The sequence below is a fragment of the Burkholderiales bacterium genome, assembly GCA_036262035.1.
Classification (GTDB): Bacteria; Pseudomonadota; Gammaproteobacteria; order Burkholderiales; family SG8-41; genus JAQGMV01.
This window is the reverse complement of record DATAJS010000013.1, coordinates 113,376-228,298: the sequence shown is the minus strand read 5'-3', so window position 1 is coordinate 228,298 and position 114,923 is coordinate 113,376. Positions and strand designations below refer to the sequence as shown.

Genomic DNA, 114,923 nt, shown 5'->3' with positions numbered 1-114,923 from the left:
ACAGCGACGCCAGCGCCTTATCGACGGACTCTGCGCCGATGCGGTCGCGGCGGGTCTCGAGCAGCGCCCGCTCGTAGGCTGCGGGAAACTCGGGATGGCCTTCGATGCCGAGCATCGTGTCGCGCACCTTGAACATCGCGACGGGGCAGTGGGGCGCGACCGCGAGCACCGTGCTTTCGGGAGGCAGCTTCAGCACCTGGTCGCCGTGCATGTACTGGAGCTTGCAGTGCGCCTGCGGCGGCTGCATCCACGGCTCGGGCTTGACGATGTCCATGTCGAGCACGCCGATGCCCCAGCCCTGGTCGGCCTTGGCGACGTGGCCGCCGAGCGCCTCGGCGAGCACCTGGTGGCCGAAGCAGATGCCGACGAACGCCTTGCCGTCGTCGCGCACGTCGCGCACGAACGCCTTGAGCGCTTCGATCCAGTCGAGCTTGTCGTACACCGAGTGCCGCGAGCCGGTGCAGAGATAGACGTCGTGCGCGTCGGTGGACGCGGGGATCTCTCCCTGGCGCACGTCGTAGCGCGTGAACTCGAGTCCCGGGACGTGGGGCTTCAACAGCGCTTCGAACATGTCCTGGTAGCCGCCGCCGATGTGGCGGAAGCGCGAGGAGACGTCGTCGCAGACGAGTAGGCCGATGTTCATGAGCGTCATCCTGCACGAGCGGTGCCCGGTCTGTCACTCGCCGCGGATCCGGTTCTGTAGATGACCAACTTCATCGCGCACCTGAACGACGAAGTGCGGGCAATGACCCATGACGCTTTTGGCAGGTTGCGTCAGGCATAGCCGTAACGCGCTGCTCAAGCCCCTACTCTCAGGTGGAACGATTTCGGGCGCGTGAACGTCTCCAGCCCCAGCCGCGACAGCGTGCACCCGCGTCCTGAGTCTTTCACCCCGGTCCATGCCAGCGCCGGATCGAGATAGTCGCAGCGGTTCATGTACAGCGTGCCGGTCTCGACTTCGTCGCCGATGCGCTTCGCGGCGTCGAGGTCCTGCGTCCACACCGAAGCGGTGAGGCCGTAGCGGCTGTCGTTCATGAAGCGGATCGCATCGTCGTCGCCGTCGACGCGCATGATGCCGACGACAGGTCCGAAGGTCTCTTCCGACATGATGCGCATGCGGTGGTCGACGTCGACGAGCACCTGCGGCGCGAGATAGGGCGTGCCGTCCTGCGCGGTGGGGAAATCGGACGGATCGATGAGCGCGGTTGCGCCGACCGCCAGCGCCTGCCGGATCTGGGCGCGCACGGTGTCGGCCGCGTCGGTGCGCACCATCGGGCCCAGCGTGGTCTGGGGATTCAGCGGATTGCCGAGCCTGTACTGCTTCGTGAGCTCGACGAACGCTTCGACGAAGGGATCGTAGACGTCGCGGTGCACGTAGATGCGCTCGACGCCGCAGCACGATTGTCCCGAGTTGAAGAACGCGCCGTCGACGAGATTCTCGACGGTGGCCGCCAGCGGCGCGTCGGCCCGCACATAAGCGGGATCCTTGCCCCCGAGCTCGAGGCCGGCGCCGATGAAGCGCTCGCTCGCCGCCTGCTGCACGGCGTGACCGCCGCCGACCGAGCCGGTGAAAGCGACGTAGGCCACTCGCCGGTCGCGGATCGCGCGCCCGACCTGCTCGTGGTCGAGATGGACGAAATGAAACACGCCGTCGGGCAGCCCGGCGGCCTTGAACGCCTGCGCGTAGCGCTCGGCGACGAGCGGGGTCTGCTGCGCCATCTTGAGCACGACGGTATTGCCCGCGAGCAGCGCCGGCACGATCGCGTTCACCGACGTGAGCCACGGGTAATTCCACGGCGCGACGACGAAGACCACGCCGAGCGGCTCGCGCCGGATGTAGCGCTCGAAGCCGTCCTTCGATTCGATCGCGATGTCGGCGAGCGCCGCTTCCGCGATGTTCGCCATATATGTTGCACGCTCGTGGAAGCCGCGGCGGATCTCGAACGGGCTATAGGCGATCGGCCGCCCCATCTGGCGCGTGATCTCCTCGCCGATGCGGTCGGCGTGGTCGACGCAGTAATCGGCCATGCGCCGGCAGGTCGCAGCGCGCTCAGGCAGAGGGACGCGTTTCCAGTGTTTCTGCGCGGCGGCTGCTTGCTCGAGCACCTTCGCCAGCTCGTCGTTGGTCGCGAGCGGACGCTCGACGAGGATGGACCCGTCGATGGGCGAGATGGTTTTCTGAATCCGGTGGCTCATACGGCGCGGTGCGTTGCCACGCACCCTACGGTTAAAGCGGCGTCACGTACGCGGCCGTCAATCCGCCGTCGACGAGGAACTCGGTGCCGGTGACGTACGACGAGTCGTCGGACGCGAGAAAGAGCGCGCCTTTCGCGATCTCCGCCGCCTCGCCGAAACGTCCCATCGGGAGATGCACCAGTCGCCGTTGCTTCTTCTCCTCGGTGTCGAGGAAATCCATCAGCAACCTGGTGCGCAGCGGCCCGGGGCAGAGCGCGTTGACGCGGATGTTCTCGCGCGCGTGGATCACCGCGAGCTCGCGGGTGAGCGAGAGCACCGCGCCCTTGCTCGCGGTGTAGGCGATCTGCGGCGTCGCCGCGCCCATCAGCGCGACGAACGAAGCGGTGTTGATGATCGACCCGCCGCCCGCGCGGCGCAGCGCGGGGATGCCGTACTTGCACCCGAAGAACACCCCTTTGGCGTTGATGTTCATCGTCAGGTCCCAGATCGCCTCTTCGGTGGCGATCGCGTCGTCGTCCCTGGCGTGCATGATGCCCGCGTTGTTGAACAGCACGTTCAGCTTTCCGAAGGTCGTCTCCGCGAACGCGACCATCCGTTCGCAGTCGGCGGCTTTGGAGACGTCGGCCTTGCACGCGGCTGCGCGGCCGCCGGCCTTCTCGACGAGCGCGACCGTCTCCTGCGCCGGCGCTTCGTTCACGTCGACGACCACGACCGCCGCGCCTTCGCTCGCGAAGAGCGTCGACGCTTCGCGGCCGATGCCGCTGCCGCCGCCGGTGATCAATGCCACTTTGTCTTTCAGTCTCATGCTCGCTTCCGCTTCATCGTAGGGTGCGCGCAAGCGCACCGCGCGGTGCGTTACCACGCACCCTACGTCAAATCCTTTCGAAATATCGTTGACGTTCCCAATCAGTGACCGCGAAGTTGTAGGCGTTCTGCTCGGTCCTGAAGAAGTGCAGGTAGTGCTCGACGACGTCGGCGCCGAACGCTTCTTTGGCGAACGCGCTCTTCTCGAAGGCGTCGGCGGCTTCGCCGAGCGTGTACGGCACCCGCGGCAGGTCGTGCGCGGCGTAGACGTCACCGCTGAAGTGTTCCGGCGGCTCGATCCTGTTGCGGATGCCGTCGAGGCCCGAAGCGAGCGCGGCCGCGAAGCCGAGATACGGATTGCAGTCGGCGCCCGGGATGCGGCACTCGATGCGCAATGCCTTGCCCGATCCGACCACGCGGAATCCCGCGGTGCGGTTGTCGTGGCTCCACGCGATGCGCGTCGGCGCCCACGAGCCGTCGACATAGCGCTTGTACGAATTGATCGTGGGCGCGTAGAACACCATCACCTCGGGAAGGTGGGCGATCCATCCGCCGAGAAACCAGCGAAAGGCGTCGGAGCACTCGATCGGTCCGAGCGTGCGCTTGCCCGGAAAGGCGTTCGCGCCGTCGCGCCACAGGCTGAAGTGGATGTGGCAGCTCGAGCCGGGCTGGTCCGCATGAGGCTTCGCCATGAACGTGACCGCGCAGCCCATCGCGTCGGCGAGCTCTTTCATGCACTGCTTGAAGACGACGTGACGGTCGGCCATCTCGAGCGCTTCGGCATAGCGCACGTTGACTTCGTGCTGGCCCACACCCCATTCGCCTTTCGAGTTCTCGACCGGCACGCCCGAATACTTGAGATGGCGGCGCACCGCAGCGTGGTAATCCTCGGTGCGCGCGGCCTGGAGCATGTGATAGTCCTCGCGATACCAGCCCGCCGGATCGAGATCGCGGTAGCCCTGCGCCTGCGCCTGCGCGTAGGTCTTGCGGTAGACGTAATGCTCGAGCTCGGAGGCGGCGAACGCGTCGTAGCCGAGCGCTTTCGCGGCCTCGAGCTGGCGCCGGAGTATCGAACGCGGCGCGACCGATACGTACTCGCGCGTCTTCTCGTCTTTCAGGTCGCACAGCACCAAAGCGCTGTGGTTGAGCCAGCTCGCGGTGCGCAGCGTCGTGAAATCGGGGACGAGATGGAAGTCGCCGTAGCCGAGCTCCCAGCTCGCGAACGAGTAACCCGGGACCGGCTCCATCTCCATGTCCACCGTGAGCAGGTAGTCGCAGGCGTGCGCCCCGCCTTCGATGATGTCCTCGATGAACATCTCGGCGTCGAAGCGCTTGCCGAGGAGGCGGCCGTAATGGTCGGTGAAGCCGACGACGATCGTCTCGATGTCGCCGGTCGCGACGTGCTCGCGCAGCTCGTCGAGGGTCAGCATGCCTCTCAGGACACCGGCGGGTCTGCTCTGGGACAAGATACGACTCCCGTTCACGCGGGACCGACAGGATGCGGCCACAGCGAGAGGTTAGCAATAACCGTGCGCTCGCTGCGGTAGGAAGGCTTCTCCCTCCCCCTCAGGGGGAGGGTTGGGGTGGGGGTGGGTTTCTCCGATCGAGGACAGCGAGACGATATGCGTATGCGTGCTTCTCGTCCTTGCAGAATGCCTCAGCCCGCGTTTCCTTCCATTCAGTCATGTCGAGCGCCGGCATGAAGGTGTCGCCCGCCGGCTCGGCATCGACCGTGGTGAGATAGAGCCGATCCGCCACCGGCAGCGTCTCGCGGAAGAGGTCGGCGCCGCCGATGACGAAGATCTCGTCGTCGCCTGCGCACGCCTGGATCGCTTCCTCGATCGAGTGCGCGACGATCGCCCCCGGCACCGCATAGTCCTTCTGCCGCGTGACGATGACGGTCGTGCGGCCGGGCAACAGTCGTCCGATCGATTCGTAGGTCCTGCGGCCCATCACGATGTGATGGCCCATCGTGAGCTGCTTGAACAGCTTGAGCTCGTTCGGCAGGTGCCAGGGGATCCGGTTGTTCGCCCCGATCACCCGATTCCTTGCCATCGCCACGATCAAAGACAGTCGGGGTCGCGACCCGTTCACCCGTTCACCCGTTCACGAATTTCATACCGCCACGGGCGCCTTGATCGCCGGGTGCGGCTCGTAGCCTTCGAGCGTGAAGTCGTCGTACTCGAACGCGAAGAGATCGGTGACCGACGGGTCGAGCTTCATCACCGGCAGCCGCCGCGGTTCACGCGAAAGCTGCTCCCGCGCCTGCTCGAGGTGGTTGAGGTAGAGGTGCGTGTCGCCGAAGGTATGCACGAAGTCGCCGAGCTTCAATCCCGTCACCTGCGCGACCATCATGGTGAGCAGCGCGTACGACGCGATGTTGAACGGCACGCCGAGGAAGATGTCGGCGCTCCTCTGGTAGAGCTGGCAGGACAGGCGCCCTTCGGCGACGTAGAACTGAAAGAACGCGTGGCACGGCATCAGCGCCATGCGGTCGAGGTCCGCGACGTTCCACGCCGAGACGATCATGCGGCGCGAGTCCGGATTGCTCTTCAACTGCGCGAGCACCTGCGAGACCTGGTCGATGTGGCGGCCGTCGGGCGCAGGCCACGAGCGCCACTGGTAGCCGTAGACCGGACCCAGATCGCCCTTCGCATCGGCCCACTCGTCCCAGATCGAGACGCCGTTCGCCTTGAGGTAAGCGGTGTTGGTCTCGCCCTTCAGGAACCACAGCAGCTCGTGGACGATGGACTTGAGATGGACTTTCTTCGTCGTGAGCAGCGGGAAGCCGGCGTTGAGATCGAAGCGAAGCTGCGCGCCGAACACCGACAGCGTGCCGGTGCCGGTGCGGTCGCTTTTGCGCGTGCCGTGCTCGAGCACGTGACGCATGAGATCGAGGTATGAGCGCATATCCGTTTAAATGCGTGAACGGGTGAACGCGTGAACGCGTGAACAGGTCTCGCAATTTTACGCCGATCGCGCTCCTATAATGGCGCGTTTGCCTTCCAGCGCTGCTTATATGCTTGCCAAACTCCAGCAAAACCCTGCGCTTTTTTCCGACGCCGACTCCAAGCGCGCGCGGCACGTGCTCGTCGTGCTGCCGGCGGCCGCCAAAACGGCCGACGTGCCCCATCGCGCCGTTCTCGATGCGGCGTTGAAGCGCCGTAACAAAAAGCTCGAAGACCTGCGCAAGGCGCCGCTCACCACCGAAGCGGGCGGCGCGCTCGTCTCCTGGGTCGCCGACGATGCGGCGCGATCGACGTTCGAGCGCCAGACGCTGATCCGCAAGGCGTTGCAGCCGCTGCTCGCGGAAAACCCGGCCGAGCTCGCGATCGCGGTCTTCGGCGACGCCAGGGCGCGCGCGGCCGCCGCGGAGCTCGCGGTATATACGGCGTGGGTGAACGGCGTGCGCCTGCCCGTGCGCAAGAAAAAGAACGACGCGAAGCCGCTCGCGACGATCAGGCTCCACGGGCATCGCGACCGCGGCGGCTTGGCCGATGCGCGGGCGCGCGCCGAGGGCAACGCGCTCTGCCGCGAGCTCACCGTGCGGCCGCCGAACGATCTCACGCCGGGTGCTTATCGCGCGCGGCTGCGCGAGCTCGCCAGGGACGAAGGCTGGCGCATCGAGGAATTCGACATGAAGCGCCTGCGCAAGATGGGCGCCGGCGCTTTCGTCGCGGTCGCGCAGGGGAGTGACGTCGACGATGCGGCGATCGTGCGGCTTTCCTACCGGCCGCGAGCCGCGAAAAAGACCGTCGCGCTGATCGGCAAAGGCATCTGCTTCGATACCGGCGGCCACAATCTCAAGCCCGCGCAATACATGGCTGGCATGCACGCGGACATGAACGGCTCGGCGGTCGCGCTCGGCCTCCTGCTCGCGGCGAGCCGCACGAAGTCGCCGGTCGCGATCGACTGCTGGCTCGCGCTCGCCCAGAACCATATCGGCCCGCGCGCCTACAAGCAGGCCGACGTCGTCACCGCGCTGAACGGCACGACGATCGAGATCGTGCACACCGACGCCGAAGGCCGCATGGTGCTGTCCGATACGCTCGCGTTGAGCGCGCGCGAAAAACCGGCGCTCATGGTGAGCTTCGCGACGCTCACCGGCAGCATGAAGGTCGCGCTCGGCAACCGCTACAGCGGCATCTTCGCGACCGGCGAGGACATCGCGCAGGCCGCGCTCCAGGCGTCACGCGCTTCGGGCGAGCGGGTCTGCGTCTTCCCGATGGACGACGATTACGACGAAGCGCTCGACAGCCCGGTCGCCGACGTCAAGCAGTGCACGCTGGAAGGCGGCGCCGACCACATCCTCGCCGCACGCCTGTTGAAGCGCTTCACCGAAGACCGTCCGTGGATACACATGGATCTCTCCGCGGCGAACGCGAAAGGCGGCCTGGGCGCGGTGGCCGGCGACGTCACGGGTTTCGGCGTGGCGTGGGGCCATGCACTGTTGCAGGCGCTCGCGGCCCCGTAGACCGACAAGCCTAGCCATGCGGCGTCGTCCCCGGCGGTAATGCCGCGTTAGAACCAAAAGTAAATGCCGGCACAGGGGGGCTTATGTGGTTCCTGGGACTCGTCGCGGGCGCAATTATCGGGGGAGTCGCGGCAGGCGCCGCGGGCGGCGTCATCGGCGCCGTGCTCGGCGTTTTCATCGGGTGGGCGATCGCCCAGAGCCGCGACACCCACGAGCAGGGACGCATCGAACGCCTGGAGCGCGAGCTCTCGGCGTTGCGCGATCGCCTCGAGCGCCTCGAGCGCGAAGCCCGGACGCGAGTGCCCGAGGCCCCGCCGGCTGCGACCGCGCGCAGCGAACACAGACCTGAAGTCGCGCCGGTCGTCACCGCCGCAATAGCCGCGCCGCCGATCCCGCCTCGCGCGCCCATATCCGAAGCCGCTGCACCGCAACCGACCGAAGCCGCCGTGCCGGTCAAAGCGGACGCGGACCGTCCGGCGGGCTCGGTGCCGGCGCAAGTGCTGGGCGCCGTTGTCGGGGCGATCGTCGGCGGGGCGGTCGGCGGCGTGATCGGTTTCGTCATCGGCTTGCTTCGCCGGCTGGGGCGCGGTGGCTGCGGTGCAGGCGCAGAACCGCAACGCCGAACAGCAGGCGCGAGAGATCCGCGGTGCGGTCGCACGGCGCTCCGCCGCGACCGCAGCCGTTGAGCCGCTCAGCGAGGCCGCGCCCACCGTCATCGCGCCGCCGCCGGTGGTTGTTTCGCCGCCTGCCGCGCCATCGGGCGGCACGGTCGATCGCAGCGATACGCCCGAGCTCGCGTGGCTGCGCCGTCTCGTCAGCGGCAACATCGTCGCCAAAGTCGGCGTGCTCATCCTGTTCTTCGGCGTCGGCTTCCTGCTGAAGTACGCCTACGATCAGGGCGTGCTGCCGGTGCCGGTCCGCCTCGCCGGCGTGGCGCTCGTGGGAATCGCGATGGGCCTCGCCGGCTGGCGGCTGCTCGAAACGCGCCGGCTCTACGGACTGATCCTGCAGGGCGGCGGCATCGGCCTGCTGTACCTCGACGTGTTCTTCGCGCTGAAGATCTACGGTCTCGTCGATCCGGGTCTCGGCTTCGCAGCGTTCATGGCGCTCGGCATCGCGGCGACGCTGCTCGCGGTGCGCCAGGATGCGCGGGTGCTCGCGGTGCTCGGGCTCACCGGCGCGTTCCTCGCGCCCATCCTCGCGAGCACCGGTCGCGGCGATCACGTGCTGCTCTTCTCGTACTACACGCCGCTCAACGCGTTCGTCCTCGCGATCAGCTGGTTCAAGGCGTGGCGCGACCTGAATCTCGTCGGTTTCATCTTCACCTTCGTCGTCGGCTTGCTGTGGGGCGCGAGCAACTACCGGCCCGAGCATTTCGCGACGGTCGAGCCTTTCGTGCTCATATTCTTCGCGATGTATCTGGTGATCCCGATACTCTTCGCGCAGCGCCAGCCGCCTGAGCTGCGCGGGCTCGTCGACGGCACGCTGGTCTTCGGCACGCCGCTCTGCGTCGCGTTCATGCAGTCGGCGCTGGTGAGGGACTTGCCGTACGGCCTGGCGTGGAGCGCCGCGGTGGGCGCGCTGATCTACGCGGTGCTCGCGTTCATGACGATCCGGCGCGACGGCCTGAAGCTGCTCGGCGAGACCTACGTCGCGCTGGCGCTGGTCCTGCTCACGCTGGCGATCTTCTTCGCGTTCGACGCCTACCCGACCTTCGCCCTGTGGGCGCTCGAAGGCGCGGCGATCGTCTGGGTCGGCCTCAGGCAGCGCCGCGTGCTCGCGCGCTGGTTCGGCTACGCCTTGCAGCTCGCAGGCACCGTTTACTTTCTGCTGCGGTATCCGGACTACGCGCTGGCCTCGCCGTTCTGGAACGAGTTCGTCATCGGCTGCGCGATCATCGCCGCGGCGGGCTTCGCGATCGCATGGCTGCTGCGCCGTTACGCGGAAGCGCGCAGCGCGGCGGAACCGACGCCGTCGATGTGGCTCGCCTGGGCCGGCGCGTGGTGGGCGGTCGCCGGCATACACGCGCTGTATCGCGCATACCCATGGGAAACCTTCGTCGCCGCGCTGCTGGTGTTCATGGCGCTCACCGTCACCGCGTTCGAGCTGGTCGGTGCACGGCTGCGCTGGAATGAGCTGCGGCAGCTCGCGTCGATTCATTTCTTCGCGCTCGTCGTGATCGCGGCGATGACCGCGCTCGGCGGCGACGGGCGGGTGTCGTTCTCGCGCCCGCTCGCGCACGGCGGCTACTGGACGTGGCCCGGCAGCTTCCTGGTGCTCTTGTGGATCCAGGCGCGTCACGTGCGCGACGGACTGGTCGCCGCGGACAACCCGCTGCTCGTCCTGCGCTGGTTATTGATCGCCGCGCTCGCGACCTGGGATGCGCTCTGGCTGTTCGGCCACGACGAGTACGGTCAGACCCTCGCGTGGGGCGCGGCCGCGATCGCGCTCGCGTGCGTGCGCTTCCGCCTGCGCGAGCGCAACGACGCGAATGCGCGCAGCATCGCGCCGGCGGTGCTGGCGTGGGGGCTCGTCTTCTGGTTGCTCGCGGCGCTGGCGTGGATCGATCGCGACCTTGCCGACGACGCCAAGCCGGCCGCGGTGCTGGCTTTCGCGGCGCTGTCGTGTTTCGTGGTCGAGATCGGCGGCAGCTTCGTCCAGTGGTCACTGCTGCGCCGTTGCGCGAGCGTCCTGCCGGCCGCCATGGCGCTCGTGCTGATGGCGATCGTCGCCGGCGGCATGCATCCGTTCGCGCAACACGGCTGGCTGACCTGGCCCACGGCGCTGGCGCTCCAATATCTCGTCATGCAGCGGCCGGAGCGCGACGGCGTGGCCATCGCTTCGGCGGCACAGCACGTGGCGGCGCTGTGGATCCTGACGGTGGCGATGACGTGGGAAGCGGTCTGGCAGATCGACGCATCGGGGCTCGGCCGGCCGTGGCAGGCTGCCGCCTCGGCGCTCGTGCCCGCGGCGATCGTGGCGGCGGTCGGCGCGCTGCGCCGTTTCTGGCCTTTCGAGCCGCATTACGTGCCGACGTATCGCGACCGGGCGCTCGGCGGCATCGCCGTCTGGCTCGTGCTGTGGATGCTCGTCGCGAACCTGTCCGAGCCCGGGTCGATGCAGCCGCTCGCATACGTTCCGCTGTTCAACCCGCTCGACGTCGCAAGCCTGTGCGCGCTGGCGGCGCTGTGGTTTTGGGCGCGATCGTTCGGCGGCGAGCACGACCTTTCGCGCAACGCGGCGCAGATCCTGGCGGCGTTCGCGTTCGTCTGGGTGAACTGCGTGCTGCTGCGGACCATTCATTACTGGGGCGACGTGCCGTACGAGTGGCTCGCGCTCTCGCGCTCGGTGCTCGTGCAGTCGGGCTTTTCGCTGTTGTGGACCGCGAGCGCTTTCGTGCTGATGCTCTATGCGACCCGCAACGCGCGCCGCAAGCTCTGGATGCTGGGCGCGGCGTTGCTCGCGGTGGTCGTGCTGAAGCTCTTCCTCAACGATCTCGCGAGCACCGGCACGATCGCGCGCATCGTGTCGTTCCTCGGCGTCGGCGCGGGGCTGCTCGCGATCGGCTATGTCGCGCCGGTGCCGCCGGGCGATCGCGAGCTCAGTGGCAAGTAGTCCAGCGGCTCACGCAGCGGCGCGCTCGCGACGCCGTCCCCAGCCGGCGAGCGTCGCCTCGACGTCGAGACCGAGGTCCGCGAAGAGTAGCGGCGCGATGTCGACGCTCTCGATGCGCGTGCGCCGGTCGTTCGCGGCGACGTTCGCGCCGCAGCGGATGACGATGCCGAGCGGCTGGTGATAGCCGGTGCCGGCATCGCGCTGCATCACTTCGATGCCGAGCTCCGCGAACGGGATCTCGGTGCCGCCGGGTGTGCGCAGCCGGCCGCCTTCCACCAGCTCGCGGGTGCAGCCGATCGAGAACAGCACCGTATTGCCCTCGACGTCGATGTCGTAGAAGGCCGGTCTGCCGTCCGCGCCGACCAGCGAGCTGACGCGCTCCACGAACGTGGCGGCGTCGTCGCTCGAAGCGAGCTCGACGGTGAAGTTCGGATGCATCGCCATGCGCGACTCGAACGGCTTCCGGTAGCCGATCCTGCGCACGAATCGGGACAGGTCCTCGATGCGGATCTCGCGGTCGTGCTCGCCGGCACGGTCGATCGCTTCCTGTCCCATGCTCGAGACGATATACAGCCGGCCTTCGCGCGCGTCGACGTAGCGCCGCAGATAGCCGATCTGCTCGTCCGCGTAAGCCATCGCGATCTCGAGGCTTTGCGCGTGGAAGCGGTCGGCGTCGCTCTCGATGCGGTAGTCGAAATCCTCGGGGAACGCGTACTTCCAGTAGCGGTGCATGATGCCCGCGACGTGGTTGGTGAAGTAGGTGCAGAAGTCGGGGGCGCTGTGCTCGAGCGCATGCTTGAACACGTCGAAGGACACCGGCGCCTGGAGCATCGCGCGCCGCGACCGGTGCAGCGGCGAGCGTTTCTCCGCCGCGAGCTGCTGCGCGAGCCGGTAAGCGGTCCTGGCGCTGAGGCCGTTCACGAACAGACGCGCGAGATTGGCGGCGATGCGCGCATCGAGCTTCGCCGGCTTGGCGACCGCGCCGTCGGCCTGGGTCTGCTGGAGGTTGACGACCTGGAAGCACGAATAGCGCCCGGGAATCGTCTCGGGTCCGGCCGCGAACGTGTCCGGCACGTAGAACGCGTACGATGCGTCGCGCGGCGGCGGATACGACTGCATGCTGCCGAAGACGCCGACTTTTTTCCCCGCTTTCGCGAGGACCTCCCACAACGGCGGATACTGCGCGGCCGCGGCGAGATCCTGGTTGATGAAACGGATGTTGTGGCTGCTGTTGTAGACGCCGCGATGGACGGTCGGCCACGTCGTCCACGGGTGCAGCTCGCCGGTATCGTGGGTGACGGACGTGTACGTCTCGGCGTCGCGCAGCGCGGCCGCGAGATGCGAGCGCGGGCGGCGCGCGACGTACCAGTCGACCACGCGCCACGGGACTTCGTTGAGCTCGTACAGCACGACCGGTGCAGCAGAAGCAGGACGGGCCTGATCCATCGTCACTCCTTCGTTGCGCGGTGAAACGCTGAGCGTCGAAGCGATTGACTGCTGCGGTCTTCTGGGGCCTGGAAGGGCCTGCCGTATCCATGGGTAACGCACCCCCATGTTAAACTCGAAACCCGATTCTTTCGAGCATTTCCCCCATGTCCGGCAGCACCCTCGGCAAGCTCTTCACCGTCACGTCTTTCGGCGAGAGCCACGGCCCCGCGATCGGCTGTGTCGTCGACGGCTGCCCGCCCGGGATGGTGTTGTCCGAGGACGACATCCAGCCCGAGCTCGACCGCAGGAAGCCCGGAACCTCGCGCCATGTGACCCAGCGGCACGAGGAAGACCGAGTCGAAATCCTCTCCGGCGTCTTCGAAGGACGCACGACCGGCACGCCGATCGGCCTGCTCATCCGCAACGTCGACCAGCGCAGCAAGGACTATTCGAAGATCAAGGACAAGTTTCGTCCCGGTCACGCCGATTACACCTACTGGCAGAAGTACGGCATCCGCGACTATCGCGGCGGCGGACGGCAGTCGGCGCGCGAGACCGCGGTGCGCGTGGCGGCGGGCGCGATCGCGAAGAAATGGCTGCGCGAGAAATACGGCGTGGTGATCCGCGGCTACATGTCGCAGCTCGGGCCGATCGAGATTCCGTTCCTGTCGTGGGAAGGCGTGTACGACAACCCGTTCTTCGTCGCCGATCCCGCGTACGTGTCGCAGCTCGAAGAGTTCATGGACAAGCTGCGCAAGTCCGGCGACTCGGTCGGCGCGAAGATCACGACGGTCGCCTCGGGCGTTCCGGTCGGTTGGGGCGAGCCGGTGTACGACAAGCTCGACGCCGATCTCGCGTACAACATGATGAACATCAACGCGGTGAAAGGCGTGGAGATCGGCGCCGGGTTCAATGCGGTGTCGCAGCGCGGCACCGAGCATTCGGACGAGATGACGCCGCAGGGTTTCGTCACCAACAACGCGGGCGGCATCCTCGGCGGCATTTCGACCGGGCAGGACGTCGTCGTCAACGTCGCGATCAAGCCGACCTCGTCGATCCGTCTCACGCGCCACACCATCGACGTCGCCGGTGAAGCCGCGACGATCGAGACCCACGGCCGCCATGACCCGTGCGTCGGCATCCGCGCCACCCCGATCTGCGAAGCGATGATGGCGCTCACGCTGATGGATCACGCGCTGCGCCACCGCGCGCAGAACGCCGACGTCGTCACCTCGACGCCGAAAGTCGCTGCGCAGGCGCCCTCCGACGTGATCGAGAAGCTGCGCGAGCCGGCGCCGGTCGAAGATCCCGAGCCCGACGAAGCTTGAGCCGGTAATTGGGGTCAGGTCCACATTTCCGCCGACCTGCAGGTCGAAATGTGGACCTGACCCCAATTAAACGTCTCGCCGGTTTTTACTTCTTCTATTTCGCCTACCTCGGCACGTTCGCGCCGTTCTTCGGGCTGTACCTCGAAAGCGTAGGCCTCACGCCGCTCGACATCGGCGTCGTGCTCGCGCTGCCGCAGGTGACGCGCATCGTCGCGCCGCACCTGTGGAGCTGGCTCGCCGATCGCGGCAACGCGCCGGTGCGCGTGGTGAAGCTCACCGGGCTCGCGGGAACGCTCGTGTTCCTCGCGATCTTCGCCGGGACGAAATTCGCGCTGATCTTCGCGGTGGTCTTCGCGATGACGTTCTTCTGGAGCGCCGCGCTGCCGCTGATGGAAGCGACGACGCTCACGCACCTGGGCGACGAGACCGCGCGCTACGGGCGCGTGCGCGTGTGGGGCTCGATCGGCTTCATCGTCGCGGTGGTCGTCGTCGGCCATGTGCTCGACTACATCGCGCTGTCGGCGGTGCCGGTGCTCGTGCTGACGATGATGGTCGGCATGCTCGCGTGCGCGTGGGTCGTGCCGGAAGCGCGCGTGCCGTACCACGAAGCCTCGCCGCCGGTGGGCAAGCTCATGCTGCGGCCCGAAGTGCTCGCGCTCATCGCGGCCGGCGCCTGCATGTCGGCGGCGCACGGGCCGTATTACACCTTCTATTCGATCTACCTCGTCGCCGAAGGTTACAGCAAATCGGCCACGGGCTGGCTGTGGGCGCTCGGCGTGATCTGCGAGATCGGCGTCTTCGCGTGGATGCCGCGGCTCTACCGCGCGTTCACGCTGCGCCAGATCCTGGTCGCGAGCTTTGCGCTCGCCGTGCTGCGCTTCCTGGTCATCGCCTGGCTCGCGCACAGCTTCATCGCGCTCGTGTTCGCGCAGACGCTGCACGCGGCGACGTTCGGCTCGTTTCACGCGGCCTCGATCGGCTACGTCCACAAGCTCTTCAAGGGGCGGCTGCAAGCGCGCGGACAGGCGATCTACGGCAGCATCGGATTCGGCGTCGGCGGGGCGCTGGGCAACCTCGCGAGCGGCGTGCTGTGGGAGTCCGCCGGCGCCGCCTGGACGTTCACGTTCGCCGCTGCCTGCGCGGGGCTCGGCCTCGCGATTTTCTCGCGTGGAGTGAAGGCTTAACGCCCTGTATAATCGGTCGTTTTTACCGCTCCGATCCACTTTCAGCGATGCCACGCACTCTCTACGACAAATTGTGGGACAGCCACGTCGTCCGCACCGAGCAGGACGGCACGTCGCTCCTCTACATCGATCGCCACCTCGTCCACGAAGTGACGAGCCCGCAGGCGTACGAAGGCCTGGAAGCCGCCGGCCGCAAGCCGTGGCGCGTCGAGTCGGTCGTCGCGACCGCCGACCACAACACGCCCACCAAGGACTGGGACCAGGGGATCAAGGACCCGGTCTCGCGCCTGCAGGTCGAGACGCTCGACAAGAACATGGCGAAGTTCGGCGCGAAGGTGTACTTCCCGTTCCTCGACAAGCGGCAGGGCATCGTGCACGTCATCGGGCCGGAGACCGGCGCGACGCTGCCCGGCATGACGGTCGTGTGCGGTGACTCGCACACCAGCACCCACGGCGCGTTCGGCGCGCTCGCCTTCGGCATCGGCACCAGCGAAGTCGAGCACGTGCTCGCGACGCAGACGATGGTGATGAAGAAGTCGAAGACGATGCAGGTGCTCGTCGACGGCAAGCTTCCGAACGGCGTCACCGCGAAGGACATCACGCTCGCGGTCATCGGCAAGATCGGCAGCGGCGGCGGCACGGGCTACGCGATCGAGTACGCGGGCGAAGCGATCCGCGGCCTCACGATGGAAGGCCGCATGACCCTGTGCAACATGGCGATCGAAGCCGGCGCGCGCACCGGCCTGGTCGCGGTCGACGACAAGACGATCGACTACGTGAAGGACCGCATGTTCTCGCCCAAGGGCGAGCAGTGGGACAAAGCGGTCGCGTACTGGCGCACGCTGACGAGCGACGAAGGCGCCAAGTTCGACCGCGTGGTCGAGCTCAAGGCCGAAGAGATCAAGCCGCAGGTGACATGGGGCACCAACCCGCAGATGGTGGTGCCGGTCGACGGCAAGGTGCCGGATCCGAAGGACATGCAGGACCCGGTGCAGCGCGAGTGGTCGGAGCGCGCGCTGAAGTACATGGCGCTCGAGCCGAACACCCCGATGACCGAGATCAAGCTCGACAAGGTCTTCATCGGCTCGTGCACCAACTCGCGCATCGAGGACCTGCGCGCCGCGGCAAAGGTGGTGAAAGGCCGGCACGTCGCGGCGAACATCAAGCTCGCGATGGTCGTGCCGGGCTCGGGTCAGGTGAAGATCCAGGCCGAGCAGGAAGGGCTGGACAAGGTCTTCACCGCGGCCGGCTTCGAATGGCGCGAGCCGGGCTGCTCGATGTGCCTGGGCATGAACGACGATCAGCTCTCGCCCGGCGAGCGCTGCGCGTCGACGTCCAACCGCAACTTCGAAGGCCGCCAGGGTCCCGGCGGCCGCACGCACCTGGTGAGCCCCGCGATGGCGGCAGCCGCCGCGATCGCCGGCCATTTCGTCGACGTACGTAACTTCGGAGGATGACAACGATGCGAGTCGCCGCTTTCCTGCTGGTCATTGCGACGTTTGCGTTGAGCGCCTGCAACACCGTGGCCGGTGTCGGCAAGGACGTGGAGCGCGCGGGCGAGGCGATCCAGAAGAGCACGAGATAGACATGGAAAAATTCGTACGCGAAGAGGGGCTGGTCGTCCCGCTCGATCGGGCGAACATCGACACCGATGCGATCATCCCCAAGCAGTTCCTGAAGTCGATCAAGCGCACGGGCTTCGGTCCGAACCTGTTCGACGAGTGGCGCTACCTCGATCGGGGTGAGCCGGACATGGACAACAGCAAGCGTCCGCTCAATCCCGATTTCATCCTGAACAAGCCGCGCTATCGGGGTGCTACGGTGCTGGTCGCGCGCGAGAATTTCGGCTGCGGCTCGTCGCGCGAGCACGCGCCGTGGGCGCTGCTGCAGTACGGTTTCCAGACGGTGATCGCGCCGAGCTTCGCCGACATCTTCTACAACAACAGCCTGAAGAACGGGCTGCTGCTCATCAAGCTCACGCCTGCGATCGTCGACCAGCTCATTCATGAAGCCGAAGGCAAGGAAGGCTATCGCCTCGCGGTCGATCTCGAAGACCAGTCGGTGACGACGCCGACCGGCGAAGTGTTCAAGTTCGACATCGACCCGTTCCGCAAGCACTGCATCATGAACGGCCTCGACGACATCGGGCTCACGCTCGAGCACGCCGACGAGATCCGCGCGTTCGAGCAGAAGCATCGTGCGAGCCAGCCATGGCTGTTCGCGTGAAACGTGAAACGTGAGGCGTGCAACGTAAAGGCGCGCCTCCATTCCACATTTCACGTTTCACATTTCACGTTTCACGTTTCACGAATTTATGAAGATTGCGGTTCTCGCCGGTGACGGCATCGGTCCGGAGATCGTCGCGCAGGCGACGAAGGTCCTGCGCGTCCTTCAGAAGGACGGTCTGAAGATCGAGATGGAAGACGCGCCGTTCGGCGGCGCGGGTTACGACGCCGCAGGCGATCCGCTGCCGGCCGGGACGCTCAAGCTCGCGAAAGAAGCCGACGCGGTGCTGTGCGGCGCGGTGGGCGGGCCGAAATACGACGCGCTGCCGCGGCCGCAGCGCCCGGAGCAGGGCATCCTGCGGATCCGCAAGGAGCTCGGCCTTTTCGCGAACCTGCGCCCGGCGGTGATGTATCCCGAGCTCGTCGGCGCGTCGAGCCTCAAGCCGGAGGTGGTGTCGGGGCTGGACATCATGATCATCCGCGAGCTCACCGGCGACATCTATTTCGGCCAGCCGCGCGGCCGCAACGAGGGCGGTGACCGCGACGCCTACGACACGATGCGTTACTCCGAATCGGAGATCCGGCGCATCGCGGAAGTCGGTTTCACGACCGCCCGGAAGCGCAACCGCAAGCTCTGCTCGGTCGACAAGGAGAACGTGCTCGAGACCAGCCGTTTCTGGCGCGAGCTCGTGGTCGATCTCTCGAAGAAATACCCCGACGTCGAGCTCACGCACATGTACGTCGACAACGCGGCGATGCAGCTCGTCAGGAACCCCAAACAGTTCGACGTGATCGTCACCGGGAACATGTTCGGCGACATCCTGTCCGACGAAGCATCGATGCTCACCGGCTCGATCGGGATGCTGCCGTCGGCGTCGCTGGATTCGAGCGGGAAGGGCCTGTACGAGCCCAGTCACGGCTCGGCGCCGGACATCGCCGGAAAGAACCTCGCCAACCCGCTCGCGACGATTCTCTCGTCAGCCATGATGCTGCGTTATACGTTCAACAAGGACGAATGGGCGTACCGGGTCGAGGCGGCCGTTAAAAAAGTACTCGCGGACGGGCTCCGTACGGCCGATATTTACGAGGACGGCGCCCGCAAGGTGGGCACCGAGGAAATGGGTGACGCGGTAGTCGCCGCGCTGTAACGCGCGGCGAGAGAGGGAGAGGAGACAGGCGAGAGGAGAGCCGAGTGGTTTCTCCGATCTCCTCTCTCTTTTCTCCTCTCGAATCAATCTCTGGAACTGGGTGGTAATCATGAAAGTAGGTCTCATCGGCTGGCGCGGTATGGTGGGCTCGGTCCTGATGCAACGCATGCAGGCCGAGCGCGATTTCGATCTCATCGAGCCGGTTTTCTTCTCGACTTCCCAGGCGGGCGGCAACGGCCCGGCGATCGGCGGCAAATCGCAGCCGGTGAAGGACGCGAAGAGCATCGCCGAGCTGACCCGCTGCGACACCCTGATCTCGTGCCAGGGCGGCGACTACACCAACGAGATCTATCCCAGGCTGCGCGCCGCGGGCTGGAAGGGCTACTGGATCGACGCCGCCTCGGCGCTGCGCATGCAGGACGACGCGGTCATCATCCTCGACCCGGTCAACATGGACGTGATCGAGGGCGCGCTCGACAAGGGCGTGAAGAACTACATCGGCGGCAACTGCACCGTGAGCCTGATGCTGATGGCGCTGGGCGGCCTCTTCAAGGCAGGCCTCGTCGAGTGGATGACCGCGATGACCTACCAGGCCGCTTCCGGCGCCGGCGCCGCGCAGATGCGCGAGCTGGTCGAGCAGATGGGCGCCACCCACGCGTCCGCCGCCAAGCTCCTGTCCGATCCCGCTTCGGCGATCGGCGACATCGACCGGACCGTCGCCGACACGCTGCGCGGCAAGGACTTCCCGACCAGGAGCTTCGGTTTTCCGCTTGCCGGCAGCGTGCTGCCGTGGATCGACAAGGACCTCGGCAACGGCCAGAGCAAGGAAGAGTGGAAAGGCATGGCGGAAACGAACAAGATCGTCGGCCGCAGCGGGAATCCCATCCCGGTCGACGGCGTTTGCGTGCGTGTGGGCGCGATGCGCTGCCACAGCCAGGCGCTGACCGTGAAGCTCACGCGCGACGTGCCTCTGCCCGAGATCGAGCAGATCATCGCCGGGGCGAACGACTGGGTGAAAGTCGTCCCCAACGAGCGAGAAGCGACGTTGCGCGACCTCACGCCGGCGGCGGTCACCGGAACGCTGACCGTGCCGATCGGGCGGCTGCGCAAGCTCCCGATGGGCGGCGAGTACCTCACCGCCTTCACGGTGGGCGACCAGCTCCTGTGGGGCGCGGCGGAGCCGCTGCGCCGCATGCTGCGCATCGTGCTCGAGCGGGAGGCCGCACGGCCGGCCGCCGCGGCGGCCTGAGCGGCGACTGCAACGAAAAAAAGCGCGGCCTGAGGGCCGCGCTTTTTGGGTAAATCCCCGCAGAACCAGGGCGTTTCGCTGCCGACCTTAAGGTCCGGTGTTAGCTTGCATCACTAACTGCGTGATGTTAGTTTACTTCTCCTAAAATAATCTTCAGGGTGAGGCAGTGCGCGAACAGACTCTCAAGCGCTGGTTATTGGCAGCATCGCTCGCCCTCGCGGTGCCCGCCGCTTCCCACGCCGGAGGGCTGGGGCGCCTGACGATCCTGTCGGCGCTCGGTCAACCCCTCAACGCCGAAGTCGAGCTGATCTCGGTCCAGAAAGGCGAGACGCTTTCCGCGCGCCTCTCCTCGGTCGAGAACTACCAGCGCGCGAACCTGCCTTTCAACGCCGGGCTCGTCGGCGCGCGCGTCACGATCGAAAAGCGTCCGAACGGCACGCCTTACGTCAAGGTCACGACGCCCAAGCCGGTCAACGAGCCGTTCGCCGAGCTTCTCATCGAGATCAACTCCGAGAACGGGCGGGTCACGCGCCAGTACACGGTGCTGCTCGATCCCCCGGGCTACGGCAACAAGGCCTCGGAGCTGCCGCCGCCCGTCGTGGCTGCGCCCACGGTGAGGCCCGGGCCAGGCGTGGAAACCGCGCCTGCCGCTCCCGCGGCTGCTGCGCCCGGCGCACCCCTCGAGGGCGCGCCTGGCCCAGCGGCTGCCCCGTCGCGCGCACCCGCTCCCGCGCCGTCCACCCGAGCCCGCCGCAGCCGGGGCGCAGCCGCGCCTGCGGCCTCGCCCGAGCCCGCGGCCGAAACCGCATCCGCGGGCGGCAGGACGTACGGTCCGATCAAACCGGGCGAGACGCTCGGCAAGATCGCGAAGTCGGTTCAGCCCGAAGGCGCCACGCTCGAGCAGACCCTCGTCAGTCTCTACCGACACAACCCCGACGCGTTCATTCACAAGAACATGAACCTCGTGAAGTCCGGCCGCATCCTCAAGGTGCCGGAAGCGAACGAGATGACCGCCGTCGGCCAGCGCGAAGCGGTGAAGGAAGTGCGTCTACAGGTCGCGGACTTCAACTCGTTCCGCGGACGCATCGCCGAGCGCGCCGGCGCGGCTCCGGAAGACGGCACCGTCACGAGCGGACGCATCGGCAAGAGCACCGCGAAAGGCGAGCCCACCGCGCCCCGCGACACCGTGCGCCTGTCGCGCGGCGAGAAAGGCGGGAAAGGCAGCGCAGCCGAGCGTGCGCGCGCGCTGGAAGAAGAATCGGTCGCGCGCGAGAAAGCCCTCGCCGACGCGAACGCCCGCATCGCGCAGCTCGAGAAAACGATCCAGGACATGAAGCGCCTTTCGGACATGAAAGGCGAGAAAGGCGCCGCGCCGTCACCGCCGGCCGCGAAGAGCCAGACCCAGGGTCCGGTCGCGGTCGCGCCGGTGATCCCGCCGCCGCCGAAGGCGCCGGAGCCCGCGCCCAAAGCCGCGCCGCCGGTGGCCAAAGGCCCCGACATGCCGCCCGGCAAGGCGGCCGAGCCTGCGCCCAAAGCGGCGCCGCCGGTCGCGAAGGGCCCGGAGCCCATGCCGGGCAAAGCGCCCGAGCCGGCGCCCGCCGGCAAGGGAGCCGAGGTCGCCAAAGGCGGCGCGCCGGAGCCGATGAAGGGCGCCGAGCCCGAAGCGCCGAAAGGCCCGCCGACCGAGATCGCCAAAGGCCCCGAAGCGAAGAGCGAGCTTCCGCCGCCCAAGCCCAAGGTAAAGCCTGCGCCGCCTCCGCCGCCTCCGCCCGAGCCCGACCTGATCGACACGGTCATGGAAGAGCCGCTGTATCTCGTGGCGGGTGCGGGCGTGGTGGTGCTCGGCGGCCTCGCGCTCATCGCGGTCGCCCGCCGCCGCCGCGGCGGCGAACTGGGCAAGCCGCGGAAAATGGACCTCGGACCCGCCCCGTCCCCCGAGCCGAAGCGCGCTGCGGCAGCGGCCGCGGCGGCTGGCCCCGCTCCGATAGAGCCCGCACGCCCCGCTACGGCGGCGCCGACCGCCGCGTCGACCCGCGGCGCCTCGACGGCGTCGATCTCGCCGGAGGACAACGATCTCGATTTCAACGCCAACGTACGCAGCCCGGTGCCGCCACCGCCGCGCGCCGAGCCGCCGAAACGTGCCGAGCCCGCAGCCCGCGCCGAGCCTGCGCCGCCTAAGGTCGCCGAGCCGGCGCCGCGCGCTCCGGAGCCGGCGCGCGTCGAGCCCCGGCGCGAGCCCCCGAAAGTCGAGCCGAAGATCGAGCCGACCGCCGCCGAAGACGTGACGCGCATCCCGCCGCGTCCCGCCGCGCCGCCCGCGGTGAAGCCGTCGACGACCGGTCTCGCCGCGGCGCGCTCGCTGGAGGGAGGCGCCACGCCGCCGCGCGCGCCGGAACCTGCGCCGGCGCCGAAACCGGAGAAGGTCGAATCCACGCCGCCCGATCTGCCCGACTTCTCGCTCGAAATCCCGCCGGCCGGCGCGCAGAGCCAGAGTCAAAGCCAGAGCCCGAGCCAGCCGCAGCGTGCGCCGTCCGCGGCATCGGACTTCAACATGGATTTCAACCTCGAGCCGCTGCCGCCCATCGAAGTCCCGGGCGAGCAGAAGCCTGCGGCGCAGGCTCCGACGCCCGCGCCCGCGGCACAGTCGAACGATCTCGAGTTCAAGCTCGACGACATCAATCTCGACTTCGGCGGCAAGCCTGCCGGCACGCCGGCCGCGAAAGCGCCGCGCGACGATCACTGGTACGACGTGCAGCAGAAGTTCGACCTCGCCAAGGCATACGAGGAGATGGGCGACAAGGATGGTGCGCGCGACATCCTCAACGAAGTGGTGAAGGAAGGCGACGCCGAGCAGCAGGCGCAGGCGAGAAAGCTGCTGTCCACGCTGTCCTGACCGCGATGGCATTCGTGAAACCGCGGCAGCACGCTGCCGCGGTTTTTCTTTTTGGGATTTGAAATGAGACTGGCCCTCGGCGTCGAATACGACGGCTCGGCGTTCTGCGGATGGCAGACACAGCCGGCGCGCTGCGGCGTGCAGGACCATCTCGAAGCCGCGCTCGCGCATATCGCCGGCGCACCGGTCGAGACGGTGTGCGCGGGCCGCACCGACGCGGGCGTGCACGCGCTGGAGCAGGTGGTGCACTTCGACGCGCCGGCGGCGCGGCCGGAGTCGGCGTGGGTGCGGGGTGTCAACGCTTCGCTGCCGGCGGGCCTTGCGGTGCTGTGGTCGCGCGCGATCGGCGGCGATTTCCATGCGCGCTACTCGGCGAAGAGCCGCTGCTATCGCTACGTGCTGCTCAATCGCGTGGTGCGGCCCGCGGTCGGCTTCGGGCGCATCGGGTGGTTCCATCTGCCGCTCGACGTCGATGCGATGCGCGCCGCGGCGAAGCTGCTCGAAGGCGAGCACGATTTCAGCTCGTTCCGTTCGAGCGAGTGCCAGGCGAAGTCGCCGGTGCGCCACGTGAGCGGCATCACCGTCGAGCGCCACGGCGACTATCTCGTCCTGGAATTTCGCGCGAACGCTTTCCTGCATCACATGGTCCGCAACCTGATGGGCACGCTGATCTACGTCGGCAAGGGCAAGCACGAGCCCGGCTGGGTGCGCGAGGTGCTCGCGGCGCGCGAGCGCGCGGCGGCGGCGCCGACGTTCGACGCGGCGGGCCTCTATCTCGCACGCGTCGAGTACGACGAGCAGTGGAGGCTTCCGCACGCGCGCAACGCGATGCCGCCGATTCCCGACCTGGTGCAGTCGTGAGGACCGCGGTCAAGATCTGCGGCGTCACGCGCATCGAGGACGCGCTGGCGGCCGCGCACCATGGGGCGCACGCGATCGGGCTGGTGTTCTACGCGCCGAGCCCGCGCTACGTCGCGCCCGAAACGGCCGCGCGCATCGTCCGGGCGCTGCCGCCTTTCGTCACGCCCGTCGGTCTTTTCGTCGATGCTTCCGGCGACGAGGTTCGGCGGACCGTCGAGCGCGCGGGCATACAGCTCATCCAGTTCCACGGCTCGGAGACGCCCGATTTCTGCGCGCGCGCAGGCCTGCCGTACGTGAAAGCGGTGCGGGTCCGGCCGGGGGTCGATTTGATACAATACGCGCGCGATTTTGAGAGCGCCCAGGCGCTGCTGCTCGACGCCTACCAGGACGGACTGCACGGCGGGACCGGAGCGACTTTCGACTGGGCATTGATACCGCCTTCGCTGCCGCTGCCCATCGTGCTCTCCGGCGGCCTCAATCCCGACAACGTCCGTGCAGCCGTGCGCGCGGTGAAGCCATGGGCCGTGGACGTGTCGAGCGGCGTGGAAGCATCCAAAGGCATCAAGGACGAGGCGAAGATCGCCGCGTTCATTCAAGGAGTCCGGGACGTTGACGCAAGTCACTGAGGCGAAAAGCTACGATCTGCCCGACGCGAAAGGGCATTTCGGCAGGTACGGCGGCGTCTTCGTCGCGGAGACCCTGATCCACGCGCTCGACGAGCTCAAAGACGCGTACGCGCGCTATCAGAACGACCCCGATTTCCTCGCGGAGTACGCGTACGAGCTCAAGCACTACGTCGGCCGCCCCAGCCCCGTGTACCACGCCAAGCGCTGGTCGCAGCACTTCGGCGGCGCGCAGGTCTATCTGAAGCGCGAAGATCTCAATCACACCGGCGCGCACAAGATCAACAACGTGATCGGCCAGGCGCTGCTGGCCAAGCGCATGGGCAAGCCCCGTATCATCGCCGAGACCGGCGCGGGCATGCACGGCGTCGCGACCGCGACGATCGCGGCGCGGCTCGGATGCGAGTGCGTGGTCTACATGGGCTCCGAAGACGTCAAGCGCCAGGTGCAGAACGTCTACCGCATGAAGCTCCTCGGCACGACGGTCGTGCCGGTCGAGTCGGGCTCGAAGACGCTGAAGGACGCGCTGAACGAAGCGATGCGCGACTGGGTGACGAACGTCGAGAGCACGTTCTACATCATCGGCACCGTCGCGGGTCCGCATCCGTATCCGATGATGGTGCGCGACTTCCAGTCGATCATCGGGCGCGAGGCGATCGAGCAGATGCGCGAGCTCTGCGGGCGGCAGCCCGACGTGGTGCTCGCGTGCGTCGGCGGCGGCTCGAACGCGATGGGCATCTTCTATCCCTACATCTCGGTGCCGAACGTGCGCCTGGTCGGCGTCGAAGCCGCGGGGCACGGCCTCGAGAGCGGCAAGCACGCCGCGACGCTCACCGCGGGCAAGCCCGGGGTGCTGCACGGCAACCGCACGTACCTGCTCCAGGACGACCACGGCCAGATCATCGAGACGCATTCGATCTCGGCCGGCCTCGATTATCCCGGCGTCGGCCCCGAGCACGCGTGGCTCAAGGACAACGGCCGCGCGGAGTACGTCTCCGTGACCGATGACGAGGCGCTGCAGGCCTTCCACGATCTGTGCCGCCTCGAAGGCATCATCCCCGCCCTCGAGTCGAGCCACGCGCTCGCGTATGCCGCGAAGATCGCGCCGAAGCTGCCGAAAGACCAGATCCTGCTCGTCAACCTCTCCGGCCGCGGCGACAAGGACATGCACACCGTCGCGGAGAAATCGGGGATCAAGTTCTGATGTCTCGCATCACTGCCGCGTTCGACAAGCTGCGCGCCGACGGCCGCAAGGCCCTGATTCCCTTCGTCACCGCGGGCGATCCGCAGCCGCAGGTCACGGTGCCGCTCATGCACGCGCTCGTCGCCGGGGGAGCGGACGTGATCGAGCTCGGGGTGCCGTTCTCCGATCCGATGGCCGACGGCCCGGTGATCCAGCGCTCCAGCGAGCGCGCGCTGAAGCACGGCGTGTCGCTGAAGGACGTGATCGGTTACGTCGCGGAGTTCAGGAAGACGAACGCGGACACGCCGGTCGTGCTGATGGGCTACGGCAACCCGATCGAGGCGATGGGCGAGGAGCGCTTCGCGGACGCCGCGAAAGCCGCCGGCGTGGACGGCGTGCTCGTCGTCGACTATCCGCCGGAGGAAGCCGAGGGCATGGTGAAGCTCCTCGATTCCCGCGGCCTCGATACCATCTTCCTGCTGTCGCCGACGACGACCGAAGGACGCTTGAAGCAGGTCTCCGCGCTGGGCCGCGGCTACCTCTATTACGTCTCGCTCAAAGGCGTGACCGGCGCGGCCAACATCGATCTCTCCGACGTCTCGGACAAGCTCGCGCGCATCCGCGCGCACACCGAGCTGCCGCTGGGCGTGGGCTTCGGCATCCGCGATGCCGAGACCGCGCGCTCGATCGCGAGCGTGTCCGATGCGGTCGTCATCGGCAGCCGCCTGGTGCAGGAGATCGAGAGCTCCAAGCCCGACGAGATCAACGCGCGGGTGACGGCGTGGCTGTCGACGATCCGCAAAGCGCTCGATCAATCGAAAGCGGAGGCTGCATGAGCTGGATCCAGAAGCTACTCCCGCCCAAGATCAAGCACGACGCCGCCGCCACCGGCAAGAAAGTCCCCGAGGGCCTGTGGAGCAAGTGCGAGTCGTGCGAAGCGGTGCTCTACCGCTCCGACCTCGAGAAGAACTTTCACGTCTGTCCCAAGTGCAGCTTCCATAACCGCATCTCGGCGCGCGAGCGCCTCGACTACCTGCTCGACCGCGAAGGCCGCCACGAGATCGGAGCCGAAGTCGTTCCCGTCGACACCCTCAAGTTCAAGGACAGCCGCCGCTACACCGAGCGCCTGCAGGAGGCGCGCAACGACACCCAGGAAGAAGACGCGCTGGTCGTGATGCAGGGGAGCATACGCGCCATCCCCGTGGTCGCTTCCGCATTCGAGTTCGGCTTCCTCGGCGGCTCGATGGGCTCGGTGGTCGGCGAGCGCTTCGTGCGCGGCGCCAACGTCTGCCTCGAGCAGCGCCTGCCGTACATCTGCATCACCGCCACCGGCGGCGCCCGCATGCAGGAAGGCGTGCTCTCGCTCATGCAGATGGCGAAGACCTGCGCGGTGCTGACCAGGCTCGCCGACGAGCAGCTGCCGTTCATCTCGGTGCTCACCGATCCGACGATGGGCGGGGTCTCCGCGAGCTTCGCCATGATCGGCGACGTCGTCATCGCCGAGCCGGGCGCGCTGATCGGTTTCGCCGGACCTCGCGTGATCGAGCAGACCGTGCGCGAGACGCTGCCCGAAGGCTTCCAGCGCTCCGAGTTCCTGCTCGAGCACGGCGCGATCGACATGATCGTCGATCGCCGCAAGCTGCCCGAGAAGATCGCGCACGTGCTGTCCATGCTTCTCAGGATGCCGGCCGCCGCCTGACGGCGGCTTCGTTCCACGCGTGCTCGCTGCCGGCGCGACCCTCGACGAGTGGCTGACCCATATCGAACGCGTGCACCCGCGCGCGATCGAGATGGGACTCGATCGCGTGAACGCGGTCAGGGACGCGATGGGTCTCACGCCGTCTTTTCCGATCGTCACCGTCGGCGGCACCAACGGCAAAGGCTCGGCGTGCGCGATGCTCGAAGCGATCCTCGACGAGGCGGGCTACCGCGTCGGTTGCTACACCTCGCCGCACATCCTGCGCTACAACGAGCGCATCCATGTGGGACGCCGCGAAGCTTCGGATGAGGCGATCATCACGGCGCTCGGCGCGGTCGAAACCGCGCGCGGCGACATCCCGCTCACCTACTTCGAGTTCAGCACGCTCGCGGCGATGTGGCTCTTCATGCGCGAGAACGTCGAGGTCGCGGTGCTCGAAGTGGGCCTGGGCGGCAGGCTCGACGCGGTCAACGCCTTCGACGCCGATTGCGCACTGCTCATGAGCGTCGACCTCGACCATGTCGATTACCTCGGCGGCACGCGTGAGGCGATCGGTTTCGAAAAAGCGGGAATCTTTCGCCGCGGGCGGCCCGCGGTCTGCGCCGACCGCCATCCGCCGTCGACCGTCACCGATCACGCGGCGGCGATCGGGGCGCAGCTCCTCCTCATCCAGCGCGACTTCGGTTACGAGGCGCAAGCGCAGCAGTGGCGCTACTGGGGACCGGAGCGCGAGCGGCACGGCCTGCCGCATCCGGCGCTGCGTGGGGAGTTCCAGATTGCCAACGCATCGGCGGTGCTGGCCGCGCTCGACACGCTGCGCGAGCGGCTGCCGGTGAGCGCCGGCAACATCCGCACGGGCCTCCTCACCGCGGAGAACCCGGCGCGCTTCCAGGTGCTGCCGGGGCGGCCGCTGGTCATCCTCGACGTCGCGCACAATCCGGCGGCCGCGCGCTCGCTCGCGCACAACCTCGCCCATATGAAGAGCGCGGGGCGCACCTACGCGGTCTTCGCGATGCTCAAGGACAAGGACATTGCGGGTGTCATCGACGCGGTCCGCGACCACATCGACGAATGGCTCGTCGCCCCGAGCGTAGGCCCTCGCGGCGCCGACGCGGCCGCGCTGCGCGAGGAACTCGCGCGCGCCTCGGTGTTCGAATCCGTTTCGGCTTTCGAAAGCATCGCCGCCGCCTATCGATCAGTCTGTGATCGCGCGGCCCCGGATGATAGAATCGTGGTGTTTGGCTCGTTCTACACGGTAGCTGCGGTTATGGCGGTGCGCGACGTTGGTATTGGCGGGGCTCGGTGAGCTCCGAAAGCAAGGACAGCCGCGCGAAGCGCAGGAGCGGCATGGCGAGACCGATTAGCGACGAAGAACTCCAGCTCAAGAAACGCGCACGCCGCCGCCTCGTCGGCGCGATCGTGCTGGTCACCGCAGTCGCCGTGATCCTGCCGATGGTGCTCGACTCCGAGCCCAAGCCGGTCACGCAGAATGTCGACATCCAGATTCCTTCGCCCGACTCGGGCGAGCTCAAGCTCAAGGCCAGCGCTCCGCCTCCGGTGACGGCCGCGTCGCCCAAGGCGTCGGCCGTGCCCGAGACCTCGCCGATCAAGGGCATGCCGCAGGCGCCGGCCGCAGCGGCCAAGGACGCGCCGAAGGCGGAAGCGCCCGCGAAGGTCGCAGAGACCAGGCCGGTCGAAGAGAAGGCTCACGAAGCGAAGGACGAGGCCAAGCCCCATGCGAAGACAGCCTCGACGAAAGACGGCGCGACCGTTTCGGGCGCGTATGTCGTCCAGGTTGCCGCGCTCGCCGATGCCGCGCGGGTGAAGCAACTCCAGAAGCAGATGACCGCGGCGGGCGTGAAGACCTATACCGAGGCCGTGACCACCAAATCGGGCGAGATCACTCGCGTGCGCGCGGGCCCGTATGCGACGCGCGAAGCGGCCGAAACCGCGCGCGATACGCTGAAGAAGGCCGGTCTGGACGGGAAGGTGGTGGCGAAATGAATCCGGCGCCGACGAAAAGCACGTCCTTGCCGAATTAAGAATGACGCTCTTCGACTACGCCGTCCTGTTCATCGTGGGCTCGTCGGTTCTGGTCAGCGTGGTCAGAGGTTTTACGCGGGAAGCGCTCTCGCTGGCGGGCTGGGTGATCGCATTCTTCGCGGCGAACGCGCTTTCGGCCACGGTGTCGCAGTGGTTCGCGGCGATGATCGCCGACGATTCGGTCCGCGTGCTGGTGGCGTTCGTCTCGGTGTTCGTCGTGACGCTGGTGCTGACGAGCATCGCGGCGATGATCGCATCGAAGCTGCTGAAGAATGCGGGGCTCGGGCTCGAAGACCGCCTGCTCGGCGGCTTCTTCGGCTTCGCCCGGGGGCTGCTTATCGTGCTGGTGCTGGTGCTGGTCGCCGGCCTCACCGCGCTGCCGCGGCAGCCGGCGTGGAGTGATGCGATACTCAGCCCTCCGCTCGAAGCGCTGGCAGGGGTGTTGAAGCCGTGGCTGCCGCGCGCCGTCGCGCAATATCTGTCATACGATTGAGGCTCTTTCGATGTGCGGAATCCTGGGTGTAGTCGCAGCCAACCCCGTGAACCAGCTCCTGTACGACGGGCTGCTGGTGCTGCAGCATCGCGGCCAGGATGCGGCCGGCATCGTGACGGCGGACGGGTCCAACTTCCACATCCACAAAGGCCCGGGCATGGTCCGGGACGTGTTCCGCACCCGCAACATGCGCGTGCTGACCGGCAACGGGGGCATCGCTCACACGCGCTATCCCACCGCCGGCTCGGCGTGGTCGGCGGCGGAATCGCAGCCGTTCTACGTCAACTCGCCGTTCGGCATCGTGCTCGGCCATAACGGCAACCTCACCAACACCGAGCAGCTCAAGAGCGATCTGTTCCGCACCGACCTGCGGCACGTCAACACCAACTCGGATTCCGAGGTGCTGCTGAATGTTCTAGCGCACGAGCTGCAGGAAGCCGCGACCAACTACAAGCTCGACCCGGCGACGATCTTCAAAGCGGTGTCGGGCGTGCATCGCCGCGTGCGCGGCGCGTACGCGGTCGTCGCGATGATCGCCGGCTACGGTCTGCTCGCGTTCCGCGATCCCTACGGCATCCGCCCGCTCGTGTTCGGCCGGATGGACACGCCGAACGGCGCCGAGTATCTCGTGTCTTCGGAGAGCGTCGCGCTCGATACGCTCGGTTACGAGCTGGTGCGCGACGTCGCGCCGGGCGAGGCGATCTTCATCGACCTCGACGGCAACTTCCACGCCCAGGCGTGCGCCCCCGGAGCGACGCTCAATCCCTGCATCTTCGAGTTCGTATACCTGGCGCGGCCCGACTCGGTGATCGACGGCATCTCGGTGTACGAGACGCGCCTGCGCATGGGCGAGAGCCTCGGCGAGAAGATCAAGAACGAGTGCCCGCACCTCGACATCGACGTGGTGATCCCGATCCCGGATTCGAGCCGGCCCGCGGCGATGCAGCTCTCCAAGCACCTCAACCTGCCGTACCGCGAAGGGTTCATCAAGAATCGCTACATCGGCCGCACGTTCATCATGCCCGGGCAGGCGACGCGCAAGAAATCGGTGAGGCAGAAGCTCAACGCGATCGGCATGGAGTTCCAGGGCAAGAACGTGCTGCTCGTCGATGATTCGATCGTGCGCGGCACCACGAGCCGGGAGATCGTGCAGATGGCCCGCGACGCCGGCGCGCGCAAGGTGTTCTTCGCGTCCGCGGCGCCGCCCGTGCGTTATCCCAACGTCTACGGCATCGACATGCCGAGCCCCGACGAGCTCATCGCGACCGGCCGCACCGACGCGGAGATCGCCAAGGAGATCGGCTGCGACGAGCTCATCTACCAGGATCTCGACGCGCTGATCGAGGACGTGCGCAGCGTCAATCCCGCGGTGCAGAACTTCGAGACGTCGTGCTTCTCGGGCATCTACATCACCGGCGACATCACGCCCGAATACCTGCAGGGCGTGGAAGCGCTGCGCAGGGAAGGCGTCGAGGCCGCGGTCGCCGCGGAGAATCAGCTGGATCTCGATCTCGAAGTCGTCGAGTAAAAGCCGAAAGCAATCGACCGCCGAGGACGCAAAGCGTGTCATCGCGAGCCGCCGAAGGCGGCGTGGCGATCCCGTGGCGCACGCTGGTCGAACGTTTCGAGATTGCTTCGTCGCTGGCGCTCCTCGCAATGACGTATTTGCTTTTCCTTTGCGTCCTTGGCGGTTCAACAGCTTTGATCGGAGGTCCGCAACTTGACAGGGCCATGACCGAAGCGTAGCTTCCTCACTCCAGCGCCGATTTGATTTCAGCTTGCGGGCGCTCAATAAATACGGCTAAAGCGAGGGAAACCCGGTTTAGCTTCGAGCTGACCGGGTTTTTATTTTTAGTGCTGCGCGAGTCCCACGCCTCGTGCAGCTTCAGCGAAAGCACACATGTCATGAGCGACGACTATCAACTGGACACCCTGGCGGTGCGCAGCGGCATCGAGCGCAGCCAGTTCGGCGAGCATTCCGAAGCGCTGTATCTCACCTCGAGCTTCGTCTTCAAGTCCGCGGCGCAGGCCGCGGCGCGCTTCAGCAATCAGGAGCCGGGCAACATCTATTCGCGCTTCACGAACCCGACGGTGACGGTGTTCGAGAAGCGCCTCGCCGCGCTGGAAGGCGCGGAAGTCTGCATCTCGACCTCGTCGGGCATGGCGGCGATCCTCTCGTGCGTGATGGGCCTGCTGAAGTCGGGCGATCACATCCTGTGCTCGGCGAGCGTGTTCGGCTCGACCATACAGCTCCTGGGCAACATCATGAAGCGCTTCGGCATCGAGACGACGTTCGTCCCCGGAACCGACGTCGCGAAGTGGCAGGCCGCGGTGACGCCGGCCACGCGCATGCTGTTCGTCGAGACGCCGTCGAACCCGCTGACCGAGGTGTACGACATCGCCGCGCTGTCCGCCGTCGCGAAGAAGGCCGGTGCGCTGCTCGTCGTCGACAACTGCTTCTGCTCGCCCGCGCTCCAGCAGCCGCTGAAGCTCGGCGCGGACGTCGTCATCCATTCAGCTACCAAGTACCTGGACGGGCAGGGGCGCGTGCTCGGCGGCGCGGTGCTCGGCAGGAAGGACGTGGTGTACGAGGGCGTGCTCGGTTTCCTGCGCACCGCGGGGCCGACGCTCAGCGCGTTCAACGCGTGGGTCATCCTCAAGGGCATGGAGACGCTCGCGCTGCGCCTCGAGGCGCAGTCGGCCGCGTCGCTGACGCTCGCGAAGTGGCTGGAAGAGCAGTCCGCCGTCGAGCGCGTGTATTACCCGGGGCTCGCGTCACACCCGCAGCACGCGCTCGCGATGAAGCAGCAGAAGACCGGCGGCGGCATCGTGTCTTTCGACGTCAAAGGCGGCCGCGAAGCCGCGTGGCGCGTCGTCGACAACACCAGGCTGCTCTCGATCACCGCGAACCTCGGCGACACCAAGACGACGATCACGCACCCCGCGTCGACCACTCACGGACGCATCACGCCCGAAGCGCGCGCGGCGGCGGGGATCGGGGAGGGGTTGTTGCGGGTCGCCGTCGGCCTCGAGAATATCGAGGACATCAAGGCGGATCTGGCGCGAGGTCTACGCTAGCTGCGCGACCCTGACGTAGGGTGCGTGGCAACGCACCGCTGAAAGGCCCGGTGCGCTCGCGCGCACCCTACGGTTCAGAGGTCGACCGAAACGCAGCCCGAAGCGTCGCAGCGCAGGTAGCTCCCGCTCTCGTACCAGTCGGCGAGCACGTAGCGCTCGCACCGGCGACCGTCGACGGCGTGGACGTGGCGCGCCGGGCGGTGGGTGTGGCCGTGGATGAGCCGCGGATAACCGTGGGTGCGCAGCACCTCGGCCACCGCATCCGCGTTGACGTCCATGATCTCGGCGCTCTTGTCGGCCTTCTCGCTGCGGTTGCGCGCCTGCAGCGCTTCCATTTCCGCGCGACGGCCCGCGATGGTCTGGCCCAGGAACCGCGCCTGGTTGCCGGGATCGTGGGCGTAAGCGCGCCACGTGAGGTACTTGACGTCGTCGGTGCAGAGGGTGTCGCCGTGCATGAGCAGCGTCGGCGTGCCGTACAGATCGATGAGCGTCGGGTCCGGGAGCAGCGTCGCCCCCGCACGCTTCGCGAAATCGCCGCCGACCAGCACGTCGCGATTGCCGTGCATGAAGTACACCGCCGTGCCGCTCGCCGCGAGCCTGGCGAAAGCCAAGGCGACGTCGGCGTTCAGCGGGTCGTCGCTGTTGTCGTCACCGAGCCATTCGTCGAACAGGTCGCCGAGCACGTACAGCGCGTCCGCGCCGCGGGCGGTCGTGTCGACGAACGCGTGGAACTGCTCGAGGATGCGCGGCCGCTCGGCCGCGAGGTGCAGGTCGGAGATGAAGAGGCTCGCGCCCAATCAGACTTCTTCGGCGCGCTCGATCACCACGTCGTCGAGCGGTACGTCCTGGTGCATGCCGCGCGAGCCGGTCTTCACCTTCTTGATCTGGTCGACGATGTCCTGCCCTTCGACCACCTTGCCGAAGACCGCGTAACCCCAGCCCTGGGCGGTCGCGCCGGTGTGGTTGAGGAAGGCGTTGTCCGCGACGTTGATGAAGAACTGCGCGCTGGCCGAATGAGGATCGGACGTGCGCGCCATCGCGACGGTGTACTTGTCGTTCTTCAGCCCGTTGTTCGCCTCGTTCTTGATGGGCGAGCGGGTGCCTTTCTGCTTCATGCCGGGCTCGAAGCCGCCGCCCTGGATCATGAAGCCGTCGATGACGCGGTGGAACACCGTGTTGTCGAAGTGGCCGCTCTTCACGTACTCGCGGAAGTTGGCGGCGGTCTCGGGCGCTTTCGCCTCGTCGAGCTCGATGCCGATGACGCCGTGGTTGGTGTGCAATTTGATCATGGGATTTTCCTATTTCGATTCGATCACGTGCATGCGCTCGATGATCACGGGTTTCTTGGGCACGTTCTCGTGCGGCGGCTTGCCGGGGCCGGTCGGCACCTTCACGATGCGCTCGACCACGTCGTAGCCTTTGACCACGCGCCCGAACGGCGTGTAGCCGTAGCCTTCCTGCGTCGGCGCCTTGAAGTCGAGCGTGGGATTTTCCGCGACGTTGATGAAGAACTGTGCGGTCGCCGAATGCGGGTCCGCGGTGCGCGCCATCGACACCATGCCCACGCCGTTGCGCAGGCCGTTGCCGGCCTCGTTCTTGATAGCCGGGCGCGTCGGTTTCTCTTCGAACTTGGTGGTGAAGCCGCCGCCCTGGATCATGAAACCCGGGATGACGCGGTGGAAGATGGTGCCGTTGTAGAACCCGTCGTTCACGTACTGCAGGAAATTCTTGACCGTGTTCGGCGCGTTCTCGGGATACAGCTCGATCACGAAGCTGCCCATGTTGGTGCGGACTTCGACGTGCGGATTGGCGGGAGCGGCCGCGTGCGCCACGGACGCGAGCACGAGCGCGAAAACAGCGAAAAGCTTCTTGAGCATCGGGATTCGAGCGGAAATGGCGAGGCCGCGGGATGCGGCCTATCGATGCTGCGAATTTAAACGGTTAGCGCGGGATGCTCAAGCCGCCCCGTGCGTGCCGTCAGGCCGCGCCGCCTCAGTTGCCGCTATCGCAAGCGCCATGCACGTCGCTTCGGCGGCATTCGGCGATTCGGCTGGTCGCATCCCCACTTCGTGGGGCCCCTGCTTCCCGCCTCACGCCGATCCCTCGTGGATGATCCTCCAGCCCGCCCCTTCCTTGAGCCAGTACTGGCGCTTGCGCATCTTGTTGGCGAGGTTGCTGCTGGTGTAGTCCTGGTCGAACGTGACGACCGCGAGCCGCTCTTTCCCCGGGTAGAGGAACATGCTCACGCGGTCGAGCTTGACCTTGACCCACTGCTTGCCGGAATTGACCTGGCGCTTCTGCGCGGCGAACGCCTTGTAGTCCTGGCCGCTCGAGTTGAAGCTCGACGAGTAGTGCTTGAGGTACTTCTCGGTGTCGAGGCTTTCCCAGTCCTTGCGCCATTGTTCGAGGTTGCTGCCGATCTCCTGGCGCAGCGACGACACCGCCTGCGGCTGCACCCATTCGACGTTGCTCGAGATGATGACCGGCGTGAGACCGATCTGCACGCGCTGGCGGATCGCTTCGAGGTCGCGGTTGGTGAGCACGACGCAGCCGTCGCTCGCCTGCGGCGGCCGGCTGAAGGTGTCCGACGGCGTGCCGTGCAGCCAGATGCCGCTGCCGCCGCGTCCTTCGCGCCGGTCCCACTCGTTCGGGTAGTTGATCGGGAAAGCGCCCACGCCGTAGAGGTCCGCGAGCTTTTCCTTCGGCATGCTGCTCGTGACGTGATAGACGCCGAGCGGCGTCTTCTTGTCGCCTTCGCGCAGCTTGTCGACGCCGAGCTTGCCGCTGCTGATGTAGTAGTCGGCGACGTAGCGCGCGCTGCCGTTCATGTTCTCGAACACGTACATCGTCGACTTCGAGGTGTCGACGACGAACGCGTATTTCTGATCGGCCTGGAGCTGGAGCAGGTAGCGCGGGATGCGGTCGCCCGGGCGCTCGTGAAGCTGGCGGGCGAGCCGCGCCTGCGCTTCGGCGCGCAGATCCGCCACGCGGTCGAGCGGCACGCCGGTCGCGGCGCCCATGGTCTTCAGCGGCTGTGCGCGCGCGAGCAGGAGGTCGCCCTTGATGAGGTGCGCCAGGCGGAAGTTGGGGTACGCGCGGATGACCTGCTCGACTTCGGCGAGAGCCACGTCGAGCTTGTTGTCCTGGATCGCGCGCAGCGTCTTGACGAGCAGCGCTTCCGGCTCGACCGAGGCCGACGGGGCCGCCGGCGCTGCCGCTGCGGTGCTGCGGGGAGGCTGGTGCACCGGCTTGCCGCTCATCGGCGAAGCCGGGGAGGCGCAGAACGCGACGATGACCGCCGCGCCGAGGAGGGTGGAGACTGCCCCTATGCCGCGCTTCAGCTGCCGCTCCTTTCCTGCTGGATGAGCCATTTGTCGCCGTTCCGGACCATGACCAGCGTCTTGGCGCTGGTGACGTTCAGCGATCCCGAGTGGTAATGCTGGCGGAAGCTGACGACCGCTTTGTTGCCGTCCATCTTCACGCGCGGATTATCGATGTCCACCTCGATCTTGCGCGGCTTCTGGATGCGCGCCTTGCGCTCGGCTTCCCAGGCGCTGCGAGACATGCCTTTCGGCGTCTGGAAGTCGGGCGCGTAGAACGAGAGGTAACCCGGCACGTCGTTGGACGCCCAGGCGCGCGCCCAGGCGTTGACGGCTTTCATCACGTCGGCGTCGCCGTTGGCGGCCTTGGCGGGCGCGGCCTTGGCGGTGTCCTTGGGCTCCGGAGCGGCTTTCGCTTCAGGCCTGGGTTCCGGGGCGGACTTGGCCGGCGCCGCAGCGACGGTCTCGGACTTCGCGGCCGACTTCGCCGGCGCGGCGGGCGCGGGCACCGGCTGCGACGGCGGGGCGGGCGTCGGCTCGACCTTGTTGACGGCCACCTGGCTGCCTTTGCTCGGGGCGGCGGCGGTCTGGGTGCGCGGCGTCTGCGAGAAGAGCTCCTTGATGAGGTTCAGCTTGCCCTGCGCGGCGGTGTTGCTGCGGTCGAGCTGCAGCGCCTTGTCATACGCCTGGCTCGCCATCTTGGCGTAGATGTCGCCGAGGTTCTCGTGGGCCGTCGCGTAGGACGGATGCGTGCGGATCGCCATCTCGAGCGAGTTGCGCGCCTTGTCGTACTGGCCCTGCGACGCGTAGAGCACCGCGAGATTGTTGTACGGCTCCGGGAGCTCGGGATAGTCCTGCGAGAGGTCGGTGAAGACCTTGATCGCCTCGCCGGGCTTGTTCTGCTCGGTGAGGATCAGGCCTTTGAGGAAGCGGCCGCGTGCGTCCTTGGGACGCGACGAGAGATAGCCGTTCACCCGGTCCATCGCCTTGTCGAACTGGCCTTGCCTGAAGAGTTGATTGGCTTCCTGGAGAGGATCCCCTTGAGCCCAGACGGCGGTAGAGAGGCTCAAGCCCAGGGAGAGGACGACTGCGGCGATGCTGCGGGGAAGCCTCATGTTATACTTTGCCGAATTTTTCAGCGGCTTAGTTGCAAAATCCTCGAAATTCTACCAAGAACATCCGGCAAATCAAACAGCGCGCCCCCGAATCTTGGTCTCTTATTTTCGGCACGCCGGCCGTTTTCTTGAGTGCCTCCTGAGCCCCTGCGGCCGTCTCGTTCGTCACCCGTATGCTGAAGATTTATAACACGCTCGCGCGCGAGAAGCAGCAATTCTTCCCCCTCACGCCCGGCAAAGTTCGCATGTACGTGTGCGGCATCACGGTGTACGACTACCTGCACGTCGGACACGCGCGCATGATGGTCGTATTCGACGTCGTGCGGCGCTGGCTGCGCGCTTCCGATTACGACGTGACGTTCGTGCGAAACATCACGGACATCGACGACAAGATCATCAAGCGCGCGCAGGAGAACGGCGAGCCGGTCGACGCGCTCACCGCGCGCTTCATACAGGCGATGGACGAGGATGCCGCCGCGCTCGGCGTCGAAAAACCCGATCACGAGCCGCGCGCGACGCAGTACGTCGAGGGCATGCTCGACATGATCCGTACGCTCGAAAACAAGGGCCTGGCCTACAAGGCGAGCGACGGCGACGTGAACTACGCGGTGCGCAAGTTCGAAGGCTACGGCAAGCTCTCGGGCAAGTCGCTCGACGAGCTGCGCGCCGGCGAGCGCGTCGAGGTCGACACCCACAAGCACGACCCGCTCGACTTCGTGCTGTGGAAGCACGCGAAGCAGGGCGAGCCTTCGTGGCCTTCGCCCTGGGGCGAAGGGCGTCCGGGCTGGCACATCGAGTGCTCGGCGATGTCGACCGCGCTGCTCGGCACGCATTTCGACATCCACGGCGGCGGCCAGGACCTCCAGTTCCCGCACCACGAGAACGAGATCGCGCAGTCCGAGGGCGCGAACGGCTCCAAGTTCGTGAACTACTGGATGCACAACGGCTTCGTGCGCGTCGACGACGAGAAGATGTCGAAGTCGCTCGGCAACTTCTTCACCGTGCGCGAGGTGCTCGCGAGATACGACGCGGAGGTGGTGCGCTTCTTCATCGCGCGCGCACACTACCGCAGCCCGCTCAACTATTCCGACGTCCACCTCGACGACGCGCGCCACGCGCTGACGCGCCTGTACACCGCGCTCAAAGGCCACGACGCGGCGCCCGCCGCGATCGACTGGAACGAGCCGCACGCCGCGCGCTTCCGCGAGGCGATGGACGACGACTTCAACACGCCCGAGGCGATCGCGGTGCTGTTCGAGCTCGCGACCGAGCTCAACAAGACCGGAGACGCCAAACAGGCGGTGTTGCTGAAGTCGCTCGCGGCGACGCTGGGACTGCTGCAGCGGGACGCGAGCGAATTTCTGCACGCGCTGCCGGCGCAAGGCGAAGGCGGGCTCACGCCCGAGCGCATCGAAGAGCTGATCGGCGCCCGCGCAGCCGCGCGCAAGTCGAAGAACTTCGCCGAAGCCGACCGCATACGAAAAGAGCTCAGCGACGGCGGGATCGTACTCGAAGACGGCGCCGGCGGCACTGTATGGCGTCGGGCCTGAAAGATCTTGGTCGCTTCGTCGGGCCTGCGGCCCTCCGTGCGTAAAGGCGTGCTTAGGCGCCTGCCGGCGCTACATACGATTTTGTAGGCGCATGCCGCTGCGCCTACAAAGCGTGGTCGGTCTCTTCATCCTTCTCGCCATCGCCTGGGCGATCGGCGAAAACCGCCGTGCGCTGCCCTGGCGCATCGTTCTCTCCGGTCTCGTGCTACAGATCGTCGTCGCGGCGCTGCTGCTCAGGGCGCCGCCGTTCCAGCAGTTCTTCCTCGGCGTGAACGACGCGCTGCTCGCGCTCGAGCGGGCCACCCAGGCGGGAACCGGCCTGGTCTTCGGCTATCTGGGCGGCGCGCCGCTGCCGTATGCGCAGAGCGGCCCCGGCTCGACCTTCGTGCTCGCGTTTCGTGCGCTGCCGATCATCCTCGTGGTGAGCGCGCTCTCCTCGCTGCTCTTCTACTGGCGCGTGCTGCCCGCCGTGGTGAAAGTGATGTCGAAGCTGCTCGAGAAGAGCATGGGCGTGGGCGGCGCGGTCGGGCTTTCGACCGCGGCGAACGTGTTCATCGGCATGGTCGAGGCGCCGCTCGTCATCCGGCCGTACCTCGCGGTGCTTGCGCGCGGCGAGCTCTTCATCGTGATGACGTGCGGCATGGCCGGCATCGCCGGCACCGTGATGGTGCTCTATGCGACGATCCTCGGACCGGTCATCCCTGCCGCGATGGGCCACATCCTCGCCGCGTCGCTCATCAGCGCGCCTGCTGCGATCGTCGTCGCCGCGCTGATGATCCCCCCGCAGGGCAAACCGGCCGACGCGACGCTCGACATCGCCGGCGGCAGCCGCAGCTCGATGGACGCCATCGTGCGAGGCACCGCGGACGGTCTCGGCTTGCTGCTCAACATCGCCGCGCTGCTGATCGTGCTGGTATCGCTGGTGACGCTGGCGAACCTCGTGCTCTCGCTGCTGCCCGCCGTCGGAGGCGCGCCGGTCACGCTCCAGCGCATCTTCGGGTACGTGATGGCGCCGCTCGTCTGGCTGGCCGGAGTGCCGTGGAGCGAAGCGATGACCGCCGGCGCGTTGATGGGTACGAAGACCGTGCTGAACGAGCTCATCGCGTACTTCGACATGGCCGCGCTGCCGGCGGACGCGCTGTCCGAGCGCAGCCGGATCATCATGACTTACGCGCTGTGCGGATTCGCGAACTTCGGCAGCGTCGGGATCCTCGTCGGCGGCATGACCGCGATGGTGCCCGAGCGCCGCGACGAGGTGCTCGAGCTGGGACTGAAGTCGCTGGTGTCGGGGACGCTCGCGACGCTCGTCACCGCCGCGACGGCGGGGTTGTTTTTGTGACGTTACGATATCGCGTAGCGGTGTGGATCTCTCAATCGATCCGGCCCATGTCGCCGTCGAACTCGAGCCCGCAGAACGGGCCGCCGTGGAATTCCGCCACCGGATCGGTGCCGTCGAGCAGCGGCGCCTCGAAGCGCCCGGCGTAAGCCTCCGCGTCGTCCTGCGGCGCGTAGCCGATAGCCGCGGCATGCGGGTTCTCCCAGCGCGAGCGGGTGTTCGCCGACACGCCGTAGAGCACGATGAAGTGAAAGCGCGGCGCGTCGATGCAGCGGCGCACGAGCTGCACCGTGTCGCGCGGGCTGATCCACGTGGAGAGCTGGCGGAAGTCGCCGGGCTCGCGTCGAAACGAGCCGATGCGTAGACAGGCGACCTCGAGCCCGTGTTTGTCGGCATAGAGCCGGCCGAGCGCCTCGCCGAACACTTTCGATACGCCATAGCGGCTGTCGGGCCGCACCGGCTCTTCCACGCCGACGCGCTTGCCCACGCGGTGATACCCGATAGTGTGGTTCGAGCTCGCGAAGATCACGCGCTTCACCCCCGCGCCGCGCGCGGCTTCGAAGACGTTGTAGGTGCCTTCGATGTTGTTGTGGAGGATCGCGTCCCACGGACCTTCGCGCGGGACGCCGCCCAGGTGCACCACGCAGTCGATGCCGTCCATGAGCTTCGCGACGCCCGCTGAGTCGGTGAGGTCGGCATGCATCGTGTCCTCGCCCGCGCCGGGCGCTTCCAGCGGCCGCACGTCGCTCGACCGCAGCAGCTCGTAAGCGCCGCGTAAGCCTGCTCGCAAAGTGCTGCCGATCTCGCCGGCCGCGCCGGTGATGAGTATGCGGTCCATCCCATGCTTCTCCCTTGTCGAAGTGCGGCAGATTGGTGTCGCCGCATGCACGTGTCAAGACGGGCTGGCGTTATGATCGCCCCGGAGGAGAAAACGATGCTGATCAGCTGCGTCGCGTACGAGAACGGCCGCAGGCTCGCCGAGATCGCGCAAGAAGACATCCACCTGCACCTGGGCAAGCCCGGACGCTTCGTATGGGTCGCGGTCCGGGACCCCGAGCCCGAGGAGCTCGAGGAAATGCGCGAGCAGTTCTGCCTGCACGAGCTCGCGGTCGAAGACGCGCTGCACGGGCACCAGCGGCCGAAGGTCGAGGAGTACGGCGATTGCGTGTTCGTGGTGATGCACACGCTGGAACTGACCGAGCCGGACTGCGAGATCCACGAAGGCGAGGTGAACATCTTCGTCGGGAAGGACTACATCCTGACCGTGCGCAAGAGGACGCGCGAGGGCTTCCGCGAGGTTCGCGCGCGTGCCGAACGCGAGCCCGAGCTCCTCAAGGAAGGTCCCGGCTACGTGCTGTACGCGCTCATCGACAAGATCGTCGACCGCTACTTTCCGATCATGGATGCGCTCGAGGACAAGCTGGAGGCGATCGAGGAGCGCATCTTCCGCGACGACGCCGGCCGCAGCGCCGTCCAGGCGCTCTACGCGTTGAAGCGCCAGCTCGTGCTGCTGCGCCACGCGGCCGGGCCGGCGCACGAAGCGGTCGGCAAGCTCTACGGCGGGCGCGTCCCGGCCGTCACCGCGAACACCCAGGAATACTTCCGCGACGTCTACGACCACCTCTACCGGATCACCCAGCGCATCGACAGCCTGCGCGACATGCTGACCACCGCGATCTCGGTGAACCTGTCCCTGGTGACGGTGAACGAAGGAGAGATCGTCAAACGCCTCGCGTCCTACGGCGCGCTGGTGGCGGTGCCGACGATGATCGCGGGCGTCTACGGCATGAATTTCGAGTTCATGCCCGAGCTGCACTGGACGTTCGGCTATCCGCTCGCGGTCGGCGCGATGGTCGCGGTGGACGTATACCTGTTCTACCGATTCAGGAAAGTGGGCTGGATTTAAAGCAAGATCGAAAGCTAATCAACCGCAAAGGACGCAAAGGACGCAAAGGACGCAAAGGTTAATTAACGTCGCGTCGTCATGAGTGCGCGATGTTCAGCTTTCCTTTGCGTCCTTTGCGGTCGATTGCTTTACTTTCAGGCCAGCCCCTGGCGCTGCGCTTCGAGCCCGTCCCAGAACGCCGCCACGCCGTCGAGCATCCGGTTGCCGTAACGGATGAAGTCGTCCTCGTCGAGCGCCGTCTCGCCGTAGTACTCCTCGAGCTCTTCCCGGGTGTGGCGCGCGTGCTGCGCCTCGAGGCGGTCGTGCCAGACGAAGAAGCCGAGCGGCAGCCTGGTGCCGTGCCTTTGGTTGTAGCGCGCGAAGCCCTGGATGAGCTCTTTCCAGAAACCGGCCGCGGCCCAGTTCTCGACCGCGAAGCTCGCCGCCTGCGAGATCTCGTAGTTGTCGCCGCCGTAGAGGCGGATGAGCTCGTCGCAGAAGTGCAGGGTCGGCGCGGTGCCGTTGCGGCGGTGGCCGACTTCCTCGAACGAGAGCCCGAGCTGTTTCGCGACCTGCCACAGCCATTCGAAATGGCCGGCTTCGAAGTGGAAGAGCCCGCCCTGCACGCTGCCTTCGATGCCGGCGTGATCGGGATCGTACGCCTTCGACAACCCCGAGCGCTCGATGCCGGCCTTGTTGAACGTCACCCCGAGCTCGTTCGCCAGTATCTCTTTCGACGCGCGCATGCCTTCCAGCGTATCGGCGTTGATCACCTTGTTCATCTGGGCGATCAGGAACTGGTTCGAGAACACCGAGAACTGCACGACGAACGCTTTCAGCTGCGCTTCGTTCTGCTCTCCTGACGCGAACCAGCGCGTGTAGGCGTTGTCCACGATGACGCGATGGTTCAGGAGCTCCGCGGCTATGCGCGACTGAAACGCGTCGAAGCCTCCGGCGCTCATGCGCTTTTCCACGAGTCCACGTAACCGGTCCATTCGACACCTTCGGGCAGTGGCGCGACGTCCAGCGCGTCGCGTGCATCGATCATGACGGCGACTTCATCCGTGGCAGTACGCGTGCCGCCGGCGCCCGCCTTGAACGCCTTGGGGTGCGGCCCGTGCGTGAACCCGCTGGGGTGCAGGGTCATCATCCCCGGATGGATGTTGTCGCGCGAGAAGAAGTTCCCCGCGTGGTAGAAGATCATCTCGTCGTAATCGTCGTTGTTGTGGAAGAACGGCACCTTGAGCGCGCCCGGGTCGGATTCCAGCGGGCGGGGACAGAAGGTGCAGACGACGAAGCGCGCCGACGCGAACGTGGTGTGCGCCGACGGCGGCAGGTGCGCGCGATGGCTCATCAGCGGGCGGATCGACCGCCAGTTGATGCGCACCGGGGTGAGCGTGCCGTGCCAGCCGATCGCGTCGAGCGGGTTGTGGCCGAAGCGCTGCGTCGACAGCGCGCCGCGGCGCTTGATCGCCACGCGCCATTCGCCGTCCCCTGCTTGCGCGCGGAAAGCGTCGTCGAGCCGCGGCACGTCGAGCGCCGCGGGATCGAACACCGCGTGCTGGCCTACGATGCCTTTGTCGGGCAGGCCGTAGCTCTCGTTCGTCGCTTCGACGAGCAGCGCCAAGAACGGCGACTTCACTTCGATGCGCCACATCGTGCCGCGCGGCAGCATCACGTAATCGCCTTCGGTCAGCGCGAGGTGGCCGTAATCGCAATAGAGGTCGGCTTCGCCCGCGTGCACGAAGATGAGCTCGTCGCCGTCGCTGTTGCGCACGAGGTGGTCCATAGCCCGGTCGATGCGCCAGTGCCGGATGCGCACGTGCTCGTTGGAGAGCAGCAGCGTCGCGTCCCACGGCGACGCGGTGCTCGCTTCGATCCTCGTGGTATCGAATGCGCGGGGACGCAGCGGTCCTTCGAACCCCGTCCACGCGGTCGGCGGATGGCGGTGGATCATCTGCGTCGACGGCCCGTAAAAACCTTCCTTGCCGAGCTCGCGCTCGTAGGTGCCTTCGGGGAGATCGGCGTGCGCCTGGCGCGAGGCGACGCCTTCGACGACGGGAAACGCGATCCACTGCCGGCTCATACGACCCCGCGCGCGATCTGGTCGCGCTCGATCGCTTCGAACAGCGCCTGGAAGTTGCCTTCGCCGAAGCCTTCGTTGCCTTTCCTCTGGATGATCTCGAAGAAGATCGGTCCGATCACGGTCTCGGTGAAGATCTGCAGGAGAAGATCGCCGCGCTTGCCGTCGATGAGTATCCCGTTCCTTTCCAGCCTCGCCAGGTCTTCGCCGTGCTGCGGCACGCGCGCGTCGACCGCCTCGAAATACGCGTGCGGCGTATGCATGAACGCCATGCCGCCGGCCGCGAGCGCTTCGACCGTGGCGTAGATGTCGCCCGTCGCCAGCGCGATGTGCTGTATGCCTTCGCCGTGATAGGCGTCGAGGTATTCCTCGACCTGCGACTTGTCGTCGGTCGGCTCGTTGATCGGGATGCGGATCTTGCCGCACGGGCTCGTCAGCGCGCGCGAGCGCAGGCCGGTCTTCACGCCGTGGATGTCGAAAAAGCGGATCTCGCGGAAGTCGAAGAGCCGCTCGTAGAACTGCGCCCAGTGGTCCATGCGGCCCTGGTGGACGTTGTGCGTGATGTGGTCGATGTAGCGCAGGCCGACGCCGGGTTGCTGCGCTGGCGCGATGGCTTTGAAGTCGACGTCGTAGATGGTGCCGGTGTCACCGTAGCGATCGATGAGATAGATGACGCTGCCGCCGATGCCGCGGATCGCCGGGATGTTGAGCTCCATCGGCCCGACTTCGCCGCGGTGCGGCTTGGCGCCGAGCTCGAGCGCGCGCTTGTAGGCATGCGCCGCGTCCTTGACGCGGATCGCGAACGCGCAGACCGACGGCCCGTGCACGCGTGCGAAAGCCTGCGCGAAGCTGTCCGGCTCGTGGTTGAGGACGAAGTTGATGTCGCCCTGACGGTAGAGCGTGACGTCCTTGGAACGATGCTGCGCGACCGCCGTGAAACCCATGTTCTCGAAGAGCCGGGCGAGGGCGCGCGTGTCCGGGGCGGTGTATTCGATGAACTCGAATCCGTCCGTACCCATCGGGTTGTGAATCGAAGTCGCCATGCGCCTCCGTTCCCTGCGGGCACCGTACAACAAAAAGGCCCGGCAGTCTTGCCGGGCCTTATGCAAATCGCGTGCGAGGGGCCCGCGGTGCGTTACCACGCACCCTGCGAGCTAAGGCGGCGGAGCGAGCGCGAGCGAGCCCAAGGAAAGGAGGTCTCGGAGGGAAACCTTGGTTTCCCTCCGAGGCGTTCACTGGACGATTGCTGCGGCCGACTTGTCGGCCGCAGCGCGTCTATGATTCGAAGAATTCCTTGACCTTGTCCATCCACGACTTGGCGCGCGGATTGTGGCGCTCCGCGTCCGTGCCGCTGATCGCCTCGAACTCCTGCAGCAGTTCCTTCTGCCGGGAGGTGAGGTTGACCGGCGTCTCGACGATGACGTGGCAGAGCAGGTCGCCGTGCGCGTTGGAGCGCACGCCCTTGATGCCCTTGCCGCGCAGCCGAAACACTTTCCCGCTCTGCGTTTCCGACGGCACCTTGATCTTGGCGTAGCCGTCGAGCGTCGGGATCTCGATCTCGCCGCCGAGCGCGGCCGTGGTGAAGCTGATCGGCATCTCGCAGTGCAGGTCGTTGTGGTCGCGCGTGAAAACCTGGTGCGGCTTGATGTGCATCACGACGTAGAGGTCGCCGGGAGGCCCGCCGTTGACGCCGGCTTCGCCTTCGCCCGAAAGACGGATGCGATCGCCTTCGTCCACGCCCGCCGGGATCTTCACCGACAGCGTCTTCTGCTGCTTGATGCGGCCGGTGCCGCCGCACGGCTGACACGGGTCCTTGATCATCTTGCCGGTGCCGTGACACTTGGGACACGTCTGCTGGATCGAGAAAAATCCCTGCTGCATCCGCACCTGGCCGTGGCCGCCGCAGGTCGTGCACTGCGTGGGCTGCGTGCCGGGCTTGGCGCCGGTGCCTTTGCACGTCTCGCACTCTTCGAGCGCGGGAATGCGGATGCGCGTCTCGGTGCCGCGCGCCGCGTCCTCGAGCGAGATCTCGAGGTTGTAACGCAGGTCCGCGCCGCGGAACACGGTCGAGCGCTGGCGGCCGCCGCCGAAGATGTCGCTGAAGATGTCGCCGAACGCGTCGGAGAAGCCGCCGAAGCCCGCGCCCGCACCGGCCGCCGAGTTCGGATCCACGCCGGCATGACCGTAGTGATCGTACGCGGCGCGCTTGTTCGAGTCCGTCAGGATCTCGTACGCCTCTTTCGCTTCCTTGAAGTGCTCTTCGGCCTTGGGGTTATCCGGATTGCGGTCCGGATGGTATTTCATCGCGAGCTTGCGATAGGCCTTCTTGATCTCGTCTTCCGAGGCGTCTTTGTTGACCCCCAACACCTCGTAATAGTCGCGTTTTGCCATGTTTTTGGTGAAACGTGAAACGGGAAATGTGAAACGCGCGCTTACCGCGGCTTGGCTTGCAGCGACTTGCGTAAAGCCAGAATCAACGCGGACACCCGGTCGATTTTATCTTGAAGCTCGTGGGTATCACCCAGGAAGCCCAGGTTTTTTGCAAGTTCGGTATGCGTGTCGAGCTCCTATAGGGACCCGGAAGCGACGCTCAAAAATGAAGCAGCTCGCGCGTACCGGCGCGAGCTGCTCCTTCAGCGATGTTTGCGGGAACCGACGTCGCTGCACGCCGCATCTGGCTGGTTAGGCCGAATTGTTCTTCCCGCGGGAAAGTGGCGGTGAGACGGTAAATCATTTCCACCAGCCGGATCGCTTCCTGCCATGCAATCAGGTCCCGGTGCGCTCGCCTCACTCGTCACCTAGAACTCGGCGTGCCACGTTTCACGTTTCACGCCTCATCCATCACTTCTTCTCTTTCACCTCTTCGTACTCCGCGTCGACGACGTTGCCGTCATCCGGCTGCTTGCCGCCCTGCGCCGAGCCCTGCGGCTGAGCGCCGCCGGCGGCGCCCTGCTGCTTGGCCTGCTCCTGCGCGTACGCCTGCTCGCCGAGCTTCTGGGCGGCCTGCGCCAGCGTCTGGGTCGCGGCTTCGATCTTCTCCTTGTCGTCGGACTTCATCGCCTCTTCGGCGTCCTTCAACGCGGCTTCGATCTTCGACTTCTCGTCGGCGCCGACCTTGTCGCCGTGCTCCGTCAGGGCCTTCTTCACCGAGTGGACCATGTGGTCGCACTGGTTGCGGGCGTCGACCGTCTCGCGGATCTTCTTGTCTTCCTCGGCGTGCGCTTCGGCGTCCTTCACCATGCGCTGGATCTCGTCTTCCGACAGACCGCTCGACGCCTGGATCTTGATCTTGTTCTCCTTGCCGGTCGCCTTGTCCTTCGCCGAGACGTGCAGGATGCCGTTCGCGTCGATGTCGAACGTGACCTCGATCTGCGGCATGCCGCGCGGCGCGGGCGGGATGTCGGTCAGGTTGAACTGGCCGAGCGACTTGTTGGCGCGCGCCATCTCGCGCTCGCCCTGGAGCACGTGGATCGTGACCGCGCTCTGGTTGTCGTCCGCCGTCGAGAACACCTGGCTCGCCTTGGTCGGGATCGTGGTGTTCTTCTGGATGAGCTTGGTCATGACGCCGCCCAGCGTCTCGATACCCAGCGACAGCGGGGTGACGTCGAGCAGCAGCACGTCCTTCACTTCACCCTGGAGCACGCCGCCCTGGATCGCGGCGCCGACTGCGACGGCCTCGTCCGGGTTCACGTCCTTGCGCGGCTCCTTGCCGAAGAACTCCTTCACCTTTTCCTGCACCTTCGGCATGCGCGTCTGGCCGCCGACGAGGATGACGTCGTCGATGTCCGAGAGCTTCACGCCCGCGTCCTTGACGGCGATGCGGCACGGCTCGATGGTGCGGTCGATCAGCTCGTCGACGAGCGACTCGAACTTGGCGCGCGTGATCTTCACCGCGAGGTGCTTCGGACCCGAGGCGTCGGCCGTGATGTACGGCAGGTTCACCTCGGTCTGCTGCGACGACGACAGCTCGATCTTCGCTTTCTCCGCGCCGTCCTTCAGGCGCTGCAGCGCGAGCATGTCCTTGCGCAGATCGATGCCCGACTCCTTCTTGAACTCGTCGCACAGGTAATCCATCAGGCGCTGGTCGAAGTCCTCGCCGCCGAGGAACGTATCGCCGTTGGTCGACAGCACCTCGAACTGGTGCTCGCCTTCGACTTCGGCGATCTCGATGATCGAGATGTCGAACGTGCCGCCGCCGAGGTCGAATACCGCGATCTTGCGGTCGCCCTTCTTCTTGTCGAGGCCGAACGCGAGCGCCGCCGCCGTCGGCTCGTTGATGATGCGCTTGACGTCGAGGCCCGCGATGCGGCCGGCGTCCTTGGTCGCCTGGCGCTGCGAGTCGTTGAAGTACGCGGGCACCGTGATCACCGCTTCGGTGACCGGCTCGCCGAGATAGTCTTCGGCGGTCTTCTTCATCTTCATCAGGACCTGCGCCGACACTTCGGGCGGGGCCATCTTCTTGCCGCGCACTTCGACCCAGGCGTCGTTGTTGTCCGCCTTGACGATCCGGTACGGCATGAGGTCGATGTCCTTCTGGACCTCTTTTTCCTCGAAGCGGCGGCCGATGAGGCGCTTCACCGCGTAGAGGGTGTTCTTCGGGTTGGTGACCGCCTGGCGTTTCGCCGGGGCGCCGGTCAGCACTTCACCGTCGTCCATATAGGCGACGATCGAAGGCGTCGTGCGCGCGCCTTCCGAGTTCTCGATGACCTTCGGCGTGCCGTTTTCCATGACGGATACGCACGAGTTCGTGGTGCCGAGGTCTATGCCGATGATTTTTCCCATGTGTTCCTCGCTGGAGCTTGCGGTAGTGGATTCGTTAGGTCCGATATGAGGCTTTTCGACTGATTTTCAAGCCGAATCGGTCAGTTTTCGGATTTCGACACGATGACCAGCGCAGGGCGGATCACGCGGTCGTGCAGGAGGTAGCCCTTCTGGAGCGTTTGCACGACGGTATTGGGCTCGGCGTCGGCTTCGACGGTGCTGATCGCCTGGTGGCGGTGCGGGTCGAACTTCTGACCCGTCGGGTCGACTTCGCTGACGTTGAACTTCTCGAAAACCGCCTTGAGCTGCCGCAGGGTCAGCTCGACCCCGGCCCGCATGCTCTCGACCGAGGCGTTCTCGGCCCCGAGCCCCGCCTCGAGGCTGTCTTTCACCGCCAGGAGCTCGTTCGTGAAGCTCTCGATCGCGAACTTGTGGGCGTTGGCGATCTCGGTCTGGCTGCGCTTGCGGACGTTGTCGGTCTCGGCGCGGGCGCGCAGATACGCGTCCTGGTGGGTCTGGGCGGCCTCTTCGGCCTTCTTGAGGCGCTCCTCGAGGTCGCCGCCGGTAGCAGCCGCGGCGGCCTCCTGGGCCTCGTTGGTGTTGGTGATATCGGGTGTTTCCTGCATAGATGCGCTCCTCTAGACCCGCTGCAGATGGGGATCCGGGCGAGCGCTTTCAAGGGGTGAAACGAAAATCCGCGTTCAGAATGCGGAAACCCCGAATGGCCGGTAATTTCGGGCCGCCTCGCCGGGCTCTACCCATCCGAGCAGGTTTCGCGCCGTGAGCTCGGTGAGCGCCGCGATCCACTCGTGGCGGTCGTTGAGGCACGGGATGTAGCGCAGCTCCCTGCCGCCGGCCTTCTCGTAGATCTGCCGGCCCTCGATCGCGATCTCCTCGAGCGTCTCCAGGCAGTCGGCGACGAAGCCGGGGCAGATCACGTCGACCGGCGCCGTCCCGGCCCGGCCGAAGTCGGCCAGGGTCTCGGCGGTGTAGGGCTTGAGCCATTCGGCGCGGCCGAAGCGCGACTGGAACGCGATGCGGTAGCGCGATTCGGGAAGCTCCAGCGCCGCGGCGAGGAGGCGCCCGGTCTCCAGGCACTGGTCGCGGTACGGGTCTCCGAGGTCGACGGATCGCTTGGGGATGCCGTGGAAGCTCATCACCAGGACCTCGGGCCTTCCGCGCTTCATCCAGAAGTCGCGCACGCTCGCCGCGAGCGCCTCGATGTAGCCCGGGTCGTCGTGGAAATCGCGGACCGTGCGGACCGCCGGCTGGTCTCGCATCGCTTCCAGGCTGGCGAGCACGCGGTCGAGCGCCGTCGCGGTGGTGCTGGCGGCATATTGCGGGTAGAGCGGAACGAGCAGGATGCGGTCGCAGCCGCGCTTCCTGAGCGCCTGCAGTTTGTCCGCGATCGACGGCTTGCCGTAGCGCATCGCGTAGTCGACGGCGACCGGGGCCCGCAGCCGCTCGCCGAGATAACCCTGGAGCATCAGCGTCTGGCGCTCGGCATAGACCTTGAGCGGCGAGCCGTCGCGCGTCCAGACCTGGGCGTAACGCGCGGCCGACGCCTTGGGCCGCCGCGGCAGGATGAATAAGTACAGGATCGGCCACCACACCGCGCGCGGAATCTCGACGACGCGCGGGTCGGAGAGAAACTCCTTCAGGTAGACGCGGACCGCTTCGGGAGTCGGCGCCTCGGGGGTACCCAGGTTGATGAGCAGAACACCGACGCCCTTGCTTGACCCGTTCACCCGTTCACTCGTTCACCCGTTCACGCCTTAATGGTGTGAAAGCGCGCTCGACAGCAGCTTGGCGGTGATGTCGACGATCGGGATCACGCGCTCGTACGCCATGCGCGTCGGGCCGATGACGCCGACCGTGCCGACGATCTGGCCGTCGACCTCGTAGGGCGCGGTGACCACGCTGCAGAACTCGTCGAGCGGGACCAGCCCCGATTCGCCGCCGATGAAGATCTGCACGCCGTGCGCGCGATTCGAGACGTCGAGGAGCTGCAGCAGGCCGGTCTTGCGCTCGAAGAGGTCGAAGAGCTTGCGCAGCCGCTGCATGTCCGACGAGAGGTCGTGCACGTCGAGCAGGCGGCCTTCGCCCGAGATCACCACGTCGTCGGCCGAGTCGTTGAGCGCCTCGTTGCCGACTTCGAGCGCGCGGGTCATGAGCTGGGTCATGTCCTCGCGCAGCTGCTTGAGCTCTTCGTGAATGCGCGCGCGGGTTTCCTCGAACGTGAGACCGGCGTAGTTCTGGTTGAGGATGTTCGCCGCCTCGACCAGCTCCGACGGGCTGTACGCGCGCTGCGTGGTCAGGATGCGGTTCTGCACGTCGCCTTCGGGCGTGACGAGTATCAGCAGCACCCGCGTGTCCGAGAGCTTCACGAACTCGATGTGGCGGAAGCCCGCGCTGCGGCGCGGGGTCATCACCACGCCGGCGAAACGCGTCAGGTCCGCGAGCATCTGCGACGCCGACGTCACGATGCGCTGGCGGTTCTCGGAGTGCAGCTGTTCTCCGAGCTTGTTGATCTCGAACGAGTCCAGCGGCTTGATCGTGAGCAGCGTGTCGACGAAGAAGCGATAGCCGCGCGCGGTGGGCACGCGACCGGCGGAGGTGTGCGGGCTCGCGATGAAGCCGAGATCCTCGAGATCGGCCATCACATTGCGAATGCTTGCGGGCGAGAGCTCGAGGCCGGAAAACCTGGAGAGCGCGCGGGAGCCGACAGGCTGTCCGTCCGCGATGTAGCGCTCGACGAGCGTCTTCAGCAGGACCTGCGCGCGCTCGTTCAGCACGGGGATGTCGCTTGACATGTGAGCAATTCTACCGAATTGGGTGAAAGCGTGAAGGGTGAAGGGTGAAAGGTAAGTGTCGCACGCGCCAGCGATTTTTACCCTTCACTCATTCGCCTTTCATCCTTCACGCGCGATAGCGCTATGGTTAAATGCGGGCAATGGACAAATCCTTCAAGACGGTCGCGCTGATCGGCAAGTACAAAAGCCCCGAAATCGCTCCGCCGCTGCTCGAGCTCGCCGCCTATCTGGAAGGCCGCGGCGTGCAGGTCATGATCGACCGCCTGACCGCCTCGCACATCGGAGAGTGCCGCTACCCGGTGCTGGCGCTCGAGGAGCTCGGGCCGAAAGTCGACCTCGCCGTCGTGCTCGGCGGCGACGGGACGATGCTCAACATCGCCCGCACCTTCGCGCCGTTCGCAGCGAAGCTGGTCGGCGTGAACCAGGGGCGTCTAGGTTTCCTGACCGACATCTCGCTCGACACCATGATCGAGACCATCGGCCGCATCCTCGACGGGCAGTACGTCACAGAAGACCGCATGCTGCTGGAAGCCGACGTCTACAGCGGCGCCGAATCGGTGTTCAACGTCCTCGCCTTCAACGACGTGGTCGTGAGCAAGGGGCTGCGCGGCAGCATGATCGAGTTCGAGGTCCTCATCGACGGCGAGCCGATCTATACCCAGCGCTCCGACGGTCTCATCGTCGCCACGCCGACGGGCTCGACCGCTTACGCGCTCTCGGCGGGCGGTCCGATCGTGCATCCAAGCTTGCGCGTGATCTCGCTCGTCCCGGTGTGCCCGCACACGCTGTCCAACCGGCCGATCGTGATCAGCAGCGACAGCACCATAGACCTCGTCGTCCGCGGCGCCGACGACCCGCGCGCGCACTTCGACAGCCATTCGCATTTCGAGCTGGGTGAAGGCGACCGCATCCGCATCCGCCGCTACGCGCACGACATCAGCCTGCTGCATCCGGTGGGACATAGTTATTACGCGATGCTGCGGCAGAAGCTCGCCTGGAACCGTCAGTAATGCTGCGCAGTCTTTCGATCCGGGACTTCGTCATCGTCGACAAGCTCGATCTGGAGTTCGAGTCGGGCTTTACCGTGCTCACCGGAGAGACCGGGGCGGGCAAGTCGATCCTGGTCGATGCGCTCGCGCTCGTGCTCGGCGACCGCGGCGAGGCGAGTGTCGTGCGGCAGGGGGCGCAGCGCGCGGACATCGCCGCCGGGTTCGACATCGACGACGAGGGCGCGCTCGCGCGCTGGCTCGAAGAGCGCGAGCTCGCGTCGGACGAGCGCTCGTGCCTCCTGCGCCGGACGATCGATTCGAGCGGGCGCTCGCGCGCGTTCGTGAACGGGACCGCGGCGACGCTCACGCAGTTGCGCGAAGTCGGCGAGTTCCTCGTCGACATCCACGGGCAGCACGCGCACCAGTCGCTCCAGCGGAGCGCCGCGCAGCGCGATCTCCTCGACGGTTTCGGCGGGCACGCCGAGATCGCGGAACGCGTCGCGGACCTCTACCGTGGGTGGCGCCGCCGCGCCGACGATCGCGCGGCGTTCGAGAAGAACTCGGCGGCGATCGCTGCGGAGCGCGAGCGTTTCGAATGGCAGGTGAAAGAGCTTGCCGCGCTCGAGATGAACGCCGACGCCTGGACCGCGCTCACCGGCGAGCACGCGCGGCTCGCGCACGCCGCGAGCCTCATCGAAGGCGCACAAGCGGGACTCGACGCGCTGTCCGAAGACGAGTCCGCTGCGCTGACGCAGATGAACGCGGTGATCTCGCGGCTCAACGCGCTGCTCGAGTTCGATCCGGCTTTGCGCGAGGTGCTCGATGCGCTCGAGCCCGCGGCGATCCAGGTGCAGGAAGCGGTATACAGCCTGCGCCACTACGAGCAGAAGCTCGAGGTCGATCCGCAGCGGCTGCGCGCCGCCGAGTCGCGTCTCGACGCGATCCATGCGGCGTGCCGCAAGTTCCGCATAGAGCCCGAGGACATCCCGCGCACCCTCGAAGCCGCGCGCGCGAGGCTCGCGGAGCTCGACGTCTCCGCCGATCCGAAGGCGATGGAAAAGCTCGAGGCCGAAGCGCTCGCGGCTTACCGCACGGAAGCCGGAAAGCTCTCCGCCGCTCGCCGCAAGACCGCGGCAAAGCTCGGAACCGAAGTCACCGCCGCGATGCAGACGCTCGCGATGGCCGGCGGCGTGTTCGAGGTCGCGCTCGATCCGCTCGGCGAACCCAACTCTCACGGGCTCGAGCACGTCGAGTTCCGCGTGAGCGCGCACAAGAGCATGTCGCCGCAGCCGCTCGCGAAAGTCGCGTCGGGCGGCGAGCTTTCGCGCCTATCGCTGGCGATCCAGACCGTCGCCAGCCGCGTCGCGCAGGTGCCGACGCTGGTGTTCGACGAGGTCGATGTCGGCATCGGCGGCCGCGTCGCCGAGATCGTCGGGAAAATGCTGAAGGACCTGGGCCGCAAGCACCAGGTGATGTGCATCACCCACCTCCCGCAGGTCGCGGCGTGCGCCGATCACCAGTGGCAGGTGTCGAAAGCCGCGTCCAAGACCAAGATCGCGAGCAAGGTCATCGCGCTCGATGCCGAACAGCGGGTCGACGAGATCGCGCGCATGCTCGGCGGCGTCAAGATCACCGAGACGACCAGGAAGCACGCGGCGGAGATGCTCGGTCTGAAGGAGTGAGGCGTTAGAGGTGATGAGATAGGGGGGATGAGATAAGGGTGAGAAACCTTCACCTCATCACCTTCACCTCATCACCTTCACCTCATCACCTTCACCTCATCACCTTCATCTCATCACTCTTTTCGCGCGAGCCGGTGCGGGCAGTTCGCCTTCGTGCACTCCGCATAGAGATGCAGCGAGTGATCCTGCAGATTGAATCCGCGCTCGGCCGCGATCTCGTTCTGGCGCTTCTCGATCTCGGAGTCGTAGAACTCCTCGACGTGGCCGCATTCGATGCAGACGATGTGGTCGTGGTGCCCGCCGCCTTTGAGCTCGAAGACCGCTTTGCCGCCTTCGAAGTGGTGGCGCAGCAGCAGGCCGGCCTGCTCGAACTGGGTGAGCACGCGATAGACCGTGGCGAGCCCGGTGTCGGTCCCGTCCTTGAGCAACGTCTTGTACACGTCCTCCGCGGAGAGGTGGCGCACGTCGCCCTTCTCGAAGATTTCGAGGATGCGCAGCCGGGGAAGCGTGGCTTTGAGGCCGATGGTCTTCAGATCGGTCGGGGAGCTCAACGGGGGATTTTCCTATGGGGGGAGGGGACTCTGGGCTATCATATTCGCAATCGTCTACATTGCAAGCGTGCGTCCGGCGCCCGGTCGCCCCGCCGCCGTCATCACCTTTTGCCGTTCTCCAAAAAACCACTGTCCTGTCTCGCCGCGATCGCCGTGCTGGCCGTCGCGGGATGCGCGCGCATGCCGAGCGTCCCCGGCCTCACGCCCTACAAGATCGATATCCAGCAGGGTAACTACGTGACCCAGGACATGGTCGACAAGCTCAAGCCGGGCATGACCAAGAGCCAGGTTCGCTTCGCGCTCGGCACGCCGCTGGTCACCGACATGTTCCACAACGACCGCTGGGATTACGTCTACGTGCTCCAGAAAAAAGGCGTGGTCACCGAGCAGCGCCGCATCGTCGTCGTGTTCTCCGACGACAAGCTGCTGCGCATCGACGGCGACGTGAAGCCCGCGGGCAGCGAAAAACCGGTGGCCTCCAAATGAAAGTCGCGATCGCGGGCGCGAGCGGTCGCATGGGCCGCGTATTGCTGGAAACCGTCATCAAAGCGCCCGACGCCGAGCTTGCCGCGGCGCTCGACCAGCGCGGCAGTCCCTTTATCGGCCGCAACGCGGGCGAGCTGGTCGGCGAGAGCTCGCCGGTGACGATCGCCGAAGACCTGAAGAGCGCGCTCGCCGGCTGCGACGTGCTGATCGATTTCACGCGGCCGGAAGGCACGCTGCTGCATGCGGCGGTGTGCCGCACGCTCGGCGTGCGCCTCGTCATCGGCACGACCGGCTTCACGCCCGAGCAGAAAGACGAGATCGCTGCCGCCGCGGCCGGGATCCCGGTCGCGATGGCGCCGAACTTCAGCGTCGGCGTCAACGTGACGTTCAAGCTGATCGAGCTCGCGGCGACGGCGTTGAAGGACGGTTACGACGTCGAGATCGTCGAAGCGCACCACCGCCACAAGGTCGACGCGCCTTCGGGAACGGCGCTGGGAATGGGCCAGATCGTCGCCAAAGCGCTCGGGCGCGATCTCGAGAAAGACGCGGTCTACGGCCGCGAAGGCGTCACCGGCGAGCGGAGGACGAACACCATCGGTTTCGCGACGGTGCGCGGCGGCGATGTCGTCGGCGATCACACCGTGATGTTCCTCGGGACCGGCGAGCGTATCGAAATTACCCACCGCTCCAATAGTCGTGCCACCTACGCGCAAGGGGCATTGCGGTCCGCGCGGTTCCTGATGGGCAAGAAGAGCGGCCTGTACGACATGCAGGACGTCCTGGGGCTGAAGTAGGCGCGTCGCGTTGCGCCGCTTCCGCGGCTAACGCGACCTACGGGTTTTCGTCACCGTTTCACCCGTCACCGCCGCATCCGTCACCGCTTCACCGGTCACTTCCATTAGCGTATAATCGGCGCTTCAAACGAGCGGGACGGGTTTAAAGACCTGTCCCGCTTTCCGCATGTAGTCCCCAGAAATCAGGAGCTTGCCCGTGTCAGCGCGTACGCCCGCCATCCTCGTACTCAAGGATGGAACCGTATTTCGCGGCACGTCGATCGGCGCCGAAGGGATCACGGTCGGCGAGGTGGTGTTCAACACCGCCATGACCGGCTATCAGGAGATCCTCACCGATCCTTCGTACTGCCGGCAGATCGTCACCCTCACGTATCCGCACATCGGCAACTACGGTGCGAACGCCGAGGACGTCGAAGCGAACCGCGTCCATGCCGCGGGTCTCGTCATCCGCGACCTGCCGATCCTCGCGTCGAACTGGCGCCAGAGCTGGACTCTTCCGGAATACCTGAAACGCGAGAACATCGTCGCGATCGCGGACATCGATACGCGCAAATTGACGCGCCTGCTGCGCGACAAGGGCGCGCAGGACGGCTGCATCATGGCCGGCGACGTGAGCGTGGACGCGGCGCTCAAGGCCGCGCAGGAATTCCCCGGCCTGATGGGCATGGACCTCGCAAAAGTGGTGTCCTGCAAGCAGTCGTACGAATGGAACGAAGGCGCGTGGAATCTCGCGAGCGGTTACGCCAGGCGCGATGGTGACGGGCGCTTCCACGTCGTCGCGTACGACTATGGCGTCAAGCGCAACATCCTGCGCCGCCTCGCCGCGCACGGCTGCAAAGTCACCGTCGTTCCGGCCGAGATGCCGGCCGAAGAAGCGCTCGGACTGGAGCCCGACGGGATCCTGCTCGCGAACGGCCCGGGCGATCCCGCGCCGTGCGATTACGCGATCCGCGCGATCCGCACCTTCCTCGGCGTCGGCGTGCCGCTCTTCGGCATCTGCCTCGGCCATCAGCTGCTCGGGCTCGCCGTCGGCGCGAAGACCGTGAAGATGAAGTTCGGCCACCACGGCGCGAACCATCCGGTGCAGGACCTCGCCACCGGCCGCGTGATGATCACCAGCCAGAACCACGGCTTCGCGGTCGATCCCGCGACGCTGCCTGCGAACACCAAGGTCACGCACGTCTCGCTGTTCGACGGCAGCCTGCAGGGTTTCGAGCTCACCGATCGCCCGGCGTTCTGCTTTCAGGGTCACCCCGAAGCGAGCCCGGGGCCGCAGGACGTCGATTATTTGTTCAAGCGGTTCATGAAGATGATGGATGAGAAGGAAAGCGTGAAACGTGAAACGTGAAACGTGATGGGCTCGCGCGAGCCCCTTCGTTTCACATTTCACATTTCACGTTTCACTGACCTCAATGCCTAAACGCACAGACATCAAGTCCATACTGATCATCGGCGCGGGCCCGATCGTGATCGGCCAGGCGTGCGAGTTCGATTACTCCGGCGTGCAGGCGTGCAAGGCGCTGCGCCAGGAGGGCTATCGCGTCGTCCTCGTCAACTCCAATCCGGCGACGATCATGACCGACCCGGAGATGGCGGACGCGACCTACATCGAGCCGGTGACCTGGCAGATGGTCGAGAAGATCATCGCGATCGAGCATCCCGATGCGCTGCTGCCGACGATGGGCGGCCAGACCGCGCTCAACTGCGCGCTCGACCTCGCCAAGCACGGCGTGCTCGAGAAGTACGGCGTCGAGCTGATCGGCGCGTCGCGCGAAGCGATCGACAAGGCCGAGGACCGCGAGAAGTTCAAGTCGGCGATGGCCAAGATCGGGCTCGCCAGCCCGCGCTCGGCGCTCGCGCACAGCCTCGAGGAAGCGCTGCAGGTGCAGTCGATGGTCGGTTTTCCGACGATCATCCGTCCTTCGTTCACGCTCGGCGGCACCGGCGGCGGCATCGCGTACAACCGCGAGGAGTTCGTCGCCATCGTCACCGGCGGGCTGGACGCGAGCCCGACCAAGGAAGTGCTGATCGAGGAATCGGTGATCGGCTGGAAAGAGTACGAGATGGAAGTCGTCCGCGACCGCAAGGACAACTGCATCATCGTGTGCTCGATCGAGAACTTCGATCCGATGGGGGTGCACACCGGGGACTCGATCACCGTCGCGCCGGCGCAGACGCTGACCGACAAGGAATACCAGATCATGCGCGACGCCTCGATCGCGTGCCTGCGCGAGATCGGGGTCGACACCGGCGGATCGAACGTACAGTTCGGCATCAACCCGAAAGACGGGCGCATGGTCATCATCGAGATGAACCCGCGCGTCTCGCGCTCGTCCGCGCTCGCGTCCAAGGCGACCGGTTTCCCGATCGCCAAGGTCGCGGCCAAGCTCGCGGTCGGCTACACGCTCGACGAATTGCGCAACGACATCACCGGGGGTGCCACGCCCGCGTCGTTCGAGCCGACGATCGACTACGTCGTCACCAAGATCCCGCGCTTCGCGTTCGAGAAGTTCCCGCAGGCCGACGACCGCCTCACCACGCAGATGAAATCGGTGGGCGAGGTGATGGCGATGGGCCGCACTTTCCAGGAATCGGTGCAGAAAGCGCTGCGCGGCCTCGAGACCGGCGTCGACGGCTTCGACGAGCGCACCACCGATCGCGACGCGATCGAGGAAGAGCTCGGCGATCCGGGTCCCGACCGCATCTACTACGTCGCCGACGCGTTCCGCATCGGCATGACGCTCACCGAGATCCACGACATCTGCAGGATCGATCCGTGGTTCCTCGCGCAGATCGAAGACCTCGTCATCACCGAGAGCCTGCTCGCGGGCACGGCGCTGGACGCGATCGACGCCGACAAGATGCGGCAGCTGAAGCGCGACGGCTTCTCGGACCGCAGGCTCGCCAAGCTGCTGAATACGACGCCGGCCGAAGTGCGCGAGCGCCGCCACGCGCTCGGCATACGCCCGGTCTACAAGCGCGTCGACACCTGCGCCGCGGAGTTCGCGACGCGCACCGCATACATGTACTCGACGTACGAGGAAGAGTGCGAGGCGCAGCCGACCGACAAGAAGAAAGTGATGGTGCTCGGCGGCGGGCCGAACCGCATCGGCCAGGGCATCGAGTTCGATTACTGCTGCGTGCACGCCGCGCTGGCGCTGCGCGAAGACGGTTTCGAGACCATCATGGTCAACTGCAACCCCGAGACCGTGTCGACCGACTACGACACCTCGGACCGCCTGTACTTCGAGCCGCTCACGCTGGAAGACGTGCTCGAGATCGCGCACGTCGAGAAACCGTACGGCGTGATCGTGCAGTTCGGCGGCCAGACGCCGCTCAAGCTCGCGCGCGATCTCGAAGCGAACGGAGTGCCGATCATCGGCACCACGCCCGACTCGATCGACCTCGCCGAGGACCGCGAGCGTTTCCAGAAGCTGCTGAACAAGCTCAAGCTGAAGCAGCCGCCCAATCGCACCGCGCGCAGCGCCGCCAAGGCGATCTCCGGTGCGCAGGAGATCGGCTACCCGCTTGTCGTGCGTCCGTCGTACGTGCTCGGCGGCCGCGCGATGGAGATCGTGCACGAGCAGTCGGACCTCGAGCGCTACATGCGCGAGGCGATCAAGGTCTCCAACGATTCGCCGGTGCTGCTCGACCGCTTCCTCAACGACGCGACCGAGGTCGACGTCGACGCGGTGTCCGACGGCAAGGAAGTCATCATCGGCGGCGTCATGGAGCACATCGAGCAGGCGGGCGTGCACTCGGGCGACTCCGCGTGCTCGCTGCCGCCGTTCTCGCTGTCGGCCGAGCTGCAGGACGAGCTGCGCCGCCAGACCGTCGCGATGGCCCGCGCGCTGAAAGTGGCCGGGCTCATGAACGTGCAGTTCGCGATCCAGAACGGCGTGGTGTACGTGCTCGAAGTGAACCCGCGCGCATCGCGCACCGTGCCGTTCGTGTCCAAAGCGACGAGCCTGCCGCTCGCCAAGATCGCCGCGCGCTGCATGGCCGGCAAGACGCTGGCGGAGCAGGGCGTGACGGCCGAAGTGATCCCGCCGTACTACTCGGTGAAGGAAGCGGTCTTCCCGTTCATCAAGTTTCCCGGCGCCGACACCATCCTCGGTCCCGAGATGAAATCGACCGGCGAGGTGATGGGCGTAGGCAAGACCTTCGCCGAAGCGTTTCTCAAGTCGCAGATGGCGGCGGGCGAGCGCCTGCCGGCGGCAGGCAAAGTCTTCCTGAGCGTGCGCGATTCCGACAAGGACGCGACGGTCGAGGTGGCCCGCTCGCTGTCCAGGCTGGGATTCGTCCTGCTCGCGACGCGCGGCACCGCCAATGCGATCGCCGCCGCGGGCCTGCCGGTGACGCCGGTGAACAAGGTGGCCGAAGGGCGTCCGCACGTCGTCGACATGATCAAGAACGGCGAGATCGCGCTGATCGTCAATACCGTCGAGGACCGCCGGGCGGCGATTCGCGACTCGTACTCGATCCGTCGCGCTGCTCTGCAGCAACGGGTCCCGCTATTTACTACGCTCGCGGGCGCGCGCGCCGGCTCGACCGGAATCGAGCAGGCGAAGGAGCTGCGCGCCTACAGCGTCCAGGAGCTCCACGGCAACCTCATCGCGGCCTGACCTCCCATGAACAAGACCCCACTCACCGTCAACGGCGCTTTGATGCTGCGCGAAGAGCTGCAGGAGCTCAAGGGCGTGCAGCGGCCGGCGATCATCAACGCGATCGCGGAGGCACGCGCGCACGGCGACCTGTCGGAGAACGCGGAATACGCGGCGGCGAAAGAGCGGCAGGGCTTCATCGAAGGCCGCATCGCCGAGCTCGAAAGCAAGCTCTCGAACGCCCAGATCATCAACCCGGCGCTGCTCGACGCCGACGGCCGCTGCGTGTTCGGCGCGACCGTCGACCTCGAGGACATGGAGAGCGGCCAGGTCGTGACCTACCAGATCGTCGGCGAGGACGAGGCCGACATCAAGGTCGGCAAGATCTCGATCAGCTCCCCGATCGCACGCGCCCTGATCGGCAAGTCCGCCGGGGACGTGGCGGAGGTCCAGGCGCCAGGCGGCTTGCGCGAATACGAGATCCTGGACGTGAAATACGTCTAGTGAAACGTGAAACGTGAGGTTCCTGTGGCAGGCCTCGGTCCACGTTTCACGTTTCGCATTTCACGTTTCACCGCTTAGGAGCCTTGATAGCTGCGCTTCGTCCGTCTCGGGCCCTTCTTGATCGCCCGCCGTCGCTTGGGCGTTTTTTCCTCTTCGGCCGGCTTCGGGCGGTAAAACACCAGGATCTTGCCGATCTGCTGCACCGGCGCTGCGCCGGTCTGCTCGCAAACCTGGGCGACCAGATCCATCCGCGCCGCCCGGTCGTCTCCCAGCACGCGGACCTTGATGAGCTCGTGGGCTTTGAGATTGGCGTCGATCTCGCGCACGACCTCCGGCGTGAGGCCGGCGTCGCCGATCATCACGACGGGATTGAGATGGTGGGCGCGGGCTTTGAGCTCGCGGCGCTGGGCGGGGGTAAGCTCTTGCATTTGAAGGCGGATTGCGGGATGAGGGCGCGGAGCAGGGGCCCGGACTTTACCACCGAAACGGCCCCGGCACGCCTTAAGCACCAAAAAGCGCGCTTATTCCAGATTTGGCCGGCGGCGGCCGTTAATTAAGATTCGGGACGAATGGCGAAGACGAGCAAGGCGTGGATGCGCGAGCACGTGACGGACCCGTACGTGAAACGCGCCAACGCCGAGGGATTTCGGTCGCGCGCGGCATACAAGCTGCAGCAGATCGATGCGAAGGACAGGCTTTTGAAGCCGGGGATGACCGTGGTCGACCTCGGAGCCGCGCCGGGCGGCTGGTCTCAGGTCGCGGCGAAGGCTGTGGGAGCCAGAGGTCGGGTGATCGCGCTCGACCTGCTCGAGATGGCCGAAGTGCCTTTTGTCACGGTGATACGCGGAGATTTTCAGGAACAGGAGACCCTCGAGAGGGTGGAGCAGGCGCTGCACGGCGAGCGGGTCGACCTTGTGATGTCCGACATGGCGCCCAATATCAGCGGTATCGCCAGCGCCGACCAGGCCCGCTCGATAGGACTCGCCGAGCACGCGCTCGAATTTGCAATGAACCATTTGAAACCGCAGGGAAACTTCCTGGTCAAAACGTTCCACGGCGCCGGTTACGACGGTCTGGTGAACTCCCTGCGGCGCACGTTCAACGAAGTGCTCACACGCAAGCCGGATGCCTCGCGCAGCCGGTCGAGCGAGGTCTATCTGCTCGCAAAAGGACTGAAAGCGGGCTGATTGCGCAGTCGGCAGGGAGCGTCGTCGGGAGGCTCCGCCGGGCAAGTGGTTTAGAATCGATCGATGCAGCGCCTAACCGGCGTGAAGGAGACTGCTTGAACAATCTCATCAAGAACGTCGCGATCTGGCTGGTGATCGCACTGGTCCTCATGACCGTTTTCAACCAGTTCAGCACGCGGCAGAGCACCCAGAAGCCGATGGAGTATTCCCAGTTCATCGAAGAGGTGAAGCAGGGACGCATCGCCAAGGTGACCATCGAAGGCCGGGTGCTGAAGGGCGTCAAGCAGAGCGGCGAGCGGTTCCAGACCTATTCGCCGTCCGACCCGTGGCTGGTCTCCGACCTGCTCAAGAACGGCGTGATCATCGAAGCGAAGCCCGAGGAAGAGCCTTCGCTGCTCATGAACATCTTCGTCTCGTGGTTCCCGATGCTGCTCCTGATCGGTGTATGGATATTCTTCATGCGCCAGATGCAGGGCGGGGGACGCGGCGGCGCGTTCTCCTTCGGCAAGAGCCGCGCGCGCATGCTGGACGAGTCGAACAACACCGTCACGTTCGCGGACGTGGCGGGCTGTGAAGAAGCGAAAGAGGAAGTCGCGGAGCTCGTCGAGTTCCTGCGCGACCCGTCCAAGTTCCAGAAGCTCGGCGGCCGCATCCCGCGCGGCGTGCTGATGGTCGGCAATCCCGGCACCGGCAAGACGCTGCTCGCCCGCGCGATCGCGGGTGAAGCGAAAGTCCCGTTCTTCTCGATCTCCGGCTCGGACTTCGTCGAGATGTTCGTCGGCGTGGGCGCGGCGCGTGTCCGCGACATGTTCGAGCAGGCGAAGAAGCATTCGCCCTGCATCGTGTTCATCGACGAGATCGACGCGGTCGGCCGCCAGCGCGGCGCGGGCCTCGGCGGCGGCAACGACGAGCGCGAGCAGACGCTCAACCAGCTTCTCGTCGAGATGGACGGCTTCGAGGCGAACTCGGGCGTGATCGTCATCGCGGCGACCAACCGTCCCGACGTGCTCGACCCGGCGCTGCTGCGCCCCGGTCGTTTCGATCGGCAGGTGGTCGTGCCGCTTCCGGATATCCGCGGCCGCGAGCAGATCCTCCAGGTCCACATGCGCAAGGTCCCGGTCGCGCCGGACGTGCGTCCCGACATTCTCGCGCGCGGCACCCCGGGCTTCTCGGGCGCCGATCTCGCGAACCTCGTCAACGAAGCGTCGCTGTTCGCCGCCCGCGGCAACAAGCGCCTCGTCGACATGGACGACTTCGAGCGCGCCAAGGACAAGATCATCATGGGCGCGGAGCGCCGCTCCATCGTGATGCCGGAGCACGAGCGCAAGAACACCGCGTACCACGAGGCGGGTCACGCCGTGGTCGCGCGCAAGCTCTCGCGCACCGATCCGGTCCACAAGGTGACGATCATCCCGCGCGGCCGCGCCCTCGGCGTGACCATGCAGCTTCCGCAGGAAGACCGCTACAGCATGGATCGCGAGCAGATCCTGCAGAACATCTCGGTGCTGTTCGGCGGGCGCATCGCCGAAGAGATCTTCATGAGCCAGATGACGACCGGCGCTTCGAACGACTTCGAGCGTGCGACCGACATGGCGCGCAACATGGTCGTGCGCTGGGGCATGAGCGACAACCTCGGACCGATGGTGTACGGCGAGAACGAAGGCGAAGTCTTCCTGGGGCGCTCCATCACCACGCACAAGAACGTGTCGGAGTCGACGCTGCAGCAGGTCGACGCCGAGATCCGCCGCATCATCGACCAGCAGTACGGCGTCGCGCGCTCGATCATCGAGGAGCATCGCGAGAAGGTCGAGAAGATGGCGACGTGCCTGCTCGAGTGGGAAACGATCGACGCCGACCAGATCAACGACATCATGGAAGGCCGCGAGCCGCGTCCGCCCAAGCCCACGCAGCCGCCGGCGCAGCATCCGCCGCGCGACAGCACGCCGACGCCGACGCCGACTGCTACGGCCGCACCCGAAGCCTGAGGCGGCGAGCGACCGTGGGCGCCGCGATAAGCAAGGCGTAAACGGGTGAACGAGTGAACGGGTGAACGGGTTAAACCGGCTAGACTTCGAACCCTCTCTTCGGCAACGGAGAGAGGGTTTTTGTCTTCTGGACGTCGCCGCAGGAATCGCCACGATGCTCTTCACCCGTTCACCCCTTCACCCGTTCACGCAGTGATGTTGCTGCGGCTCGGGAAGTTCGCGCTCGAGACCGAGCGTCCATTGCTGATGGGGGTTGTAAACGTCACCCCCGATTCGTTCTCCGACGGCGGCCTTTACGCCTCGCGTGACGCCGCGATCGCGCACGCGAAGACGCTGATCGAAGAAGGCGCGGACATCCTCGACATCGGCGGCGAATCGACGCGCCCGGGGGCGGCGCCGGTTTCGCTCGACGACGAGCGCCGCCGCGTGCTGCCGGTGATCGAAGCGCTCACGGACTGCGGCGTGCCGGTCTCGGTCGACACGCGCAAGCCGGCGCTCATGCGCGAAGCGCTCGCGGCCGGCGCGAGCCTCGTCAACGACATCAGCGCCGCCGAAGGCGAGGGCGCGCTCGCCGCGATCGCCGCGACGAACGCCGCGGTATGCCTCATGCACAAGCAGGGCGACCCGCAGACGATGCAGCAGGCGCCGCAGTACGAAGATGTCGTGCGCGAGGTGCGCGACTATCTCGCGGGCCGTGCCGCAGCCGCGATGGCGGCAGGCATCGCCCGCGACCGTATCGTGCTCGATCCGGGTTTCGGCTTCGGCAAGACCTTTGATCACAACCTCGCGCTGCTGGGCAACTTGCACGAGCTCACCGCGCTCGGATTTCCGGTGCTCGCCGGTCTGTCGCGCAAGGCGATGCTGGGGAAGATCACCGGCCGCGAGCCCGTTCACCGCGTGTATGCAAGCGTCGCGGCGGCGCTGTTCGCCATCGAGCGCGGCGCGCGCATCGTGCGCGTGCACGATGTCACGGCGACGCGCGACGCGCTCCTCGTGTGGCAGACGTTGAGCGGTAGAATGCCGCTCCTGTGAATTGAGCGGATCGCGACAAGATGAAACGCAAGTACTTCGGCACCGATGGCGTGAGAGGGCGGGTCGGCACGGCGCCGATCACCCCGGACTTCGTGATGAAGCTCGGGTACTCCGCGGGCAAGGTGCTTGCGGCGCGGCACGTCTCGGACCAGCACCCGACGGTGCTGATCGGCAAGGACACGCGCGTGTCGGGCTACATGCTCGAGTCGGCGCTGCAGGCGGGACTGTCCGCCGCCGGTGTCGACATCGTGCTCGTCGGCCCGATGCCGACGCCCGCGGTCGCGTATCTCACGCGCGCGCTGCGCCTGTCGGCGGGCATCGTCATCAGCGCGTCCCACAACCCTTACGACGACAACGGGATCAAGTTCTTCTCCGGCGACGGCGCCAAGCTTCCCGACGAGACCGAGGTCGAGATCGAGCGCCTGCTCGACGAGCCGCTCGCCTGCGAGCACTCCGCCAAGCTCGGCAAGGCGCGCCGCATGGAGGACGCGCAGGGCCGCTACATCGAGTTCTGCAAGAGCACCTTCCCGACGCGGCTCGATCTGAAGGGCATGCGCATCGTCGTCGACAGCGCGCACGGCGCGGCCTACCAGATCGCGCCGTGCGTCTTCCACGAGCTGGGCGCCGACGTGATCCCGATCGGCGTGAGTCCCGACGGCTTCAACATCAACGCGGGCTTCGGTGCGACGCATCCGAAGACGCTGCAGGCGGAGGTCGTCAACGCCAGGGCCGATCTCGGCATCGCGCTCGACGGCGACGCCGACCGCCTGATCATGGTCGACGCCGCGGGGGAGATCTACGACGGCGACCAGCTTCTGTACGTCATCGCCAGGCACCGTCGCGCGCGCGGCCTGCTGCGCGGCGGCGTGGTCGGCACGCTGATGAGCAATCTCGGCCTCGAGCACGCGCTCGCCAAGCTGGACGTCCCGTTCACGCGCGCCAACGTCGGCGATCGCTACGTGCTGGAGACGCTCAACGAGCGCAACTGGCACCTCGGCGGCGAGAACTCCGGACACATCGTCTATCTCGACAAGCACACGACCGGCGACGGCATCGTCTCGGCGCTGATGGTGCTCGACGCGCTCGCCGAATCCGGCGCGAAGCTCCCCGAAGCCACGCGCGACATCACGCTCTATCCGCAGGTGCTCGTGAACGTCGCGGTCAAGGAGCGCTTCGATTTCGCCTCGCACAAGGCCGTTGCGCAGGCGGTCGCCGACGCCGAGCGCGCGCTCGACGGCACGGGCCGCGTGCTGCTGCGCGCCTCGGGCACCGAGCCGCTGATCCGGGTGATGGTCGAAGGCCGGGACGAGCCGGAAGTGCGCCGCTGGGCCGAGACGATCGCCGATGCGGTGCGTGCCGCGTGCTGAATCGGCGCGCGCGCCGACCTTGCGCGCGTCATTGCGTTGCCCTCCCAGTCCGGCACGTGTAAAATTCAACGGTTTGAGCGTCTTCGCTTTGCAATGCGCAACAAGTTCGTAGCGGGTAACTGGAAGATGAACGGCAACCTGGCTACGAACCAGACGTTGCTCGGCGCGCTCGTCGAAGGTCTGTCGCGTGTGGCGGGCGTGAAAGTCGCGGTCTGCGCGCCTTTCCCTTACCTCGCGCAAGTGCAGCAGTCGCTGTCAGGCTCCGGCATCGCGTGGGGCGCGCAAAACCTGTCGCAGTTCGATGCGGGTGCGTACACGGGCGAAGTGTCCGGCGCCATGCTGGTGGACTTCGGCTGCCGCTACGTGATCGTCGGCCATTCGGAGCGGCGCACGCTCTTCGGCGAGGCGAACGGCATCGTGGCCCAGAAGTACGAAGCGGCGCTGAAAGCCGGGCTCACGCCGATCCTGTGCGTCGGCGAGACTCTCGCGCAGCGCGAGGCCGGCGAGACCGAAAAAGTGGTCGCCGCGCAGCTCGATGCGGTGCTCGAGCGATCGGGCGCCGAGACGTTCGCCCACGCCGTGATCGCGTACGAGCCGGTATGGGCGATCGGCACGGGCAAGACGGCAACAAAGGATCAGGCGCAGAGTGTGCATGCCTTCATCCGCGGCCGGGTCGAACGCGCCGACGCGGCCATTGCCGCGAACGTGCAAATCCTCTACGGAGGAAGTGTCAAAGGCGCGAACGCCGCGCAGCTTTTCGGCATGCCGGACATCGACGGCGGCCTGATCGGTGGGGCGTCGCTGGACGCCAACGAGATGTTGACGATTTGCCGCGCTGCGGTTGTGCGCAACTGACGCACACGCAACCGAGCGAACTGAACGAGTAGAGATGGAAACAGGCATTCTGGTGTTGCACGTGCTGGCCGCGATCGGTATCTGCGGTCTCGTGCTGCTCCAGCACGGCAAGGGCGCGGACGTGGGCGCCGCTTTCGGCAGCGGCTCGGCCGGCAGCGTGTTCGGCTCGGCCGGCTCGGCGAACTTCCTGTCGCGCGCGACGGCGATACTGGCGCTCGTGTTTTTCCTGACGAGCCTCGGCCTCACGTATCTCTCGTCCCGCAAGGGCGACAACCGCGGCGTGATGGCGGATCACCCGGTGACGCAGCAGAAGACGCCGGGCCAGACGCCGCTGGAGATCCCGGGGCAGACCCCGCCCGGCAGGTCCGAAGCGCAGCCGCTGCCGCCGGGAACGGCGACGCCGCCCGCGGAGGCCGGAAGGGCGCAGGAAGTGCCGAAATAGTGTTGAGTGCTTAGCGTTGAGTGTTTATTGGGGTCGGGTTTCACTCACAACTAAACACTCAACACTGAACACTGGAGTTTTTGTCGACGTGGTGGAATTGGTAGACACGCTGTCTTGAGGGGGCAGTGGCGAAAGCCGTGAGAGTTCGAGTCTCTCCGTCGACACCAAAATTGCAGGATTCGGGATCCAGATACCAGGATTCAGTCAATGCAAAGCGCAGCATCCCTGAATCCTGAATCCTGACAACTGAATCCTGATTCGAAGATGCTCGAAAATTATTTTCCCGTACTGATGTTCATCGTCGTCGGGCTCGGCCTCGGCGTGGTCATGCTGCTGATCGGCGGCGGGATCTCGCGGCTGCTGGGCATCCACCGGCCCGATCCCGAGAAGCTGTCGCCGTACGAGTGCGGGTTCGAAGCCTTCGAGGACGCGCGCATGAAGTTCGACGTGCGCTACTACCTGATCGCGATCCTCTTCATCCTGTTCGACCTCGAGATCGCTTTCCTCTTTCCGTGGGCCGTCGTGCTGCAGGAGATCGGCCTCTTCGGTTTCCTCGCGATGGTGCTGTTCCTCGCCATTCTCGTCGTGGGCTTCATCTACGAATGGATGAAGGGCGCATTGGAGTGGGAGTGACGACGCGAGACGGGAAGCAGGGGCCCCACGCTTGCGTGGGGATGCGACCAGTCGAGTCGGCGTCGGCGGCCGACGCCACCGGTCGCGGATTCACCGGTACACGTGCGGAGGCGGCCTGATGGGTGCTCCTGAGAACATTTCCGACAAAGGCTTCGTCACCACGACGACCGACAAGCTGCTGAACTGGACCCGCACCGGCAGCCTGTGGCCGATGACCTTCGGCCTCGCGTGCTGCGCGGTCGAGATGATGCACGCCGGCGCCGCACGCTACGATCTGGATCGCTTCGGCATCGTGTTCCGTCCGAGCCCGCGCCAGTCCGACGTGATGATCGTCGCCGGCACGCTGTGCAACAAGATGGCGCCCGCGCTGCGCAAGGTGTACGACCAGATGGCCGAGCCGCGCTGGGTGATCTCGATGGGAAGCTGCGCGAACGGCGGCGGCTACTATCACTATTCCTATTCGGTCGTGCGCGGCTGCGACCGCATCGTGCCGGTCGACATCTACGTGCCCGGCTGCCCGCCCACCGCGGAAGCGCTGCTCTACGGCCTGATCCAGTTGCAGAACAAGATCAAGCGCACCAACACGATCGCCCGCTGATGTCCCGGCTCGACACCCTTACTGAAGCGCTGGGAACGACGTTCGGCGACCGGCTCGCCGTCGACACCAAGCTCGGCGAAGTGACCGCGGTCGTGAAGGCCGCGAACCTGATCGAAGTCGCGACCGCGCTGCGCGACACGCCGAGCCTCGCGTTCGCGCAGATGACCGACCTCTGCGGCATGGACTACAGCGCATACGGCGGCAACTGGGAAGGCGCGCGCTTCGCGGTCGTCTACCACCTGCTGTCGATCACCAACAACTGGCGCCTGCGGCTGCGCGTCTTCGCCCCCGACGACGACTTCCCGGTCGTGTCCTCGGTCATCGGCGTGTGGCCGGCGGCGAACTGGTACGAGCGCGAAGCGTTCGACCTCTACGGCATCATCTTCGAGGGCCATCCCGACCTGCGGCGCCTCCTCACCGACTACGGCTTCGTCGGGCATCCCTTCCGCAAGGACTTCCCGCTCTCCGGCAACGTCGAGATGCGCTACGACCCCGACCAGCAGCGCGTGATCTACCAGCCCGTCACGATCGAGCCGCGCGAGATCACGCCGCGCATCATCCGCGAGGAGAACTACGCGGACGTCGACATCGACAAGAAAGGCGTTTGAGCGTGGCGGAGATTCGCAACTACACCATGAACTTCGGGCCGCAGCATCCGGCGGCCCACGGCGTGCTGCGTCTCGTGCTCGAGCTCGACGGCGAGGTCATCGAGCGCGCCGATCCGCACATCGGCCTCCTGCACCGCGCGACCGAGAAGCTCGCCGAGTACAAGACGTTCATCCAGTCGGTGCCGTACATGGACCGCCTCGATTACGTCTCGATGATGTGCAACGAGCACGCGTACGTGATGGCGATCGAGAAGCTGCTCGGCATCGAGGTGCCGATCCGCGCTCAGTACATCCGCGTCATGTTCGACGAGATCACTCGCATCCTCAACCACCTCCTGTGGCTGGGCGCGCACGGTCTGGACATCGGCGCGATGACCGTCTTCCTGTACTGCTTCCGCGAGCGCGAAGACCTCATGGACGTGTACGAAGCGGTGTCGGGCGCGCGCATGCACGCGGCGTACTACCGTCCGGGCGGCGTCTATCGCGACCTGCCGGACCGCATGCCGCAGTACACCGCGAGCAAGTTCCGCAACGAATCGACGATCCGCGAGCTCAACAAGAACCGCCAGGGCTCGGTGCTCGACTTCATCGAGGACTTCACCGACCGCTTCCCGAAATACATCGACGATTACGAGACGCTGCTCACCGACAACCGCATCTGGAAGCAGCGCACCGTCGGCATCGGCGTGGTGACGCCCGAGCGCGCGGTCGCGCTCGGCTTCACCGGTCCGATGCTCCGCGGCTCGGGCATCGAGTGGGACCTGCGCAAGAAGCAGCCGTACGAGGTCTACGACCGCATGGATTTCGACGTGCCGGTCGGCGTCAACGGCGACTGCTACGACCGTTATCTGGTGCGCGTCGAGGAAATGCGCCAGGCCAACCGCATCGTCAAACAGTGCATCGCGTGGCTGCGCGCGAACTCCGGTCCGGTCATGGTCGACAACTTCAAGGTCGCCCCGCCTTCGCGCGTGTCGATGAAGAGCAACATGGAAGAGCTCATCCATCACTTCAAGCTCTTCACCGAAGGCATGCACGTGCCGGACGGCGAAGCGTATGCCGCGGTCGAGCATCCCAAGGGCGAGTTCGGCATCTACCTCGTGTCGGACAACGCGAACAAGCCGTATCGCCTCAAGATCCGCGCGCCGGGTTTCGCGCACCTCGCCGCTTTCGACGAGATGGCGCGCGGCCACATGATCGCCGATGCGGTCGCGATCATCGGCACCCAGGACATCGTCTTCGGGGAGATCGACCGATGAACGCCCCGATGCTGCTGTCGCCCGACGCGCTGAAGAAGATCGACGAGGCCGTCGCCAAGTATCCGTCCGACCAGAAGCAGTCGGCCGTGATGGCTGCGCTCACCATCGCGCAGGACGAGAAGGGCTGGCTCTCGGTCGAGACGATGGATTTCGTCGCTCAGTACCTCGAGATGCCGCCGATCGCGGTCTACGAGGTCGCGTCGTTCTACACGATGTACGACCTGAAACCGGTCGGCCGCCACAAGCTCACGGTCTGCACCAACCTCCCGTGCGCGCTGCAGGGCGCGACGCTCGCCGCCAAGCATCTCAAGGACAGGCTCGGCATCGACTTCAACGAGACCACGCCCGACGGGCGCATCACGCTGAAGGAAGGCGAGTGCATGGGCGCGTGCGGCGACGCCCCGGTGTTCCTGCACAACAACAAACGCATGCTGTGCGCGATGTCGCCCGAGCGGCTCGACCAGCTGCTGAAGGACCTCGACTGATGGGACTTCCCGTTCCGCCGTTCGCCGGAGAGATCTTCGGCCCGGACGCGATCCTGATGAAAGGCCTGAACGGCCTGAACTGGCGCCTCAAGGATTACGAGTCGCGCGGCGGCTACCAGGCGCTGAAGAAGATCCTCAGCGAGGGCATGACGCCCGAGCAGGTGATCAACGAGGTCAAGGCGTCGGCGCTGCGCGGCCGCGGCGGCGCGGGCTTTCCGACGGGGCTGAAGTGGACGTTCATGCCGAAGAACTACACCGGCGTGAAGTACGTGGTCTGCAATTCCGATGAAGGCGAGCCCGGCACGTTCAAGGACCGGGACCTCCTGCGCTACAACCCGCACATCGTCATCGAAGGGATGATCATCGCGGGTTACGCGATGGGCGCTCCGGTCGGCTACAACTACATCCACGGCGAGATCTGGGACGTGTACGAGCGCTTCGAGGAAGCGCTCGCCGAAGCGCGCGCCGCGGGCTACCTCGGCCGGAACATCCTGGGCTCGGGCTTCAGCTACGAGCTGTACGGCCATCACGGTTTCGGCGCGTACATCTGCGGCGAAGAGACCGCGCTGCTCGAGTCGCTCGAAGGCAAGAAAGGCCAGCCGCGCTTCAAGCCGCCTTTCCCCGCGAGCTACGGCCTCTACGGCAAGCCGACCACGATCAACAACACCGAGACCTTCGCCGCGGTGCCGTGGATCATCATGAACGGCGGCCAGGCCTTCCTCGAGCTGGGCAAGCCCAACAACGGCGGCACCAAGATCTTCTCGATCTCGGGCGACGTCGCGCGTCCCGGCAACTACGAGATCCGCCTCGGCACCCCGTTCGCGAAGCTGCTCGAGATGGCGGGCGGCATGCGCGGCGGCAGGAAGATCAAGGCGGTCATCCCGGGCGGCTCGTCGATGCCGGTGCTGCCGGGCGAGATCATGATGCAGACTGACATGGACTACGACTCGATCGCCAAGGCGGGATCGATGCTCGGCTCCGGCGCGGTGATCGTCATGGACGAGACGCGCTGCATGGTGCGCTCGCTGCTGCGGCTGTCGTACTTCTATTACGAGGAGTCGTGCGGCCAGTGCACGCCGTGCCGCGAAGGCACCGGCTGGCTGTACCGCATGGTCGACCGCATCGAGCACGGCCGCGGCAAGTCCGAGGACCTCGCGATGCTGAACGACGTCGCCGACAACATCCAGGGCCGCACGATCTGCGCGCTCGGCGACGCCGCCGCGATGCCGGTGCGCGCGTTCATCAAGCACTACCGCGACGAATTCCAGCACCACATCGATCACAAGAAATGTCTTGTGCCCGATTACATCTGAGAACCCATGCTAGACCTAGAGATCGACGGTAAGGCGCTCGAGGTGCCCGAAGGCAGCACCGTGATGGACGCGTGCAACAAGCTCGGCGTCTACGTGCCGCATTTCTGCTATCACAGGAAGCTGTCGATCGCCGCCAACTGCCGCATGTGCCTGGTGCACGTGGAGAAAGCGCCCAAACCGCTCCCCGCGTGCGCGACGCCGGTCACCAAAGGCATGAAGGTCTGGACGCACTCCGACCTCGCGGTCGACGCCCAGAAGGGCGTGATGGAGTTCCTGCTGATAAACCATCCGCTCGACTGCCCGATCTGCGACCAGGGCGGCGAGTGTCAGCTCCAGGACCTCGCGGTCGGCTACGGCGCGAGCGGCTCGCGCTACGAGGAAGACAAGCGCGTCGTGGTGAACAAGAACCTCGGCCCGCTCATCTCGACCGACATGACGCGCTGCATCCACTGCACGCGCTGTATCCGCTTCGGCCAGGAGATCGCCGGCATCATGGAGCTCGGCATGATCGGCCGCGGCGAGCATGCCGAGATCATCACCTTCGTCGGCAAGACGGTCGATTCGGAGCTGTCCGGCAACGTCATCGACCTCTGCCCGGTCGGCGCGCTGACTTCGAAGCCGTTCCGCTACAGCGCGCGCACGTGGGAGCTCACGCGCCGTCCCTCGATCAGCCCGCACGACAGCCTCGGTGCGAACCTCATCGTCCAGATCAAGCAGAACCGCGTGATGCGCGTGCTGCCGCGCGAGAACGAGGCGATCAACGAGTGCTGGCTGTCCGACCGCGACCGCTTCTCGTACGAAGGCCTCAATTCGGAACAACGCCTCGCGCGCCCGATGTTGAAGCGCGACGGCACCTGGGAGACGGTCGACTGGAAGGTCGCGCTCGAATTCGTTGCGACCCGGCTCAAGGAGATCCGCGAGAAACACGGCGCGTCGTCGATCGGCGCGCTCGCCCTCCCGCACCAGACGCTCGAGGAGCTCTATCTCCTCCAGAAGCTGGTGCGCGGCCTCGGCTCCAACAACGTCGACTTCAGGCTGCGCCAGTCCGATTTCTCCGCCGACGGCAAATCGGCCGGCGCGCCGTGGCTCGGCATGCCGATCCAGGACATCCCGCTGCTCGACCAGGTGCTCGTCGTCGGCAGCACGCTGCGGCGCGAGCATCCGCTGCTCGCGCATCGCATCCGCCAGGGCACGAAGAAGAACCTCAAGCTCTCGATCCTGCACGCGGTCGACGACGATCTTCTGATGCGCACGACTGCGAAAGCGATCGTGGCGCCCGATGCGCTGGCGCAGATGCTCGCGCAGGTGGTCAAAGCCGCCGCTGCTGCTGCGAACGTCGCGGTTCCCGACCACGTGCGCATTGCTGCCGACGGCGTCGAAGTCAGCGAAAATGCGCAGCGCCTCGCGGACGCGTTCGCCGGCGGCGCGAACACCGCGACGAATTCAGCAATACTGCTCGGCAACTACGCCCAGCACCATCCGCAGTACGCCGCGCTCCACGCACTGGCGCAGGCGCTCTCCGATCTCACCGGCGCGAAGCTCGGCGTGCTCAACGAAGCCGCGAACAGCGTCGGCGGCTACATCGCGGGCGCGGTGCCGTTCGGCAAGGGCGGCGCCGGCAAGAACGCGATGCAGATGGCCGCCGAGCCGCTGAAGGCTTACCTGCTTCTCGGCGTGGAACCGCAATTCGATACGCACGATCCCGCGCGCACGCTCGAGGCGCTCGCGCAGGCCGAGCTCGTCGTCGCGATGAGCCCTTTCGAGCACGCCGCCGAGTACGCGCACGTGATGCTGCCGATCGGGCCGTTCACCGAGACCTCCGGCACCTTCATCAACACCGAAGGCCGCGTCCAGAGCTTCGCCGGCTGCGTGCAGCCGCTGGGCGAGACACGCCCCGCGTGGAAGGTGCTGCGCGTGCTCGGCAACCTGCTGGGCCTTTCGGGCTTCGATTACGACAGCGCCGACGAAGTGAAGCGCGAGGTGCTGGGCGAGGGCGAGGTCATCGGGAAGCTCGGCAACCGCCTCTCGACCCCCGCGCTTGCGCCGCTCGCGCAGGCGCAAACCCAGGGACTCCAGCGCATCGCCGAAGTGCCGCTCTACGCGTCGGACCCGCTGGTCCGCCGCTCGCCGCCGCTGCAGAAGACCCGCGACGGCGCCGCGCCGGTGGCGTGGGTGAGCGCGGCGACGTTCGGCCAGCTCCGCCTCGCGCCGGGCGATTTCCTGCGCGTTCGCGGGCAGGGCGCCGAGGTCACCGTGCCCGTCGCCGTCGACGAGCGCCTCCCGGACGGCTGTGTCCGCCTCGCCGCGGGCTGGGGTGCGATGTCCGGCAGCATCACCGCGGAGCGCGTGCCGGCGCAGCAGAAAGTGGCGGTCTGATGGATTTCCTCGGCAACCTGCAGCAGTTCTTCGGCCCGACGTGGCCGGTGGTGTGGACGCTCGCGAAGATCCTCGCGATCGTGGTCCCGCTGATCCTCTGCGTCGCGTACCTGACGCTCTGGGAGCGCAAGTTCATCGGCTGGATCCAGATTCGCATCGGCCCGAACCGCGTCGGCCCGCGCGGGCTGCTCCAGCCGTTCGCCGACGTGCTGAAGCTCCTCACCAAGGAGATCATCGTCCCCACCGGCTCGAACAAGATGCTGTTCGTGCTCGCGCCGGTGCTGTCGATCATGCCGGCGATCGCGGCCTGGGCCGTCGTGCCGTTCTCGCCGGAGCTGGTGATCTCGAACATCGACGCCTCGCTGCTCTACATCATGGCGATCACCTCGATGGGCGTCTACGGCGTCATCATCGCGGGCTGGGCGTCGAACTCGAAGTACGCCTTTCTCGGCGCGATGCGCTCCGCCGCGCAGATCGTCTCGTACGAGATCGCGATGGGCTTCGCGCTCGTCGGCGTGCTGATGGCCTCGCAGAGCCTGAACCTCGGCGACATCGTGCGCGGGCAGCGCGGCGATTTCGGGCTGTTCAACTGGTACCTGATCCCGCTGTTCCCGCTGTTCCTGACCTATCTCATCGCCGGGGTCGCCGAGACCAACCGCGCGCCGTTCGACGTCGCGGAAGGCGAGTCGGAGATCGTCGCCGGTTTCCACGTCGAGTACTCGGGGGTGGCTTTCGCCGTGTTCTTCCTGGCGGAATACATGAACATGTGGCTGATCTCGATCCTGTGCAGCATCATGTTCCTCGGCGGGTGGCTGTCGCCGTTCCCGGCGGCGATCCCGTTCCTGGGCGCGCCGAGCATGGCGTGGCTGTTCCTCAAGGTCTTCGTGGTGGTGTCCAGCTTCCTCTGGTTCCGCGCGACGTTCCCGCGCTACCGCTACGACCAGATCATGCGTCTGGGCTGGAAAATCTTCATACCGGTGACCCTCGTCTGGATCGTCGTGCTCGGCGCGTGGATGCAGACGCCGCTGTGGGTCTGGTGGGGAGGGACGTTCGAATGATGGCCCGTGTCCGCGAATTCTTCCGCACGTTTCTGCTGTTCGAGCTGCTGCAGGGCATGGCGCTCACCGGCCGGCATCTGTTCCACCGCAAGATCACCGTGATGTTCCCCGAGGAGAAGACGCCGCAGAGCCCGCGCTTCCGGGGCCTGCACGCGCTGCGCCGCTACCCCAACGGCGAAGAGCGCTGCATCGCGTGCAAGCTGTGCGAGGCGGTGTGCCCGGCGCTCGCGATCACGATCGAGTCCGAGCAGCGCGACGACGGCACGCGCCGCACCACGCGCTACGACATCGACCTCACCAAGTGCATCTTCTGCGGCTTCTGCGAGGAATCGTGCCCGGTCGACTCGATCGTCGAGACCCGCACGCTGGAATATCACGGCGAGAAGCGCGGCGACCTCATCTACACCAAGCCGATGCTGCTCGCGATCGGGGACATGTACGAGGCGGAAATTGCCAAGGACCGCGCACAGGACGCGGCTTACCGATAAAAAGGCGTGAACGAGTGAACGGGTGAACGCGTGAACGGGTAGGACAGCCAGCGGGTTTCGCTTTTACCCGTTCACCTGTTCACCCGTTCACGCGTTCACGAAAAAATGACTTTCTCAACTTTCATCTTCTATTTCTTCGCCGCGGTCCTGATCGGCGCGGCGGTCGCGGTGATCACCGCCCGCAACCCGGTGCACGCGGCGCTCTTCCTGGTGCTCGCGTTCTTCACCTGCGCGGGCCTCTGGATACGGCTCCAGGCGGAGTTCCTCGGAATCGCGCTGGTGCTGGTGTACGTCGGCGCGGTGATGGTGCTCTTCCTGTTCGTGGTGATGATGCTCGACATCAACATCGCGCGGCTGCGTGCGGGGTTCTGGACTTATCTGCCGATCGGTGCGGTGGTGGCGACCCTGCTCGTGATCGAGATGGGCATCGTCCTGACCGGCAGCTACTTCGGCACCGAGGGCATGCCGCCGCCGGAAGCGCTCCCGCCGAACTACAGCAACACCAAGGAGCTCGGGCGGCTCATCTACACCGACTACGTCTACGCCTTCGAGATCGCCGCGGTGATCCTGCTGGTGGCCATCGTCGCGGCCATCGCGCTCACGCTGCGCCGGCGCAAGAACGTCAAGGGCATGGATCCGGGCGTGCAGGTGAAGGTGAGGCGCCAGGACCGCGTGCGCATCGTCTCGATGCCGCCGGTGCGCGCCGAAGAAGCGAAGGCCGAAAGGACGGAGCCTTGATCACCCTGTCGCACTATCTCGTCCTCGGCGCGATCCTGTTCGCGCTCTCGATCATCGGCATCTTCCTCAACCGCAAGAACATCATCATCCTGCTGATGGCGATCGAGCTCATGCTGCTCGCCGTCAACATGAACTTCGTGGCGTTCTCTCACTTCCTCAACGACACCGCGGGCCAGATCTTCGTGTTCTTCATCCTGACGGTGGCGGCGGCGGAGTCCGCGATCGGCCTCGCCATCCTGGTCGTCCTGTTCCGCAACATCAGCACGATCCACGTGGAAGACCTCGACAGGCTGAAGGGATAAGAGTCGAAATGACCGCGATGCAAAAGCTCTATCTGGTCGTGCCGCTGGCGCCGCTCGTCGGCGCCATCCTGGCCGGCCTCTTCGGCTGGGCGATCGGGCGCCGCGGCGCGCACATCGTCACGATCGCCGGCATGATTGTGTGCGTCATCGCCGCGGGCGTGGTCTACAACGACGTGCTGAACGGCAACACCTACAACGGCACCGTCTACACCTGGCTCACGTCGGGCAACACGCGCTTCGAGATCGGCTTCCTGATCGACCGGCTCTCCGCGACGATGATGATCGTCGTGTCGTTCGTGTCGCTGATGGTGCACCTGTACACGATCGGCTACATGGCCGACGACCCGGGGTACCAGCGCTTCTTCTCGTACATCTCGCTCTTCACGTTCTCGATGCTCATGCTCGTCATGAGCAACAACTTCCTCCAGCTCTTCTTCGGCTGGGAAGCGGTGGGCCTGGTGTCGTACCTGCTGATCGGGTTCTGGTACACCCGCCCGACGGCGATCTACGCGAACCTGAAGGCGTTCCTCGTGAACCGGGTCGGCGATTTCGGCTTCCTGCTCGGGATCGCTCTCGTCCTGATGTATTTCGGCACGCTCGACTACGCCGCGGTGTTCGCGGGGGCGAAACAGCTCGCCGGCAACACCATCGAGATCTTCCCGAGCGTGCCGTGGTCGCTGATGACCGTGATCTGCATCCTGCTCTTCATCGGCGCGATGGGTAAGTCGGCGCAGTTCCCGCTGCACGTCTGGCTGCCCGATTCGATGGAAGGCCCGACGCCGATCTCCGCGCTGATCCACGCGGCGACGATGGTGACGGCCGGCATCTTCATGGTGGCGCGCATGTCGCCGCTGTTCGAGCTCTCGGAGACCGCGCTCTCGGTGGTCATCGTCATCGGCGCGATCACCACGTTCTTCATGGCGCTGATCGCGATCGTCCAGAACGACATCAAGCGCGTCGTCGCGTACTCGACGCTCTCGCAGCTCGGCTACATGACCGTCGCGCTCGGCGCCTCGGCATACTCCGCGGGGATCTTCCACCTCGCGACCCACGCGTTCTTCAAGGCGGTGCTGTTCCTGGGGGCCGGCTCGGTGATCATAGCGATGCACCACGAGCAGGACATGCGGCGCATGGGCGGTCTCAGGAAGTACATGCCGATCACCTACGGCACGATGTTCATCGCGGCGCTGGCGATCTCGGGCGTTCCCGGCCTGTCGGGGTTCTTCTCGAAGGATTCGATCATCGAGGCGACGCACCTCTCGCGCATCACCGGGGCCGAGTTCGCGTATTTCTGCGTGATGGCGACGGTGTTCCTGACCGCGCTGTACAACTTCCGGCTCATCTTCATGACCTTCCACGGTCCCGAGCGCTTCCGCGAGCCCGCCGTGGCCGACGCCCGCGGCGAGCACGGGCACGGCGAGCACGCGCTGACCGAGCACAACGAGGCGAAGCACGACGCGCACCACAGCCCGACCGATGCGCACGGACATGACGATCACGGTCACGGTCACGAGCCGCACGAGTCGCCGTGGGTGGTGACGGTGCCGCTGATCGTGCTCGCGATCCCGTCGATCTGTGCGGGGTGGTTGATCGGCACGGTGCTCTACGGCGGTTATTTCGGCAGCTCGATCTTCGTCCTGCCCGAGCACGACGTGCTCCGTCGTATGGGCGAGGAATTCCACGGTGTGGTGCCGATGATGGCGCACGCGCTGACGACGCTGCCCTTCTTCCTCACCATCGCCGGGATCGCGACCGCGGTGTTCCTCTACCTGATCCGTCCGGATCTGCCCGCCGTGATCAAGCGCCGCGCCGGCTTCCTCTACACGATCCTCGATCGCAAGTACTACTTCGACGAGCTGTACTCGTTCCTGTTCGCGGGCGGCGCGCGGGCGCTGGGCAAGGGCCTGTGGAAAGGCGGCGACGTGGGCATCATCGACGGCCTCTTCGTGAACGGCTCGGCGCGCCTCATCGGCTGGACCGCCACCGTCATCCGCCGCTGGCAGACCGGCTACATCTACAACTACGCGTTCACGATGATCTTCGGTGTGCTGGTGCTGCTGACGCTGTTCTTTCTGACGCAATAACAACAAGGGTTTCAGGGAAGCTCAATGCAGGGTTCGTCGCTACTCTCCTTCGCGATCTGGGTGCCGATCGTCGCCGGCTTCGCCGTGCTGACGACGGGCTCCGACCGCCACGCCGGCGTCGCCCGCGTCGTCGCCCTGGTCGGCGCGGTGCTCGGCTTCATCGTGACGATCCCGCTCTACACCGGCTTCGACGCCACCCAGAGCGGCTTCCAGTTCGTGCAGTACAAGCCGTGGATCGAGGCGTTCAACGTCAACTACCACCTCGGCATCGACGGCATCTCGCTGCTGCTCATACTGCTCAACAGCTTCACGACGATCCTCGTCGTCGCCGCCGGCTGGCAGGTGATCCAGGAGCGCGTCGCGCAGTACATGGCGGCGTTTCTGTTCCTGTCGGGGTTCATGAACGGCGTGTTCGCCGCGCTCGACGGCCTGCTGTTCTACGTCTTCTTCGAGGCGACCCTGATCCCGATGTTCGTCGTGATCGGCGTCTGGGGCGGCCCGAACCGCGTCTACGCGGCGCTCAAGTTCTTCCTCTACACGCTGACCGGCTCGCTGCTCGCGTTGATCGCGATCATCTATCTCTACAACGCGTCGGGCGGCAGCTTCGCGCTCGCCGACTGGTACCAGCTCCAGCTTCCGCTGGACGCCCAGCGCCTGATCTTCCTCGCGTTCTTCGCGGCTTTCGCGGTCAAGGTGCCGATGTGGCCGGTGCACACCTGGCTGCCGGACGCCCACGTCGAGGCGCCGACCGGCGGCTCGGTGGTCCTCGCGGCGATCATGCTGAAGCTGGGCGGCTACGGCTTCCTGCGGATCTCGCTGCCCATCGTCCCCGACGGCAGCCAGGACCTCGCGTGGTTCATCATCGCGCTGTCGCTGATCGCGATCGTGTACATCGGCCTCGTCGCGCTGGTCCAGTCCGACATGAAGAAGCTGATCGCCTACTCGTCGATCTCGCACATGGGATTCGTGACGCTGGGCATCTTCATCTTCAACGCCCAGGGCGTCGAAGGCGCGGTCATCCAGATGGTCTCGCACGGCTTCATCTCGGGCGCGCTGTTCCTCTGCGTCGGCGTGCTCTACGACCGCCTGCACTCGCGCCAGATCGCGGACTACGGCGGGGTCGTCAACAGGATGCCGGTGTTCGCCGCGCTCTTCATGCTGTTCGCGATGGCGAACTCCGGCCTGCCGGCGACGAGCGGCTTCGTCGGCGAGTTCATGGTGATCATGGGGGCGATGAAGGAGAACTTCTGGTACGCGTTCGCGGCCGCGACGACGCTGATCTGGGGCGCCGCCTATACGCTGTGGATGTACAAGCGCGTAATCTTCGGCGGCGTCGCCAACGACCACGTCGCGCACCTCACCGACATCAACCTGCGCGAGTTCCTGGTGCTGGGGGCGCTCGCCGTCGCGGTGCTGTGGATGGGCATCCATCCGGCGCCGTTCGCGGACGTGCTGCACGTGTCGGTCGACGACCTGCTCGCCCACGTCATGCAGTCCAAGCTCACCGCGCCCTGAGAACGTAAATGGATTACATACAGCCCCTCTGGCCCGCGTTCCCCGAGCTCTTCCTGCTGCTCGCGGTCTCGGTCATCCTGATCGCGGACCTCTTCATCAAGGAAGAGAACCGCATCGTCACCTACGGCCTCACCCAGGGCGCGCTGTTCTTCGCGATCGTCATCACGTGGATGTGGGCGACGCGCGAGCCGATCTACACCTTCAGCGGCATGTTCGTCGACGACTTCATGTCCGACGTGCTGAAGCTCATCGTGCTGCTCTCGGTCATGCTGGTGCTCGCGTACTCGCGCGCGTACCTGGGCTCGCGCGACATGTTCAAAGGCGAGTTCTTCGCCCTGATCCTGTTCGCGACGCTCGGCATGATGATCATGATCTCGGCCAACCACCTGCTCGTGCTGTATCTCGGGCTGGAGCTCATGATGCTGTCGCTGTACTCGATGATCGCGCTCCAGCGCGACTCGGCGACCGCGACCGAGGCGGCGATGAAGTACTTCGTGCTGGGCGCGCTCGCCTCGGGCCTGCTGCTCTACGGCATGTCGATGATCTACGGCGCGACGGGGACGCTCGAGATCACCGAGCTCGCGCAGATCATCTCCGAAGGCAGCACGGTGAGCACCGTGCTCGTGTTCGGGCTCGTGTTCCTCGTCGCAGGCATCGGTTTCGAGCTCGGCGCAGCCCCCTTCCACATGTGGGTGCCCGACGTCTACCACGGCGCGCCGAACGCGGTCGCGCTCTTCGTCTCCAGCGTGCCCAAGCTCGCGGGCTTCGCGCTCATCATCCGGCTGCTCGGTCAGGCGCTGGGCGATGAGCAGCTCGTACTGCACTGGCAGCAGATGCTGATCGTCATGGCGGTGCTCTCGCTGGTGATCGGCAACATCACCGCCATCGTGCAGACGAACCTGAAGCGCATGCTCGCGTACTCGACGATCTCGCACATGGGCTTCGTCCTGCTCGGCGTGCTCGCCGGCGACGACAACGGCTTCTCCGCGGCGATGTTCTACATGATCGTCTACGTGCTGACGAACCTCGCCGCGTTCGGGATGCTGCTGCTGCTCTCGCGCGCCGGGTTCGAGGCCGACAACCTCACCGACTTCAAGGGCCTCAACCAGAGGAGCCCCTGGTACGCCTTCATGATGCTGCTGGTCATGTTCTCGATGACCGGGATCCCGCCGATGGTGGGCTTCTATGCCAAGCTCGCGGTGCTGCAGGCGGTCCTCAACGCGGGCTTCCTCGGGCTCGCGGTGCTGGCGGTGCTGTTCTCGGTGGTGGGCGCGTTCTACTACCTGCGCGTCGTGAAGCTCATGTACTTCGACACGCCGGACGACACCACGAAGCTCGCCCCGACCGCCGACGTGAAAGCGCTCATGAGCCTCAACGGCGCGGCGCTGCTCTTCTTCGGCATCGTCCCGCAGCCGCTGATGGCCATCTGCCTGTACTCGATCCAGGCGTCGCTGTGAGCGGCGGCGACTTCACCGAGACCACCCTCGACAGCGAGAGCATCTTCGAAGGCGTGCTGCTGCACGTGAGGAAAGACCGCGTGCGCCTGCCGAACGGGCACGAATCGGTCCGCGAGTACATCGAGCACCCCGGCGCCGTCGCCATGCTCGCGTTCGTCGACGAACGCACGATCCTGCTCGAGCGCCAGTTCCGCTATCCGCTGCGCCGCCACTTCATCGAGCTGCCCGCGGGCAAGATCGACAAGGGCGAGGAACCGCTCGCCACCGCCAAGCGCGAGCTCATCGAGGAATGCGGGTACGAGGCCGCCGACTGGCGCCACCTCGGCACACTGCACCCGGCGATCGGCTTCGCCGACGAGCACATCGAGCTGTTCGAGGCGCGCAAGCTCACCCACGTCGGGCACAAGCTCGACGACGACGAGTTCCTGGACGTGATGAAAGTCGACGTGCTGGAGGCGGTCGAGTGGATACGCCAGGGGAAGATCACCGAGCCCAAGGCGATCTTCGGGCTCATGTGGGCGGAGAAGCTCGTCAGCGGCCACTGGCGCTGACGAGCAGTGTGAGTGTTGAGTGTTTAGTTAAAAGCTGCCACCGCGCCACTCAACACTAAACACTCCGCTTATTGCGCGCCCGCTTTTGCGCGCAATAAGCGCTTCGTCGCCATCTGCACCGTGTCCTCGATGGGCAGCGGCTTCCTGAACATGAAGCCCTGGCCGTACTGCGCGCCGATGTCGGTGAGCACCTTCAGCGCCTCGGGCGATTCCACCCACTCGGCGACGACCTGCTTGGAAAGGCCTTTGGCGACGTCGTTCAGCGCGCGCACGAAGAGGCGGCTGCCTTCGTCGGTGGCGAGGTCGCGCACGAAACCGCCGTCGATCTTGAGGTAATCGACCTCGAAGCGCTTGAGGTAGTAGAACGAGCTGAAGCCCGCCCCGAAGTCGTCGAGCGCGAAGCGCGATCCGATGTCCTTCAGCTTCTTGATGAACGAGAGCGTCACGTCGATCTCGGACATCGCCGCGGTCTCGGTGATCTCGAAGACGAGCTGCGTCGGGTCGACCTGCGTCCGGTTGAGCAGCATCATGAAGCGCCGCACCCAGTGCGGGTCGGAGATCGACACCCGCGACAGGTTCACGAAGTAGCGCGTTTTCTTGCCGAGCTGGTTGTTGTCGCGGATGAAGTCGAGGAGCTTCTCGACCACCTGCAGGTCGAGCTCCTGCACCAGCGACAGCGACTCGGCGTGCTCGATGAAGGTCGACGGCAGGATGAAGCCGCCCTGGTCGTCTTTCAGCCGTACCAGCACTTCGTGGTGCACCGCCTTCTGGTCCTTGAGCCGCACCACCGGCTGCGCGAACAGCGCCACCCGGTCGTCGTCGAGCGCGTCGCGCAGGCGCTTTGCCCAGTGGATGCGCTTGTGCGTGCTGCGCATGTTGTCCGACGACTGGTCGAACAGCATCTGGCGGTTGCGCCCGACTTCCTTCGCCTGGTACATCGCGATGTCGACATTCGAGAACAGCGTCGGCACGTCGCTGCCGTGGAAGGGGTAGAGCGCGATCCCGCACGAAGCCGACAGGTTCGAAACCACGCGCTGGTCGCTTTCCTGGAAGCGGTAGTGGCGGATCGCGTCGAGCGCGCACTCGGCCGCTTCGCTGGCCTGCTTGCGCAGCGCCTCGGGGATGTGGATCGCGAACTCGTCGCCGCCCAGCCGGTAGAGCTCGCCCTCGCAGTTCCTCGCGACTTCCCTGAGCACGCTGCCGACGCCGATGATGAGCTGGTCGCCGGAGCGATGCCCGAAGTTGTCGTTGACGTACTTGAAGTGGTCGATGTCGATGAAGAGGAGGGCGCCGACGCCGCCGTCCGCGATCGCCATCTCCAGGCTGCTTTGCAGGCTGTGGCGGTTCGGCAGGTCGGTGAGCGGGTCGTGCAGCGCGAGGTGCTCGATGCGCTCGGTCGCAAGGTGCTGCTCGGTGATGTCGCGCGCGGTGCCGCGGATGCCCTTGGGCTCGCCGTTCTCGTCGTAGGTGAGGCGCGCGTTGATCCCGATCCAGCGGTTCTCACCGTCCGCGGTCATCACGTGGGTCACGTAATTCTTGACCTCGCGCTTCTTGCGCAGCGCGAGCAGGAAGCGGCGGTTGGCGAGGTGTGCGTCGCCGGCTTCGAAATTGAAGAAGCAGCGACCGATCAGGTCCTGCGGCGCGAGGCCGAAAATCTCGTAGGACGCGGTGTTGAGATAGGTGAAGCGACCTTCCGCGTCGGTCGACCAGATGAGGTCGTGGGAGGTCTCGACCAGGTCGCGGTAGCGGTTCTCGCTCTCCAGCAGCAGCTGTATGATGCGGCGCTTCTCGGCGAGCGCGCGTTTGACCGTCGCCAGCTCCTGGGACGTCTTCTCGGCGCTTGCACCGCCGAATCCGGACGCGGCGAGGCGGTCGATCAGCTCCTTGGAATAGCGGCGGTGCCCGCCGGACGTGCGCAGCGCCACCAGGACTCCCTGCTCGTCCCAGCGGCGCAGCTTTTGGATCGGAATAGAGAGCAGCTCGGACGCTTCTTGTATGCTGTATTCCATAGGGCAAAGCCGTCGATGGAACTCCTCCCCGGCCCTGCCGCTGGCAGGCCCCCCTGTCCGGGGATGCCCTACCAGTGTATCAATGACGCCGGTCGAAAGTAAGAACCTACTTTCGACCGCGATCAATTAGCACGCGCGGCTCGAGGCGGCTCGGCGCCGCGCGTGCTGAAAAAGCTACGAAAGAACGGTGGCGCCGTCCTAGTGAACCGCGTGGGTCTCGCCCAGGCCGTTTTGCCGCGACACCAGGCGCTGCATGAGCTTCAGATCGCGCAGGTTGATGCGCAGCGCGGCGTCGACCCAGATGTTGACGACGTCGAGCAGCTCTTCGAACGTGATCGAGTGCACGCGGCGGCGCGTCGCGGCGAGCGCGGCCAGGCCGTTGCGCATGCGCGCGCGGCGCTTGATCAGCGCGGCGACTTCGGCTTCGCCCTGGCCGTCTTCGGCGATCGCATCGACCACGCCCAGCGCGAGCATTTCCTCGGCCGTGTAGACCTTGCCGCTGGTGATGATCTCCTCGGCCTTGCGCTGGCCGACCTTGCGGTCGAGGAAGGAATAGGCGCCCATGCCGGGGAAGAGGTTGAACATGATCTCGGGGAAGCCGAAACGCGCGCTTTTCTCGGCCACGATGACGTCCGACGACAGCGCCGCCTCGAAGCCGCCGCCGAGGCACTCGCCCTGCACCAGCGAGATCGTGGTCACCGCCTTGAGCTCGTGCGCGATGTAGTTGCGATACAGCACGTCGATGCACGCGCGGCCGTAGCGCTGCAGTCCGGCCCGGTCCTGCGCGCCGATGAGCTGTTTGAAGAGATCCAGGTCGCCGCCGAGCTGGAATACGCCGGGCATGCCCGACGCGAGCACCACGTACTCGATCGGGTGCTCTTCGCCGTTGACTTCGAAGTGACCGCCGGTGTTGGTCAGGAAGTCGTAGTAGGAGCGGATGTCGGCGAGCAGGCTCGGGTTGAAGCACGGGCGCGGATCGGCGGTCCAGCGCGACCACACCGCCCGCGTCGCGGTGTCGAAGTGCGCCGAGAGCTGCTCCGAGAACTTGAACTCGAGCCCGTTGGGGACGAGCGTCGTGGTGTCGGGCAGGTGGCGAGCTTCGAGGATGGCGGCGGGGATGTGCATTTCCATGGTGTTTCTCCGGCGGCTGAGTGTGAGTACTGCGCGGGTATCCGTTCGTATGGGGGCGATTAAAAATCACGGTTCGAGAAAACGCAAATCTAACAATTTGTTAGATTTCTCTTTTCGCCTTTGACGCCAAGTACTTGGTGCAATGGGTCGCCGCAATGGGAAAACCGCTGAATCGAGAATTTTTTGTGACATGGGCAGGGCCGCCGCGGCGCATGAAGTCGTGCGTCGCGCGTTTGACGGACCCGCACCGACCGGCTAAAAGTAGGAAAATAGGCAAGTCAGACACTTAAACGCGATATTTAAAGTGATACGCCCACTCCTGCGCGTCGGTTTGCGCGTGCTGCTCCGGGTGCGCCTGACCGGCGACGTCGCAGCACTCGAAGGCGGCCACAGGCTCGTGGTGGCGAACCACGATTCGCTGCTCGACGGCGTCTTGCTCGGGCTGTTCCTCCCCGGCAACCCGACGGTCGTCCTGCCGCGGGAAGCGCTGCGCCACCCGCTCGTTCGCCTGTTCGCGGCCGCGGTGAGGTTCGTGGTGCTCGATCCGACGCGGCCGCTCGCGCTGAAGCGCCTCATCCGCGAGGTCCAGCGGGGCGGCACCGTCGCGATCTTCCCGCAGGGTCGCGTGACGACCACCGGCACGATGATGAAGGTCTACGATTCGGCCGGCCTCATCGCCGCGCGCTCCGACGCGGTCATCGTTCCGGTCCACATATCGGGCACGCTCTATTCGCGCTTCGCCGCGGTCGGCGGGGAATATCCCAAGCGCTGGCTCCCGCGCGTCACCCTGACGGTGCAGGCGCCGCTCAAGATCTCCACGGCCTCCAGCGTGAGCGCGCGCGACCGCAGGGCGCGTCTCGCCGACGAGATGCTCAAGATCCTGCAGCGGATGATGTTCGACGCGCGTCCGCGGCAGACGCTGTTCGAGGCTCTGCTCGACGCTACGAGGCTCTACGGTCCGTCGACACGCATCATCGAAGACCAGAGGCAGGGGCCGGAGTCGTATCGCAGCCTGTTGCGCGCCGCCGTTGCCATCGCGCGTCTGACGGCGGCCGCGACCAAGCCCGGCGAGATCGTCGGCGTGATGCTTCCCAACCTCTGGACGACGGTCGCGCTGGTCTTCGGCTGCACCGCCAACCGCCGCGTCGCGGCGATGCTCAATTACAGTGCGGGGCCCGAGGCGATGTACGGCGCGTGCGTCGCGGCGGGCATCAAGACGATCGTCACCTCGCGCGCCTTCGTGCGGATCGCGCGGCTCGAGCCGGCGCTGCGCGTGCTCGAAGGCATGACGCTGGTCTACCTCGAGGATCTGCGCGAAGAGATCCGGCTGACCGACAAGCTGTGGGTGGTCGCAGCCATGCTCGCCCCGCGGCGCATGCTGCCGCCGCCGGATCCGGACGCGATCGCGATCGTGCTCTTTACGTCCGGCTCCGAAGCGCGGCCCAAAGGGGTGGCGATCACGCACGACGCGATGCTCGCCAACATGGCGCAGATGCGCGCGATCATCGACTTCGGGCCCAACGACAAGTATTTCAACGCGCTGCCGATGTACCACACCTACGGGCTGACGGCGTGCACGCTGATGCCGATCCTGTCGGGAACGAGGCTCTTCCTCTACACCACGCCGCTGCATTACCGGCTCATTCCGGAGCTCGCGTACACCCGCGACGCGACCTATCTCTTCGGCACGAGCACCTTCCTCGCGAATTACGCGAGGCAGGCGAGCCCCTACGACTTCTACAAGGTGCGCTGCGTGGTCTGCGGCGGCGAGAAGCTCAACGCCGAGGTCGAGTCGCTGTGGCTGCACAAGTTCGGGCTGCGCATCATGGAAGGCTACGGCGCGACCGAGTGCGGCCCGACGATCTCGCTCAACACGCCGCTCAACTACCGCCGCGGGACGGTCGGCCGGCTGCTGCCAAGGATCGAGCACCGCATCGTCGCCGTCTCGGGCATCACGCGCGGCGGCGCGCTGCACGTGCGCAGCCCGCATCTCATGGCAGGCTATTTCTTCTACGACGAGCCCGGCGTGCTGCACCCGCCGCGCTCCGAGGTCGGCGCGGGCTGGCACAACACCGGCGACGTCGTCGAGATCGACGACGACGGCTACGTCACCATACTGGGCCGGGTGAAGCGCTTCGCGAAGATCGCGGGCGAGATGGTCTCGCTCGAGCTCGTGGAGCGCATCGCCTACGGCGCTTCGCCCGACCACAAGCACGCGGCGACGGTGGAGCAGGCGAGGGGCAGCGGCGAGAGCACGGTGCTCTTCACCACCGATGCCAAGCTCGACCGCATGGCGCTGGTGAAATCGGCGCGCGCGCTGGGCGCGCAGGACCTCGCCGTCGCGCGGCGCATCGTCAAGGTCGCGTCGCTGCCGCTGCTCGGCAGCGGCAAGACCGATTACGTGACGCTGAAGACGATGGCGACCCGCGGCTAGCGGGCAGGGAATAGCCGGGTCCCGCGTATTGTTATAGGCTGTGCGGCGCCGCCGTTTTCGAGCCAACCAATCGCCAGGAGCACCGATGAATAAAAGACTCACAACCCTCGTCTTCGCGGCCGTCGCCGGGACCGCCGTGACGCTGCCGGCGTTCGGCCAGGCGAAGCCCGATACGCTCGTCAAACAGCGCCAGTCCGCGATGGTCCTCCAGGGCAAGTATTTCGGTCCGCTGAATCTGATGGCGCAAGGCAAGATCCCGTACAACCAGCAGGTGGTCGTGCGCAACGCCGCCTACCTCGACGCGCTGTCCAAGATGCCGTGGGACGGCTTCACCGACAACACCAAGGGCGAGAAGAGCCGCGCGCTGCCGGCGGTGTTCAGCGACAGCGCGAAGTTCAAGCAGGCCTACGAGCGCTTCGAGTCCGAAACGAGCAAGCTCGCCCAGGTTTCCAGGAGCGGCGACGAAGCGAGCGTGAAATCGCAGATCGCGGCCGTCGACAAGGCGTGCTCGGCATGCCACGACGATTTCCGCGAGAGGCGCTGATTTCCGATCTCGCCGCGCGCGCCGCGGCCGCCGCAATCATCGCACTCGTGCTCGTCGGCCCGGCTCGCGCGCAAGGCGGCGCATCGACCACGCCCGCGGGCGACGCCAAACGCGGCGAGTACCTCGCGAAAGCCGCGGGCTGCCTCGGTTGCCACACCGAAGAGAAGAAGGACGCGACGCCGTTCGCCGGCGGCCGCGCGCTGAAGACGCCGTTCGGCACGTTCTACGGTCCGAACATCACGCCCGATCGGAAAGCCGGAATCGGCAACTGGACCGAAGCGAACTTCGAGAAGGCGCTGCGTCACGGCGAGCGTCCGGACGGCGCGAACTACTTTCCGGCATTTCCGTATCCGTCGTTCACGCAAGTGTCCGACGCCGACGTGCGCGACCTGTGGGCGTACCTGCGGTCGCTGCCGCCGAGCCCGCGCGCGAACCGGGCGCACGACCTCGGCTTCCCGTACGGCTACCGCTTCCTCGTCACGCCGTGGAAGTGGCTGTTCTTCAAATCGGGTCCGGCGGCGGCCGACCCCAGGCTCGATGCCGTCCGGCAGCGCGGCCGCTACCTCGTCACCGCGCTCGGCCACTGCGGCGAGTGCCATACGCCGCGCAACTTCCTCGGCGGCACCAAAGCCAGCCGCTTCCTCGCCGGCGGCAAAGGCCCCGAAGGCAAGAACATCCCGAACCTCACGCCGACGCGGCTCAAAAAATGGAGCGACCAGGAGATCAAGGATTTCCTGGTGAACGGGATGTACTCCGACGGCGACGTGCCCGCCGAAGCGATGGCGGAAGTGATACGCAACACCACGAGCAAGCTCACGCCCGCGGATCTCGATGCGATGGTCGCTTACCTGCGCACCGTTCCTGAGCTCCCGGAGGAACCGAAAGAGAAGAAGTAAGCCGCAGGCTCGCTGCGCTCGCGCTCGCCGGTTACGCCAAGGAGGGAAACCAAGGTTTCCCTCCTTGCTTACAAACTTCAATCCAGGCCAGGTCGGGAGCGGCGGGCGGCTTTCGTATCCCCGCGCTTTTTCTTCTCGTCCAGGCGGCGTTTTTTCGCCGCGCGCGTCGGCTTGGTCGCGCGCCGTATCTTCACCGGCCGCGCGGCTTCGGCGATGAGCTCGACCAGCCGCTGCACCGCGTCGGCGCGATTGCGGCTCTGCGAGCGATGGCGCTCGGCGGTGATGACGATGACGCCCTCGCTGGTCGCACGCGCGCCCGCCAGCCGCAGCACCTTCGCGCGCACGCGCTCCGGCAGCGACTTTGATCCCGCGGCATCGAAGCGCAGCTGCACCGCGGTCGATACCTTGTTGACGTTCTGCCCGCCGGGGCCCGACGAGCGCACGAAGCGCTCTTCGATCTCCGAATCGTCTAGCGCGATGTCGTGGTTGATCCTGATCATGGCGCAGTAGAATAGCCTTTGCTGTTTTTTGCCGCAGTTCTTTCCACGGACTTTCCCATGAAGATCGTCACTGCGACTTTCGTTCCGCTGCTCGCGCTCGGCCTCGCCGCGCTGGCGCACGCGCACCACGGCTGGAGCGAGTATGACAGCGGGAACACGCTGAAGCTGTCCGGCGTCATCAAGGAAGCCGGCTACGAGCATCCGCACGGTCACGTGCGGCTGGAGACGCCCGGCAAGACGTGGCACGTCGTGCTCGCGCCGCCTTCGCGCATGTCCGCGCGAGGCCTCTCCGCCGCGGAGCTCAAGCCCGGGACCAAAGCCGACGTGGTCGGTTATCCCAACCGCAGCAAGCCCGAGGAAATGCGCGCCGAGCGCATCACGGTCGGCGGCAAGACGGTCGAGCTGCGCTGATGCAGGCCGCGGCCGGCGGTCCGCTCGCGACGCTGGAGGCGCTGCCGCTCGCGGTGGCGATGCGGCAGGAGCTGTGGCTTTACCCGGCGGTCGAGATCGCGCACATCGCGGGCTTCGTCGTGCTCGTGGGATCGATTACGGTTCTCGATCTGCGGCTGCTCGGCATCGGACGCTCGCTGTCGGTGCGCGCGCTCACGCGCCACACCGTACCGTGGAGCGCCGGCGCTCTGGTGCTCATCGTGCCGACCGGTCTCCTGATGTTCACCGCCCACGCCTTCGATTTCGTCACCAACCGCGCATTTCAATTGAAGCTGCTGCTCATCCTTTGCGCCGCGATCAATGCGGCGCTGTTTCACCTGGGCGCCTATCGTTCGGTGCAGGCGTGGGATTACGACGCGGCGCCGCCGGCCGGCGCGCGGGCGCACGCGGGGTTGTCCCTCGCGCTGTGGTTCAGCGTCATCGCGTGCGGACGGCTGCTCGCTTACGTATGACGCCTCGTATCGGTTATCTCGTCGGTTTCCTGGTGTGCGCCGGACTGATCGGCTTCGCGCTCTATCTCCAGCACGTGCAGGGCGAAGATCCGTGTCCGCTGTGCATCCTTCAGCGCATCGCATTCATCGCGATGGGGGCGGTGTTTCTCGTCGGCGCGCTGCACGGTCCTGCGCGGCGCGGTGCGATCGTCTACAGCACGCTCGCGGCGATCGCGGCAACCATCGGCGGCGCGATCGCGGGACGGCAGGTATGGCTGCAGATGCTGCCGAAAGACAAGGTGCCCGCGTGCGGCCCCGGGCTCGAGTACATGCTGGACCGCTTTCCGCTGTCGCAGGCTTTACAGAAAATACTGGCGGGATCGGGCGAATGCGCGGAAGCCGGATGGCGCTTCCTCGGACTGACGATCGCGGGATGGTCGCTGGTGTGGTTCGTGGTGCTCGGCGTATTCGCGATCGTGATCGCGGTACGCGCGCGACCGCGCAGAGCGTAATGCGGGTGAAATGCTGCAATAACGCGCACGCTGCACGCGAGGACCGCGGCAGCGTGACGCGCCTGGCGTCAGGCCGGTATGTCCGGCGTGAGCTGACGTTCTAGCTGAGCGATCTGGTCTTTCAGATGAAGCTTGCGCTTCTTGAGGCGTTGCAGCTGCAGTTGATCCTGGACGGCGCTTTGCGAGAGGCGGGATATGACGTCATCGAGGTCTCGGTGCTCGAGGTGCAGCTGGTCGATACGCTGCCGGAGCACTTCGCCGTCGGTGGTATGCATCATGGGATGGTTCCTCCATACCGACTTTGACGGGGCCAGTATAGACCCAAAGAAAACAAAAAACGAGAAGTGCCGGCACGCGTTGCCGCGTGAGCATACGGCACGTTTTTTTCCAGAACGTGAAACCGCGCAGCGGCCATGCCGCAGCGTGATGAGGAGGCAGGAATGTCGCTGGTTCTGAACGTGAACGGGACGAAGCACGAGGTCGCCGCGGACCCCGAGACGCCGCTCCTGTACGTCTTGCGCAACGACCTCAAGCTGAAGGGCGCCCGCTTCGGCTGCGGCCTCGGCCAGTGCGGCGCGTGCACCGTGATCGTCGACGGCGACGCGGTGCAGTCGTGCGACGTGCCGGTGAGCGCCGTGGCGGGCAAGTCGATCACGACGATCGAAGGCATCGGCACTGCCGCGGACCCGCACCCGCTGCAGCGCGCCTTCATCCGGCACCAGGCGGGACAGTGCGGCTATTGCCTGTCGGGCGTCATCATGAGCGCCAAGGCGCTGCTCGACGCGCGGCCGCAGGCGACCGACGACGAGATCCGCGAAGCGCTCAAAGGCAATCTCTGCCGCTGCGGCACGCACACGCGCATCCTGTCCGCGATCCGCACCGCCGCCGGGGAGACGCCATGAGCCCAGGGCGCAAGCTTCCCGGAAGCCTCGAGACCAATCCCGCGCTCGACCAATGGCTTTCGATCAATGCCGACGGCACGATCACCGTGCGGCCCGGCAAGGTCGAGATCGGCCAGGGCATCCTGACCGCGCTCATCCAGATCGTCGCCGAGGAGCTCGACGTCGATCCGGCGCGGATCAGGCTGGTTCCCGCCGCGACGACGCTGTCCCCGAACGAAGGCATCACGTCGGGCAGCCGCTCGATCCAGGAGTCCGGCATCGCGCTGCGCTTCGCCGCGGCCGAAGCGCGTGAGCTCCTGCTCGGCCGCGCCGCCGAGCGCCTCGGCGTCACGCTCGAGCAGCTCACCGTGAAGGACGGCACCGTTACCGCGCGCTCCGGTGGCAGCACTACGTATTGGGAGGTCGCCGATGCATCGCTGTTGCGACGCAACGCGAGCGGCGAAGCGCGGCCCAAGAGCGCCGCCGACTACGCGCTGATCGGGCAGTCGATCGATCGTATCGATCTGCCTGCCAAAGTTCGCGGCGCGCCGGTCTACGTGCACGATCTCGACCTGCCGGGGATGGCGCACGCGCGCGTGGTGCGGCCCGCCGGCCCCGGCATGACGCTCGGCGCGCTCGATGCGGCCGAAGTCGTAGCGATGCCCGGTGTGGTCGAGGTGGTGCGCGACGGCGCGTTCCTCGGCGTCGTCGCCGAGCGCGAAGAGCAGGCGATCCGCGCCGCGCGGCGGCTTGCGCGCATTGCGAATTGGGAAGGCGGCGGCAAGCTGCCTGGAACCGATCCGCGCTACCTGCTGGAGATGGAGACCGAAGACGAGGTCGTGAAGGAGGTGGGTGCACCGGTGACCGGCGACGGCCTGCGCACCTTCAACGCGGAAACCGTTGCGGGTGACGGTTTCCGCACTTTCAAGGCCGAGTATTCGCGGCCGCACACGGCCCATGCATCGCTCGGGCCGTCGTGCGCGGTGGCGCAATACAGCGGCGGCCGCTATACGCTGTGGACGCACAGCCAGGGGATCTTCCCGCTGCGCGCCGACCTGGCGAGCGCGCTCGGCGTCGACGAGACGACGATCGAGATCGCGCACATGGAAGGCGCCGGCTGTTACGGCCATAACGCGGCCGACGACGTCGCGTGCGACGCGATCCTGTTCGCGCGCGCGGTGCCCGATCGGCCGATCCGCGTGCAATGGAGCCGTGAGGACGAGTTCGGCTGGGAGCCGTACGGCTCGCCGATGGTGGTGCGCACCGAGGCTGCGCTGACCGCGGACGGCACCATCGCGAGCTGGACGCTCGATCTCTGGAGCCACGGCCACAGCACCCGTCCCGGCGGCAAGGGCGGCGTCAACCTGCTCGGTGCGTGGCATCTCGAAAAGCCGGTCAAGGCGGCGCGGCCCGGCAATCCGCCGCTCCCGGCGGGCGGCAGCCACCGCAACGCGGTGCCGCTCTACGACTTCCCTGCCTTACGCGTGACCAACCACCTGGTGCGCACCGCGCCGATCCGCACGTCGGCCTTGCGCTCGCTCGGCGCACACGCGAACGTGCTGGCGATCGAGTCGTTCATGGACGAGCTCAGCGTCGCCGCGGACGTTGACCCGGTCGAGTTCAGGCTGCGCCATCTCAGGGACGCCCGTGGCCGGGCGGTGATCGAGAAAGTCGCGCAGATGGCGGGCTGGAAGAGCAAGGAACAGGGCGACGGCGAGCGCGGCCGGGGGATCGGGTTCGCGCGCTACAAGAACCTCGGGTGCTACGTCGCGGTGATCGTCGAGGTGGCAGTCGCCGAGGAAGTGCAGGTGAAACGCGCCTGGTGCGCGGTGGACGTGGGTCAGGTGATCAGCGCCGACGGGACGATCAACCAGATCGAGGGCGGCATCGTGCAGACCGTGAGCTGGACGCTCAAGGAGCGCATCACCTACGATCGCGAGACGGTCACCAGCCGCAACTGGGACGACTATCCGATACTCACGTTCCCGGAGGTGCCGCAGGTTTTCGTGGAGCTCATCGACCGGCCGGAGCTGCCGCCGCTGGGCGCGGGCGAGGGGACGCAGGGTCCGGTCGCCGCGGCGATCGGCAACGCGGTCTACAACGCGATGAAGGTGCGGTTGCGCGACATGCCGTTCACGCGCGAGCGGCTGATCGCCGCGATGTAGCGCAGGCGCCTCGCCTGCATGAAAGGCCGTTTTTGCTGCAGGCGGGGGCGCCTGCGCTACAAGGAGGTATAGATGCGGCTGAGGAACGCTGCGGCTTCGGCGTCGCTCCGTGCCGCCGGGGCTTCGTCGCGCGTCATGCCGCGCGTGCGCTCGACCGACCATTGGAGGAGGTCGAGGACGGGGTTCCAGCCGGTGCTCAGGAGCTCGTCGCCGTAACGGCTTTCGTCGGATTCAAGGTCTTCGCGTCTGGTCATGGTCTCACCTGACCCGCAATTAGACACAAGGTATATGTCGGCATTCTGATGCCGGTTCTTGAGGGGAGAGAGGACTTGGGTCACGAATCGATGCCGGTAACCTTCGACGACGTCGTCGTCGCGGCGAGCGTGCTGCAGGGCAACGCGCACCGCACGCCGGTGCTGACCTCACGCACCGTGGACGCGCGAACCGGGGCCCGGGTCTACTTCAAGTGCGAGAACCTGCAGCGCGGCGGCGCGTTCAAGTTCCGCGGCGCCTACAACGCGCTCTTCCACCTGTCGGCCGCGGCGCGCAAGCGCGGGGTGGTGGCGTATTCGTCGGGCAACCACGCGCAGGCCGTGGCGCTCGCCGGCCGCCTGCTCGGGGTGCCGGCGATCATCGTAATGCCCGCCGATGCCCCGCAGGTGAAGATCGACGCCACGCGCGGCTACGGCGCCGAGGTCGTGCTCTACGACCGGGCGAAAGACGACCGTGTAGCGATCGCGTCCCGGCTCGAGCGCGAGCGCGGCGTCACCCTCGTCCCGCCGTTCGACCACCCGCACATCGTCGCCGGGCAGGGCACCGCGGCGCTGGAGCTGGTCGACGAGGTCGGGCCGCTCGATCTCCTGCTGGTGCCGTGCGGCGGCGGCGGTCTCGTGTCGGGCTGCGCGATCGCGGCGCACGGACGCCATCGAGAGACGCGCGTGATCGCGGTCGAGCCGGCCGCGGGCGACGACGTGCAGCGCTCGTTCAGGTCGGGCACCATCCAGCGCGTGGACAATCCGGATACCATCGCCGATGGCGCGCGCACCTCCGCCCCGGGCGCGATCACCTTCCCGCTGATCATGAGCCACCTCGCGGACGTGCTGACCGTCGACGACGACGAGCTGCTGCGAACGATGTGGTACCTCTGGGAGCGCCTGAAGATCGTCGTCGAGCCCACCGGCGCGCTTGGCGCCGCGGCGCTGCTCGAAAACAAGGTCGACGCCCGAGGTCTCAAGGTCGGCGTCGTCATCTCGGGCGGCAACGCCGACATCGCCCAACTCTGCCGCAGCTTCCGCGACTGATGCGACTTTACGCCGCGACGATCTTCCTCTCAGCGTTCCTGCTTTTTCTCGTTCAACCCATCATCGCCAAGCAGATCCTGCCGTGGTTCGGCGGATCCGCCTCGGTCTGGGCGACGTGCCTGGTGTTCTTCCAGACCGTGCTGCTGTTCGGCTACGCCTATGCCGACTGGAGCACGCGCTCGCTCAAGCCGCGCGGCCAGGCGATCCTGCACGTCGGCCTGCTCGCGCTCAGCCTCGCGCTGCTGCCGATCATTCCCGACGCGCGCTGGAAGCCCGGCGCGGACGCGAGCGGTCCGGCGATGGCGATCCTCGCGCTGCTCGGCGCGACGATCGGGCTCCAGTACTTCCTGCTGTCGACGACCAGCCCGCTGGTGCAGGCGTGGTTCTGGCGGCGCTACCACCACGCGGTGCCGTATCGGCTCTTCGCCCTGTCCAACTTCGCGTCCTTGCTCGCGCTGCTCGCGTACCCCGTCGCGATCGAGCCGGTGCTGACGCTGGTGCGCCAGTCGGTGTCGTGGTCGGCCGCGTACGCGGTGTTCGCGGTGCTGTGCGCGGCGACCGCGCTGGTGACGCTGAAGCACACGACCGCGCAGAGCACCGACGAGCTCTCGGAAGCCGCTGCCGCCGACACCAGCCCGCCGCCGTCGCTCGCCACGCGCGCGCTGTGGGTCGCGCTGGCGGCGATGAGCTCGTGCCTCCTGCTCGCGGTCACCAACCATCTCACGCAGAACGTGCCGTCGATCCCGTTCCTGTGGGTGGTGCCGCTGTCGCTGTACCTGATCACCTTCATCCTGTGCTTCGACCATCCGCGCTGGTACGTGCGTCCGTTCTTCCTCGCGGCCGCGGCGGTCATGCTGCCGATCATGGCGTGGTACATCGAGTCGCTCGATCTGTGGCTCGCCGCGCCCCTCTACGCGGCGGGGCTGTTCATACTCTGCATGGTCTGCCACGGCGAGCTCTATCGGCTGCGGCCGGGACCGCGCCACCTCACCACGTTCTACCTGATGATCGCGGTCGGCGGCGCGCTCGGGGCGCTCGCGATCGGGCTGGGCGCGCCGTTCGTGCTCCACGGTTACTACGAGCTGGCGATCACGCTCGGTTTATGCGCGCTGCTCTTCGCGTGGCGCGCGCGCGGCGCGCACGCGCTGGTGACGTTCGGCGCGCTCGCGGTCTGCGCGGCGACCGTGGCCATCGCGGCGTACGAGCTGCGCGACTACCGCACCGACATGCGCGTCATGGTTCGCAATTTCTACGGCGTGGTGCGCACGCGCGATTTCCACGACCCGATCAACTTCCGCTCGATGTATCACGGCGCGATCAACCACGGCGGTCAGTTCCTCGATCCGCAGTACCGGCGGCTGCCGACGACGTACTTCGCGACGACGAGCGGTTACGGCCGGGTGTTCGCAAGCCTGCCGCCGGCGCCGCGCAAGGTGGGCGTGCTCGGCCTGGGCGCGGGCGCGCTCGCGGCGTACGCCCGGCGCGGCGATACCTTCCGCTTCTACGAGATCGATCCTCAGGTCGCGGCGGTGGCGGTGAGCGAGTTCAGCTTCCTGCGCGACGCGCCCGCGCAGACCGACATCGTGCTCGGCGACGGGCGCCTGTCGCTGGAGCGCGAGAGCCCGCAGAACTACGACGTCCTCGCGATCGACGCGTTCTCCGGCGATTCGATCCCGATGCACCTCATCACGCGCGAGGCGTTCGCGAGCTACGTCAGGCACATCAAACCCGAAGGCGTGATCATCTTCCAGGCGACCAACCGCTTCGTCGACATCGCGCCGGTGGTGGAGCGGCTCGCGGCGGAGTTCGGCTACACCGCGGTGATGGTGACCGATTTCCCGGACAACGGTAAAAGCCCTGTCGATTACTGGCTGTCGCACACCGATCAGATCGTCGTCACGCGCAACCGGGCGCTGCTGAACGCCGACGCGATCCGCTCGGTCGCGCAACCGTTGAAGCCGCGTCCCGGCTTTCGCGTGTGGACCGACGACTTCTACAACCTCGTGCACGTGCTGAAGGGGTCGAAGCAATACGAGTGAGCAAGGCGTTGTTGAACGCAGAGGCGCGCGGAGAAAAGCGTTGAGCGCGGTGCAAGCTTTGTAGGGTGCGTGGTGACGCACCGCTGAAGGCCCCGCCGGCGCAACGCCGTCGGCTTGTTCATTCTTTGCGCAGTGCCAAGAAAAGCCCGGGAACCCGCAGTGAAATACAGTGTCCGCGTCCCGTTACCCACACGGTTATCCACAGATTTTGTGGATGACTGAGGAGGTAAAAAGCACAAAAATTAGTGAGGAAAATCCTACAGTTACAGCGTGCTTGCCCCTTGCAATCTCAAGCGAGTTGTTTTACGAAAGCCTCGATCCCTTTCAGCAGCATCTGCACCGCGATGGCGGTGAGCAGCAGCCCCATCAGGCGCTCGAGCGCCGCCAGGCCCCGGGAACCGATGACGTGCCCGATCTGGTCCGCGAAGAACATGATCAGGAGGTTGATCCCGCAGGCGATGGTCAGCGCGCCGACCCATTCCCACACGCGCTCGGGGGCGCCGGCGACGAGCAGGACCACCGTCGCGATGGCGGTCGGTCCGGCGATGGCCGGGATCGCCAGCGGCACGATGAAAGGCTCGCCGCCGTGCACGTCGTCGCCGAAGATGCCTTCGGGGTGCCGAAACACCAGGCGCAGCGCGATGATGAAGAGGATCACCCCGCCCGCGATATTGAGCGACACGTCCGACAGCCCGAGCAGGTCGAGGATCTGCCGGCCGAAAAAGGCGAACACGACCAGCACGACGTAGGCGATGGCGCACTCGCGGAGGATCACCCGCTTGCGCCGCTCTTTCGGCACGCCTTTCATCAGCGTCACGAAAAACGGCACGTTACCGACCGGATCCATCACCAGCAGCAGGATCACGATCGCGGACGACAGCGAGACGTCGACCATCAGTACCCGAAGAGGTTGCGCCTCGCGTGCTGCAGGTGGGTCGCGATCGCCTCGCGCGCGCGCGCCGCGTCGCGCGCTTTCAGCGCTGCGACGATCGCGCGATGCTCCTCCTGATAGGTGAGCCGGCGCTCGGGGGTGACGATGCGGTCCTTGAGCTTGCCCCATTCGGACTGCTGGCGAACCAGCGCCACCATGTCGAGGATGCGGGTGACGAAGCGGTTGTGCGTCGCCGTCGCCAGCGCCTGATGGAGCGCCGCGTCCCACAGCTCGAACTCGTCGAGCGTCGCCGCGCGCTCGGCCTTGTCCAGGCAGAGCTCCATGCGCTCGAAGTCCGCGGGCGTCGCGTTGGTCACGATGAGCTCCGCGAGCGCGGGCTCGATCCGCAGGCGCGCCTCCATGAGCTCGGCGGGGCTGGTGTGCGATACGCTGTCGGTCGCGATCTGGCCGGGTTCATGGGGAGCGGGACCTGCCAGAAACGTTCCTCTTCCCACGTGACGGGTGATCGCGCCTTCGGCTTCGAGCTGGGCGAGGGTGCGCCGCACCGCGTTGCGCGGCACCGCGAAACGCCTGGCGAGCTCGCGCTCGGTCGGCAGCTTGGCGCCCGGGGCGAGCTTGCCTTCGGTCGCTCCGTTCACGATGAACTCGCGGACCCGGCGCGCGCCGGTGCGGGGGATCTCGGCAGCCATGACGGCGATTGTGCGGCTGTGAACCAATTCAGTCAATTGGTTCGATTCGTTGACAATTGGTTCGGCCGCGCCTAGCATCGCCTGACTGTCGGCCGTCACAAGAACATTCCCCCGGAGGAGCATGACGACTACCGCATCGGGCGATGCGCGCGTCGCAGCCGCGATCTGGCACTGGGCGCCGCGCTTCGTCGCCAACGGCGTTCCGCTGTCCGACTTCCAGGAGGTCACCGCGAAGCTCGAGCGGTGGGACGACTGGTGCTCGGCGTGGTCGCAGCGCGCGGCGGTCCACGAGCAGCTCGGCCGGGACGCGATCAAAGCCGGACATCGGCTCTCCGCCGGGGAGCACCTCACGCGCGCCGGCGTCTGCTATCACTTCGCCAAGTTCGTCTTCGTCGAGCATTATGAACAGATGCGCGCGGCGCACCGCAAGGCGGTGGAGTGCAGGCTAGCCGCGCTGCCGCTCATCGAACCCGGCGGTGAGCGCGTGGCGATCCCCTATGACGGTACGAAGCTTTACGGCATCCTGCGCAAGCCGCGCGGCATCGACCGCCCCCCGATCGTGGTCATGTGCATGGGCCTCGATTCGGCGAAGGAGGAGATGGACGCGTACGAGTCGACCTTCCTCGCCCGCGGCATGGCGACGCTTGCGTTCGACGGCCCTGGGCAGGGCGAAGCGGAATACGAGCTTCGCATCCGCGGCGATTACGAGGCGCCGGTGAAAGCCGTGGTCGATTACGTGCAGACGCGCGGCGACGTGGACGCGTCGGGCATCGGGCTATGGGGCGTGTCGCTCGGCGGCTATTACGCGCCGCGCGCCGCGGCGTTCGAAAAGCGCGTCAAGGCGTGCATCTCGCTGTCGGGTCCGTTCGACTGGGCGGATCTCTGGCCGACGATGAACCCGCTCACGCGCGAAGCCTTCCGCGTGCGCGCCAAGTGCGCCACGCCCGAAGAGGCCGAAGCCTGCGGCCGCACGCTCTCGTTGAAAGGTATTGCTTCGAACATCGCGTGTCCGCTCTTCGTCGTCGCGGGCAAGCAGGATCGCATCGTGCCGTGGCAGGACGGCGAGCGGCTCGCGCGCGAAGCACGGGGGCCGGTCGAGCTCGTGCTCATCGAAGACGGCAATCACGTCGCCAACAACCGCGGCTACCGCTACCGCGCGCAGTCCGCGGACTGGATGGCCGCGCAGCTCGGCGCGGCGCGCTGATCACGACGACGAACGAACCGGAGGCACGAACCCACGATAGAGGAGGAGCACCATGCGTCACTGGCTGGCGGCAGGGCTTGCTTGCACGTGCTTGGTTGCGGCGGCGTCCGAGGCGGGCGCCCAGAACGCGAAGTTTCCGGTGAGGCCGATACGCATGCTCGTGCCTTTCTCGACCGGGAGCCAGACGGACATCCTCGCGCGATGGATCGGAGAGAAGATGACGGAGCACTGGGGACAGCAGGTGGTGGTCGACAACCGGCCGAGCGCCGGCGGCACCATCGCGTCCGAATACGTGCTCGGCGCGGCGCCGGACGGGCATACGCTGATGATGGTGTCGACCGGGCATGCGGGCAACGCGACGCTGTATTCCAAGCTTTCGTACGACACGATCCGCGATTTCGCGGGTATCTCGCGCGTCGCGAGCGTTCCCAACCTGCTGGTCGTCGCGCCCTCGACCGGGGTCAACAGCGTGAAGGGGCTGATCGCGTACGCGAAGTCGCGCGCGGGCAAGGTGAACTTCAGCTCGGCCGGCATCGGCAGCGGCACGCAGATCAACGGTGAGATGTTCAGGCTGGCGGCCGGCATCGACGCGACCCACGTGCCTTACAAGGGTGCGCCCGAAGCGTTGAACGAGACGATCGCGGGACGCGTCGACTTCTGCTTCACCCCGGTGCTCATCGCGGCGGGACAGGTCAAGGCGGGACGCGTCACCGCGCTCGCGGTCAGCACCGCGCAGCGCTCGCCGATGTTTCCGAACCTGCCGACGGTCGCCGAAGCGGGCATCGCCGGATTCGAATACGACCAGTGGTACGGGCTCCTCGCCTCGGCGAAGACGCCGCGGCCGCTCGTCAACGTGCTGAACAAGGAAGTGGTGCGGATCCTCAACCTGCCCGAGATCAAGGAGCGCCTGCTGACGCAGGGCGCGACCCCCACGCCGACGACGCCCGAGGAGTTCGACGCTTTCATCCGCTCGGAGGTGAAGCGCTTCGCGAAAGTGCTCATCGCCGCAGGCGCGAAGATCAATTGATTCTTGAGTCTCTAAAGGCGTGATTGGCCGCAAAGGACGCAAAGGACGCAAAGGAAAACCAAAACGTCATTCCCGACCCGCGGTAGCGGGAGCGATCGGGAATCCATTTTGACTTTGAGTATGTGTATGACTGAACCAGCAAAAGACAAGCGCGTAGAAATCGCCATCCACAACTGGGCGCCGCGCTTCGTCTCGGCCGGCGTGCCGCTCGCCGATTTCAACGAAGTGACCGCCGCGATCTCGCGCTGGGACGACTGGTGCCGCGTGTGGTCGGAGCGTGCCGCCGTCCATGAAGCGCTCGGGCGCGACGCGCTCGCGCAGGGCTATATGCTCTCCGCCGGGGCGCACCTCACGCGCGCGTCGCTGTGCTATCACTTCGGCAAGTTCATGTTCGTGCACGACATCGAGCAGATGAAAGCAGCGCATCGGAAGGTCGTCGAGTGCCGCAACCTCGCGCTGCCCCATCTCGATCCGCCCGGCGAGCGCGTCGCGATTCGATACGAAAGCCGCGAGCTCTACGGGATACTGCGCCGCCCGCACGGGATCGAGTGCCCCGCGGTGGTCATCATGTGCGTCGGCCTCGACTCGACCAAGGAAGAGCTCGACGTCTACGAGAACATCTTTCTCGAGCGCGGCATGGCCACCCTCGCGTTCGACGGCCCTGGCCAGGGCGAAGCCGAGTACGACCTGCCGATCCGCGGCGATTACGAGGCGCCGGTGCAGGCGGTGATCGATCACATCAAGACGCGCGCCGACGTCGATCCCGATCGCATCGGCATCATGGGCGTCTCGCTCGGCGGTTACTACTCCGCGCGCGCCGCGGCGTTCGACAAGCGCCTTAAAGCGTGCCTGTCGTTCTCCGGTCCGTACTCGTGGGTCGAGATCTTCGACGGCCGCAACGAGCTTTCGCGCGAAGCGTTCCGCGTGCGCAGCCACAGCAGGACGATGGAAGAGGCGCACGAGAAAGCGAAGACGCTGACGCTCGAAGGCGCCTGCTCGAACATCACGTGTCCGATCTACATCGTCGCGGGCGAGCTCGACCGGCTCACGCCGCCGGCCAACGCCGAGCGCATCGCCGCCGAAGTGTCGGGGCCGAAAGTGCTTCAGATCGTGAAAGGCGGCAACCACGTGGTGAACAACCGCCGCTACATGTACCAGACGCAGGCTGCCGACTGGATGGCGCAGCAATTGGGCGTGCCGAAGACCTGAAGAGGAGGGATCATGCGCAAGACCATCGTCGCGCTGGCGGCGGCGCTCGCGGCCGGACAGGCGATCGCAGCCGAAGCGGACAAATACCCGGTGAGGCCGGTGCGGGTGATCACCGGCTCGACCGGCAGCACGTCGGACCAGATCGCGCGCTTCACCGCGCAGAAGCTCACCGAGCGCCTCGGCCAGCAGTTCATCGTCGACAACCGCGCGGGGGCGGGCGGCACGATCGGCACCGACATCGTCGCTAAGTCGGTGCCGGACGGCTACACGCTGGTCATCGCCCACGCGGGCACGCACGTCAGCGCGCCGAGCCTCTTCCCGAAGCTACCCTACGATCCGCTGCACGACTTTGCGCCGATCTCCATCCTGATGAAAGGCGTGACGGTGCTCGTGGCGCACCCTTCGGTGCCCGCGAACAACGTGCAGGAGCTGATCGCGCTGGGCAAAGCGAAAGGCGGCAACGCGGTGAGCTGGGGCTCGGCCGGCGCGGGCACGATCAGCCATCTCGCGGGCGAGCTCTTCGTCAAGGTGAGCGGGGTCAACTTCCTGCACATCCCTTACAAGGGTGCGGGACCGGCGCTGACCGGGCTGCTGAGCGGCGAGACCCAGTTCGCGTTCCTGTCACCGGTCACCGCGCGTGCACAGCTCCAGGCGAGGAAGGTGAAGGCGTTCACGGTGACGAGCCTGCAACGCTTCCCGGCCACGCCCGAGGTCCCGAGCGCGACCGAGGCCGGCGTTCCCGGTCTCGACGCGCTGCTGTGGTTCGGCCTCATGGCGCCCGCGAAGACGCCGCAGGCGATCGTGATGAAGCTCAACCGGGAGATCGGCGACAGCTTCGCGCAGCCCGACGTCAAAGAAGCCTTGCTGAAACTCGGCGCCATCGCCGCGCCGACGACGCCCGAGGAGATGCGCGCGTTCATCAAGGCCGAGCTGACCAAGTGGACGCCGATCATCAGGGCGGCGGGCATCAAGGCGGATTGAACGCGAAAATGTGAAGCGTGAAACGTGAAACGTGAAACGTGAGACGTGAGACGTGAGACGTGAAACGTAGGGTGCGTTAGCCGCGAAGCGGCGTAACGCACCGAAAGAGGATCCAATGGACACACCGCAAACACCGAAAGACGAACGCGTTCAATCCGCCATCTCCCACTGGGCGCCGCGGTTCGTGATCAACGGCGTGCCGCTCACCGACTTCCAGGAAGTCACCGCGAGCATCGCGAGCTGGGACGACTGGTGCAAAGCGTGGAGCGCGCGCGCCGCGATCCACGAGGAGCTCGGCAACACCGCGCACGGCGAAGGCTTCCACCTGTCGGCCGCCGAGCACTGGACGCGCGCGGCGGTCTGCTACCACTTCGGAAAATTCCTCTTCGTGAACGACATGGCGCAGCTCCGCCGGGCGCACATGAAAGCGGTCGAGTGCCGCAACAAGGCGCTGCCGCACCTGCGTCCGCCCGGCGAGCGCGTGGCGATCCCGTACGAGGGCAAGCAGCTCTACGGCAACCTGAGAAAACCGGCGGGTGTGGCCAAGCCGCCGATCGTGGTCATGTGCATGGGACTCGACTCGGCGAAAGAGGAGATGGACGATTACGAGAACCGCTTCCTCCAGCGCGGTCTCGCGACGCTCGCATTCGACGGCCCGGGACAGGGCGAAGCCGAATACGACTTCCCGATCTGTCCCGAGTACGAGAAGCCCGTCGGCGCGGTGATCGACTACCTCGAGACGCGCAACGACGTCGACACCTCGAAGATCGGCGTCTGGGGCGTCTCGCTCGGCGGCTATTACGCGCCGCGCGCGGCGTGCTTCGAGAAGCGTATCAAGGCGTGCGTCGCGCTGTCCGGCGCGTACGAGCGCAAGCCGGGTTTCGAAGGGCGGCCGATCATCAACGTCGAAGCCTTTCGCGCGCGCACGCACAGCAGGACGCTCGAAGAAGCGGGCAAAGTCGGGGCGCGCATGACGTTGCGCGGCTTCGCTTCAAACATCACGTGCCCCATCTACATCGTCGCCGGCACCAGGGACCGCCTGACCTCACCGGAAGAGGCGAAAAAGCTCGCCGCGGAAGTCTCGGGGCCGTGCGTGCTGTCGATCGTGGAAGGCGGCAACCACGTGGTGAACAATCTCTGGTACCGGTATCGCGATCAGACCGCGGACTGGATGGCCGTTCAGCTGAAGGCGTGAACGGGTGAAGGTAGCGCAGGCGCCTCGCCTGCAGCCGAAAGGCGTGAACGAGTGAACGGGTGAACGGGTATGGCGAGTAAGAAGAAGAGAGTTGAACCGAAGAACATCAAAGCATCGGACATCGATCCGAAGAAGCGCGTGTCCGAAGCGCCGGACGTGCTCTTCGATCCGGCGGATCCGCGGCACCAGTGGGAGCGCCCGCTCCAGGCGCCGGGGCGCATGCAGGTCGATTTCGAGGAGCGCGTCGATTTCAGGCGGCTGCACGACTATCGCCTCGCGCGCACGCGCAATGCCCTGCGCAATTCAGGGCTCGGCGCGCTGTTGTGCTTCGACCAGTACAACATCCGCTACATCTCGAGCACCGTCATCGGCGAATGGGCGCGCGACAAGCTCACGCGCTGGTGCCTGCTGACCGGCAACGGCGAGCCGTGGGTGTGGGATTTCGGCTCGGCCGCGCGCCATCACAAGATCTATGCGCCGTGGCTGCCCAAGAACCACTGCCTCGCGGGCCTCACGGGCTTGCGCGGCGCGGTGTCGCCGAAAGTGGGCCTGTTCGAGGACATGGCGAAAGAGGTCTACGACATCCTGGTGCAGGAAGGGGTGGCCGATATGCCCGTCGGCATCGACGTGGTCGAGCCCCCTTTCCTGTTCGCGCTGCAAAAGCTCGGCGTCAAAGTGCAGGACGGCCAGCAGGTCATGCTCGACGCGCGCGAGATCAAGAGCCACGACGAGATCACGCTGCTCAACACGGCGGCGGCGATGGGCGACGGGGTGTACCAGGACATCTTCGAAGCGTTGAAGCCGGGCATCCGCGAGAACGAGGTCGTCGCGATGGCGACCAAGCGCCTGTACGAGATGGGCTCGGACTGCGTGGAAGCGATCAACGCGATCGCCGGCGAGCGCTGCAGCCCGCACCCGCACAACTTTACCGACCGCATGATCCGCCCGGGCGACCAGGCGTATTTCGACATCATCCAGTCGTACATGGGTTATCGCACGTGCTATTACCGCACGTTCACGGTGGGCTCGGCGACGAAAGCGCAGCACGACGCGTACAGACGCGCGCGCGCCTGGATGGACGGCGCGATCGACATGCTCAAGCCCGGCGTGTCGACCGACAAGGTGGCGCGCGCGTTCCCCAAGAGCACCGAGATCGGCTTCGAGACCGAGATGAGCGCGTTCGGCCTGAACTTCTGCCACGGCCTGGGGCTCGGCCTGCACGAGCGGCCGCTGATCTCGCGCGTGAACTCTTTCAAGGACCCGTACGAGCTCAAGGCGGGGATGGTGTTCGCGGTCGAAACCTTCTGTCCGGCCGCCGACGGCGTCTCAGCCGCGCGGATCGAAGAGGAAGTGGTGCTGACGCCCGACGGCGCGAAGATCATCACGCTCTTCCCGGCTCAAGAGCTTCCGATCGCGAACAAGTACTAAAAGCAATTAACCGCAAAGGACGCAAAGGACGCAAAGGAAAAACAAGGCAAACCAAAGAACAAAATTATTTTTTGTTTTTGATCTTCCTTGGCGTCGTTTGCGTCCTTTGCGGTTCAAAAATCAGTTTTAGAGGTAAGCGTGGACACATCGGTTAAACGTAAGAAGGCCGGCTCACCACCCGAGATCGACATCGGCCGCGAGACTCGCATGGAGCTCTATCGCCAGCAGCTCGAGCTGCGTTATTGCGAGAAGCGCGCGTACGATCTGTTTCTCCAGAACCTGATCAAAGGCACGAGCCATCTGTCGCTCGGGCAGGAAGCGATCGCCGCCGGGTTCGGCGTCGCGATGCGGCCCGACGACTGGACGTTCTGCACCTATAGAGGCCACGCGCACACGCTCGCGCGCGGCGCATCGATGGCGGGCGTGCTCGGAGAGCTGATGGGCCGCGAGTGCGGCCTCCTCGGCGGCAAGGGCGGCTCGATGCACCTCACCGACGTCAGCAAAGGCGCGATGGGCTCTTACGCGATCATCGGCGCGCACCTGCCGGTCGCCGCCGGCGCCGCGTGGAGCGCGCAGTATCGCGGCACCGAGCAGGTCGCGGTGTGCTTCTTCGGCGACGGCACGACCAACATCGGCGCCTTTCACGAAGCGCTCAACTTCGCGGCGATCTGGAAGCTGCCGGTGATCTTCGTGTGCGAGAACAACCTGTACATGGAGTACACGCCGATCCACACCGTGACCGCGGTCGAGCATCCCGCAGCCGATCGCGCGAGCGCCTACGGGCTGGAGAAGATCGTCATCGACGGCAACGACGCCGACGAGGTCTACAAGACCGCGGTCAAGTTCATGGACCGCGCGCGCAAAGGCGGCGGTCCCGCGCTGATCGAAGCGATGACTTATCGCCACAGCGGCCACTCGCGCGCCGATCCCGGCCAGTACCGCCCCAAGGGCGAGCTCGAGAAGTGGCTCGAGCAGGATCCGCTCAAGCGCTATCGCTCACGCCTGCTCGAAGTCGGCTTCAACGAGGCGACTCTGAAAGACATGGAAGCCGAAGCGATGAGGAAAGTGGACGAAGCGACCGAGACGGCCAAGGCGTCACCGGTGCCGGGTCTCGATGCGATCGACAGAGACGTGTGGGCCGACGGGAGCACAGCATGGCGGAACTGACCTATCGCGACGCGGTTGCGGCCGGCATCGCGCAGGAGATGGAGCGCGACGAGAACGTCGTGTTCCTGGGCGAGGACATCGGCGCCGCGGGCGGCGTGTTCAAGGCCACCGTAGGGCTCTTCGAGAAGTTCGGGCCCAGGCGGGTGCGCGACACGCCGATCTCGGAACAGGCGATCCTCGGCGCGGCGATGGGCGCCGCGATGACCGGTCTGAAGCCCATCGCCGAGATCATGTTCTCCGACTTCCTCGCGGTGTGCTGGGACATCGTCGCCAACGAGATCGCGAAGACGCGCTACATGACCAACGGCCAGATCGCGCTGCCGCTGGTCATCCGCACCGCGAACGGCGCAGGCTCGCGCTTCGGCGCGCAGCACTCGCAGGCGGTCGAGAACTGGGCGATGGCGATCCCCGGCATCAAGGTCGTCGCGCCCGCCTTTCCCGCGGACGTGAAAGGTCTGCTCGCCGCGGCGGTGCGCGATCCCGACCCGGTGCTCTTCTTCGAGCAGAAGTCGTTGTATCCCATGAAAGGCGAAGTGCCCGACGGCGAGCACGTCGACGAGCTCGGCAAGGCGAAGGTGCTGCGGGAGGGCAAGGACTGCACGATCGTCGCGCTCGCCTCGATGGTGCACAAGTCGCTCGACGCGGCGGCGATCCTCGAGAAGGAGCACGGCATCTCGGCGACGGTGGTGGACGTGCGCTCGCTCGTGCCGCTCGATACGCAGACGATCCTCACCGAGATCGGCAAGACCGGCCGGCTCTTCACTGTCGAAGAGAACCCGCGACTGTGCGGCTGGGGCGCGGAGATCGTGTCGATCGCGGCGGAGGAATGTTTCTGGACGCTGGATGCGCCGATGGTGAGGATCACGACGCCGCACATCCCGCTGCCGTCGGCGGACAAGCTGGAGGACGCGACCATACCTTCGGTTGAACGCATCGTGAAAGAGGTATCGCAGAAGATGGATTGAAAAGCGATTGACCACAAAGGACGCAAAGGACGCAAAGGAAAAGCCATGAAGCGATTCGTGACGGTCGCGTTGCTCACGCTCACCGCGTCGATGGCTCAGGCGGCGGACCTCGTGCTGGTCAACGGGAAGGTCGTCACCGTCGACGAGCGGTTCACGGTCGCCCAGGCGGTGGCGATCAAAGGCCGGCGGATTGCGGCGGTGGGCACGAGCGCGGCGATGCGCAAGCTCGCCGGGCCTTCGGCCAAAGTGATCGATCTGCGCGGCCGCACGGTCATTCCCGGACTGATCGACAACCACGCGCATTTCGTGCGCGTCGCCGAGAAATGGCATTCGGAGATGCGGCTCGACGGCGTGACCTCGCGTGCGCAAGCCCTCGATATGCTGCAGAAGCGCGTGCGCGCGGCGAAGCCCGGCGACTGGATCGTCGCGCTCGGCGGCTGGTCGGAGGAGCAGTTCACCGACGATCCGCGAGGCTTTCCGCTGGCCGAGCTCGACAAGCTCGCGCCCGCCAATCCGGTGGCGCTGCAGGCGATCTATCGCCACACGTATCTGAATACCGCGGCGATGAAAGCGGCAGGCATCGATGCCAGGACACCCGATCCCGCAGGCGGACGTATCGAGAAAGACGCGAGCGGCAATCCGACCGGTCTGGTGAGTGGCGCGGGCGGCGTCGCGTTCGTCGCGGCCAAGGTGCCGCTCGCCGAATCGCGCCAATGGCTGCAGAATGCGCGCAACGTGGTGTCGTACCTCAACTCGGTCGGCATGACCGCGTGGATGGACGCAGGCGGCCGCGGGATGAGCGAGGCGCACTACGAGCCGTACCGCCTGCTCGCGAGCAAGGGCGAGCTCGACATCCGCATCTTCTGGCAGACGGTGCGGCAGCCGGGCACGCCGGAGCAGGTGGACAAGGTCGTCGCGGAGATCCCCGCGATGAAGCCTTTCCAGGGCGACGATTACTTCGACAACGTCGGTTACGGCGAGTCGGTCTACAACCCGGTCAACACCCAGCTTCTCAATCCGAAAGCGAACACGCGCGCCGAAGACATCGCGCAGTGGGGACGCATCGCCCGCGCGTTGGCCGAGCGCGGCATCTACATGAACTCGCACGTCGAGATGGAGCCGGCGATCGACGCGTTCCTCGCGCTGTACGAAGGCATCAACCGCGAGAAGCCGATCAAGGGGCTGCGCTGGGCCTTCTCGCACATCGACCAGGTGACGCCCGAGCAGATCGAGCGCATGAAGCGCCTCGGCATGACCGCGCAGATCCACACCCGGCCGCTCATCCAGGGTTATCTCATGCACAAGTTCCACGGCGATCGCGCGTGGAGCATGCCGCCGATGCGCATGGTGCACGACAGCGGGATCATGTGGGGGCTGGGCTCGGACGCGACGGCGGTGACGACATCGAACCCGTTCTACAACCTGTGGTTCGCGGTGACGGGCAGGATGGTCGGCGGACGCGAGGTCAACCGCCAGACGATCACCCGCGAGGAAGCGTTGATCGCGCACACGCGCAACAACGCCTACGTCGTGTTCCAGGAATCGAACCTCGGCTCTTTGCAGCCGGGAAAGTACGCCGATCTCGTGGTGCTCGACCGCGACTATCTGACCATCCCGGCCGACCAGATCAAGGACATCAGGCCGACCATGACGATGGTGGGCGGGAAAGTGGTTTACGAACTCAAGTGAAAGAGCAAAAAAGCTTTAACACGGAGGGCACGGAGGTCCACGGAGGACACGGAGGAACCATTCGGCCGGGTTGTCTAAGACCGACATGCTTTTCCTCCGTGCCCTCCGTGTTCTTCCTCCGTGTCCTCCGTGTTGAATGCTTTAGTCTCAGGAGTAGCAGATGGACGTAATCATGCCGCAGCTCGGCGAGACCGTCGCCGAAGGCGTCGTCACGCGGTGGTACAAGAAAGTCGGCGACGCGGTGAAAGCGGACGAAGTGCTTTTCGACGTCGAGACCGACAAGGTGAGCACCGAGATCCCGGCGCAGGCAACAGGGGTCATTGCCGAGATCCTGGTGCAGGAAGGCGTTACCGCGAAGGTGGGTGAGAAGCTCGCGGTGATAAAAGAAAGCGCGGGAGGAGCGTCCGCGCAACGGCAGTCGAGCGGCGTCGCCGCGGCTGCGCGGACGTCTACGCCGGTTGCGCCGAGCGCCGCCGCGGACGGCACCGGCGCGGACCGCCTGAGCCCGACGGCGAAGCAGGCCGCGGAGATCGTCAAGCCGCCGCTCTCGATCCGCGAAGGCGCGCAGGCGAGGCTCTCGCCGGTCGTGCGCAAGCTGGTCGCCGAGCACGCGCTCGACATCGGCCAGATCCCCGGCACCGGCCGCGACGGGCGCATCACGAGGAACGACGTGCTCGACCACGTCGCGAAGCGCGCGCAGCAGCCGGCGCCGCGCGCCGAGCCTCCGGTCACCCGTACGCCGGCCGTGAGCGCGCTGGCCCCCATGGCAACGGGGCAGGTACAGCCGCTCAACGCGGTGCGCAAGCGCGTCGCCGAGAACATGGCGAAGTCCTGGACGACCGCGCCGCACGTGCTCCAGGTCGTCGAAGCCGATTTCCACCGCGTCGAGCAGGCGCGGCGCGAAAGCGGCGCCGGGTGGAAGGAGCGCGAAGGCTACAGCCTCACGTATCTCCCCTTCATCCTGCGCGCGGTGTCGATCGCGCTCGGCCGCTATCCCAAGCTCAACGCGACGTTCGGCGGCGACCGCATCACGCTTGCGCGCCGCATCAACATCGGCATCGCGGTCGACATGAACTTCGAGGGGCTGATGGTGCCGGTCCTGAAGGACGTACCGAACAAATCGCTGCCGCAGCTCGCGCGCGAAGCGCACGACCTCGCGGTGCGCGCGCGCGCGGGCAAGCTCGAGCCGGACGAGCTCGCCGAAGGCACGTACACCATCACCAACAACGGGGCTTACGGCACGGTGATCACCGCGCCGATCATCAACACGCCGCAGGTCGCGATACTCTCGACCGACGGCGTGCGCAAGAAGCCGGTGGTGATCGAAAGCCCGGAAGGCGACAGCATCGCGGTGAGGCCGGTCGGCGTGCTGGCGCAAAGCTTCGACCATCGCGCGGTCGACGGGGCGTATGCCGCGTCGTTCCTCAACGAGCTCAAGCGCGTGATCGAGACGCGCAACTGGTCGCAGGATCTACAGAGTTAATGGGGTCAGACCCCGGCTTTATCGGGGTGTGACCCCGGTTTTTTCGGAGAAGTGCAATGGCAGACATGAAGAAACACAAGCTCGGCTGGATCGGCATCGGCCGCATGGGATACGCGATGGCCGAGCGGCTGGCGAAGTCGGGCTGCGACATCGCGGTATGGAACCGCACGCGCTCGAAAGCCGAGCCGCTCGCCGCGTCGGGTGCGAAAGTGGTCGACCACCTCACCGACCTCGCCGAGTGCGACATCGTCTTCACCATGGTGTCGGCGGGCAAGGACGTGAAGGAGGTGCTGTTCGGCGCGAACGGCGTCACGTCCAAAGGCAAGGCGCCGAAGATCGTCGTCGATTCGACCTCGATCTCGCTGGAGGAATCGGCCGAGATCCGCGAGAAGCTGCAGGGCAAGGGCGTGAAGCTGCTCGCCGCTCCGGTCTCGGGCAATGCCAAGGTCATCAAGGCCGGCAAGCTCACGGTCGTCGCGTCCGGCCCGCAGGATGCATTCGACGCGGTGTCGCCTTACCTCGCGGCGATCGGGCAGGGCGTCTCGTATGTCGGCGACGGCGAGCTCTCGCGCATCGCCAAGATCTGCCACAACGTGATGCTCGGCGTGGTGATCCAGAACCTCTGCGAGATCACGGTGCTCGCGGAGAAGGCGGGCATGAAGCGCCACGCCTTCCTCGACTTCCTCAACAAGAGCGTGATGGGCTCGATGTTCACGCGCTACAAGACGCCGGCGCTCTCCAGCCTCGATTTCCACGTCACGTTCACACCCGAGCTCCTGAGGAAGGACATCGATCTCGGATTGAACGCCGGCAAGACCTACGGCGTGCCGATGCCGCTCACCTCGCTCACGCGCGACATGATCCAGACCCTCATCGGTCACGGCTACACCGATCAGGACTTTTCCACGTTGCTGCTCCTGCAGGCGAAGGCTTCGGGAATCGAGCTTGCGCCGGAGAACGTCGAGATCGGCGACGGCCTGTCGCCCGAGAAAAGCTGACGGACAGGAATGACCGCAGACGACGCGGAGAAAAGCCGATTCGTCATTCCCGACCCGCGGCAGCGGGAACGATCGGGAATCCATTGTGGTCGACGTTCTGAAAATGGATTCCCGCCCCCGCGGGAATGACGAAAAAACGTTCCCCGTCAGGGGAGGTCAGGGACAGGGTGGGTTCAATGGCATTGATGCTCGGCGCCGAAGCGCTCGAAGGCGTCATCTCGAATCGCGAGGCGATCGATCTCCTCGAACAGATGTCGGCGCACGAGGCCGACGGCAAGACCTTCGTCTCGCCGCGGCTCAACACGCCGTTCGAAGGCGGCTGGATGCGCATGATGTTCGCCGCCGACTACGCGTCGGGTTACGCCGCGACCAAGGCGTTTCACATGATCACCGGCACCGGCGTGCGCTACGTCGTGTCGCTGTATCGCCTCTCCGACGGCGAGCTCCTCGCGGTGCTCGACGGGCGGCTCATCACCGACCTGCGCACCGGCGCCGCCAGCGGCGTCGTCGCGCGCAAGATGAGGATCGACGACGACACCATCACCGTCGGCCTGATCGGGGCCGGCCATCAGTCGCGCATGCAGCTCGAGATGATGGCGGCCGTGTTCCAGGTCGAATCCGCGACCGTCTACAGCCCGACCCTGGACAATCGCGAGCGCTTCGCCAGGCAGATGTCGTCCAAGCTTGGGCTCAAGGTGAAGTCGGTCGACAACGCACAGAGCGCGGTGCGCGGGCATACCGTCGTCGTCGCCGCGACGAGCTCGCAGAGCGCGGAGCCCGTGCTGCGCGGCGCGTGGCTCGACACGTGCCGACTGCTGTCGGCCGTCGGCAGCACGCGGCCGCAATCGGTGGAAGTCGACGCGGCGTGCTTCGCCGACGCGGCGGCGGTCGTCGTCGACAGCGCGCGCGCGGGCGACGAAGCGGGCGACCTCCAGCAGGCGGTGAAGAGCGGCGCGAGCTCGCCGGAGTCGTGGATCACGCTCGCCGACGTCGCGGCGGGAACGAAGCGACTGCCCAGGAGCGGCCTCGTCACGTTCAAATCGGTCGGCACGGCACTGCAGGACCTCGCGCTCGCTGCGCGCTACTACGAGCTGCTCAAAGGCCGCAAAGACCTCCCCGCGGCAAACGACTTCGCCAGCCTCAAGAAACCGGTGAGCCTCAAGAAATGACGCTGAATCTCTCTCCGCATCTCCAGGCGCTGCTCGAGCAGCAGCCTTTCCCGCGTTTCTCCGACGACGAATACGCGCGCCGGCGCAACGCGCTCATCGGCGCGATGCAGAAAGCGGGCGTGGACCATCTCGTCGTCTGCGGCGAGCAGCGCGTCGGCTCGGGCGTGCAGTGGCTCACCGGCTGGCCGGCGACCACCGAAGCGCTGG

Annotated in this window: 104 protein-coding genes, 1 tRNA gene and 1 pseudogene (2 of these 106 cut by a window edge); 76 read left to right on the top strand and 30 right to left on the bottom strand. The window is 66.2% G+C overall.

Features of this window, described 5'->3' with window-relative positions; all coding sequences use genetic code 11:
* The 6 genes from VHP37_16500 to VHP37_16475 all read right to left on the bottom strand — a co-directional run.
* Positions 1-643: the 5' portion of a hypothetical protein gene (locus tag VHP37_16500; GenBank protein ID HEX2827954.1), read on the bottom strand. Its footprint begins 95 nt before the window's first position; 643 of the gene's 738 nt are visible here — the first part of the coding sequence; its start codon is at positions 641-643; its stop codon lies beyond the left edge, outside the window.
* A 155-nt stretch (positions 644-798) separates the two neighbouring features.
* Positions 799-2,196, bottom strand: a complete 1,398-nt coding sequence (locus VHP37_16495; protein HEX2827953.1) for an aldehyde dehydrogenase family protein — start codon at positions 2,194-2,196, stop codon at positions 799-801.
* Between the two features lie 31 nt (positions 2,197-2,227).
* A complete protein-coding gene (locus VHP37_16490) occupies positions 2,228-3,001 on the bottom strand; it encodes a glucose 1-dehydrogenase (protein ID HEX2827952.1) in 774 nt (257 codons plus the stop codon).
* Positions 3,002-3,068: 67 nt separating this feature from the next.
* A complete protein-coding gene (locus VHP37_16485; GenBank protein HEX2827951.1) occupies positions 3,069-4,466 on the bottom strand; it encodes a glutamine synthetase family protein in 1,398 nt (465 codons plus the stop codon).
* Between the two features lie 100 nt (positions 4,467-4,566).
* Complete coding sequence (locus VHP37_16480; GenBank protein ID HEX2827950.1) at positions 4,567-5,094, bottom strand: dihydrofolate reductase; 528 nt, start codon at positions 5,092-5,094, stop codon at positions 4,567-4,569.
* 21 nt (positions 5,095-5,115) lie between these two features.
* Positions 5,116-5,910: a thymidylate synthase gene (locus VHP37_16475; protein HEX2827949.1), complete on the bottom strand. Its 795-nt coding sequence runs from the start codon at positions 5,908-5,910 to the stop codon at positions 5,116-5,118.
* A gap of 109 nt (positions 5,911-6,019) precedes the next feature.
* On the opposite strand from VHP37_16475, the gene VHP37_16470 reads away from it, so the two are divergent.
* From VHP37_16470 to VHP37_16460, 3 genes are all read left to right on the top strand, one after another.
* Entirely contained in the window at positions 6,020-7,474 is a 1,455-nt protein-coding gene (locus VHP37_16470; protein HEX2827948.1) for a leucyl aminopeptidase family protein, read from the top strand.
* Positions 7,475-7,557: 83 nt separating this feature from the next.
* Positions 7,558-8,160: a hypothetical protein gene (locus VHP37_16465; protein ID HEX2827947.1), complete on the top strand. Its 603-nt coding sequence runs from the start codon at positions 7,558-7,560 to the stop codon at positions 8,158-8,160.
* Positions 8,063-11,089 (top strand): DUF2339 domain-containing protein, encoded by a 3,027-nt coding sequence (locus VHP37_16460; protein HEX2827946.1) that lies wholly within the window; start codon positions 8,063-8,065, stop codon positions 11,087-11,089. The genes VHP37_16465 and VHP37_16460 overlap by 98 nt, the downstream gene beginning before the upstream one ends.
* A gap of 9 nt (positions 11,090-11,098) precedes the next feature.
* Here VHP37_16460 and VHP37_16455 read toward each other — a convergent pair whose 3' ends face one another.
* The gene (locus tag VHP37_16455) at positions 11,099-12,535 is read right to left on the bottom strand and encodes an alkaline phosphatase family protein (protein ID HEX2827945.1); all 1,437 of its coding nucleotides are present in this window, start codon (positions 12,533-12,535) and stop codon (positions 11,099-11,101) included.
* A gap of 146 nt (positions 12,536-12,681) precedes the next feature.
* Here VHP37_16455 and aroC point away from each other — a divergent pair, with 146 nt between their 5' ends.
* The 18 genes and pseudogenes from aroC (at position 12,682) to VHP37_16365 (ending at position 32,524) form a co-directional block, all read left to right on the top strand.
* On the top strand, positions 12,682-13,845 hold the full coding sequence (gene aroC / locus VHP37_16450) for a chorismate synthase (GenBank protein ID HEX2827944.1): 1,164 nt from the start codon (positions 12,682-12,684) through the stop codon (positions 13,843-13,845).
* Between the two features lie 50 nt (positions 13,846-13,895).
* Positions 13,896-15,029, top strand: coding sequence for an MFS transporter (locus VHP37_16445; protein HEX2827943.1), 1,134 nt, complete (start codon positions 13,896-13,898; stop codon positions 15,027-15,029).
* Positions 15,030-15,076: 47 nt separating this feature from the next.
* Positions 15,077-16,486 (top strand): 3-isopropylmalate dehydratase large subunit, encoded by a 1,410-nt coding sequence (gene leuC / locus VHP37_16440; GenBank protein ID HEX2827942.1) that lies wholly within the window; start codon positions 15,077-15,079, stop codon positions 16,484-16,486.
* Positions 16,487-16,491: 5 nt separating this feature from the next.
* On the top strand, positions 16,492-16,614 hold the full coding sequence (locus VHP37_16435; GenBank protein HEX2827941.1) for an entericidin A/B family lipoprotein: 123 nt from the start codon (positions 16,492-16,494) through the stop codon (positions 16,612-16,614).
* A gap of 2 nt (positions 16,615-16,616) precedes the next feature.
* Positions 16,617-17,255, top strand: a complete 639-nt coding sequence (leuD, locus tag VHP37_16430; protein HEX2827940.1) for a 3-isopropylmalate dehydratase small subunit — start codon at positions 16,617-16,619, stop codon at positions 17,253-17,255.
* Positions 17,256-17,343: 88 nt separating this feature from the next.
* Positions 17,344-18,402, top strand: a complete 1,059-nt coding sequence (gene leuB, locus VHP37_16425; protein HEX2827939.1) for a 3-isopropylmalate dehydrogenase — start codon at positions 17,344-17,346, stop codon at positions 18,400-18,402.
* A gap of 109 nt (positions 18,403-18,511) precedes the next feature.
* On the top strand, positions 18,512-19,651 hold the full coding sequence (gene asd / locus VHP37_16420; protein HEX2827938.1) for an aspartate-semialdehyde dehydrogenase: 1,140 nt from the start codon (positions 18,512-18,514) through the stop codon (positions 19,649-19,651).
* 166 nt (positions 19,652-19,817) lie between these two features.
* A complete protein-coding gene (locus VHP37_16415; GenBank protein HEX2827937.1) occupies positions 19,818-22,544 on the top strand; it encodes a FimV/HubP family polar landmark protein in 2,727 nt (908 codons plus the stop codon).
* A gap of 63 nt (positions 22,545-22,607) precedes the next feature.
* Entirely contained in the window at positions 22,608-23,405 is a 798-nt protein-coding gene (gene truA, locus VHP37_16410; GenBank protein HEX2827936.1) for a tRNA pseudouridine(38-40) synthase TruA, read from the top strand.
* The gene (locus VHP37_16405; GenBank protein HEX2827935.1) at positions 23,402-24,031 is read left to right on the top strand and encodes a phosphoribosylanthranilate isomerase; all 630 of its coding nucleotides are present in this window, start codon (positions 23,402-23,404) and stop codon (positions 24,029-24,031) included. Before truA ends, VHP37_16405 begins: the two co-directional genes overlap by 4 nt.
* Positions 24,015-25,232, top strand: a complete 1,218-nt coding sequence (trpB, locus tag VHP37_16400) for a tryptophan synthase subunit beta (protein HEX2827934.1) — start codon at positions 24,015-24,017, stop codon at positions 25,230-25,232. The genes VHP37_16405 and trpB overlap by 17 nt, the downstream gene beginning before the upstream one ends.
* Positions 25,232-26,047: a tryptophan synthase subunit alpha gene (gene trpA / locus VHP37_16395; protein ID HEX2827933.1), complete on the top strand. Its 816-nt coding sequence runs from the start codon at positions 25,232-25,234 to the stop codon at positions 26,045-26,047. Before trpB ends, trpA begins: the two co-directional genes overlap by 1 nt.
* The gene (gene accD / locus VHP37_16390) at positions 26,044-26,910 is read left to right on the top strand and encodes an acetyl-CoA carboxylase, carboxyltransferase subunit beta (GenBank protein HEX2827932.1); all 867 of its coding nucleotides are present in this window, start codon (positions 26,044-26,046) and stop codon (positions 26,908-26,910) included. The genes trpA and accD overlap by 4 nt, the downstream gene beginning before the upstream one ends.
* Before the next feature lie 19 nt (positions 26,911-26,929).
* The gene (folC, locus tag VHP37_16385) at positions 26,930-28,216 is read left to right on the top strand and encodes a bifunctional tetrahydrofolate synthase/dihydrofolate synthase (protein ID HEX2827931.1); all 1,287 of its coding nucleotides are present in this window, start codon (positions 26,930-26,932) and stop codon (positions 28,214-28,216) included.
* A 41-nt stretch (positions 28,217-28,257) separates the two neighbouring features.
* Positions 28,258-28,914, top strand: coding sequence for an SPOR domain-containing protein (locus VHP37_16380; protein ID HEX2827930.1), 657 nt, complete (start codon positions 28,258-28,260; stop codon positions 28,912-28,914).
* 40 nt (positions 28,915-28,954) lie between these two features.
* A complete protein-coding gene (locus VHP37_16375) occupies positions 28,955-29,446 on the top strand; it encodes a CvpA family protein (GenBank protein HEX2827929.1) in 492 nt (163 codons plus the stop codon).
* A 10-nt stretch (positions 29,447-29,456) separates the two neighbouring features.
* Positions 29,457-30,896 (top strand): annotated as a pseudogene (gene purF, locus VHP37_16370) (amidophosphoribosyltransferase).
* 455 nt (positions 30,897-31,351) lie between these two features.
* Entirely contained in the window at positions 31,352-32,524 is a 1,173-nt protein-coding gene (locus VHP37_16365) for an O-succinylhomoserine sulfhydrylase (GenBank protein ID HEX2827928.1), read from the top strand.
* Positions 32,525-32,598: 74 nt separating this feature from the next.
* On the opposite strand, the gene VHP37_16360 is transcribed toward VHP37_16365, so the two are convergent.
* The 5 genes from VHP37_16360 to VHP37_16340 form a co-directional block, all read right to left on the bottom strand.
* Positions 32,599-33,321 carry a UDP-2,3-diacylglucosamine diphosphatase gene (locus tag VHP37_16360; protein ID HEX2827927.1) on the bottom strand — a complete coding sequence of 241 codons (723 nt, stop codon included), beginning with the start codon at positions 33,319-33,321 and terminating at the stop codon, positions 32,599-32,601.
* Positions 33,322-33,813 carry a peptidylprolyl isomerase gene (locus VHP37_16355; protein ID HEX2827926.1) on the bottom strand — a complete coding sequence of 164 codons (492 nt, stop codon included), beginning with the start codon at positions 33,811-33,813 and terminating at the stop codon, positions 33,322-33,324.
* A gap of 9 nt (positions 33,814-33,822) precedes the next feature.
* Positions 33,823-34,401 carry a peptidylprolyl isomerase gene (locus VHP37_16350; GenBank protein ID HEX2827925.1) on the bottom strand — a complete coding sequence of 193 codons (579 nt, stop codon included), beginning with the start codon at positions 34,399-34,401 and terminating at the stop codon, positions 33,823-33,825.
* Between the two features lie 213 nt (positions 34,402-34,614).
* Complete coding sequence (locus VHP37_16345; protein HEX2827924.1) at positions 34,615-35,895, bottom strand: L,D-transpeptidase family protein; 1,281 nt, start codon at positions 35,893-35,895, stop codon at positions 34,615-34,617.
* Positions 35,862-36,959, bottom strand: a complete 1,098-nt coding sequence (locus VHP37_16340; protein ID HEX2827923.1) for a tetratricopeptide repeat protein — start codon at positions 36,957-36,959, stop codon at positions 35,862-35,864. Before VHP37_16340 ends, VHP37_16345 begins: the two co-directional genes overlap by 34 nt.
* 173 nt (positions 36,960-37,132) lie before the next feature.
* Here VHP37_16340 and cysS point away from each other — a divergent pair, with 173 nt between their 5' ends.
* Together cysS and VHP37_16330 are read left to right on the top strand one after the other, a co-directional pair.
* The gene (cysS, locus tag VHP37_16335) at positions 37,133-38,509 is read left to right on the top strand and encodes a cysteine--tRNA ligase (GenBank protein HEX2827922.1); all 1,377 of its coding nucleotides are present in this window, start codon (positions 37,133-37,135) and stop codon (positions 38,507-38,509) included.
* 91 nt (positions 38,510-38,600) lie between these two features.
* A complete protein-coding gene (locus VHP37_16330) occupies positions 38,601-39,848 on the top strand; it encodes a nucleoside transporter C-terminal domain-containing protein (protein HEX2827921.1) in 1,248 nt (415 codons plus the stop codon).
* A 31-nt stretch (positions 39,849-39,879) separates the two neighbouring features.
* Here VHP37_16330 and VHP37_16325 read toward each other — a convergent pair whose 3' ends face one another.
* Complete coding sequence (locus VHP37_16325; protein HEX2827920.1) at positions 39,880-40,683, bottom strand: NAD(P)-dependent oxidoreductase; 804 nt, start codon at positions 40,681-40,683, stop codon at positions 39,880-39,882.
* Positions 40,684-40,779: 96 nt separating this feature from the next.
* On the opposite strand from VHP37_16325, the gene corA reads away from it, so the two are divergent.
* On the top strand, positions 40,780-41,751 hold the full coding sequence (gene corA / locus VHP37_16320; protein ID HEX2827919.1) for a magnesium/cobalt transporter CorA: 972 nt from the start codon (positions 40,780-40,782) through the stop codon (positions 41,749-41,751).
* Positions 41,752-41,885: 134 nt separating this feature from the next.
* On the opposite strand, the gene VHP37_16315 is transcribed toward corA, so the two are convergent.
* The 8 genes from VHP37_16315 to hrcA form a co-directional block, all read right to left on the bottom strand.
* On the bottom strand, positions 41,886-42,692 hold the full coding sequence (locus VHP37_16315; protein HEX2827918.1) for a hypothetical protein: 807 nt from the start codon (positions 42,690-42,692) through the stop codon (positions 41,886-41,888).
* Entirely contained in the window at positions 42,689-43,816 is a 1,128-nt protein-coding gene (locus VHP37_16310) for a homogentisate 1,2-dioxygenase (protein HEX2827917.1), read from the bottom strand. The genes VHP37_16315 and VHP37_16310 overlap by 4 nt, the downstream gene beginning before the upstream one ends.
* Positions 43,813-44,856 (bottom strand): 4-hydroxyphenylpyruvate dioxygenase, encoded by a 1,044-nt coding sequence (hppD, locus tag VHP37_16305; protein HEX2827916.1) that lies wholly within the window; start codon positions 44,854-44,856, stop codon positions 43,813-43,815. Before hppD ends, VHP37_16310 begins: the two co-directional genes overlap by 4 nt.
* 232 nt (positions 44,857-45,088) lie before the next feature.
* On the bottom strand, positions 45,089-46,204 hold the full coding sequence (gene dnaJ / locus VHP37_16300) for a molecular chaperone DnaJ (protein ID HEX2827915.1): 1,116 nt from the start codon (positions 46,202-46,204) through the stop codon (positions 45,089-45,091).
* 450 nt (positions 46,205-46,654) lie between these two features.
* Positions 46,655-48,640 (bottom strand): molecular chaperone DnaK, encoded by a 1,986-nt coding sequence (dnaK, locus tag VHP37_16295; protein ID HEX2827914.1) that lies wholly within the window; start codon positions 48,638-48,640, stop codon positions 46,655-46,657.
* A 35-nt stretch (positions 48,641-48,675) separates the two neighbouring features.
* On the bottom strand, positions 48,676-49,200 hold the full coding sequence (gene grpE, locus VHP37_16290; protein ID HEX2827913.1) for a nucleotide exchange factor GrpE: 525 nt from the start codon (positions 49,198-49,200) through the stop codon (positions 48,676-48,678).
* Between the two features lie 75 nt (positions 49,201-49,275).
* Positions 49,276-50,322 carry a ferrochelatase gene (hemH, locus tag VHP37_16285; protein HEX2827912.1) on the bottom strand — a complete coding sequence of 349 codons (1,047 nt, stop codon included), beginning with the start codon at positions 50,320-50,322 and terminating at the stop codon, positions 49,276-49,278.
* 27 nt (positions 50,323-50,349) lie between these two features.
* Positions 50,350-51,387: a heat-inducible transcriptional repressor HrcA gene (gene hrcA / locus VHP37_16280; GenBank protein HEX2827911.1), complete on the bottom strand. Its 1,038-nt coding sequence runs from the start codon at positions 51,385-51,387 to the stop codon at positions 50,350-50,352.
* Between the two features lie 140 nt (positions 51,388-51,527).
* Between hrcA and VHP37_16275 the strand changes: the two genes are divergently transcribed.
* On the top strand, positions 51,528-52,397 hold the full coding sequence (locus tag VHP37_16275) for an NAD kinase (protein ID HEX2827910.1): 870 nt from the start codon (positions 51,528-51,530) through the stop codon (positions 52,395-52,397).
* Positions 52,397-54,058, top strand: a complete 1,662-nt coding sequence (gene recN, locus VHP37_16270; protein HEX2827909.1) for a DNA repair protein RecN — start codon at positions 52,397-52,399, stop codon at positions 54,056-54,058. Before VHP37_16275 ends, recN begins: the two co-directional genes overlap by 1 nt.
* A gap of 113 nt (positions 54,059-54,171) precedes the next feature.
* Here recN and fur read toward each other — a convergent pair whose 3' ends face one another.
* Positions 54,172-54,609, bottom strand: a complete 438-nt coding sequence (fur, locus tag VHP37_16265; protein ID HEX2827908.1) for a ferric iron uptake transcriptional regulator — start codon at positions 54,607-54,609, stop codon at positions 54,172-54,174.
* A 180-nt stretch (positions 54,610-54,789) separates the two neighbouring features.
* Here fur and VHP37_16260 point away from each other — a divergent pair, with 180 nt between their 5' ends.
* The 5 genes from VHP37_16260 (at position 54,790) to greA (ending at position 60,997) form a co-directional block, all read left to right on the top strand.
* Complete coding sequence (locus VHP37_16260; protein HEX2827907.1) at positions 54,790-55,095, top strand: outer membrane protein assembly factor BamE; 306 nt, start codon at positions 54,790-54,792, stop codon at positions 55,093-55,095.
* Complete coding sequence (gene dapB, locus VHP37_16255) at positions 55,092-55,889, top strand: 4-hydroxy-tetrahydrodipicolinate reductase (GenBank protein HEX2827906.1); 798 nt, start codon at positions 55,092-55,094, stop codon at positions 55,887-55,889. Before VHP37_16260 ends, dapB begins: the two co-directional genes overlap by 4 nt.
* A 196-nt stretch (positions 55,890-56,085) precedes the next feature.
* A complete protein-coding gene (gene carA, locus VHP37_16250; protein ID HEX2827905.1) occupies positions 56,086-57,237 on the top strand; it encodes a glutamine-hydrolyzing carbamoyl-phosphate synthase small subunit in 1,152 nt (383 codons plus the stop codon).
* A 64-nt stretch (positions 57,238-57,301) separates the two neighbouring features.
* On the top strand, positions 57,302-60,514 hold the full coding sequence (gene carB, locus VHP37_16245; GenBank protein ID HEX2827904.1) for a carbamoyl-phosphate synthase large subunit: 3,213 nt from the start codon (positions 57,302-57,304) through the stop codon (positions 60,512-60,514).
* A gap of 6 nt (positions 60,515-60,520) precedes the next feature.
* Positions 60,521-60,997 (top strand): transcription elongation factor GreA, encoded by a 477-nt coding sequence (greA, locus tag VHP37_16240; protein HEX2827903.1) that lies wholly within the window; start codon positions 60,521-60,523, stop codon positions 60,995-60,997.
* A 74-nt stretch (positions 60,998-61,071) separates the two neighbouring features.
* Here greA and yhbY read toward each other — a convergent pair whose 3' ends face one another.
* Entirely contained in the window at positions 61,072-61,425 is a 354-nt protein-coding gene (yhbY, locus tag VHP37_16235; GenBank protein ID HEX2827902.1) for a ribosome assembly RNA-binding protein YhbY, read from the bottom strand.
* A gap of 141 nt (positions 61,426-61,566) precedes the next feature.
* On the opposite strand from yhbY, the gene VHP37_16230 reads away from it, so the two are divergent.
* The 22 genes from VHP37_16230 to VHP37_16125 all read left to right on the top strand — a co-directional run bounded on the left by VHP37_16230 (position 61,567) and on the right by VHP37_16125 (position 83,327).
* Positions 61,567-62,184 carry an RlmE family RNA methyltransferase gene (locus VHP37_16230; GenBank protein HEX2827901.1) on the top strand — a complete coding sequence of 206 codons (618 nt, stop codon included), beginning with the start codon at positions 61,567-61,569 and terminating at the stop codon, positions 62,182-62,184.
* Between the two features lie 149 nt (positions 62,185-62,333).
* The gene (gene ftsH, locus VHP37_16225; protein ID HEX2827900.1) at positions 62,334-64,169 is read left to right on the top strand and encodes an ATP-dependent zinc metalloprotease FtsH; all 1,836 of its coding nucleotides are present in this window, start codon (positions 62,334-62,336) and stop codon (positions 64,167-64,169) included.
* A 195-nt stretch (positions 64,170-64,364) separates the two neighbouring features.
* Positions 64,365-65,201, top strand: coding sequence for a dihydropteroate synthase (gene folP / locus VHP37_16220; GenBank protein HEX2827899.1), 837 nt, complete (start codon positions 64,365-64,367; stop codon positions 65,199-65,201).
* Between the two features lie 20 nt (positions 65,202-65,221).
* Positions 65,222-66,568 carry a phosphoglucosamine mutase gene (gene glmM / locus VHP37_16215; protein ID HEX2827898.1) on the top strand — a complete coding sequence of 449 codons (1,347 nt, stop codon included), beginning with the start codon at positions 65,222-65,224 and terminating at the stop codon, positions 66,566-66,568.
* Positions 66,569-66,661: 93 nt separating this feature from the next.
* Positions 66,662-67,423: a triose-phosphate isomerase gene (gene tpiA, locus VHP37_16210; GenBank protein ID HEX2827897.1), complete on the top strand. Its 762-nt coding sequence runs from the start codon at positions 66,662-66,664 to the stop codon at positions 67,421-67,423.
* Positions 67,424-67,457: 34 nt separating this feature from the next.
* Positions 67,458-67,865 carry a preprotein translocase subunit SecG gene (gene secG, locus VHP37_16205; GenBank protein ID HEX2827896.1) on the top strand — a complete coding sequence of 136 codons (408 nt, stop codon included), beginning with the start codon at positions 67,458-67,460 and terminating at the stop codon, positions 67,863-67,865.
* A gap of 82 nt (positions 67,866-67,947) precedes the next feature.
* Positions 67,948-68,032 (top strand) — tRNA-Leu (locus tag VHP37_16200).
* A 97-nt stretch (positions 68,033-68,129) separates the two neighbouring features.
* On the top strand, positions 68,130-68,498 hold the full coding sequence (locus VHP37_16195) for an NADH-quinone oxidoreductase subunit A (GenBank protein HEX2827895.1): 369 nt from the start codon (positions 68,130-68,132) through the stop codon (positions 68,496-68,498).
* Positions 68,499-68,616: 118 nt separating this feature from the next.
* On the top strand, positions 68,617-69,096 hold the full coding sequence (locus VHP37_16190; GenBank protein ID HEX2827894.1) for an NADH-quinone oxidoreductase subunit B family protein: 480 nt from the start codon (positions 68,617-68,619) through the stop codon (positions 69,094-69,096).
* Entirely contained in the window at positions 69,093-69,704 is a 612-nt protein-coding gene (locus VHP37_16185; protein HEX2827893.1) for an NADH-quinone oxidoreductase subunit C, read from the top strand. Before VHP37_16190 ends, VHP37_16185 begins: the two co-directional genes overlap by 4 nt.
* Positions 69,705-69,706: 2 nt before the next feature.
* A complete protein-coding gene (locus tag VHP37_16180) occupies positions 69,707-70,960 on the top strand; it encodes an NADH-quinone oxidoreductase subunit D (GenBank protein HEX2827892.1) in 1,254 nt (417 codons plus the stop codon).
* An 11-nt stretch (positions 70,961-70,971) separates the two neighbouring features.
* Positions 70,972-71,445, top strand: a complete 474-nt coding sequence (gene nuoE, locus VHP37_16175; protein ID HEX2827891.1) for an NADH-quinone oxidoreductase subunit NuoE — start codon at positions 70,972-70,974, stop codon at positions 71,443-71,445.
* On the top strand, positions 71,445-72,758 hold the full coding sequence (gene nuoF, locus VHP37_16170; protein ID HEX2827890.1) for an NADH-quinone oxidoreductase subunit NuoF: 1,314 nt from the start codon (positions 71,445-71,447) through the stop codon (positions 72,756-72,758). The genes nuoE and nuoF overlap by 1 nt, the downstream gene beginning before the upstream one ends.
* A 6-nt stretch (positions 72,759-72,764) precedes the next feature.
* Entirely contained in the window at positions 72,765-75,134 is a 2,370-nt protein-coding gene (gene nuoG / locus VHP37_16165) for an NADH-quinone oxidoreductase subunit NuoG (protein HEX2827889.1), read from the top strand.
* A complete protein-coding gene (gene nuoH, locus VHP37_16160; protein HEX2827888.1) occupies positions 75,134-76,192 on the top strand; it encodes an NADH-quinone oxidoreductase subunit NuoH in 1,059 nt (352 codons plus the stop codon). The genes nuoG and nuoH overlap by 1 nt, the downstream gene beginning before the upstream one ends.
* On the top strand, positions 76,192-76,680 hold the full coding sequence (nuoI, locus tag VHP37_16155) for an NADH-quinone oxidoreductase subunit NuoI (protein HEX2827887.1): 489 nt from the start codon (positions 76,192-76,194) through the stop codon (positions 76,678-76,680). Before nuoH ends, nuoI begins: the two co-directional genes overlap by 1 nt.
* Before the next feature lie 105 nt (positions 76,681-76,785).
* Entirely contained in the window at positions 76,786-77,418 is a 633-nt protein-coding gene (locus VHP37_16150) for an NADH-quinone oxidoreductase subunit J (protein HEX2827886.1), read from the top strand.
* Positions 77,415-77,720 (top strand): NADH-quinone oxidoreductase subunit NuoK, encoded by a 306-nt coding sequence (gene nuoK / locus VHP37_16145; GenBank protein HEX2827885.1) that lies wholly within the window; start codon positions 77,415-77,417, stop codon positions 77,718-77,720. The genes VHP37_16150 and nuoK overlap by 4 nt, the downstream gene beginning before the upstream one ends.
* Before the next feature lie 8 nt (positions 77,721-77,728).
* Positions 77,729-79,804, top strand: a complete 2,076-nt coding sequence (gene nuoL / locus VHP37_16140; protein ID HEX2827884.1) for an NADH-quinone oxidoreductase subunit L — start codon at positions 77,729-77,731, stop codon at positions 79,802-79,804.
* A gap of 24 nt (positions 79,805-79,828) precedes the next feature.
* Positions 79,829-81,319, top strand: coding sequence for an NADH-quinone oxidoreductase subunit M (locus VHP37_16135; protein HEX2827883.1), 1,491 nt, complete (start codon positions 79,829-79,831; stop codon positions 81,317-81,319).
* Between the two features lie 8 nt (positions 81,320-81,327).
* Positions 81,328-82,776 (top strand): NADH-quinone oxidoreductase subunit NuoN, encoded by a 1,449-nt coding sequence (gene nuoN / locus VHP37_16130; GenBank protein HEX2827882.1) that lies wholly within the window; start codon positions 81,328-81,330, stop codon positions 82,774-82,776.
* Positions 82,773-83,327, top strand: a complete 555-nt coding sequence (locus VHP37_16125; GenBank protein HEX2827881.1) for an NUDIX hydrolase — start codon at positions 82,773-82,775, stop codon at positions 83,325-83,327. Before nuoN ends, VHP37_16125 begins: the two co-directional genes overlap by 4 nt.
* A gap of 68 nt (positions 83,328-83,395) precedes the next feature.
* Here VHP37_16125 and VHP37_16120 read toward each other — a convergent pair whose 3' ends face one another.
* Both VHP37_16120 and VHP37_16115 read right to left on the bottom strand, forming a co-directional pair.
* Positions 83,396-85,336: an EAL domain-containing protein gene (locus VHP37_16120; GenBank protein ID HEX2827880.1), complete on the bottom strand. Its 1,941-nt coding sequence runs from the start codon at positions 85,334-85,336 to the stop codon at positions 83,396-83,398.
* 198 nt (positions 85,337-85,534) lie between these two features.
* Entirely contained in the window at positions 85,535-86,467 is a 933-nt protein-coding gene (locus VHP37_16115; GenBank protein ID HEX2827879.1) for a crotonase/enoyl-CoA hydratase family protein, read from the bottom strand.
* 304 nt (positions 86,468-86,771) lie between these two features.
* Between VHP37_16115 and VHP37_16110 the strand changes: the two genes are divergently transcribed.
* The 3 genes from VHP37_16110 to VHP37_16100 all read left to right on the top strand — a co-directional run bounded on the left by VHP37_16110 (position 86,772) and on the right by VHP37_16100 (position 90,341).
* Positions 86,772-88,901 (top strand): AMP-binding protein, encoded by a 2,130-nt coding sequence (locus VHP37_16110; GenBank protein HEX2827878.1) that lies wholly within the window; start codon positions 86,772-86,774, stop codon positions 88,899-88,901.
* An 85-nt stretch (positions 88,902-88,986) separates the two neighbouring features.
* Positions 88,987-89,445, top strand: coding sequence for a cytochrome c (locus VHP37_16105; GenBank protein HEX2827877.1), 459 nt, complete (start codon positions 88,987-88,989; stop codon positions 89,443-89,445).
* Positions 89,415-90,341, top strand: a complete 927-nt coding sequence (locus tag VHP37_16100) for a cytochrome c (GenBank protein HEX2827876.1) — start codon at positions 89,415-89,417, stop codon at positions 90,339-90,341. The genes VHP37_16105 and VHP37_16100 overlap by 31 nt, the downstream gene beginning before the upstream one ends.
* Before the next feature lie 77 nt (positions 90,342-90,418).
* Here VHP37_16100 and arfB read toward each other — a convergent pair whose 3' ends face one another.
* Positions 90,419-90,841, bottom strand: coding sequence for an alternative ribosome rescue aminoacyl-tRNA hydrolase ArfB (arfB, locus tag VHP37_16095; GenBank protein HEX2827875.1), 423 nt, complete (start codon positions 90,839-90,841; stop codon positions 90,419-90,421).
* A gap of 57 nt (positions 90,842-90,898) precedes the next feature.
* Between arfB and VHP37_16090 the strand changes: the two genes are divergently transcribed.
* The 3 genes from VHP37_16090 to VHP37_16080 are packed head-to-tail and all read left to right on the top strand — an operon-like array spanning position 90,899 to position 92,234.
* On the top strand, positions 90,899-91,252 hold the full coding sequence (locus VHP37_16090) for a DUF6152 family protein (GenBank protein HEX2827874.1): 354 nt from the start codon (positions 90,899-90,901) through the stop codon (positions 91,250-91,252).
* The gene (locus VHP37_16085) at positions 91,252-91,743 is read left to right on the top strand and encodes a DUF6644 family protein (protein ID HEX2827873.1); all 492 of its coding nucleotides are present in this window, start codon (positions 91,252-91,254) and stop codon (positions 91,741-91,743) included. The genes VHP37_16090 and VHP37_16085 overlap by 1 nt, the downstream gene beginning before the upstream one ends.
* A complete protein-coding gene (locus tag VHP37_16080) occupies positions 91,740-92,234 on the top strand; it encodes a disulfide bond formation protein B (GenBank protein ID HEX2827872.1) in 495 nt (164 codons plus the stop codon). Before VHP37_16085 ends, VHP37_16080 begins: the two co-directional genes overlap by 4 nt.
* Before the next feature lie 68 nt (positions 92,235-92,302).
* Here the strand turns inward: VHP37_16080 and VHP37_16075 are convergent, their stop codons facing one another.
* A complete protein-coding gene (locus tag VHP37_16075; protein HEX2827871.1) occupies positions 92,303-92,509 on the bottom strand; it encodes a YdcH family protein in 207 nt (68 codons plus the stop codon).
* Between the two features lie 165 nt (positions 92,510-92,674).
* Between VHP37_16075 and VHP37_16070 the strand changes: the two genes are divergently transcribed.
* Both VHP37_16070 and VHP37_16065 read left to right on the top strand, forming a co-directional pair.
* Positions 92,675-93,136: a (2Fe-2S)-binding protein gene (locus VHP37_16070; protein ID HEX2827870.1), complete on the top strand. Its 462-nt coding sequence runs from the start codon at positions 92,675-92,677 to the stop codon at positions 93,134-93,136.
* Positions 93,133-95,280: a molybdopterin cofactor-binding domain-containing protein gene (locus VHP37_16065; protein HEX2827869.1), complete on the top strand. Its 2,148-nt coding sequence runs from the start codon at positions 93,133-93,135 to the stop codon at positions 95,278-95,280. Before VHP37_16070 ends, VHP37_16065 begins: the two co-directional genes overlap by 4 nt.
* 56 nt (positions 95,281-95,336) lie before the next feature.
* Here VHP37_16065 and VHP37_16060 read toward each other — a convergent pair whose 3' ends face one another.
* The gene (locus VHP37_16060; protein HEX2827868.1) at positions 95,337-95,534 is read right to left on the bottom strand and encodes a hypothetical protein; all 198 of its coding nucleotides are present in this window, start codon (positions 95,532-95,534) and stop codon (positions 95,337-95,339) included.
* Positions 95,535-95,624: 90 nt separating this feature from the next.
* On the opposite strand from VHP37_16060, the gene VHP37_16055 reads away from it, so the two are divergent.
* Entirely contained in the window at positions 95,625-96,581 is a 957-nt protein-coding gene (locus tag VHP37_16055) for a threo-3-hydroxy-L-aspartate ammonia-lyase (GenBank protein HEX2827867.1), read from the top strand.
* Positions 96,581-98,620 carry a fused MFS/spermidine synthase gene (locus VHP37_16050; GenBank protein HEX2827866.1) on the top strand — a complete coding sequence of 680 codons (2,040 nt, stop codon included), beginning with the start codon at positions 96,581-96,583 and terminating at the stop codon, positions 98,618-98,620. Before VHP37_16055 ends, VHP37_16050 begins: the two co-directional genes overlap by 1 nt.
* Positions 98,621-98,909: 289 nt before the next feature.
* Here VHP37_16050 and VHP37_16045 read toward each other — a convergent pair whose 3' ends face one another.
* Together VHP37_16045 and VHP37_16040 are read right to left on the bottom strand one after the other, a co-directional pair.
* Positions 98,910-99,515, bottom strand: a complete 606-nt coding sequence (locus tag VHP37_16045; GenBank protein HEX2827865.1) for a MarC family protein — start codon at positions 99,513-99,515, stop codon at positions 98,910-98,912.
* Positions 99,515-100,201 carry an FCD domain-containing protein gene (locus VHP37_16040; GenBank protein ID HEX2827864.1) on the bottom strand — a complete coding sequence of 229 codons (687 nt, stop codon included), beginning with the start codon at positions 100,199-100,201 and terminating at the stop codon, positions 99,515-99,517. The genes VHP37_16045 and VHP37_16040 overlap by 1 nt, the downstream gene beginning before the upstream one ends.
* 121 nt (positions 100,202-100,322) lie before the next feature.
* Here VHP37_16040 and VHP37_16035 point away from each other — a divergent pair, with 121 nt between their 5' ends.
* The 13 genes from VHP37_16035 to VHP37_15975 all read left to right on the top strand — a co-directional run.
* A complete protein-coding gene (locus VHP37_16035; protein HEX2827863.1) occupies positions 100,323-101,405 on the top strand; it encodes an alpha/beta fold hydrolase in 1,083 nt (360 codons plus the stop codon).
* Positions 101,406-101,457: 52 nt separating this feature from the next.
* Positions 101,458-102,432 (top strand): tripartite tricarboxylate transporter substrate binding protein, encoded by a 975-nt coding sequence (locus VHP37_16030; protein HEX2827862.1) that lies wholly within the window; start codon positions 101,458-101,460, stop codon positions 102,430-102,432.
* 126 nt (positions 102,433-102,558) lie between these two features.
* Complete coding sequence (locus VHP37_16025; GenBank protein ID HEX2827861.1) at positions 102,559-103,641, top strand: alpha/beta fold hydrolase; 1,083 nt, start codon at positions 102,559-102,561, stop codon at positions 103,639-103,641.
* A 12-nt stretch (positions 103,642-103,653) separates the two neighbouring features.
* Complete coding sequence (locus VHP37_16020) at positions 103,654-104,622, top strand: tripartite tricarboxylate transporter substrate binding protein (protein HEX2827860.1); 969 nt, start codon at positions 103,654-103,656, stop codon at positions 104,620-104,622.
* A gap of 115 nt (positions 104,623-104,737) precedes the next feature.
* Entirely contained in the window at positions 104,738-105,817 is a 1,080-nt protein-coding gene (locus VHP37_16015; protein ID HEX2827859.1) for an alpha/beta hydrolase, read from the top strand.
* A 69-nt stretch (positions 105,818-105,886) separates the two neighbouring features.
* Positions 105,887-107,245 carry a Xaa-Pro peptidase family protein gene (locus VHP37_16010; GenBank protein HEX2827858.1) on the top strand — a complete coding sequence of 453 codons (1,359 nt, stop codon included), beginning with the start codon at positions 105,887-105,889 and terminating at the stop codon, positions 107,243-107,245.
* Between the two features lie 138 nt (positions 107,246-107,383).
* On the top strand, positions 107,384-108,412 hold the full coding sequence (locus VHP37_16005) for a thiamine pyrophosphate-dependent dehydrogenase E1 component subunit alpha (protein HEX2827857.1): 1,029 nt from the start codon (positions 107,384-107,386) through the stop codon (positions 108,410-108,412).
* The gene (locus VHP37_16000) at positions 108,400-109,377 is read left to right on the top strand and encodes an alpha-ketoacid dehydrogenase subunit beta (GenBank protein HEX2827856.1); all 978 of its coding nucleotides are present in this window, start codon (positions 108,400-108,402) and stop codon (positions 109,375-109,377) included. The genes VHP37_16005 and VHP37_16000 overlap by 13 nt, the downstream gene beginning before the upstream one ends.
* 45 nt (positions 109,378-109,422) lie before the next feature.
* Positions 109,423-111,066 carry an amidohydrolase gene (locus tag VHP37_15995; protein HEX2827855.1) on the top strand — a complete coding sequence of 548 codons (1,644 nt, stop codon included), beginning with the start codon at positions 109,423-109,425 and terminating at the stop codon, positions 111,064-111,066.
* A gap of 160 nt (positions 111,067-111,226) precedes the next feature.
* On the top strand, positions 111,227-112,549 hold the full coding sequence (locus VHP37_15990) for a dihydrolipoamide acetyltransferase family protein (GenBank protein ID HEX2827854.1): 1,323 nt from the start codon (positions 111,227-111,229) through the stop codon (positions 112,547-112,549).
* Positions 112,550-112,605: 56 nt separating this feature from the next.
* On the top strand, positions 112,606-113,547 hold the full coding sequence (locus VHP37_15985) for an NAD(P)-dependent oxidoreductase (GenBank protein HEX2827853.1): 942 nt from the start codon (positions 112,606-112,608) through the stop codon (positions 113,545-113,547).
* Between the two features lie 176 nt (positions 113,548-113,723).
* Positions 113,724-114,716, top strand: a complete 993-nt coding sequence (locus tag VHP37_15980; protein ID HEX2827852.1) for a hypothetical protein — start codon at positions 113,724-113,726, stop codon at positions 114,714-114,716.
* Positions 114,713-114,923: the 5' end (the start) of a M24 family metallopeptidase gene (locus VHP37_15975; protein ID HEX2827851.1), read on the top strand. 968 nt of this gene lie beyond the right edge of the window; 211 of the gene's 1,179 nt are visible here — the first part of the coding sequence; the start codon lies at positions 114,713-114,715; its stop codon lies beyond the right edge, outside the window. Before VHP37_15980 ends, VHP37_15975 begins: the two co-directional genes overlap by 4 nt.

What these genes read in the sequence shown, in the direction of transcription:
- arfB (HEX2827875.1), bottom strand. Translation starts at nt 90,841, where the DNA reads ATGATCAGGATCAACCACGACATCGCGCTAGACGATTCGGAGATCGAA.
- leuD (HEX2827940.1), top strand. Translation starts at nt 16,617, where the DNA reads ATGGAAAAATTCGTACGCGAAGAGGGGCTGGTCGTCCCGCTCGATCGG.
- VHP37_16040 (HEX2827864.1), bottom strand. Translation starts at nt 100,201, where the DNA reads ATGGCTGCCGAGATCCCCCGCACCGGCGCGCGCCGGGTCCGCGAGTTC.
- VHP37_16105 (HEX2827877.1), top strand. Translation starts at nt 88,987, where the DNA reads ATGAATAAAAGACTCACAACCCTCGTCTTCGCGGCCGTCGCCGGGACC.
- VHP37_16190 (HEX2827894.1), top strand. Translation starts at nt 68,617, where the DNA reads ATGGGTGCTCCTGAGAACATTTCCGACAAAGGCTTCGTCACCACGACG.
- VHP37_16495 (HEX2827953.1), bottom strand. Translation starts at nt 2,196, where the DNA reads ATGAGCCACCGGATTCAGAAAACCATCTCGCCCATCGACGGGTCCATC.
- VHP37_16075 (HEX2827871.1), bottom strand. Translation starts at nt 92,509, where the DNA reads ATGCATACCACCGACGGCGAAGTGCTCCGGCAGCGTATCGACCAGCTG.
- VHP37_16325 (HEX2827920.1), bottom strand. Translation starts at nt 40,683, where the DNA reads ATGGACCGCATACTCATCACCGGCGCGGCCGGCGAGATCGGCAGCACT.
- leuB (HEX2827939.1), top strand. Translation starts at nt 17,344, where the DNA reads ATGAAGATTGCGGTTCTCGCCGGTGACGGCATCGGTCCGGAGATCGTC.
- VHP37_16060 (HEX2827868.1), bottom strand. Translation starts at nt 95,534, where the DNA reads ATGACCAGACGCGAAGACCTTGAATCCGACGAAAGCCGTTACGGCGAC.
- VHP37_16000 (HEX2827856.1), top strand. Translation starts at nt 108,400, where the DNA reads ATGGCGGAACTGACCTATCGCGACGCGGTTGCGGCCGGCATCGCGCAG.
- VHP37_16020 (HEX2827860.1), top strand. Translation starts at nt 103,654, where the DNA reads ATGCGCAAGACCATCGTCGCGCTGGCGGCGGCGCTCGCGGCCGGACAG.
- tpiA (HEX2827897.1), top strand. Translation starts at nt 66,662, where the DNA reads ATGCGCAACAAGTTCGTAGCGGGTAACTGGAAGATGAACGGCAACCTG.
- accD (HEX2827932.1), top strand. Translation starts at nt 26,044, where the DNA reads ATGAGCTGGATCCAGAAGCTACTCCCGCCCAAGATCAAGCACGACGCC.
- VHP37_16470 (HEX2827948.1), top strand. Translation starts at nt 6,020, where the DNA reads ATGCTTGCCAAACTCCAGCAAAACCCTGCGCTTTTTTCCGACGCCGAC.
- aroC (HEX2827944.1), top strand. Translation starts at nt 12,682, where the DNA reads ATGTCCGGCAGCACCCTCGGCAAGCTCTTCACCGTCACGTCTTTCGGC.
- VHP37_16030 (HEX2827862.1), top strand. Translation starts at nt 101,458, where the DNA reads ATGCGTCACTGGCTGGCGGCAGGGCTTGCTTGCACGTGCTTGGTTGCG.
- VHP37_16055 (HEX2827867.1), top strand. Translation starts at nt 95,625, where the DNA reads ATGCCGGTAACCTTCGACGACGTCGTCGTCGCGGCGAGCGTGCTGCAG.
- VHP37_16435 (HEX2827941.1), top strand. Translation starts at nt 16,492, where the DNA reads ATGCGAGTCGCCGCTTTCCTGCTGGTCATTGCGACGTTTGCGTTGAGC.
- VHP37_16310 (HEX2827917.1), bottom strand. Translation starts at nt 43,816, where the DNA reads ATGAGCCGGCAGTGGATCGCGTTTCCCGTCGTCGAAGGCGTCGCCTCG.
- secG (HEX2827896.1), top strand. Translation starts at nt 67,458, where the DNA reads ATGGAAACAGGCATTCTGGTGTTGCACGTGCTGGCCGCGATCGGTATC.
- dapB (HEX2827906.1), top strand. Translation starts at nt 55,092, where the DNA reads ATGAAAGTCGCGATCGCGGGCGCGAGCGGTCGCATGGGCCGCGTATTG.
- VHP37_16150 (HEX2827886.1), top strand. Translation starts at nt 76,786, where the DNA reads ATGACTTTCTCAACTTTCATCTTCTATTTCTTCGCCGCGGTCCTGATC.
- VHP37_16195 (HEX2827895.1), top strand. Translation starts at nt 68,130, where the DNA reads ATGCTCGAAAATTATTTTCCCGTACTGATGTTCATCGTCGTCGGGCTC.
- VHP37_16380 (HEX2827930.1), top strand. Translation starts at nt 28,258, where the DNA reads ATGGCGAGACCGATTAGCGACGAAGAACTCCAGCTCAAGAAACGCGCA.
- VHP37_16045 (HEX2827865.1), bottom strand. Translation starts at nt 99,515, where the DNA reads ATGGTCGACGTCTCGCTGTCGTCCGCGATCGTGATCCTGCTGCTGGTG.
- nuoG (HEX2827889.1), top strand. Translation starts at nt 72,765, where the DNA reads ATGCTAGACCTAGAGATCGACGGTAAGGCGCTCGAGGTGCCCGAAGGC.
- VHP37_16025 (HEX2827861.1), top strand. Translation starts at nt 102,559, where the DNA reads ATGACTGAACCAGCAAAAGACAAGCGCGTAGAAATCGCCATCCACAAC.
- VHP37_16135 (HEX2827883.1), top strand. Translation starts at nt 79,829, where the DNA reads ATGCAGGGTTCGTCGCTACTCTCCTTCGCGATCTGGGTGCCGATCGTC.
- VHP37_16085 (HEX2827873.1), top strand. Translation starts at nt 91,252, where the DNA reads ATGCAGGCCGCGGCCGGCGGTCCGCTCGCGACGCTGGAGGCGCTGCCG.
- corA (HEX2827919.1), top strand. Translation starts at nt 40,780, where the DNA reads ATGCTGATCAGCTGCGTCGCGTACGAGAACGGCCGCAGGCTCGCCGAG.
- VHP37_16475 (HEX2827949.1), bottom strand. Translation starts at nt 5,910, where the DNA reads ATGCGCTCATACCTCGATCTCATGCGTCACGTGCTCGAGCACGGCACG.
- VHP37_16100 (HEX2827876.1), top strand. Translation starts at nt 89,415, where the DNA reads ATGCCACGACGATTTCCGCGAGAGGCGCTGATTTCCGATCTCGCCGCG.
- VHP37_16375 (HEX2827929.1), top strand. Translation starts at nt 28,955, where the DNA reads ATGACGCTCTTCGACTACGCCGTCCTGTTCATCGTGGGCTCGTCGGTT.
- VHP37_16465 (HEX2827947.1), top strand. Translation starts at nt 7,558, where the DNA reads ATGTGGTTCCTGGGACTCGTCGCGGGCGCAATTATCGGGGGAGTCGCG.
- VHP37_16070 (HEX2827870.1), top strand. Translation starts at nt 92,675, where the DNA reads ATGTCGCTGGTTCTGAACGTGAACGGGACGAAGCACGAGGTCGCCGCG.
- nuoF (HEX2827890.1), top strand. Translation starts at nt 71,445, where the DNA reads ATGGGACTTCCCGTTCCGCCGTTCGCCGGAGAGATCTTCGGCCCGGAC.
- VHP37_15995 (HEX2827855.1), top strand. Translation starts at nt 109,423, where the DNA reads ATGAAGCGATTCGTGACGGTCGCGTTGCTCACGCTCACCGCGTCGATG.
- hrcA (HEX2827911.1), bottom strand. Translation starts at nt 51,387, where the DNA reads ATGTCAAGCGACATCCCCGTGCTGAACGAGCGCGCGCAGGTCCTGCTG.
- VHP37_16355 (HEX2827926.1), bottom strand. Translation starts at nt 33,813, where the DNA reads ATGATCAAATTGCACACCAACCACGGCGTCATCGGCATCGAGCTCGAC.
- VHP37_16350 (HEX2827925.1), bottom strand. Translation starts at nt 34,401, where the DNA reads ATGCTCAAGAAGCTTTTCGCTGTTTTCGCGCTCGTGCTCGCGTCCGTG.
- hppD (HEX2827916.1), bottom strand. Translation starts at nt 44,856, where the DNA reads ATGGCGACTTCGATTCACAACCCGATGGGTACGGACGGATTCGAGTTC.
- VHP37_15980 (HEX2827852.1), top strand. Translation starts at nt 113,724, where the DNA reads ATGGCATTGATGCTCGGCGCCGAAGCGCTCGAAGGCGTCATCTCGAAT.
- carB (HEX2827904.1), top strand. Translation starts at nt 57,302, where the DNA reads ATGCCTAAACGCACAGACATCAAGTCCATACTGATCATCGGCGCGGGC.
- VHP37_16345 (HEX2827924.1), bottom strand. Translation starts at nt 35,895, where the DNA reads ATGGCTCATCCAGCAGGAAAGGAGCGGCAGCTGAAGCGCGGCATAGGG.
- grpE (HEX2827913.1), bottom strand. Translation starts at nt 49,200, where the DNA reads ATGCAGGAAACACCCGATATCACCAACACCAACGAGGCCCAGGAGGCC.
- recN (HEX2827909.1), top strand. Translation starts at nt 52,397, where the DNA reads ATGCTGCGCAGTCTTTCGATCCGGGACTTCGTCATCGTCGACAAGCTC.
- nuoH (HEX2827888.1), top strand. Translation starts at nt 75,134, where the DNA reads ATGGATTTCCTCGGCAACCTGCAGCAGTTCTTCGGCCCGACGTGGCCG.
- VHP37_16035 (HEX2827863.1), top strand. Translation starts at nt 100,323, where the DNA reads ATGACGACTACCGCATCGGGCGATGCGCGCGTCGCAGCCGCGATCTGG.
- ftsH (HEX2827900.1), top strand. Translation starts at nt 62,334, where the DNA reads ATGACCGTTTTCAACCAGTTCAGCACGCGGCAGAGCACCCAGAAGCCG.
- trpA (HEX2827933.1), top strand. Translation starts at nt 25,232, where the DNA reads ATGTCTCGCATCACTGCCGCGTTCGACAAGCTGCGCGCCGACGGCCGC.
- VHP37_16065 (HEX2827869.1), top strand. Translation starts at nt 93,133, where the DNA reads ATGAGCCCAGGGCGCAAGCTTCCCGGAAGCCTCGAGACCAATCCCGCG.
- VHP37_16080 (HEX2827872.1), top strand. Translation starts at nt 91,740, where the DNA reads ATGACGCCTCGTATCGGTTATCTCGTCGGTTTCCTGGTGTGCGCCGGA.
- VHP37_16365 (HEX2827928.1), top strand. Translation starts at nt 31,352, where the DNA reads ATGAGCGACGACTATCAACTGGACACCCTGGCGGTGCGCAGCGGCATC.
- leuC (HEX2827942.1), top strand. Translation starts at nt 15,077, where the DNA reads ATGCCACGCACTCTCTACGACAAATTGTGGGACAGCCACGTCGTCCGC.
- VHP37_16015 (HEX2827859.1), top strand. Translation starts at nt 104,738, where the DNA reads ATGGACACACCGCAAACACCGAAAGACGAACGCGTTCAATCCGCCATC.
- folP (HEX2827899.1), top strand. Translation starts at nt 64,365, where the DNA reads ATGTTGCTGCGGCTCGGGAAGTTCGCGCTCGAGACCGAGCGTCCATTG.
- asd (HEX2827938.1), top strand. Translation starts at nt 18,512, where the DNA reads ATGAAAGTAGGTCTCATCGGCTGGCGCGGTATGGTGGGCTCGGTCCTG.
- VHP37_15990 (HEX2827854.1), top strand. Translation starts at nt 111,227, where the DNA reads ATGGACGTAATCATGCCGCAGCTCGGCGAGACCGTCGCCGAAGGCGTC.
- VHP37_16260 (HEX2827907.1), top strand. Translation starts at nt 54,790, where the DNA reads ATGCCGAGCGTCCCCGGCCTCACGCCCTACAAGATCGATATCCAGCAG.
- VHP37_16010 (HEX2827858.1), top strand. Translation starts at nt 105,887, where the DNA reads ATGGCGAGTAAGAAGAAGAGAGTTGAACCGAAGAACATCAAAGCATCG.
- dnaJ (HEX2827915.1), bottom strand. Translation starts at nt 46,204, where the DNA reads ATGGCAAAACGCGACTATTACGAGGTGTTGGGGGTCAACAAAGACGCC.
- nuoN (HEX2827882.1), top strand. Translation starts at nt 81,328, where the DNA reads ATGGATTACATACAGCCCCTCTGGCCCGCGTTCCCCGAGCTCTTCCTG.
- VHP37_16490 (HEX2827952.1), bottom strand. Translation starts at nt 3,001, where the DNA reads ATGAGACTGAAAGACAAAGTGGCATTGATCACCGGCGGCGGCAGCGGC.
- VHP37_16050 (HEX2827866.1), top strand. Translation starts at nt 96,581, where the DNA reads ATGCGACTTTACGCCGCGACGATCTTCCTCTCAGCGTTCCTGCTTTTT.
- VHP37_16275 (HEX2827910.1), top strand. Translation starts at nt 51,528, where the DNA reads ATGGACAAATCCTTCAAGACGGTCGCGCTGATCGGCAAGTACAAAAGC.
- yhbY (HEX2827902.1), bottom strand. Translation starts at nt 61,425, where the DNA reads ATGCAAGAGCTTACCCCCGCCCAGCGCCGCGAGCTCAAAGCCCGCGCC.
- truA (HEX2827936.1), top strand. Translation starts at nt 22,608, where the DNA reads ATGAGACTGGCCCTCGGCGTCGAATACGACGGCTCGGCGTTCTGCGGA.
- greA (HEX2827903.1), top strand. Translation starts at nt 60,521, where the DNA reads ATGAACAAGACCCCACTCACCGTCAACGGCGCTTTGATGCTGCGCGAA.
- glmM (HEX2827898.1), top strand. Translation starts at nt 65,222, where the DNA reads ATGAAACGCAAGTACTTCGGCACCGATGGCGTGAGAGGGCGGGTCGGC.
- VHP37_16330 (HEX2827921.1), top strand. Translation starts at nt 38,601, where the DNA reads ATGCCGCTGCGCCTACAAAGCGTGGTCGGTCTCTTCATCCTTCTCGCC.
- VHP37_16230 (HEX2827901.1), top strand. Translation starts at nt 61,567, where the DNA reads ATGGCGAAGACGAGCAAGGCGTGGATGCGCGAGCACGTGACGGACCCG.
- cysS (HEX2827922.1), top strand. Translation starts at nt 37,133, where the DNA reads ATGCTGAAGATTTATAACACGCTCGCGCGCGAGAAGCAGCAATTCTTC.
- VHP37_16315 (HEX2827918.1), bottom strand. Translation starts at nt 42,692, where the DNA reads ATGAGCGCCGGAGGCTTCGACGCGTTTCAGTCGCGCATAGCCGCGGAG.
- VHP37_16455 (HEX2827945.1), bottom strand. Translation starts at nt 12,535, where the DNA reads ATGGATCAGGCCCGTCCTGCTTCTGCTGCACCGGTCGTGCTGTACGAG.
- VHP37_15985 (HEX2827853.1), top strand. Translation starts at nt 112,606, where the DNA reads ATGGCAGACATGAAGAAACACAAGCTCGGCTGGATCGGCATCGGCCGC.
- VHP37_16090 (HEX2827874.1), top strand. Translation starts at nt 90,899, where the DNA reads ATGAAGATCGTCACTGCGACTTTCGTTCCGCTGCTCGCGCTCGGCCTC.
- VHP37_16120 (HEX2827880.1), bottom strand. Translation starts at nt 85,336, where the DNA reads ATGGAATACAGCATACAAGAAGCGTCCGAGCTGCTCTCTATTCCGATC.
- VHP37_16115 (HEX2827879.1), bottom strand. Translation starts at nt 86,467, where the DNA reads ATGGAAATGCACATCCCCGCCGCCATCCTCGAAGCTCGCCACCTGCCC.
- nuoL (HEX2827884.1), top strand. Translation starts at nt 77,729, where the DNA reads ATGACCGCGATGCAAAAGCTCTATCTGGTCGTGCCGCTGGCGCCGCTC.
- nuoI (HEX2827887.1), top strand. Translation starts at nt 76,192, where the DNA reads ATGGCCCGTGTCCGCGAATTCTTCCGCACGTTTCTGCTGTTCGAGCTG.
- VHP37_16340 (HEX2827923.1), bottom strand. Translation starts at nt 36,959, where the DNA reads ATGAGGCTTCCCCGCAGCATCGCCGCAGTCGTCCTCTCCCTGGGCTTG.